Raw genomic sequence first — 115,343 nt, 5'->3', positions numbered from 1 at the left:
CTCCGATGCGGCCGGTGGCCCGGGAGTAGATCTTGCGCCCGGCGACGGCGGTCACCTCGGCCTCCAGGAACAGCACGGTGCCGACCGGGACGGGCCGTACGAAGTCGGTCTCCAGGCGTCCGGTCACGGCGATGACCCGCAGCATCCAGTTCAGCGAGCCGAGCGTCTCGTCCAGGGCGGTCGCCAGTACCCCGCCGTGCGCGAGGCCCGGTGCGCCCTGGTGGGCGGGGCGCACGGTGAACTCCGCCGTGATGCGGACCCCGTCCCCGGCGCGGGCCGCCAGATGCAGTCCATGGGGCTGCTCGCCGCCACAGCCGAAGCACTCGCCGTAGTGCGCGCCGATGGGTTCCCCGGGCGCCGGGGCGCCGGGGTGCCTGACCGGTGCCGTGGCGTCGGCGGGGGGCGTCAGACCGGGGGATGTACCACTCACAGGCGCAGACCTTACCCGCGCGTCGGCGATGTCCGCGCACCGTGCCAAGCTGGGCCGCATGCCTCTTCCCGCGGAGCCCCCGGCCCAGCCCTACGAAGAACGCCTGACCGCGCCCCGCTCCTGGTGGGCCGTCTCGGTCCTGGTCGGGGTCGCCATGGCGCTGATCCTGCTCCCGTTCGGCTCGTTGCCGCTGCTCGGCGGCCTGGTGGGCGGTACGGCGGTCGCGGCCGTGGTGGTCAGCGCGTACGGCTCGGTGCGGATCAGGGTCGTCGCGGACTCGCTGGTCGCGGGCGAGGCGAAGATCCCCGTGTCGGCGCTCGGCGAGCTGGAGGCCCTGGACAAGGACGAGGCCGTCGCCTGGCGCTCCCACAAGGCGGACCCGCGCGCCTTCATGCTGCTGCGCAGCTACATCCCGACGGCCGCCCGCATCCCGGTCACGGACCCGCAGGACCCGACACCGTACGTGTATGTGTCGACGCGCGCCCCGGAGGCCCTGGCGGCGGCACTGAAGGCCGCCCGCCCGGCCTAGGGGGCTTGGGGAGGGCCGGTCCGGCCCCCGTGGTCAGCGGCCGAGTTCTCTCGGGTGGCGCGCGTCCTCGGGCTCCGGCAGCGGGTGGCCCGGCTCGCCCGCGGACAGGGCGCCGGCCGGCCGCTCCAGCGGCGGCAGGGCGGTCAGCCGGTTCCAGGGCACCTGGTTCTTGCGCAGGTCCCTGCGGATGCGCTCGGCGAGCTTCTTGGTGTCACGGCGGTTCATGACCGCGCCGACGGCGGCGCCGACCATGAACGGCATCAGGTTCGGCAGATTCCTGACCATGCGCTTCATGATCTGCTGTCGCAGTTCGCGCTTCATCTGGCCGCCGAGCGCGCCGTTGATCGTGGACGGTTTGGTCACGTCGATCCCGCGCTCCTCCGACCAGGCGGTCAGATAGGCGGTGCTGCGGTCCTTGAGAGTGCCCGGCGGTCTCAGGCCGTAGACCTCGTACAGCTCGGCGATCAGTTTCAGCTCGATCGCCGCGACGCCGGTGATCTCGGCCGCCATCTCGGCGGGCATGGCGGGCGGTACGGGCATCATCGCGGCGGCGCCCACGCCCGCGCCGACGGTCGACGTGGCGTTCGCCGCGCCGGTCACCAGTTTGTCCGCCAGATCCTCGGGCCCGAGGCCCGGGAACTGTCTGCGCAGGGTCGCCAGATCGCGCACCGGCACCCGCGGCGCGTTCTCGATGACCCGGTCGGTGAGGTACGCGAGCCCCGCACGGGCGCTGTCCGCGCTCCTGCGGGCGCCGTTCCGGACGGCGGCCACGGTGTTCCTGGTGCGGCTCTGCGCGCCCCCTGCAAGGCTCTCCACCGCTTTCCTGGTGCGGCCGGGCACGGCACCGGTCGCCGGGGTCTGTACGCCCCGTGTCAGGGCGTCCGCCCCTTCCAGGGCACCCGTCGATCCGGTGCCGTCCGCCACTTCGAGCGAGGCCCTACGGCCCCGCTCGTCGTCACGCGCGCCTTCGGTCAGGCCAGGGTCCGCTTCCCGCTGTTTGCGGAAGCGGCGCTTCCGGGGTGGGGTCGAGCCAGTCACGGCCGACCCCGCCTCAGTCGCAGTCGCGGCAGATCGGCTGGCCGTTCTTCTCGCGGGCCAGCTGGCTGCGGTGGTGGACCAGGAAGCAGCTCATGCAGGTGAACTCGTCCGCCTGCTTGGGCATGACCCGGACCGCCAGCTCTTCGTTCGAGAGGTCGGCGCCCGGAAGCTCCAGCCCCTCTGCGGCCTCGAACTCGTCGACGTCGACCGTGGAGGTCGACTTGTCGTTCCGCCGGGCCTTCAGCTCTTCGATGCTGTCCTCGTTGAGGTCGTCATCGGTCTTGCGTGGGGTGTCGTAATCCGTTGCCATATGCCTCTCCCCCTCTGGGTGCTTTTCAGTGTCTCCAGCGCACGTAACGCGTGAGAGGCCGGACTTGTGCCCGACCTGAGGCGGAGATTTTGCCTCACATCAAGGTCTGTTACTCAATCGACACCCAACCGGACCTCTCACGAGTGATCGACTTGGATGGCGATCGGGGACCTTACACGGTCAGAATGTCGCACTTCACGGGTGTCACCCCGTGTACTTCCCGTGATCAAGACCCCTGAAAACCAGGACTTTCCCGGCTTTCTCCCGGCTTTTGTCATCACAGAGAGTGGATGGCCAGAAATTCATCTCTGTGATCGATCACACATGACCTCCCGGGGTGCAGGTCCCGAAAATTCCGCGCAAAGCGAACATCCTCTGCGTGTCGGAGGGCAGGATGTCAGATCGGCAGGGTGACGCGCATCGTGAGCCCTCCCCCCTCGCGCGGCTCGGCGATGATACGGCCCCCGTGGGCGCGGGCCACCGACCGGGCGATGGACAGGCCCAGGCCGACGCCCTTGTCGCTGCCGGTCCGCTCGGTCCGCAGCCGCCGGAACGGCTCGAAAATATTATCGACCTCGTACGCGGGAACCACCGGGCCCGTGTTCGACACCGTGAGCACCGCCTGACCGTGCTGTGCCGCCGTGGCCACCTCGACCCATCCGTCCTCCGCAACGTTGTACCGGACGGCGTTCTGCACGAGGTTCAGGGCGATCCGCTCCAGCAGGACGCCATTGCCCTGGACGACCACGGGAGAGCACTCCGAACGGATCTCCACTCCCCGCTGCTCCGCCTCGGCGTGCACCTGGTCGACGGCCCGGGTGGCGACCTCGGCGAGGTCGACCGCTTTGCGCTCCACGATCTGGTTGTCGCTGCGGGCGAGCAGCAGCAGGCCCTCCACGAGCTGTTCGCTGCGCTCGTTGGTGGCGAGCAGGGTCTTGCCGAGCTGATGCAGTTCGGGGGGCGCCCCGGGGTCCGACAGATGCACCTCCAGGAGAGTGCGGTTGATCGCCAGCGGGGTCCGCAGCTCGTGCGAGGCGTTGCCGACGAACCGCTGCTGGGCCGAGAAGGCCCGCTCCAGGCGGTCCAGCATGTCGTCGAAGGTGTCCGCGAGTTCCTTCAGCTCGTCGTCGGGCCCGTCCAGCTCGATGCGCCGGGTCAGGTCGGAGCCGGCCACCTGGCGCGCGGTGCGGGTGATGCGGCCGAGCGGCGACAGGACACGGCCCGCCATCGCGTAACCGAAGGCAAAAGCGATCACGCTGAGGCCCAGGAGGGCCAGCAGGGAGCGGCTGAGCAGGTCGTCGAGGGCCTGCTGGCGCTGGTGGTTCACACAGGCGTTCAGGGCGTTGTTGAACTCGGTCTGGCTGACGAAGGGCCCAGCGAGGTCGGGGCACGCGGCGCTGGACACCTGGACCTTGCTGCCCGCGACGATCTGGAACGGCAGCTCATTGCCGACGTGCACCGCCTGGGCCGCGAGCAGATAGATGATCGACAGGAGCAGGATCCCGGCGATCAGGAACATGCCGCCGTAGAGCAGCGTCAGCCGTATGCGGATGGTCGGCCGGAGCCACGGGAACGGTGGCTCCGGCCGCCTCGGGTCCCAGGTGGGCTTCGGAGGCGCCGCGGGGGGCGCCGGTGTCGCGGCCACAGCATCAGATCCGGTAGCCGGAGCCGGGCACGGTGACGATCACCGCGGGCTCACCGAGCTTGCGCCGCAGGGTCATCACGGTGACCCGCACGACATTGGTGAACGGGTCGGTGTTCTCGTCCCACGCCTTCTCCAGGAGCTGCTCCGCCGACACGACGGCGCCCTCGCTGCGCAGCAGCACCTCCAGGACGGCGAACTCCTTGGGCGCGAGCTGGACCTCCTTGCCGTCGCGGAAGACCTCGCGGCGGTTCGGGTCGAGCTTGATGCCGGCGCGCTCCAGGACGGGCGGCAGCGGCACGCTCGTACGCCGTCCGAGTGCCCTCACGCGCGCGATCAGCTCACTGAACGCGAACGGCTTGGGCAGATAGTCGTCGGCGCCGATCTCCAGGCCCTCGACACGGTCGCTGACGTCGCCGGACGCGGTGAGCATCAGGACCCGGGTGGGCATGCCCAGTTCGACGATCTTGCGGCACACGTCGTCGCCGTGCACGAGGGGGAGGTCCCGGTCGAGGACGACCACGTCGTAGTCGTTCACCCCGATGCGTTCGAGGGCCGCCGCGCCGTCGTACACGACGTCGACGGCCATGGCCTCCCGGCGCAGTCCGGTGGCCACCGCATCGGCGAGCAGTTGCTCGTCCTCGACGACGAGTACGCGCACGTCGCTGTCCTTCCTGTGGCGCCCGTGCGCTTTCGGGCGCGGTCGGGCAGCTTCCGTCGGGGGTGTGAGGGCTCCATCCTGCCTCTTTCGGCCATAAACCGGCGGTAAGGCGGTGATCGTCGACGGGTGAGCGCCCGGTCCGGCGACCGGGTTGTGCCAGTGGCGCGTGCCGGGGAATGCGGGACTTTCTCGCGAGGTTGAGGTTTCCGGTGAAGGGAGCGGGGGGAGGACGACCACACACCCGCGATCACGCTTTGCTTGTGGCGCGCCACGAACCGCTTTTCCGCAGGGCGGCGAGAGACGTGATCGCCCCTTCCCAGGGCACACCCCCGTGCCACCGACCCACGACCCAGGACGAGGGGGCGCAACCATGGACGCATTCACCGCAGGACTGCTCCAGCGCATAAGGGCGACCGAGTCCGATCTGACGCGCGCTCGGGAGACAGGCGACGACTTCCTTGCCGAGGTCGAACAGGCCGAGTTGGACGACCTCCACCGGCTCGCCGCCGAACACGGCGTACAGGTCGGCGCGATCAGCGCCTGAACGGACCAGGACCGACGAGACAGGACCACAGGACCGAACGGGGCATACCGTACGGGACATACTGAACGGGACATGTGGAAGGGGCTCCGGCATCGCGCTGGAGCCCCTTCCCCGTGCTAGTCGTGCCAGGCGCCCAGTTCCTCCAGGCGGGCCTGGAGGGGCTCGAAGAGGCCGGGGGGTGCCGCGATGGTCAGCTCGCCCGTCGGGGGCTCACCGGGGCGTCCACCGGTCAGGGCGCCCGCCTCCCGCGCAATGAGGTCGCCCGCCGCGAGGTCCCAGGGGTTCAGCCCCCGCTCGTAGTACGCGTCCAGGCGCCCCGCCGCCACATCGCACAGGTCGATCGCCGCCGACCCGCCCCGGCGGATGTCCCGTACCTGCGGGACGAGCTGCCGGACGACCTCGGCCTGCTTCGCCCGGCGGTCGCTCAGATAGCCGAATCCGGTCCCGACGAGCGCCAGCGCGAACGCGGGTGCGGGGCGGGTGTGCACGCGCGTGTCGTTGACAAAGGCGCCGCCGCCGAGGACCGCGCGGTACGTCTCGCCGCGCATGGGGGCCGCCACGACCCCGACCAGGGTCTCGCCGTCCTTGCGGGCCGCGATGGACACCGACCAACTCGGCAGCCCGTACAGGTAGTTGACGGTGCCGTCGACCGGGTCGATCACCCACTCGACGCCACTGGTGCCCTGGACGTCGGCGCCCTCCTCGCCCACCACGCCGTCGTCCGGCCTGCGCTCGGCCAGCAGGCCCGTGATCAGCTTCTCGGAGGCGATGTCCATCTCCGTGACGACATCGACGGCGCTGGTCTTGGTGGCGGCCACACCCAGATCGGCGGGCCGGCCGTCGCGCAGGAACGTGCCCGCGCGGTCCGCCGCCTCCAGGGCCAGCTCCAGCAGCTCGGCCTTCAGCCGCTCGTCCCCGTCGGTCACCCTCGGCTGCTCGGTCAACGGATCTCCTTCAGGCGGTCGTACGGATGCACACGGTCGTACGGACTGTCGGCGCCCGCTGCCGCCGCTCTCGGCGCCCTCGCAGGACAGCAGCCCACGGGACACAGGTCGTGGCTCGCGCCCAGGGAACCGAGCGCGCAGCGCTCCACCGCGCGTCCGCTCTCCGTCGCGGCGCGCTCCAGGACCAGGTCCCTGATCGCCGCGGCGAACCGGGGATCGGCCCCGACGGTCGCCGAGCGGCGTACCGGAAGGCCCAACTCCGCCGCCTTGGCGGTGGCTTCCGTGTCGAGGTCGTACAGGACCTCCATGTGGTCCGACACGAACCCGATCGGCGCCATCACGACGGCGGGCACCCCGGCGCCGTGCAGCTCCTCCAGGTGGTCGCAGATGTCGGGCTCCAGCCAGGGGATGTGCGGGGCGCCGGAGCGCGACTGGTAGACGAGACGCCACGGATACGCGACGCCCGTACGCTCCCGTACCGCCTCGACGATCTGCCGGGCCACGTCCAGGTGCTGTGCGACATACGCCCCGCCGTCGCCGTGGCCCTCGGCCGGACCCGAGGTGTCGGCGGCGGACACCGGCACGGAGTGCGTCGTGAAGGCGATGTGCGCGCCCGCGCGCGTGTCGGCGGGCAGGTCCGCCAGCGAGGCGATCAGGCCCTCAGTCATGGGCTCCAGGAAGCCGGGGTGGTTGAAGTAGTGCCGGAGCTTGTCGACGCGCGGCAGGTCGAGCCCCTCGGCCTCCAGCGTCGCCAGGGCGTCCGCCAGGTTCTCGCGGTACTGCCGGCAGCCCGAGTACGAGGCGTACGCGCTCGTGGCCAGGGTCAGGACGCGGCGGTGACCGTCGCGGACGATCTCGCGGAGCGTGTCCGTCAGGTACGGCGCCCAGTTGCGGTTGCCCCAGTACACCGGCAGGTTCAGACCGTGTTCCGCGAAGTCCTCGCGTAGGGCTGCCAGCAGGGTGCGGTTCTGCTCGTTGATCGGGCTGACCCCGCCGAACAGGAAGTAGTGCTGCCCCACCTCCTTGAGCCGCTCCTTGGGGATACCGCGGCCCCTCGTCACGTTCTCCAGGAACGGAACCACGTCGTCAGGGCCTTCGGGGCCGCCGAAGGAAAGCAGCAGCAGGGCGTCGTAGGGTGCGGGATCGAGCGCTTCGGACATGTCTTTGATCCTGCCACCCGGGTCCGACAGCCGGGGAACCGCCATGTGACGATCAGGCCCGGTCCGGAATCCGGCTGAACCTGCCCCCTCGGGTCCGTAAGCTGTATCAGCCATCAACACGCCTTACCCCGGTACCCGTGCCGGGACCCGCCAGGAGCGCCCCTTGCCCAGCCCCTACCGCGCCTTGTTCGCCGCCCCCGGCACCAAGAGCTTCTCGGCCGCGGGGTTCCTCGGGCGGATGCCGCTGTCGATGATGGGCATCGGCGTGGTGACGATGGTGTCGCAGCTCACGGGCCGCTACGGGCTCGCGGGCGCCCTGTCCGCCACCATCGCGCTCTCCGCGGCCGTCATGGGCCCCCAGATCTCCCGGCTCGTCGACCGGCACGGTCAGCGCCGGGTGCTGCGCCCCGCGACCCTGGTGACCCTGGTGGCCGCCGCCGGACTGCTCCTCTCGGCGCAGCTCTCGCTGCCCGACTGGACCCTGTTCGTCTTCTCGGCGCTCATCGGCTGCACACCGAGCATCGGATCGATGACCCGCGCGCGGTGGGCCGCCCTCTACCGGGACACCCCGCAGCTCCACACGGCGTACGCGTTCGAGTCCGTGATCGACGAGATCTGCTTCATCTTCGGCCCGATCGTGTCGATCGGGCTGTCCACGGTCTGGTTCCCGGAGGCGGGTCCGCTGCTCGCCGCCGTCTTCCTCGGCGCGGGCGTCTTCTGGCTGACCGCGCAGCGCTCCACCGAGCCGGAGCCGCACCCGCGCGAACAGCACACCGGCGGCTCGGCGCTGCGGGCGCCGGGGCTCCAGGTGCTGGTGGCGACCTTCGTGGCGACCGGCGCGATCTTCGGGGCCGTGGACGTCGTGACGGTGGCCTTCGCGGAGGAGCAGGGCCACAAGGCCGCCGCGAGCGTGGTCCTCGCGCTGTACGCGGCGGGCTCCTGCACGGCAGGCGTCGTCTTCGGGCTGCTGCACTTCAAGGGCGAGCCCGCGCGCAGGTTCCTGCTGGGCGTGTGCGCGATGGGCGTGAGTATGATCCCGCTTCAACTGGTCGGGAACCTGCCCATCCTGGCCGTGGCGCTGTTCGTGGCGGGTCTGTCCATCGCACCCACGATGATCACGACGATGGCCCTCGTCGAACAGCACGTACCGCGCGCGAAGCTGACCGAAGGCATGACCTGGACGAGTACGGGACTCGCGGTCGGCGTCGCGCTCGGCTCCTCCGTGGCCGGCTGGGTGATCGACGCGGCCGGGGCGAAGGCGGGGTACGTGGTACCGGCGGTGTCCGGTGCCGTCGCGGTCGTGGTCGGTTTCCTCGGGTACCGCCGGCTGAAGCAGCCGGTGCCGCAGCGGGGAGGGACCCTCAAGGATGGCGTCAGCGAAAGCGACGGGGACGACGAGCGGGACGAGCCCCGCGTGGCGTAACTGGGCGGGAAACGTCACCGCGCGTCCGGCGCGGGAGGTCACGCCCGCATCGGTCGACGAACTGTCCGCAGCCGTACGGAGGGCCGCCGACGACGGTCTCAAGGTGAAGGCCGTAGGTACGGGTCACTCGTTCACCTCCGTGGCGGCGACCGACGGCGTCCTGATCCGCCCCCAGCTCCTCACCGGCATCCGCGGGATCGACCGTGAGGCCGGCACCGTGACCGTCGAGGCGGGTACCCCGCTGAAGCGGCTGAACCTCGCCCTCGCGCGCGAGGGTCTCTCGCTCACCAACATGGGCGACATCATGGAACAGACCGTCTCGGGCGCCACCAGCACCGGCACGCACGGCACGGGACGCGACTCGGCTTCCATAGCCGCTCAGATCCGCGGCCTGGAACTGGTCCTCGCGGACGGTTCGGTCCTGGCCTGCTCCGAGAAGGAGAACCCCGACGTCTTCGCGGCGGCCCGCATCGGCCTCGGCGCCCTGGGCGTCGTCACGGCGATCACCTTCGCCGTCGAACCGGTCTTCCTGCTCACCGCGCGCGAGGAGCCGATGACCTTCGACCGGGTCACGGCGGAGTTCGACGAACTGTTCACCGAGAACGAGCACTTCGAGTTCTACTGGTTCCCGCACACCGGCAACTGCAACACCAAGCGGAACAACCGCAGCGCGGGTCCGACGCGGCCCGTCAACGCGGTCAGCGGCTGGATCGAGGACGAGTTCCTCTCCAACGGCCTCTTCCAGGCGGTCAACACGCTCGGCCGCGCCCTGCCCGCGACCATCCCCGCCGTCGCCAAGATCTCCAGCCGCGCCCTGTCCGCCCGCACCTACACGGACATTCCCTACAAGGTCTTCACCAGCCCGCGCCGCGTGCGCTTCATGGAGATGGAGTACGCCCTCCCGCGCGCGGAACTCGTCGCCGCGCTGCGGGAACTGCGGACCATGGTGGAGCGTTCCGATCTGCGGGTGAGCTTCCCGGTGGAGGTCCGCACGGCACCGGCGGACGACATCACCCTGTCCACGGCATCGGACCGGGAGACCGGGTACATCGCGGTGCACATGTACCGGGGGACGCCGTACCAGGCGTACTTCACGGCCGCCGAGCGGATCTTCACGGCGCACGGCGGGCGCCCGCACTGGGGCAAGGTGCACACACGCGACGCCGAGTACTTCTCCCAGGTCTATCCGCGCTTCGGCGAGTTCACCGCGCTGCGCGACCGCCTGGACCCCGACCGGCTGTTCGGCAACGACTATCTGCGGCGCGTACTGGGCGACTGAGGGGCACGGTCGACCGTCACGGTGCCGGGGTGCCGTCCCGCTGGGGCGCGGTGCCGGGGGTGCCGTTGGCCGGGGCGGACGGGGTGGGGGTGGTCGAGGGGGAAGGGGTGCCGCGGTCTCCGGATCCCGAACTGCCGGATCCCGAACCGGAACCTGAGCCGCTGGGCGCGGGGTTCGGCTTGGACGGGTTTCCCTGGTCCTGCCCACTCCCCGTATTGCCTGCGCCCGTCCCCGTACCGCCCGAAGGCGACCCGTCGGGCGAGCCCGTACCGGAAGCACCGCCGTCCCCAGAGGGCGATTGGGACGGGTCCGTCGACGGTGAAGGGGTGCCGTCCGGGCCGGGATCGGAGCGGTGGCCGGTGAACGCGTCCCCTATGGTCGTGCCGGTCGAACCGCCGGCGAACGCCTCGCCCGCGACCAGTTCGTACGCGGTGATGCCGCCCATGGTGACGCCGAACACCAGCCCGGCGGCCACCAGCGGACGCTTCCAACCGCTCCAACCGCGCACCCGCGCGCGATAGACGGTCCCTTCGGTGAACCCGTCACCGTCCACCGGCACTTCGCGGGTCCGCGGCTTCGTCTGGACCGTCGCATCGCGTATCTGCTCGCCGGTGCGTTTGAAGAAGTGCTGGAAGACCGAGCCTCCGCAGGTGGCGACCACGCTCACCAGACCGGCGCCGAGGATCGTCCCGTACACCCCGACGTTCGAGGCGAGTTTGGCGGCGACGACCGCGGCGACCGCGCTTCCGGCGACCTGGGGGACGCTCAGATCGAGCCTTTTCCTGCCGCTGTTTTCGGCCTCCTCGGACACTTCGTCCGGACTCGTACGTATCTGCGTGTCCGCAACCGACTTCTCGCCCATCTCCGAACCTTGCCTGCCTTCCCCGGACTTCTTGTACTTTTCTTACCCATCTCTGACTTAAGCGGTCCTACTCGACCGACTGCACGAGAAAGGGACGTACATGCGAAGTGATTAGTTCCGTTTCGGGGGATTCCGTGAAGTGCGCCACCCCGCGGCACTTCGCTCCGGCGCACTTTCCTCACTAATCGGGCCAACCGCCCCGCCAACTCCCGCCCCCCACGAGAAGTTCGGCGGCGCGCCGGGCCACCCGGGTGGCCCGAATGGAGTACTGTTGCGAGCCCTGGGACCGGTCTCCCACCAGGGCGTCCGGTGCCTTCCAGGCCACCGGGAGGGAGTTCGTCGCACAGGGTGACCACGTCGGTCACTCAGCGTTGCGAACTGGCAACCGTGCCATAACGGTCATCCAGGGCGCTTGCCCGACACGCCGGGCAACTCGGCAAGGTTGTGGCAGGCTGCACCCGGGCAGGCCACACTCGACTAGCGGAAGCAGCGACGCACGTGACGTCGGCAGGCACCACCCGGGAGGTCCCCATGCCCGAACTGCGTGTCGTGGCCGTCTCCAATGACGGCACACGGCTGGTGCTCAAGGCTGCGGACAGCACGGAATACACGCTTCCGATTGACGAACGACTCCGTGCCGCCGTGCGCGGCGACCGACCCCGCCTCGGCCAGATCGAGATCGAGGTCGAGAGCCACCTCCGCCCCCGCGACATCCAGGCACGGATACGGGCCGGCGCCAGCGCAGAAGAGGTCGCCCAGCTCGCCGGCATCCCCGTCGACCGTGTACGCCGCTTCGAGGGCCCCGTCCTCGCCGAGCGCGCCTTCATGGCCGAGCGCGCCCGCAAGACCCCGGTGCGCCGCCCCGGTGAGAACGCGGGACCCCAGCTCGGCGAGGCCGTCCAGGAACGGCTGTTGCTGCGCGGCGCCGAGAAGGACAGCGTCCAGTGGGACTCCTGGCGCCGCGACGACGGCACCTGGGAAGTCCTCCTCGTCTACCTCGTCGCGGGCGAACCGCACGCCGCGAGCTGGACCTACGACCCGCCGCGCCGACTCGTCCAGGCCGTCGACGACGAGGCGCGCTCCCTCATCGGCGAGTCCGACGACATCACGACACCGGAACCGAGCTTTCCGTTCGTTCCGAGGATCGCCCGGCTGCCCCGGGACCGGCCCCTCGACCGCGCCCTGGACCGGCAGTCCGAGCGACCCGGGCTGCCGGCCGAGCCCGGCGACGAGGGCGCGGGCGACCGCGACTCGCTCACCAGCCTCCTCGAAGCCGTCCCGAGCTTCCGCGGCGACATGGTCGTACCGGAACGCCCCGCGACGACCGAACGACCCCCGGAAGAGCCGGAAACGGAACCCGAGCCGGAGGAGCCGCCGGCCCCTGCCGCGTCCGCCGGGTCCGCGTACGCCGATGTGCTGATGCCGCGCTCCGTCACCAGCCACCGGGACCGGCTCGTCGGAGCCACCGACCGGCAGGCCGAGGCCGACGGGGTGCGCCCCGGCCGCCGCGCCGCGGTGCCGAGCTGGGACGAGATCGTCTTCGGAACCCGGCGCAAGAAGCAGGACTGAGGCACGAGTACGACGACCGAGGTACGAGTACTACCGCTGAGGCACGAGTACGACGAGGGCGCGAGCGGTACTTGGGCTACCGCGGCACTCGGGCGGAGGCTCGACCGGACAGGCCCGCACCTCGCAGGTGCGGGCCTGTCGCTTCAGCCGGGTCCGGCCCGGCTCACTGCGGGTCGGGGCCCGTCGCCACCGGCCGGGAGTCGTCCGCACTCCATTCCGACCAGGACCCCACGTACAGCGCCGCCGGAATGCCCGCCACCGCCAGGGCCAGGACCTCATGCGCGCCGGAGACACCCGAACCGCAGTACACGCCCACCGTCGAACTGTCCGACGCGCCCAGGGACTTGAAGCGCGCGGCCAGCGCTTCGGCGGACCGGAAGCGGCCGTCATCGGCGACGTTCTCCGCCGTCGGCGCCGACACCGCACCCGGAATGTGGCCGCCGACCCGGTCGATCGGCTCGACCTCGCCCCGGTACCGCTCCCCCGCGCGCGCATCGAGGAGAAGCCCCGAACGCGCCAGCTCGGCGGCGCCGTCCGCGTCCAGAAGCGGAATCGCCCCGGGCACCGGTTCGAAGCTGCCGGGCGCCGGATGCGGAATCTCCGCGTCGAGCGGTCCCGACCAGGCGCCGAGCCCGCCGTCGAGCACCCGTACCGACGGGTGACCCGTCCAGCGCAGCAGCCACCACGCGCGCGCGGCGGCCCAGTTCTGACCGCCGTCGTACACGACCACGGCACGGTCCGCCGAGACACCCGCCGTGCGCATCGCGGCGCCGAAGACCGCGAGATCCGGCAGCGGATGCCGGCCACCGGATCCCGCCGGGCCCGCCAACTCGCTGTCCAGGTCGACGAAAACCGCACCTGGAATGTGAGCCTCCGCGTAAGCGGAACGGAGCGGGGGGCCTTGGAGCTGCCAGCGCACGTCGAGGAGGACCGGCGGGGTCGGACCCGCCAATTCGCTTGTGAGTTCGGATGCGGAGATGATGGCGTTCATGGCCCCCATCCTCGCGCACCGGCCGGCCGGGAACCCCTGACCGTGCCCGTGCGTTCCCCCGAGCATGGCCGAGCACACGCTGTACGGTGCCGCGCACGCGGTGTACAACTGATCGACGTCCACGATGGGCCGAGGAGAGAGTGACCATGACCGAGGCACGGCAATCGGCCGGCCGACACGACGGCGTGGAGCAGACCCGGCGCACACCGGCGCGAAAGGGGCGCACACCCGGCACACCCTGCTGGGTCAGCCTGCTGGTGCACGGGATGCCCGCGGCTCAGGAGTTCTACGGGGCGTTGTTCGGCTGGGAGTTCCGGCCGGGGCCCCAGCAGTTGGGGCCCTATGTGCGCGCCCTGCTCGACGGCCAGGAGGTGGCGGGTATCGGCCAGTTGCCGCCCGACCGGCATCTGCCCGTGGCCTGGACGCCGTATCTCGCGTCGGACGACGTGGACGTGACGGCCGAGACGGTGCGGCACTGCGGCGGGACGGTCGGCGTGGGGCCGCTGGACGCCCCGGAGGCCGGCCGGATGGCCATCGCGTCCGACCCCGCGGGCGCGGTGTTCGGCATCTGGCAGGCCACCGAGCACGTCGGGGCGGCGGTCACCGGGGTGCCCGGCACACCCGCCTGGAACGAGCTGATCACCCGGGAGACCGCGAGCGTCGCGACGTTCTACCGGTATGTCTTCGGCTACACCGCGGAGGCCGGGGACCCGGCCGACGACGACTATCTGACCCTGCTCGTGGACGGGCGCCCGGTGGCCGCCGTGCAGGGCGTCGGCAATGCGCTGCCGCGCGACCGGGGCGCCTATTGGATGACGCACTTCGAGGTCGCCGACGTGGACGACGCGGCGGCCCGCGTGACCGAACTCGGCGGCCATGTGAGGACACCGCCCCACGACACGAGCCACGGACGCACGGCGACCGTCTCCGACCTGGAGGGCGCCGTGTTCACACTGGCCCGGACCGCGGCGGCCTGAGCCACCTCCGGGCCCGGCCGCCGAGCGCCGCGGCTAAGGGTGCCCGGCGAACTGCCAGGTGCCTGTGGGCGGACGCTGTCCCTGACCGCTTCTGCTCCAGTCGCAGACGCCGCTCGGGAACGCCGCGCGCAGCCGCCGGAGTTCATCCGCCGTGAACGCCACCCTGTAATCGGCCGGGTCCACAGGCTTGCGCCGGCACGCGATCACATCGTCCACGAGCGCGGCTCCGGCCACCAGCCTCGGCGTGGGGAACGCCGGATAGAGGGCGCCGCACTCGCCGGAGTTGTCGTAACCGAGCCGCTGCTCGATCTTCCGGGGCTGCGCGTCACGGCTCCAGCAGGCGTCCGTGAGCCCCGCCGGTTTGCGGGCGACCACCTCACGTGCCGTCGGCCGGTCGCCCGGGGCCGCCGACTCCCCCGCGCTGAGCGACGTCAGCCATGTGTCCATCTCGGTGAGGGCGTACCGCAGCGCGGGGCTCTTCAGGCTGAACCCGTGGCGGTTGTCCTCCTGGAGCATCACCTGGTTGTCCGCGTGGCCGTTCGCCGCGATCAGCCGGGCCCGGGTGGAGAATCCGTGCACCGCCATGTGGATGTCGCCGCCGGGCAGGTCGTCGGTGTAGGAGCGGTGGTCGATGACGGGCGTGGTGGCCAGCCCCGCACCGCCCCACAGGATGCGGCCCGTGCCGTACGCCGCCTCGGTCGCCGAGCGGTCGGCCGTCGTCCGTCCCGCGGTGAACCGGGCGTCGCGGTCGATGCCGCCGACAAGGGAGTTGAGTGCGAGGAACTGCTCCTTGTCGATCTTTCCCCGGTTCAGCGCGTCGAGGCCGTACTGCACACCGACGTTGTCCAGTGGCCGCAGCGCCGCACCGCTGCGCCGGTCGGTGCCGTAGACGTTCACCGTGTGGTCGAAGACGGTTCCCCGCGCCCCGTCGGGGTTGGTCACCGCGTCGTACCGCAGCTCTTCGGGCAGGGTGGCGGGGAACTCCGCGGCCGGGTCGAGGCGCTTGGCACCGTCGCTCAGGTTCGGGATGCTCGCCTGCTCACGGAACCCGGCGACCGCGGTCTGCTGCTCCGCCGTGAACTCACCCGGCGCGGTCGTGCCGAAGTAGTGGTCGAGCAGCCGGGAGTCCAGCAGGGTGAGGTTGGTCGCCGATGTCACGTCGGGGAAGCTGCACCCGACGATGATGCCGTCGAGCACCCCGGGGTAGTTGTCGGCGGTCTGGTAGCTCTGGTACGAGCCGCCGGAGCACCCCCAGCCGATGGTGAAGCGCGGGGCACCGTACCGTTCGGCGAAGTGCTCCTTGACGATCATCGTGGTCTCGGACGCCAGTAGGTCGTTGCAGTTGTTGCCGAAGACGTTGAGCGACGACGAGGCCACGGCGTATCCGCGGCCCAGCATCTCGGTGTCCAGCACGCCGCCGGTGGTCGAACCCTGCGTGTACCAGCCGCCTCGGCAGCCGCCGCCGAACGTGTAGATGAGCCGTTCGTTCCAGCCCTCCGACGGCCGTGTACGGGTCGGGTCGGGCGCGGTGGGGTCGGCCAGCATGGAGATCTGGTAGATGCCCCGGTTGAGCGTGCCGGTCTCGATCCGGATGAGGAACGGGACGCGCGCGCCGGTGGTCGTGGTGGTCGTCGCGAGGTCCGACGGGCGGCTCGACGGGTCGGCCAGCGCTTTGACGGCCCCGTTGGTGGAGCGGTACGCGTAGTCGACGCGTGTCGCGATCGAACAGTCCTCGTCCAGCGGCGGCCCCAATGTGGAACCGTCGACAAGTGTGAACGCCTGCGTGCCGCACATGAAGGGGCTTTCGTGCGGCCCGCTGATCACCGGGCCCGTCGAAGGGTGGTTGCGTACCTGGAGGACGGCCCTCGCGCCGGGCCGGCCGGGGACGGTCGCGACCAGTCGGTTGCTGCCCTCGCGCAGGGAATCCACCAGGCCGGTGAGGACGCCGGGCTCGGAGCCTGTCGCCGTGAACTCCGCCGTGACGTCCGAGCCGTCGCGGGTGATCCGCACATCGTCGGGGTCGAAGCGCCGGGGAACGTCGACGCGTACGAGGACGTCCCCGCCCGTGACCATGTCGGCGCGGGCCGACACCGTGGCGATGGTGAGCGGGGTGTCGTCACTGCCCGGCTCGGCGGCGGCGCTCGGCAGACACGTCAGCAGTAAGGCACCGGCGGAGAGAGCGGCGGCGAGGACGGAGCGAGGAAACGGCATCGACGAACCCCCGTGTATGTGGACCGGCCATACGGTCCATGTCATGTATGGATCCCTGCATGGACCACGGTCCATATATGGACCGACTACATGGATCGATTACAGGGACCGCTTACCCGCGCGGGATTGATTCATCCAGTGGTGCGGCGGGTCAACTCCGGGGCGTCCGGGGCGTCCGGTGGAGCGACCGGCAGGACATCGGGTGAGAGGGCTCCCGCGCGTGCGGAGGTGCTGGTCATCCTGCGGCGGTGGTGACGACGGCACAGGACCTCGTAACCGATCTCGTCCGCCGCGTGGTTGACGTCGCCGACGACCACCTGGGCGCCTTCCAGGACCATGCGGCCCGCGACCGTACGGGCGTTGTGCGTGGCCCGCGCGCCGCACCAGCACAGGGCCTCCACCTGAAGCACCTCGACACGGTCGGCGAGTTCGACGAGCCGCTGGGAGCCGGGGAACAGCTTGGAACGGAAGTCGGTCGTGATGCCGAACGCGAAGACGTCTATGCGCAGATCGTCCACCACGCGCGCGAGCTGGTCGATCTGCGCGGGCGACAGGAACTGCGCCTCGTCCAGGATCACGTAGTCGGCGCGACCGCCCTGGGAGAGCAGGTCGACCAGGTACGCGTAGAAGTCGAGGTCGTCCGCGACCTCCACGGCGTCCGTGACGAGCCCCAGGCGCGAGGACAGCTTGCCCTCGCCCGCGCGGTCGTTACGCGTGAAGATCAGCCCCTGGAGGCCCCGTGCCGAACGGTTGTGCTCGATCTGAAGAGCCAGCGTGCTCTTTCCGCAGTCCATCGTTCCGCTGAAGAACACCAGCTCGGGCATGGGGAGGTGAGCACCTTTCGGGACAACGGGTCGGGACGTACGAACTGGGCTCGCGCAACCTCAGGAGCGTACTTCGAGGAGGGGAACGAGCTGCTCGACGGGGGTCATCGAGCCGTGGTTACCGACCATCGCCGACTCCTTGGGCTCCCGCTCCGAAGCAATGATCAGGACGTCGTCGCGGGCCGCCGCCACGACGTCGCCGATGCGCCCGAGGACGCGGTCGTCGACGGAAGGGCCGAACCAGCCCGCCGCGACGGCCTCGTCACGTCCGGCCACCCAGAACTGCTCGCCCAGCACCTCGCGCCACACCGCGAGCACATCGGCCTCGGCGCCGGGCACCGCGTACACATGGCGCGCGCGGCCCTCGCCGCCGAGCAGGGCGACGCCCGCGCGCAGCTCCCAGTCCTCGTCGAAGTCGATGCGGTGCTGCTCGTCGAACGGCACGTCGAGCATGCCGTGGTCTGCCGTGACGTACAGGGCGCTGCGCGGCGGCAGCTGCTCGGCGAGGCGCTGGACGAGCCGGTCGACGTACATGAGCTGGCCGCGCCAGGCGTCCGATTCGACGCCGTAGCGGTGTCCCTTGCCGTCGACCTCCGCGTAGTACGTGTAGACGAGGGAGCGGTCGCCCGCGGCGAGCTGCTCGGCGGCGAGGTCCATGCGGTCCTCGCCGGAGAGCCGGCCGTGGAAGGTGCCGCCGCTGAGCGCGACCTTGGTGAGCGGGGTGTTCTGGAAGTGCGGTGACGACACCTGCGCGGTGTGGACGCCCGCCGCGTCGGCGAGCTGGAAGACCGTCGGATACGGCTGCCACGCGCGCGGGTCGGTCCACGGCTGCCAGCGGAGCTGGTTCATCAGCTCACCGGTGGCCGGATCGCGCGCGGTGTAGCCGGGCAGGCCGTGCGCGCCCGGCGGCAGCCCGGTCCCCACGGACGCGAGCGAGGTCGCGGTCGTCGCCGGATAGCCCGCGGTGAGCGGGCGCCCGGTGCCGCCGCGTGAGCTGTCGAGCAGGGAGGTCATGAAGGGCGCTTCGGCGGGGTGCGCCTTGAGCTGTTCCCAGCCGAGCCCATCGATCAGGAAGACGCAGTTCCGGTCGGCGGCGGTCAGCTCGGGCATCGCGGCGCGCATACCGGGCACCGCCATACCGGCGGCGAGGGTGGGAAGCAGGTCGGCGAGTGAGCCACTGCCGTACTCGGGTACGGGAGCGGAGCCGACGGCCAGCGGCTCCACGTCGTCCCAGGCGGGCTGGACCATCAGCGGCCGGTGTCCGCGGTCGCCTCGGAGAGCGCCTGCGCGAAGGCGAGCGTCTGCCGGACGGCGTCCTCGCCGTCGCCGGCCTCGCTGACGCGCAGGCTGAGGTCGTCGGCGGTGGAGCTGCCGGTGTAGCCGTGGTCGGCCTCGCAGTTGGGGTCGCCGCAGGCGGCGGGCTCCAGGTCGATACGGGAGACGGCACCCCAGCCGATGGTGAGGACCACCTCGCGGGGCAGGGTGCCCGGCGTGTACGACTCCGGGTTGGCGACGACCCTGCTCAGCACGACCGACGAGATCCGGTCAATCTTCACGGACTCCGTGGAGGTGGTGGCGTACGGCGTCGGCGACGTGCCGTCCGCGGCCTGCTCGTCGGTGTGGCTGACGAGGAACCGGGTGCCGGTGAGCACGAGCACGGTGACATGCCTGCGCACCTCGTTCGCGTCGAACGTCGTCTCCTGGTGGACCAGGTACGACCCGACGGGCTCGCCGCCGACGGCGGCCTCCACCGCCTCGGCCACGAGGGCCGGGTAATAGCCGCTGCGCTCGATCGCCGCGCGCAGCCCCTGGGTCGAAGTACTGGTCTTGGCCATGCGGCCCATCCTACGGCCCCCGAAGGGACGTGAGACGCCTCAGGAGGTCGCCCTGGTGGGCTCCTGGTGGGCGGGCAGGTGGTCGGTGGACGGGGAGGGCGTCGCCAGGGGGCGGGGAGGCCGTCACCGGTGGGCGCGGAGGGCGCCGTCAGTACGCGGGGAGGGTGCGGGGGCCGAGGTCGTCGCGCGCGGGGGGCGGGGCGAGGCGGACGGAGGCGCCGAGTACGGACAGTCCGTGCTGGGCCACGACGACCGGTTCCAGGGTCACGCCGACGACCTCAGGGTGTTCGTCGACGAGCAGGGACACGCGCTGGACGAGGTCTTCGAGCGCCGCTGTGTCGGTCGGTGCGGAGCCGCGCCAGCCGAAGAGGACCGGTGCGGTCCGGATCGCCCGGATGATCGACGCTGCGTCCCGGTCGGTGACCGGAATCAGCCGGTGGGCCGTATCACCGAGCAGCTCGGACGCGGCTCCCGCGAGCCCGAAGGAGAGCACCGCCCCCACGACGGGGTCGATCACGGTCCGTACGACGGTGTCCACGCCTCGTGGGGCCATGCTCTGCACGACGAGCCGCAGCTCGTCCGGCCCGCCCAGGGCCTCGGTCATCTCGGCGTAGGCGCGGCGCAGTTGGTCCTCGTCGGCGAGGTCGAGCCGGACTCCGCCGAGGTCGGCGCGGTGCCGCAGATGCGGGGCGGTCGTCTTGAGGGCCACGGGCCAGCCGAGCGCGGCGGCGGCCCGGACGGCCTCGTCGGGGCCGGGCGCGGGCGCGGTGGGCAGGACCCCGATCCCGTACCGTCCGAGCAGGTCACGGGTGGCGTCGGCGTCCGGCGTGAACCCGTGCGGATCGCCGTCCCCGCGCGCGAGGAGCCCGTCGATCAGCTCGGCGGCCCCGCCCGCGTCCACGTCGTCGAACTCGGGCACCTTGCCGGGCTCGGCGGCGTCGCGCCGCCACTGCGCGTACTTGACGGCTTCGGCGAGCGCGCGGACGGCCCGCTCGGCGGCGGGGTAGGCGGGGAGGCGTGCGTCAACGTTGACGTCAGGGCGTGCATGGGTGCGTGTTTGGGTGCCTGCATCAATACTCGCGTCAACACTTTCGTCAACGTTGACGTTGACATCAATGCTTGCGTCGTCGGCGTCGTGCGCCTTCCGGGGGCTCCTCCTGTCAGGCAGAGCCGCGACCCTCGACCCCGTCCCGTTCGAGCCCGTCCCATTCGGCCCCGTCCCGTTCGCGGCGGCCAGTGCCTCCGCCAGTCCGCCCAGCTCCACATGGACGACGGCGACCGGCTTCCCGGGGTACGCCCCGGCGGCGGCCCGCAAGGCGGCTGCCAGTTCCTCGTCGCCTACCGCGCCCTCCCCGACCCGGGGCATCGCGGTCACCACGACCGCGTCGGACGCCTGGTCCGCCAGAGCCTCGCACAGCGCGTCATGGAAGTCCCCGGGAGTCGCCGCCGTGGTCAGATCCCGGGGCGGCAGGGGCCGCAGCCCTTCGGAGAGGCAGGCGTCGTACGTGAGCAGCCCCAGCGACTCGGAGTTCCCGAGGATCGCGACGCGGGGTCCGCGCGGCAGCGGCCGGCCCGCGAGCAGCAGGCCCACGTCGACCAGTTCGGTGATGGTGTCCACGCGGACGACTCCGGCCTGCCGCAGCAGCGCGGAGACGGTCGCGTGGGGCAGCCGGGTGGCGGGTACGGCGTGCCCCTGGGGCGCGGCGCCGCTGTGCCGGGCGCCCTGGACCACGACGAGCGGTTTGGCCGCGGCGGTCCGCCGGGCGAGCCGGGTGAACTTGCGCGGGTTGCCGATGGATTCGAGGTACATGAGGGCGACATCGGTGTCCGGGTCCTCGTACCAGTACTGGAGCACGTCGTTGCCGGACACGTCCGCGCGGTTGCCCGCCGAGACGAAGGTCGACACGCCCGTGGCGCCGGTCACTCCGCCGCCGCGCCGGTGCAGCCGGGCGAGCAGGGCGATGCCGATGGCGCCGGACTGCGCGAACAGGCCGATGCGGCCCGCGCGCGGCAACTCGGGCGCGAGGGACGCGTTGAGGCGGGTCTGTGGCGCGGTGTTGATCACGCCGAAGGCGTTGGGGCCGATGAGACGCATGCCGTAGGAACGGGCCTGGCGGACCAACGCGCGCTGCCGCTCGCGGCCCTCGTCGCCGCTCTCCGCGTATCCGGCGGAGACGACGACGAGCCCCTGCACGCCGTGCGCCCCGCACGCGTCGACGACCTCGGGCACCTGCGGCGCGGGCACGGCGACGACGGCGAGGTCGACGCTCTCGGAGATCTCCCCCAGCGAGCGGTGCGCGGGCACCCCGTCGAGCCCGGCTGCGGTGACGTCGTCGGGGAACGCCTTGTTGACGGCGTACAGGCGGCCCGTGAAGCCCGCGGAGACGAGGTTGTCGAGGAGGCTGCGGCCGACGCCGCCGGGGGTCCGTCCCGCGCCGATCACGGCGACCGCTCCCGGCCGCAGCAGCCGCTGCACGGACCGCGCCTCGGCACGCTGTTCGCGCGCGTGCTGCACGGCGACCGACGCCTCGGTGGGTTCGAGGTCGAACTCCAGGCGGACGACGCCGTCCTCGAAGCTGCGCTTCTGCTGGTACCCGGCGTCCGTGAACACCTTGATCATCTTGATGTTGGCGGGCAGTACCTCGGCGGCGAAGCGGCGGATGCCCCGCTCGCGGGCGACGGCCGCGATGTGTTCGAGCAGCGCCGACGCGACGCCGCGGCCCTGGTGCGCGTCCTGGACCAGGAAGGCGACCTCCGCCTCGTCGGCGGGCGCGGTGGCGGGGAGGCCGTTCGGGTCGATGCGGTCGTAGCGTACGGTGGCGATGAACTCGCCGCCCACCGTGGCCGCGAGTCCCACCCGGTCCACGAAGTCGTGGTGGGTGAAGCGATGAACGTCCTTGTCCGACAGGCGTGGGTACGGTGCGAAGAAGCGGTAGTACTTCGACTCGTCCGAGACCTGCTCGTAGAAACTGACCAGCCGGTCGGCATCATCAACGGTGATGGGCCTGATCCGCGCGGTGCCGCCGTCACGCAGCACCACGTCCGCCTCCCAGTGGGAGGGGTACGCATGCCGGTCCGCCGGGTTCCGCATGGGGCCAGCGTACGGGTCGCGGGCCCGGGTCGTACGGGTCGCGGGGCCGGGTGGTGCGGGGCAGGCTGAGGGGATCGCGAGTGCCGTGCGGACCACCGTACGGATCAATATATGGATCAACGTATGGATCGCCGAATGGATCTCCGTACGAGTCGCCGGGCGGGTGCCCGAACGGGTCGCAACGGGTCACGCACGGCGGTATGGGACACTGGTCTAGACAACCATGAGACATCTGAAGGGCAGCATCACATGGCTGAGCGCCGCGTCAACGTCGGCTGGGCCGAGGGTCTTCACGCCCGCCCCGCCTCCATCTTCGTCCGCGCGGCCACGGCCGCCGGCGTCCCCGTGAGGATCGCCAAGGCCGGCGGCGACCCGGTCAACGCCGGCTCCATGCTCGCGGTGCTCGGCCTGGGTGCCCAGGGCGGCGAGGAGATCGTCCTCTCCTCGGACGCCGAGGGCGCGGACGCCGCGCTCGACCGGCTCGCGAAGCTGGTCTCCGAGGGCCTTGAGGAGCTTCCCGAGACCGTCTGAGGTCCGGTGTCACGGGTTCCGTAATTCGGGTGGCGGTGTGCGTCTTTCGACGGACACCGCCCCTTTTCTTTGAATTATGGGATGCTGAATGCGAAATACGGAGTGAGGGCAGCAGAAAGCCACCCCCTCGAAATTCCTTCTCTTTGTATACGGCCCCTTTGTTACTGGCGGGCGCTTGCCGTGTTTACGGCATGTTGCGAGGTCCTCACGCGGTTGCCCAGTTCCGTGCGCCCCGGGAAGCGCCACCGGTGTGACGGAACCGAGCGCTCCGCGTGCAGGGTCATCAGCGCCCGCGCCCGCTCGGCGTCGCCCCGGGCCACCGCGTCGACGATCGCGCCGTGCTCCGACCACGCGTCGGCGGGGTGCGCCGACGGCTCCACGGTGTACATCCACGCGATCTTGTGCCGGAGCTGGGTGAGCAGCGTGGTGAGACCCTGGCTGCCGGACGCCTGGGCCAGCGTCTCGTGGAACCAGCCGCTGAGCGAGCGCAGATCCTCGCTGGTCCCGCTCCTGGCCCGCTCCTGACCGAGCCTCACGAGGCCGCGCAACACCTTGAGATGGGCCTCCGTGCGACGCTGCGCCGCGCGGGCCGCGCCGAGCGGTTCGAGGAGCACCCGGATGTCCAGGAGGTCGGCCGCCTCCTGCTCGGTGGGCTCCGCGACACAGGCGCCCGCGTGCCGCCGGGTCACGACGAACCCCTCGGCCTCCAGGGTGCGCAGCGCCTCGCGTACGGGGACGCGCGAGACTCCGTAGCGGCGCGCGAGCACTTCCTCGGTGAGCCGGCTGCCCCGCTCGTGCACGCCGCTGACGATGTCGTCCCGGATGGCCGTGCATACCGAGTGCGCGGGAATGCGCATGACCGGACCTCCGCCTTAATCCCCGCGAAACGCGGTTGATCGACACCTGTTCTGCGACTCTATTGCAGGGTGCCTGAATTTCCGACGGTGGACCGGATCTCGGGGATATTTTTTGGACAAGCGGGGGTTCGGAACGGGGAAAGCCCCGGCGTGCGCCGGGGCTTTCGGGACGTTCCCAGGGATGTTCGAGGGCGCGCCCCGGGGACGCGCCCGGGGGACGTGCTCAGGGGGCATGCCTGAAGGCGCGCCCAGGCTTCAGAGGCTGACGCCGTGCGCCCGGAGGTAGGCCACCGGGTCGATGTCGGAGCCGTAGTCGGCGCTCGTACGGGCCTCGAAGTGGAGGTGCGGTCCGGTGACGTTGCCCGTGGCGCCCGAGAGGGCTATCTGCTGGCCCGGGGTCACGGTCTGCCCGACGGCGACGCCGACGGACGACAGGTGGCCGTACTGGGTGTACGTGCCGTCGTGCATCCGGATGACGACGTTGTTGCCGTAGGCGCCGCCCCAGCCCGCCTCGACGACCGTTCCTGAGCCGACCGAGCGCACGGGGGTGCCGGACGCGGCGTGGAAGTCGACGCCCGTGTGGCTGCCGGACGACCAGATGGAGCCGCCCGCCTGGTAGCCGGTCGACAGGTACGAACCGACGATCGGCGTCACATAGGTGTTGAGGCGCTTGCGTTCGGCCTCGCGCGCGGCGCGCTCCTTGGCCGCGCGCTCCCTCTTGGCCTCCGCCTCGGCCTTGCGCTTCTCCTCGGCGGCCCGCCTCTCGGCCTCGGCCTCCGCCCGGCGCTTGGCGGCGGCCTCGTCGGCCGCCTGCTGCTGGGCCGCGGCCTGCTCGTCGATCTTCTCGGCGAGCGAGGTGCCGATGGCGACGGCCTGGGTGAGGCCGGTGTCCGCGGGAAGGGAGTCGTCGGCGGCGAGCGCGGGGGCGGCGAGGCTCCCGATGACGCCGGTGGTGGTGAGGGCGGCGACGCCGGCCACGCTCACCGTGGTGCGGGTGAGACGGCTCGGGCGGCGGTGCTTCCCGGTGGCACGGAGCGTGCCGATGGCACGAGGCGTGCCGGTGGCGCGGGTGAACGCCATGAAGTGGCTGGTCCTTTCCTTCCTTCTCGCCTACCGGGTTAGCTGACGGGTTCGGAGCAGGAAGGTCTCCTACGGGCCCCCTGCGCGTGTGTGCGCGCCGGGCGTCCGATTCACCCCGGGGGACATGGTGTGGGTCCCCGGCTCCCCTGGCTCGCGCCGTACGGGGACTCGGCGATGACTGTCCGGTGCCACGGTCGTGGCGTACTGCCCGACGAACAGCCGGACCGACGCTAAAGGGGACATCTTTCAATCAACAAACGGATCGGCGCTTTTGTAGCGCATGCCACAGGTCAGACACCCCAGACACCCCAGACACCCCAGAAGCCAACGTCCTTGCCATTTCGGACATATGAGGACCCTGGTGGCTCAGGTCGCTCAGGAGCCACCAGGGTCCTCACGCGCGCGGGGCGCCGATGGCACGCGCGCGGGACTGGACGGTCACGCGCGCGCGGGGCATCGATCAGCCGTGGACGACGGTGACTTCGCCGATGCCGAGGGCCTTGACGGGCTCCTCGATCTCGGACGCGTCCCCCACGAGCACGGTCACGAGACGGTCCACCGGGAACGCGTTGACGACGGCCGCCGTGGCCTCGACGGTGCCCGTGGCGGCGAGCCGGTGGTACATCTCCGCCTGGAAGTCGTCCGGGAGGTGCTGCTCCACCTGGTCGGCCAGCGTGCCCGCGACGGACGCCGCCATCTCGTACTTGAGCGGTGCGACGCCCACCAGGTTCTGCACGGCGACATCCCGCTCCGCGTCCGTGAGCCCTTCAGCGGCGAGGGTGCGCAGCACCTTCCACAGGTCGTCCAGCGCGGGGCCGGTGGACGGTGTGTCCACGGAGCCGGAGATGGCCAGCATCGCCGCGCCCGTGCCGTCCGGCGCGGAGCGCAGCACCTGGCTGAACGCGCGCACGCCGTACGTGTAGCCCTTCTCCTCGCGCAGGACCTGGTCCAGGCGCGAGGTGAGGGTGCCGCCCAGGCAGTACGTGCCGAGGACCTGCGCGGGCCACACACGGTCGTGCCGGTCCGCGCCGACGCGCCCGATGAGGAGCTGGGTCTGGACGGCGCCGGGCCGGTCCACGATGACGACGCGGCCGGTGTCGTCCGCGGTCACCGGCGGCACGGCACGCGGCTGCGCGGTGCCGCCCGTCCAGGCGCCGAGGGTGTCCGCGAGGACGGTGTCCACGTCGGTGCCCGCGAGGTCGCCCACGATGACGGCGGTGGCCGTGGCGGGCCGTACGTGCTTCTCGTAGAAGGCGCGGACTGCGGGCGAGTCGATCGCCGCGACGGTCTCCTCGGTGCCCTGGCGCGGACGGGACATCCGCGAGGCCGCCGGGAACAGCTCCTTGGAGAGTTCCTTCGCGGCCCGCCGGGCCGGGTTGGCGGTCTCGTGCGGGATCTCGTCCAGGCGGTTGCGGACGAGCCGCTCGATCTCGCTGTCGGCGAACGCGGGCGCGCGCAGGGCGTCCGCGAGCAGCCCGAGCGCCTTCGGCAGCCGGGACACCGGAACTTCGAGGGACAGTCGTACGCCCGGGTGGTCCGCGTGCGCGTCGAGCGTCGCGCCGCAGCGCTCCAGCTCGGCGGCGAACTCCTCGGCCGAGTGCTTGTCGGTGCCCTCCGAGAAGGCGCGCGCCATGATCGTGCCGACGCCGTCGAGCCCGCTCGGCTCGGCGTCCAGCGGGCTGTCGAGCAGCACCTCGACGGCGATGACCTGCTGGCCGGGGCGGTCGCAGCGCAGGACCGTGAGGCCGTTGCCGAGGGTCCCGCGCGTGGGGGCCGGGAAAGCCCACGGCTTGGCCTCGCCGGCCTGCGGCTGCGGGTGGAACTCCATGGTCACGGTGGGCTGGGCCTCGGTCACTTGGCCGCCTCCTCTGCGGTCTCGTCGGTGTCGGCTGCGGCCTCTTCCGCGTCGGCGTCCTGGCTCGCGGTCTCCGCGGCCTCCGCGGTCTCAGGTGCCTCTGTGGGTTCGTAGACCAGCACGGCGCGGTTGTCGCGGTGGAGGCGGGCCTTCGCGACCTCCTGGATCTCGTCCCGGGTGACGTCCAGGACGCGCTGGACGGCGGTCAGGGCGCGCTGCGGGTCGCCGAACAGGACGGCGAACCGGCACAGTTCGTTCGCGCGTCCGGAGACCGTCCCCAGCCGGTCCAGCCACTCGCGCTCCAACTGGGCCTGCGCACGCTCCATTTCCTCGGGCGTCGGGCCTTCGGCGGCGAAGCGGACCAGCTCCTCGTCCACGGCGGCCTCGATGACCGGCACCTCCACGTCGCCGGAGGTCTTCACGTCCAGCCACCCGAGGGACGGCGCGCCCGCGAGGCGCAGCAGTCCGAACCCGGCGGCCACGGCGGTGCGGTCACGGCGCACCAGACGGTTGTAGAGCCGCGAGGACTCGCCGCCGCCGAGGATGGTGAGCGCCAGGTCGGCCGCGTCGCACGCACGCGTGCCGTCCTCCGGCAGCCGGTAGGCGGCCATCAACGCGCGCGAGGGGACCTCTTCCTCGACGACCTCGCGTAGCTCCTTGCCGATGTTGTCGGGCAGACCACCGTCGCGCGGGGCGGGCTTGCCGTCATGACCCGGGATCGAGCCGAAGTACTTCTCGACCCAGGCGAGGGTCTGCTCCGGGTCGATGTCCCCGACGATCGACAGGACGGCGTTGTTCGGCGCGTAGTACGTGCGGAAGAAGGCCCGCGCGTCCTCCAGGGTCGCCGCGTCCAGGTCGGTCATGGAACCGATCGGCGTGTGGTGGTAGGGGTGCTCCTCCGGGAACGAGAGCGCTGTCAGCTTCTCGAACGCGGTGCCGTAGGGCACGTTGTCGTAGCTCTGTCGGCGTTCGTTCTTGACGACGGCCCGCTGGTTGTCCAGGGACTCCAGGTCGAGCGCGTCGAGCAGGGAGCCCATGCGGTCGGCCTCCAGCCAGAGCGCCAGCTCCAGCTGGTGCGCGGGCATGGTCTCGAAGTAGTTGGTGCGCTCGAAGCTGGTGGTGCCGTTCAGCGAGCCTCCGGCACCCTGCACCAGCTCGAAGTGACCGTTGCCGTGCACCTGGTGCGAGCCCCGGAACATCAGGTGCTCGAAAAGGTGAGCAAGGCCGGTACGTCCCTTGACCTCGTGGCGCGAGCCGACGTCGTACCAGAGGCAGACCGCGGCGACCGGGGTCAGGTGGTCCTCGGAGAGCACCACGCGCAGGCCGTTGGCCAGCCGGTGCTCGGTCGCTGTCAGGCCGCCGGAACCGGCCTGGGTGGCCGTGTGACCCATGGGCATGTACGTCCCTTCGATCGCGAAAACTCAAGATTGCGTGCCAGTCCTGCCACTGTATGCAAGCGTGCTGACACCTGGCGAAGTTCCCGGCCGGGCTACGCCGAGAGCGAGCAAGGGTGTCCCGTGCGGGACGGCGGGACCCGGGTCCGACCCTCGTGGGACCCCGGCGCGACCTCAGTGCGACCGGGGCCCGACCGGGGGTGACCGGAGCCCGAACCGGGGTGATCAGGCCGCCGAACCGGAAGATCCGGCCGCAGGATCGCAGGCGAACCGGCCGCCGGATCAGGGGGTCCCGAGACCTCTCGGCGCCTCCAACGGACGGGTCGCGGTCGGCGTTGTCAGTGCGGCGGTCCACAATGGTCCGCATCCGATTCCGTTCCATGCCCCTGCACAGTGTGAAGGAGCCGCAGCGCGATGGCCCGCCGCAGCACGAAGACCCCGCGACCCGGTGACGACGCGGACTTCGAGGAGAAGATCCTCGACATCGACGTCGTCGACGAAATGCAGGGCTCCTTCCTTGAGTACGCCTATTCGGTCATCTACTCACGCGCCCTGCCCGACGCCCGCGACGGCATGAAGCCGGTACAGCGGCGCATCGTCTACCAGATGAACGAGATGGGCCTGCGCCCCGACCGCGGCTATGTGAAGTGCGCGCGCGTCGTCGGCGAGGTCATGGGCAAGCTCCACCCGCACGGCGACGCGTCGATCTACGACGCGCTGGTGCGCATGGCGCAGCCGTTCTCCATGCGCGTGCCCCTCGTCGACGGCCACGGCAACTTCGGCTCCCTCGGCAATGACGACCCGCCGGCCGCGATGCGGTACACCGAGTGCCGGATGGCCGACGCCACCTCGCTGATGACCGAGTCGATCGACGAGGACACGGTCGACTTCTCGCCGAACTACGACGGCCAGGAGCAGGAGCCGGTCGCCCTCCCGGCCGCGTATCCGAACCTCCTGGTGAACGGCTCGTCGGGCATCGCCGTAGGCATGGCGACGAACATGCCGCCGCACAACCTCGGTGAGGTCATCGCCGCCGCCCGCCACCTCATCCGGCACCCGGGCGCGGACCTGGAGACCCTGATGCGGTATGTCCCGGGGCCCGACCTCCCCACGGGCGGCCGGATCGTGGGCCTGTCCGGCATCAGGGACGCGTACGAGACGGGCCGGGGCACCTTCAAGATCCGTGCCACGGTCGCGGTCGAGACGGTGACCGCGCGCCGCAAGGGCCTGGTCGTCACGGAGCTGCCATTCAGCGTCGGCCCCGAGAAGGTCATCGCGAAGATCAAGGACCTGGTCGGCTCGAAGCGGCTTCAGGGCATCGCGGACGTCAAGGACCTCACCGACCGTGCGCACGGCCTGCGTCTCGTCATCGAGATCAAGAACGGCTTCGTTCCGGAAGCGGTCCTTGAGCAGCTCTACAAGCTGACGCCGATGGAGGAGTCCTTCGGCATCAACAATGTCGCCCTGGTCGACGGTCAGCCCCTCACGCTGGGCCTCAAGGAGCTTCTTGAGGTCTATCTCGACCACCGTTTCACCGTCGTGCGGCGGCGCAGCGAGTTCCGCCGCAAGAAGCGGACGGACCGGCTGCACCTGGTGGAGGGCCTGCTCGTCGCGCTGCTCGACATCGACGAGGTCATCCGTCTGATCCGCTCCAGCGACAACTCGGCGCAGGCCAAGACGCGCCTGATGGAGCACTTCTCGCTGAGCGAGATCCAGACGCAGTACATCCTGGACACCCCGCTGCGCCGGCTCACCAGGTTCGACCGGATCGAGCTGGAGTCGGAGCGCGACAAGCTCACCGCGGAGATCGCGGAGCTGACCCGGATCCTGGAGTCCGACGCGGAGCTGCGCAAGCTCGTCTCGGGTGAACTGGCCGCGGTGGCGAAGAAGTTCGGCACCGAGCGTCGGACGGTCCTGCTGGAGTCCTCGGGCACCCAACCGTCCGCGGTGCCCCTCCAGGTCGCCGACGACCCCTGCCGGGTGCTGCTGTCGTCCACGGGCCTGCTGGCGCGCACGCCGAACGGTGAGCCGCTGGGTGAGCACGACGGCCGCCGCACCAAGCACGACGTGATCGTGTCGTCCGTCCCCGCCACCGCGCGCGGTGAGGTCGGCGCCGTCACGTCCACCGGGCGGCTGCTGCGCATCACCGTGGTCGACCTGCCGCAGCTCCCGGACACGGCCACAGCGCCCAACCTCTCGGGCGGCGCCCCGATCTCCGAGTTCCTCACCCTGGAGGGCGACGAGAAGCTGATCTGTCTGACCACGCTCGACGAGTCGTCCCCGGGCCTCGCGATCGGCACGGCCCAGGGCGTCGTCAAACGCGTGGTCCCGGACTACCCGACCAACAAGGACGAGTTGGAGGTCATCTCCCTCAAGGACGGCGACCGAATCGTCGGCGCGGTCGAGCTGAGCACCGGCGAGGAAGACCTCGTCTTCATCACGGACGACGCCCAACTGCTGCGCTACCAGGCGTCCCAGGTGCGTCCGCAGGGCCGTCCGGCGGGTGGCATGGCGGGCGTCAAGCTGACGGACGGCGCGAAGGTCATCTCGTTCACGGCCATCGATCCGGCGGCGGACGCCGTGGTGTTCACGGTCGCGGGCTCACGCGGCACCCTGGACGACTCCGTCCAGACGACCGCCAAGCTGACCCCGTTCGACCAGTACCCGCGCAAGGGCAGGGCCACGGGTGGCGTGCGCTGCCAGCGGTTCCTGAAGGGCGAGGACTGCCTGAGCCTGGCCTGGGCGGGCCCGACACCCGCGCGCGCGGCGCAGAAGAACGGCACACCGGTGGACCTGCCCGAGATCGACCCGCGCCGCGACGGATCGGGTGTGTCCCTGGCGAAGACGGTGGCGGTGGTGGCAGGCCCGGCGTGATCCGGGCGGGCGCGGGGCCTGGTCCTGGGCGAGGGCCAGGGCGAGGGCCTGAGCGGCTTACCAGGCTTGAGGCGGGCCGGGGATGTCGTCGTCAGCGGCGACAGCATCCCCGACCCACTCGTCATCCTCCGCGCCCTCCGCGCCCTCCGGCACCGGTACGTACCGAAGTACGCCCCACATACTGTGCTCCTGGGGCGTGTCCTCGGGTACGAGGACCTGGCAGGCGTCGAGTTCCTTGCGCAGCGCGGGGGCGTCGATTCCGGTGCCGATGAACACGAGCTGAGTCACCTGCTCCTCGCCCTCGCCCCACGGCTCCGGATAGAACCGCAGGAACCGCCCCACGGCATGCACGGCGTAGCGGTTACGGGGATCGGCGACGCCGAAATCGACGTACCCCTTGATCCGGTAGAGCCCCGCGGGCCGGCTGTCGAGAAGGTCCATGAGGCGCCGGGGGTGGAGTGGCGCGGCGGCGCGGTAGGAGACGGACGTGTAGGCGCTGTGCAGGTGGGGGCGGCTGTCGGGGCGGGCGCCGTCGGATCGAACCTGACAGTGATCATGACCGTCTTCATGGTCATGATCACTGTCATGAAGACAGTCATCGTCCTGGCCGTGACCGTGGCCCTGGCCGTGGCCGTGGCCGTCATGGCTACCGTCCGCGGCCAGGTCGTCGAAGGACAGCTGCCCGACCCGCTCCTCGACGGCCTTCCGGTCGAAGAGCAGCTCCGGGTCGATCCGCCCGTACGCGGCGGTGACGACGGCAGCCCTGTCGACCAGCGAGCCGACGAGCCCGAGCACCCGGTCGAGGTCCGCCGGGGCCACCCGGTCGGCCTTGTTCACGACGACGAGGTCGGCGATACCGAGGTGCCGGTCCAGCTCGGGGTGCCGCTCCCTGGTGGCGTCGAACTCGACCGCGTCGACCACCTCGACGAGTCCCCCGTACACCACACGGGGATTCTCGCTGGCCAGCACCATCCGTACGAGTTCCTGCGGTTCGGCGAGCCCGCTGGCCTCGATGACGATGATGTCGATCCGGGCGGAGGGCCGGGTGAGCCGCTCCAGATAGACATCGAGTTCACTGACATCAACGGCGCAGCACAGGCAACCGTTCCCGAGAGACACCGTCGAGTCACCGAGCTGCCCGGCAACGGCCATGGCATCGATCTCGATCGCCCCGAAGTCATTGACGACGGCCCCGATACGACTCCCCCTGCTGCTGTGCAGCAGATGGTTGAGCAGGGTGGTCTTCCCCGACCCCAAAAACCCCGCCAATACGACAACACCCACCTGCCGCAACCCCACAACGACCCTCTTCCGCCCCACCGCGTACACCGGCGCACGCGTCGGAGCACTTACGACGACTGAATGCCGCCCCAGGATACGAGTGCCTGGGATCCTCACGATGTGAACGATTGTTAGCGGCGCTCGCGGGGCACACAGTCAGCACGGCGCCGGTACCGACGACAGGTGTTTCCCTCCGTGCGCCTCTTTCTCCGCCTCCCAGCCGATCAGAGCCGCTCGGCACCCTGGGATGCGCGGCTAGCGCACCGCTCATCGTTCATCGCGCGCCGGTCCGTTCCTGTCGCCCGCACCGACGACCGGCGGGCGGTCGTCCGGTTCGGGGGTTGACATGGTCATAGAAAGATTTGCGCTGCGGCGGCTGCGCTCCGTCGCGGCGGCGGGTGCGGCGGCAGCGGTGGCAGGCACGGCAGTCGCCGCGGCCACCCTGGTCCTCTCCGCGCAACAGCGCCGTCACGACGAACTGCACAGTCGACTGACTCGCATGGAGGAATCAAGTCGCTCAACACGCGACATCAACCTCGTCAACCAACAGCGTCTGCACTGGGAGTTGCTGAGCAAGGCGATGGACGATCCGTCGCTTGCCGCCGTCCTCGACACGTACAGCGAGGAGATACCTCCCGGGAAGCAGCGCCAGTTCCTCTTCGCCAACGCCCTGTACACAAACGCCTTCCTCGCCTACCGACTCGGAATCGTCGACCGCGACGAGTTGTTCGGGCATCTCCGCGGCATATTCCAGAACCCGGTGGTGCGGGAGTACTGGACCGCCACCCGCCCGCACCGGGCCACTCTGGAGGACGCCTCCGACGAGGCGCAGCTCGGGAGGATGGTCGACGGTCTGCTGCACGACCTCGACGAGGCGGACACCGACGAATGGTGGGTCGTGGGCGAATTGCCTCCGGATTCCTAGGCGGATCCCGGGCTCCCCCTTCCCCCGTGACACCCGCCGGACACCCGCCGGCAATCGGGCTCCAGCGATCCGTCCGGCCGCTGGACGGACTCCGCGCACCGCGACGGGACGCCGATCGGCCGGGCCGGTGAACTTCCCGGCGTCAGAGCCGTTTATTCTCACGACAGTTACCAGTCGAGGCATTCACCACCACTAGCCTTGCGCCGTCACACTGGTGTCTCCCCGAAGGACGGGTGTCCCTTGAAGATCGTGCGCCGCTTGGGTGTGCCTCCACGCGCCCGAGGCAGCCTCTCAGGCCAGAACTGCCCCGATTTGTTCGAGTTGAGTGACGGCAACTTCGCGGTCATCGGGACGGAAGCCACAGCGGCACTCGACAAGGAACTCCCGCCGGACGCCTCGCGCGCCGACTACGAACGCATCGTCGTCGTCAGCCGCGAAACCCTGATTCGCGCCAAGGCCGACATCCCCGACGCCTGATCGACCCTCACCCCACCCACAGGGCCCGGCACACCGTGGTGCCGGGCCGCCGTTGTGTCACGCGGCGGACGGCACCGGCACCGGCGCCCCCGGCCCCACATACCGCGCCGCCGGGCGGATGATCTTCGAGTCCTCGGACTGTTCCAGGATGTTGGCGCTCCAGCCCACCATCCGCGCCGCCGCGAACGTCGGCGTGAACATCTCGCGCGGCAATCCGCAGAGTTCCATGACGACCCCCGCGTAGAACTCCACGTTCGTATGAAGTTCACGGCCCGGCTTCAGCTCGGCGAGGATCGCCTCCACCTGCCGTTCGACCTCGACGGCGAAGTCCACCAGGGGGCCGCCGAACTCCTGGGCGATCCCCTTCAGCATGCGGGACCGAGGGTCCTCGGTGCGGTACACGGGGTGCCCGAACCCCATGATGCGGTCGCCCGCGAGGACGCGTTCACGGATCCACGCGTCGATGCGGTCCGAACTCCCGATGGCATCGATCGTGTCGAGCGCCCGACTCGGCGCACCCCCGTGCAACGGCCCGGACAGCGCCCCGATCGCCCCGACGAGGCACGCCCCGACATCCGCCCCGGTCGACGCGATGACTCGTGCGGTGAACGTCGACGCGTTGAAGCCGTGGTCAATGGTTGAGATCAAGTATTGCTCGACGGCACGGGCCCGCTCCGGCCCCGGCTCCGAACCCGTCAACATGTACAGATAGTTGGCGGCGAACGACAGATCCTCACGCGGCTCGACAGGATCAAGTCCCCGCCCGAGCCGGTACAGCGCGGCGAGCAGCGTGGGCGCGACGGCACACGCGGCAAGCGTGTCCCCCCGGCGCCGTTCCGCGTCGATGTCGTACACAGGCCGGAACCCCTGCTCCGCGCCGAACAGCGAGAGCCCCGTCCGGAGTCCGGCCAGCGGCCCCGAACGGCCACTGGCGGCGGCTACGGCCGGCAGCACGGCCCGCAGTTCGTCGGGCAGCGCGCGCAGGGCCGCCGTGTGCGCGGCGAAGGCGGCCGACCGCGCGGCGTCCGGCAGTTCGCCGTGCACCATGAGGTGCCAGACGTCCTCGAAGCTGCGGGTCTTCGCCAGTTCGACGGCCGAGTACTGGCGGTAGTGGTAGAAGCCCTCGCGCCCCCGGACGTCGCCGAGTGCGGTGTCGGTGACGACGACACCGGCGAGTCCGCGCGGTACGTCTACAGGAGCGGTGACGCCCGTCGTGTGGACGGCGGAACCGGTCGCATTGATGGACATGGTTTTGCCTCTGCTTCCTCCCTGGACTTGATTCGACTGTCCATGCTTGACTCCAATCCTGTCAATATTGATTCAATCAATATATATCGGTTACGCGGATACGGTGACGCGCATGACGGATCAGGAACCCATGCGGCAGGTGCACGAAGGGCTACGGCTCACCACCAAGGAGACCGCCGAACTCCTCGGCGTGAAGCCGGAAACCGTGTACGCCTACGTCAGCCGCGGCCAGCTCACCAGCCGCCGCGGCCCGGGGGGACGCGGCAGCACCTTCGACGCCCGGGAGGTCGAGTCCCTGGCCCGCGGCAACAGACGCGAGCGGGTGGCGCCCCCGTCCGTCGCCGATCTCTCCGTCCGCACCCGGATCACGTTGATCGAGAAGGACCGGTACTACTTCCGGGGTGTGGACGCGGTGGAGCTGGCCGCACAGCACTCGTACGAAGAGGTCGCCGAGTGGCTGTGGACCGGGGTGCTGCGGCCGGGCATCACGTTCAGCGCCCCCAGGGCGTCCGTCACCGTCGCCCGCCGCGCGGTCGACGCGCTCCCGGAGCTGAGCGGCCCCACGGACCGGCTGCGCGTCGCCGCCATCGCCGCCGCGGCTGCCGACCCGCTGCGCTTCGACCTGTCCGAGGAAGCCGTCCTGGGCACGGCCCGCACCCTCATCCCCACCCTCGTCGCCGCGCTCGCGCCGGCGCGCCCGACCCACCGCGACAAAGGCCCCCTCGCCCGGCGGTTGTGGGCGCGGCTGACCGGCCGCCCGGCCGACGACGCGTCACTGCGCGTACTGGACACGGCACTCGCCCTGCTCATCGACCACGACCTCGCCGCGTCGACCCTGGCCGTCCGGGTCGCCGCGTCGGCGCGCGCGCACGCGTACGCGGCGGTGTCGGCCGGCCTTGGCGTCCTGGAGGGCCCCCTGCACGGCGCGGCCAGCGGCCTCGCACACCGGATGCTCCTCGACGTGCTCGACCGGGGCGACGCGGCCCCCGTGGTGGCCGACGAACTGCGCGCGGGACGCCGTATCCCGGGCCTCGGTCATCGGCTCTACCCGGGCGACGATCCTCGCGCGCGGGCGCTGTTCACCCTTCTGGAGGACGTCCCCGGGGCGGCACCGGCGCTCGCGGCGGCCCAGGACGTCGTCACCACCACGGCCCGCCACACGGATCTGCACGCCAATGTGGACCTCGCCCTGTCGGTCCTGACGGCCTCCTCGGGGATGCCCGCCGAGGCAGGCGAGACGATCTTCGCCGTGGCGCGGACGGCGGGCTGGATCGCCCACGCCCTGGAGGAGTACCAGGAGCGCCCTCTGCGAATGCGGCCGAGCGGCCAGTACATCGGCCCGCGCCCGCCGCAGCCCCTCCCGCACGCCGGGTGACCGTCCCGCGCGCGGGGTGAGCCCGTGTCCGAGGACGCGGAGGGGGCCCGCGCGCGGGAGTGAAGGAAATCGACCTCGCGCAAGGCAGGTTAGGCTCACCTCTGTGAGTACGTGCGCCACCACTTCGCGGGACCTGGACGAGCCCCTCGCCGGGACGGCGGCCACGGCCAGGACCTGGCTGCTGCTCGAACAACCGGGTCCCTGGGGCGCCAAGGCACTCACATCGAGCCATCTGGACCCCGCCGTCGGCCGCGCGCTGGAAGCCGCCGCCGACGGCACGGGCGTACGGGTCGCCCTCATCCGCAGGCCCGGCCGGCACGCGGACTGCCACGCACCGGCGTCCCGGCGGGTCTACGTGGCGCACACCGTCCCGGGCGACGCCTGGCTGCGCGAGGCGACGACGGACGACCCCGGTCGCCTCCTCGACCTCGACTTCGCCGCACTCGGCGAGGGAGATCACGACAGCTTCGACCGTGTCCTGGGCGCCCAACCGCACATCGGGTCCCCGCTCGCTCTTGTGTGCACCAACGGCAAGCGCGACCGCTGCTGCGCCCTCCTGGGCCGCCCCCTCGCGTCGGAACTCACCGACGCGGGCGAGGAGGGCGTCTGGGAGGTCACTCACCTCGGCGGCCACCGCTTCTCGCCGACCCTGCTGGTGCTGCCGCACGGATACGCGTACGGCCGTGCGGAGGCGCCCCACGTCAAAGGCGTGCTCGACGCGATCCGTGACGGCCGGGTCGTCACCGAGGGGTGCCGCGGCAGCTCCGCCTGGGAGCGCCCCGGGCAGGCCGCCGAGCTGGCGGTGCGTACCTCGACGGGTGAGACCGCGGCGGGTGTCCTCGGTGTCGTGGAGACCGACGGCGCCGCCCCGCGCTGGGAGGTGACCGTCGCGCACACGGACGGCAGGCGCTGGCGCGTGACCGTCGCCCAGGGCGCGTCGCTGCCGCCGCGGCCGGAGAGCTGCGGCGCCGCGCTGGGGTCCCCCGCGCGCATGGACGTCGTCGCGGTACGGCAGCTCGCTCCGGTGTGAGGGCGCCCGGCCCGCCGGTGTTCCCCGCCACCGATGTCACGAGATCCCCGCCACAGGGACTACGGCGAAGCCGCCGGGGCCCCGTACCGTTCGTACGCATGAGCCCGACCCCCTCCAGGCGAAGACTGCGCCTCGGCCTGCCCCGGCGGGTGTTCTCGCAGGTCCTGCTGATGCAGCTGGCGATCGCGGCCGGAGTCGCCGTCCTCGCCACGGGCCTCTTTCTCGCGCCGCTCAGCGACCAGCTCGACGACCAGGCGATGCGCCGTGCCCTGGCCATCGCGCAGACGACCGCCGCGCAGCCCAGGATCGCGGAGGACCTGAAGGCGTCGCTGCCGACGGTCGACGGCCCCGTGCAGGCCGAGGCGGAGCGGATCCGCCGGGCCAGCGGTGCCGAGTACATCGTGATCATGAACATGGACGGGGTGCGCTGGTCGCACACCGACCGCAGCGAGGTCGGCAAGGTCGTCTCCACGGATCCCAGCGTCCCGCTCTCGGGCAAGGAGATCATGGAGATCGACAACGGCACGCTCGGACGCTCCGCGCGCGGGAAGGTGCCGTTGCGGGACGCGGACGGCACCGTCATCGGCGCGGTGTCGGTCGGCATCGCGTACGAGAGCGTGCGCGCCCGGCTCATCCAGTCGATCCCGGGGCTGCTCGCCTACGCGGGTGGCGCGCTCGCCGTGGGCGCCCTGGCCGCGTATCTGATCTCCCGGCGGGTCCAGCGGCAGACCCGCGACCTGGCCTTCTCCGACATCTCCGCGCTGCTCGCGGAGCGTGAGGCGATGCTGCACAGCATCCGTGAGGGCGTCGTCGCGCTGGACCGCGGCGGCCGGATCCGGCTGCTGAACGACGAGGCGCAGCGCCTCCTGGGGCTGGGCACGGAGGCCGTAGGAGAGCCCCTGGACGCCGCTCTGGGCGCCGGACGCACGACGGACGTCCTGGCGGGCCGGGTGACCGGCAAGGACCTGCTGACGGTCCGGGGACAGCGCGTCCTGATCGCCAACCGCATGCCCACCGACGACGGAGGCGCCGTCGCCACCCTGCGCGACCGCACCGAACTGGAACAGCTCGGCCGCGAACTCGACTCGACCCGGGGTCTCATCGACGCCCTGCGCGCGCAGGACCACGAGCACGCCAACCGGATGCACACCCTGCTGGGGCTGCTGGAACTTGAGATGTACGACGAGGCCGTCGAGTACGTCGGTGAGGTCGCCGGCGCCCACCGGGTCACCGCCGAGCAGATCACCGAGAAGATCCAGGACCCGCTCCTCGCCGCGCTCCTCGTCGGCAAGGCGACCGTCGCGGCGGAACGCGGTGTGACGCTCTCCGTCTCCCCCGACACCGCGCTGCCCGACCGGCTCGTCGACCCGCGCGGGCTGGTGACCGTCGTCGGCAACCTGGTGGACAACGCTCTCGACGCCGCCGCCGGTGTCGGACACGCGCGCGTGGAGGTCGTTCTGCGCGCCGAGGGCAGGACCGCTGTACTGCGGGTACGCGACACGGGCCCCGGGGTGCCCGCCGACCAGCGCGAGACGATCTTCACCGAGGGGTGGACCACGAAGAAGCCGCCGGCGCACGGCAAACGCGGCATCGGGCTCGCCCTGGTCCGGAGGCTGGCGGAGCGGCAGGGCGGCAGCACCGAGGTCGGGGAGGCCCCGGACGGTGGCGCCGAGTTCATCGTCGTCCTGCCCGACGCGCTGGCGGAGCCGGACCTGACGCATACGCCCGGAGCGATGACCGCGTCCGGACCGATGAGCGTCACCGGGCGGATGACAGCGACCGGCCCGGCGAGCGTGCCGGACCCGAGGGACGCGTCCGGCGCGGAGAGCGACCTGACAAGCACGGAGGATTCACGTTGACGGAGGGTTCACGTTGATCGAGGTCCTGGTCGTGGACGACGACATCCGTGTCGCGACCGTCAATGCCGCCTACGTCGGGAAAGTTCCCGGTTTCCGGGTGACGGCGAAGGCGCACAGCGCCGGCGAGGCACTGGCGCTGCTGGAACGCCACCCCGTCGACCTGGTCCTCCTCGACCACTACCTGCCGGACGAGACCGGCCTCGACGTCGTCCGCAGACTGCGCGAGGGCGGCCACCGGACGGACGTCATCATGGTCACCGCCGCGCGCGACGTCGGCACGGTCCAGGCGGCGATGCGGCTGGGTGCCCTGCAGTACCTCGTCAAGCCGTTCTCGTTCTCGGGACTGCGTACCAAACTGGAGGCGTACGCCACCCTGCGCCGCACGCTGGAGGGCGGCGGTGAGGCCGGACAGGCCGAGGTGGACCGTATGTTCGGCGCCCTCTCGGTCCCTTCGGGTGAACCGGAGCTGCCCAAGGGCCACTCCCCCACGACCGCCGAACTCGTGCGCCGCGCCCTCATGGGTGCCGACGGCCCGCTGTCGGCGCAGGAACTGGCGGACCGCACCCGGTTGAGCCGTCAGACGGCGCAGCGCTACCTCAAGCTCCTGGAGCGCACGGGTCGTGTCCGGCTCAGCCTCAAGTACGGCGAGACGGGCCGGCCCGAGCACCGCTACGAGTGGACGCCGCCCGTGTGACGCACGCGCCTGCCATGTGTCCGTGCAGGCGATCCGTGCAGGCGGCTGGCTTGGCGACGGGACGCGGGCAGGCGTGAGCCCCCGCGATCGGGGGGATTCGCGGGGGCTCACCGGGAAGGGCGGATTCAGCCCTTGGCCTTCTCCACGAACTCGGTGGTGAAGGTCTTGGACAGATCAACCTTGGCGTTCTTGAGGTTGGGGTTGAACGACTTGAGTACCCGCTCAACAGTTGACGGGCCGTCCGCAGGCATGACGCCGTCCGTGGTGAACATCGGCAGTGTGCTCTTGATCGCCTCCGCGTACAGCTTCTGCCCGCCCTGTGCGTAGTCGGCGGGCATCTTCGCCGCGATCTCCTCGGGGCTGTGCGTGGACATCCACTTGAGGGTCTTCACGAAAGCATTGGCGAGCTTCTGGACGGTGTCCTTGTGACCGTTGACCCAGTCAGTGTTCATGTACAGACTTGACGACGGATACGCACCACCGAGCGCCTGCTTGGATCCCTCCGGCGTCCGCATGTCGATCAACACGGTGCCGAGCTTCTTGTCCAGGATGTTGGCGACGGTCGGGTCCGTCGTCATACCTCCCTGGATGGACCCCTGCTGCAATGCGGCGATGAAGGTCTGTCCCGCTCCCACCGCCACGGGCGTGAACTCGTCGATGCCCACGCCGTCGTTGACGGCGAGGTACTTGGTGAGGAAGTCCGTGGACGAGCCGAGGCCGGTGACGCCGAGCTGCTTGCCCTTGAAGTCCTTGGGGGACTTGATGTCGCCCGCGGCCTTGGTGGACACGATCTCGACCTCGCCGGGCGCGTGCGAGAACTGCACGACGGACTCGACCTGCTTGCCCTTGACCTGGAGATCGAGGGTGTGGTCGTAGAAGCCGACGGTGCCCTGCACATCGCCCGACACGAGCGCTGTCTCGGCCTGCACACCGGCCGGCTCGGTCAACAGTTGAACGTCAACACCCTCGTCCTTGAAGTAACCGAGGCGCTCCGTGAGCATCGCGGGCATGTAGATCACCTTGTCGAGACCACCCACCATGATCTTGACTTTCGGAGAGCCGTCCTTGCTCGTCGAGCCGGAGTCTCCGCAGCCGCTGAGAAGCGTCAGTCCGGCGAGGACGCTCAACGTCACCGCGCCCGCTCCGACCGCCGACGTCATTCTGCTGTTGCCACGCATGTTCATCACGTCCTTTGGGGTTGTGCCAGAAAAGGGCGCCGCCGGCCGACAGGGCGGCGCCGATAGAGGTGTCCGGGAACGCGCCGCTACTGCTCGGTGCCGGGTTCCGCGGGCCGCCACTTGAAGAGGCGCCGTTCCGCGAAGGTGAGCAGGCCCTCGGTGAGCAGGGCGACGATCGCGAGGATCGCCATGGCCGCGTACACACCGGCGGCGTTGAACGTGCCCTGGGAGGCCGCGACGAGCAGACCGAGGCCCTTGGTCGCGCCGATGTACTCGCCGACGATCGCGCCGATCAGGGCGAAGCCGAAGCTCACATGGAGGCTGGTGAAAATCCAGGAGGTGGCGGACGGAATGACCACCTGGAAGGTGACCCGCCGGTTGCTCGCGCCGAGGATGCGGGCATTGGCGACGAGATTGCGGTCGACCTCCCGCGCGCCCTGGAAGGCGTTGAAGAAGACGGGGAAGAACACGAGGACCACGGCCGACGCGACCTTGGAGGCCGGTCCGAGTCCAAACCAGATCAGGAAGATCGGCGCCAGGACGATACGCGGAATCGCGTTGAGCACCTTGATGTAGGGGCCCACCACATCGGCGAGGAAGCGGATCCTGCCGAGCGTGATCCCGAGGACCACACCTCCGGCGACACCCACGACCCAGCCGAGGAGCGCCTCGTAGAGCGTGTACCAGATCTGTTCCCACAGGGAGCCCTGGGCGGTGCCGTCGACCGCCCATACGCGCATCTGTTCCCACACCTTGGACGGCATGGAGAAGTTGAACGGGTCGATGACCTCGGCGCGGGCCATGACCTCCCAGAGGACGATGACCGCGACGAGGAGCAGGCCACGGCTCCCGTAGACGAGGAAACGGCGGTTGCGGGCCGCACGCGCGCGGGCACGGGTGCGTTCCGTGGGCGCTGTCTTGGTCAGGGGCACGTCGAGCGTCTCATGCGACATCGGCGGCACCCCTCTCGCGGGTGATGCGGACCTCTTCGCCGAGCGACGCCCAAATTTCGCGGTAGATCTCCACGAAGCGGGGTTCCAGGCGGATCGATTCGACCTTGCGGGGGCGCGGCAGGTCGATCTCGTAGATCTGTTTGACGGTCGCCGGGCCCGCCGTCATGACGACGACCTTGTCGGCCAGGGCGATGGACTCCTCCAGGTCGTGGGTCACGAAGACCACCGACGCGCCGGTGCCGGCCCACAGGTCGAGGAGTTCGTCGGACATCAGCGCCCGGGTCTGGACGTCGAGCGCCGAGAACGGCTCGTCCATGAGGAGGATCTCGGGGTCGTTGACGAAAGTCGCCGCGAGTGCGACGCGCTTGCGCTGCCCGCCGGAGAGCTGATGCGGGTAACGATCCTCAAAAGTCGAGAGGCCGACGCGGGCCAGCCAGGCGCGGGCGCGCTCCTTGGCCTCCGCCTTGGGAACGCCCCGGAAACGGGGGCCGGCCATCACGTTGGACAGGACGGTGCGCCAGGGGAAGACGGCGTCCTGCTGGAAGACGAAGCCGACCTTGTCGCCGATGCCGCGCACGAGCTCGCCCGCGACGAGTACATCGCCTTCGGTGGGCTCCTCCAGGCCGCTGACCAGGGTGAGCGTGGTTGATTTGCCGCAGCCGGTGGGGCCGACGACCGCGACGAACTCGCCCTGCTCGACCGTCAGGTCAAGCGCCCGCACGGCGGTGTGCAGTGCCCCGGACGGCGTACGGAACGCCTTGCCGGCGCCCCTCAGCTCTATCGCGGGGCTGGTGTCTCTACTCATGGACCGGGACCGTAGGCGTGCTGTGGGTCACCGCGGGATCCTTGTGCGCGCTGGCCCATCTTCTGCTTGCAAACCCCTGTTGTGCTCGTTTTGCTCGCGCTACAACAACCAAGCCGAAACATGGGCTTAACGAGAAAGGCCCGGTCGATGATTGACGTCCTGGTCGTGGACGACGACTTCCGTGTCGCAGAGATCAACGCGCGGTACGTCGCCAAGGTTCCCGGCTTCCGCGTGGTCGCACGCGCCCACGACGCCGCCCAGGCGTTCGCCACCGTGCAGCGCGAGCGGATCGATCTCGTCCTGCTCGACCACTATCTGCCGGACGAGACCGGCCTCGCGCTGGTGCAGCACATGCGCCAACTCGGCCACCGCACCGACGTCATCATGATCACGGCGGCCGGCGATGTGGCGACGGTGCAGGACGCCATGCGCCTGGGGGCGCTCCACTACCTCGTGAAGCCGTTCACGTTCAGCGCGCTGCGCTCGCGCCTTGAGGCCTACGCGGCGCTGCGGCGCACGGTGGACCGGGTCGGCGGCAGTGGCAGCGGTATCGCGGTGCAGGAGCAGGTCGACCGGATCTTCGGCGCGCTGCGCACCACGACGGCCGCCCCGGCCCAGGGTCTGCCGAGCGGGCATTCGCTGCCCACGACGGATCTCATCTGCGGGGTGCTGCACCGGGCCGCGCAGCCCCTCTCCGCGTACGAGGTCGCCGCGGAGACGGGCCTGAGCCGCTCCACCGCGCAACGCTATCTGCGCCATCTGGAACAGGCCGGACGCCTCCGCCTCACCCTGCGCTACGGCGACACGGGCCGGCCAGAACACCGCTACGCGTGGGTCGCCCCGGGCTGAGGCCCCCGGCCGCAGGACCCGCCACCGTCCGTGGACCCGAGCCGTCGGCCCCCGCCACGCCTCGTCTTCCCGGCCACACCACGTCTTCCCGGGTCAGACCGCTCCGGCGCCGGTGAGCGAGCGCACTTCCGTCTCCGCGTGCTTGGCCTCATCGGCGGGCTCCGACGACGTCATGGTGCCCAGCCAGCCCGCCAGGAAGCCCAGCGGAATGGAGATCAGGCCCGGGTTCTCCAGCGGGAAGAACTGGAAGTTCACACCCGGGAACAGGGAGGTCGGACTCCCGGAGACCACAGGCGAAAGCATCACCAGCACCAGCGCCGGAATCAGCCCTCCGTACACCGACCACACGGCTCCCCTCGTCGTGAAGCTCCGCCAGAACAGCGAGTACAGCAGCACCGGCAGATTCGCCGACGCTGCGACCGCGAACGCCAGGCCCACCAGGAAGGCCACGTTCAGATCCCGCGCGAGCAGCCCGAGCCCGATCGCGACGACGCCGATCCCGACCGCGGCGATCCGGGCCACCGCGACCTCGCTGCGCTGCTTCGCGTGCCGCCTGCGCAGTGACGCGTACAGGTCGTGTGCGACGGACGCGGACGAGGCGAGCGTGATTCCGGCGACCACCGCGAGGATCGTGGCGAAGGCGACAGCGGCCACGATCGCGAACAGAACCGTTCCTCCGGTGGAGTCCGCGCCGCCGCCCACGTCGAGGGCGAGCAGCGGAACCGCCGTGTTCCCGGCCGGGTTCGACGCACGCACAGCGTCGGAGCCCACGATCGCGGCGGCGCCGAAGCCCAGCACGATCGTCATCAGGTAGAAGCTGCCGATGAGGCCGATGGACCAGACGACCGAGCGGCGGGCGGCCCGCGCGGTCGGCACGGTGTAGAAGCGGGACAGGATGTGCGGCAGTCCGGCGGTACCCAGGACGAGCGCGAGGCCCAGGCTGATGAAGTCGAACCGCGACGTCCAGTCCCCGCCGTACTTCAGCCCCGGTGCGAGGAAGTCCGCACCGTGTCCGCTGCGTGCGGCGGCGGTACGCAGCAGGTGGTCGAAGTCGCCGTGGAACCTGACCAGGACGAGCACGGTGAGCGTGATCGCGCCGCCCATCAGCAGGACCGCCTTGACGATCTGGATCCACGTGGTGGCTCGCATCCCTCCCAACGACACATAGATGACCATGAGCGCGCCGACCCCGATGACGGTCCACGTCTGAGCCGCCTCGCCGGTGCCTCCCAGCAGCAGCGCGACCAGGCTTCCCGCCCCCACCATCTGCGCCACCAGATAGAGAACGGACACGGTCACCGAGGAAGTTCCCGCCGCGATACGAACGGGCCGCTCGCTCATCCGGGCGGCGACGACATCCGCCAGCGTGAACCTCCCGCAGTTGCGGACCAGTTCGGCGACGAGGAAGAGCACGACGAGCCAGGCGACGAGAAAGCCCACCGAGTACAGCAGGCCGTCGTAGCCGAAGAGCGCGATAAGCCCGGAGATACCGAGGAAGGACGCCGCCGACATGTAGTCACCGGCGATGGCGAAACCGTTCTCCATGGGCGTGAACAGCCGTCCGCCCGCGTAGAACTCCTCCGCCGAACCATGGCGGTTGCGGCTCACCCAGGTCGTGATGCCCAGCGTGACCGCGACGAACGCGCTGAACAGCAGCAGTGCCAGCGTCTGGTGATGCCCCGTCACCGGCCGATTCCCCGCGTCAGCTCCTGTGTGTCCCACCGGAGGTCGAGGGCCGCCCGGTCCCGGCGCAGCCGGGCATGCCGGGCATACGCCCAGGTCAACACGAAGGTCGACAGAAACTGTCCGAGTCCCGCGACCATCGCCACATTCACGGCGCCGACCACGTGTCGCCCCATCAGTCCCGGCGCGGTGGTCGCGGCCACGACATAGGCGAGATACCAGGTGAGGAAGATTGCGACGGCCGGGACGACGAACCGACGGTACCGGCTGCGCACTTCCCGGAATGCCGCGCTCTGCTGCACCTCCAGGTAGATGCTGCTCGCGCTCCGCTCCTGCGGGGCGGCCTGAGGCGGTACGGCCGGGGCGGGTGCTCCGGCGCCGTCCCATTCGCCCCAGCCGGAGGCAAGCGCGTCGTACCAGGGGTCGTCGAACCGGGCCTCCCCGGCTTTCCGCCCGTCTTGCTTCTTCACCGGTATCTCCTTGTCCGCGGCCCGTACGGCCGCGTGCCCAAGGATGGGCAGAACAGGAAGATCCCGGACTCTTCTCCTTCCGCTCTTCACTCCATCAGGTGATGGGCCTGTCGGTTCAGGTGAGAGGTGCGCTCGGCGGTGTCACCAATCCGCGCGCATACGCGTAACGCACGGCCTGTGCACGGTCCTTGATCCCGGTCTTGGCGAAGAGGTTGTTGATGTGAGTCTTCACGGTGGCGGTGGAGACATGGAGCCGGTGGGCGATCTCCTGATTGGTGAGTCCCTCGGCGATCAGCACCAGGACCTCGGTCTCCCTCGCGGTGAGCCCGTCGGGCGGCTCCACGACCCGGGCCCGAGCCGGGGCGGGCCTGGACAGCCGCTCCAGCAGACGCCGTTGGATGCTCGGCGAGAAGCCCGCGTCTCCGGACAGGACGCTGTGCACGGCCCGTACGATCTCGTCGCCGCCCGCGTCCTTGGTGAGATACCCGCGCGCCCCCGCCTCAAGGGCCGGGAACAGCGAGTCGTCGTCGGCATACGTGGTGAGTACGACCACCTGCGTCCCCGGATACCCCGCCCGGATGCGCCGTGTCGCCTCGACGCCGTCGCAGCGCGGCATCCGCAGGTCCATCAGCACGACGTCCGGGGCGAGTTCGGCCACCAGCGCGACCGCCTCCTCGCCGTCGCCCGCCGCTCCGACGACCTCGATACCGGGCAACAGACCCAGCAGCATGACAATGCCCTCCCGCACCACGGTCTGGTCGTCGGCGACGACCACGCGCGCGGTACGCCCGGCGCTCTCCTCCGTCATGCGGGCACCTTCAACGTCACTGCGAAGCCCTCCTCGTACGGCCCGGCCTCCAGGGTGCCGCCGAGCAGTTCGGCACGCTCCCTCATCCCCAACAGACCGTACCCGGCGCCGGAGCCCGCGAGATCGCCCGGCGAGCCGCCCGAGTCCCGTACATCCAGCGTCACGTCGTCGTCGCCGTAGGTCAGATGTACCGCGATCTTCGCGCCCGGTGCGTGCTTGCGGGCATTGGTGAGCGCTTCCTGCGCGACGCGGCGCACCGCCTGGGACGCCTCGACCGACAGCGCCCGCCGCTCCCCGTCGACCAGGACCTCGGCCCCCGCCGACGCCGTGACCAGTTCGCGCAGGTGCTCCTCCAGGGGCGACATCTCGCCCCGGAGCGCTGACAGGGCCTGCCGGGTCTCGTCGAGTCCGTCCCGGGCCATCCCGCGCGCGGCCACCACCCTGTCGAGGATCTGCTCGCGGTCCGCTCCCCGCTCGATCAGGAGCCGCGCCGCCTCCAGGTGCACGAGTTGTGCGGAGAGGCTGTGGGCCAGGACGTCGTGGATCTCCCGTGCGATCCGGGCCCGCTCGGCGAGGGCCGCCGACTCCGCCTCGGCCGCACGGGCCGCACGCTCCTGGGCGAGCAGCCGCTGTGTGTTGCCCCGCGCCTCGGCGTCCAGCCGCAGAACGTATCCGGCAAGTCCCAGGCCCGCAGTGGTGATCGCCGTCGTCAGCCACGCGTCGTCGTTGACCAGGACGTAGGCGGCGAGGGCCGCCGCCGTGGTCGGTACCGCGGCCACGAGCGGGAGCCGTTCCAGACCCGCGATGGCACACCCGCACCACAGCACCAGCGCCGGCACCGGGAACCCGGCCTGCTGTGCGACGATGCCCGCTCCCATCAGCAGCGTGAGCAGTCCCAGGGACGGCCAGAGCAGATGGTGGTAGGTCGTGCGGAACAAACCCCAGGCCGCAGCCGCGCAGCCGATCACTCCCAGCGCGCCGACGGCCGCCTCCCAGCCGTGCACGCCTTTGTGGGCGACCGCGCCCCACAGCAGCACGCCGAGCACGGCCAGCCGTATGGTCCAGACGAGGACGCGCCGTGCTCTGGTCATGCCCTGTCGGGAGAGTGCCTCCCGGGAGGGCCAGGTGGTCCAGACGCTCTGCGTCACCTGCGATCCCTCCACGTCGACACCGGCACGTCGTCACCGTACGCCGTGGCCTGCGCGTACGCGGGGTGGGCGGACTGGGCACGCCAGGCCAGTACCCCGGCACGCACCAGGAGGGACACGGCGAGACCGAGGAGCAGGGCGCCCGACCCCTGGTGCACGCCTATCACCGCTCCGGTCCCGACCAGGCCGAGGCGGAGGGCGATGCCGCCTCCCCATACGGCGGCCGTGGCCTTCGTGCCCTTCGACCACACGGAGCCGTCGGCCTCGGACCAGACGCGGCTGGTCCAGCCCCAGGCGGCGCCCATCACCAGGCCGACGAGCAGCTCGACGGCGAGCAGGACGCCCGACGCGGCCTCGTGGTGGGCGTCGATGATGCCCGGCTCGCGCAGGCCGAGGTAGAGCAGGACGACGGGCAGGATCCACCAGCGCCTGGCGTCCCGTATCTGCTGGGGTCGCATCTGGCGGGCGGCGATCAGTACGACCACGGCGACGACCACCAGGACATTGGCAAGGCCGGACATCGGGTGCCTCCGAAGGGCGGGGAAGACGGATGTGATGACGCCTTCGACGCTACGGAAAGGGCCTGGTCAGGAGATCGGAGCAGGGGTGGATCATGGGTGGATCCGGTGTCTCCACCCGCAGGTGGAGACACCGGATCCGTGTCACTCGAAGGGGCGGCGGCGGACGCGAAAGCGCGCGAAAGGAGCCTCCGGCCCAGGGATGGCCTAGGCGTCGATGCGCGACCGGTCCAGCGTCGCCGCCGAGTTGGAGATGAACTCCTTGCGCGGCGCCACCTCGTTGCCCATCAGGAGATCGAAGACCTGCTCCGATGCCTCAAGGTCCGAGATGTTGATGCGGCGCAGCGTCCGGTGGCGCGGGTCCATCGTGGTCTCCGCAAGCTGGTCGGCGTCCATCTCGCCGAGACCCTTGTAGCGCTGGATGGAGTCCTTGTAGCGCACGCCCTTGCGCTGCAGCTCCACCACCGTCTCGCGCAGCTCCCGGTCCGAGTACGTGTACACGTACTTGTCCTGGCCCTTCTTCGGCTGGACCAGCTCGATCCGGTGCAGCGGCGGCACGGCCGCGAAGACGCGACCCGCCTCGACCATCGGACGCATGTAGCGCTGGAACAGCGTCAGCAGCAGGATGCGGATGTGGGCGCCGTCGACATCGGCGTCGACCAGGAGAATGATCTTCCCGTAGCGGGCCGTGTCGATGTCGAAGGTCCGGCCGGACCCCGCTCCTATGACCTGGATGATCGCGCCGCACTCGGCGTTCTTGAGCATGTCCGAGACGGACGCCTTCTGAACGTTGAGGATCTTGCCGCGGATCGGGAGCAGCGCCTGGAACTCGGAGTTGCGGGCGAGCTTGGCGGTGCCGAGCGCGGAGTCGCCCTCGACGATGAAGAGTTCGCTGCGCTCCACGTCGTCGCTGCGGCAGTCGGCGAGCTTGGCCGGCAGCGACGAGGATTCCAGGGCCGTCTTCCGGCGCTGTGCCTCCTTGTGCTGGCGGGCCGCGATACGGGTGCGCGCGGCGGCGACGGCCTTCTCCATGACGGACCGCGCCTGGGCCTTGGCGTCACGCTTGGTCGAGGTCAGGAACTCCTTGAGTTCCTTGGCGATCACATTGGCGACGATCCGGTTGGCGGCCGAGGTGCCGAGCACCTCTTTGGTCTGCCCCTCGAACTGCGGCTCGGCCAGGCGCACGGTGACGACCGCGGTGAGGCCTTCCAGGGCGTCGTCCTTGACGATGTCGTCCTCGGCGACCCGCAGCAGCTTCTGGCTGCGCAGCACCTCGTTCATCGTCTTGGTCACCGAGCGTTCGAACCCGGAGACGTGGGTGCCGCCCTTGGGCGTGGCGATGATGTTGACGAACGACTTGAGCGTGGTGTCGTACCCGGTCCCCCACCGCATGGCCACGTCCACGCCGAGTTCGCGGGTGACCTCGGTGGGCGTCATCTGCCCGCGGTCGTCCAGGACGGGAACGGTCTCCTTGAAGGTGCCTTGTCCGGACAGGCGCAGAACGTCGCAGACCGGCTTGTCCCTGGCCAGGTACTCGCAGAACTCACTGATGCCGCCGTCGAAGCGGAAGGATTCCTCACCCTTGCTGCCGCCCTCACCGAGCCCGTACTCGTCACGCACGACGATGGTCAGGCCGGGCACCAGGAACGCGGTCTGGCGCGCGCGCTGGTGCAGCGTCTCCAGGTTGAGCTTGGCGTCCTTGAGGAAGATCTGGCGGTCGGCCCAGTAGCGCGTGCGATTGCCCGTCCGCGCCTTGGGGATCTTCTTGGTCTTGCGCAGGCCGCTGCCCTGCTCGAACGGTGAGTCGGCCCCTGTCTTCGTGAAGGCGCCGGGGACGCCGCGCCGGAAGCTGATGGCATGGGTGTGGCCGTTGCGGTCGACCTCGACGTCCAGTCTCGCCGACAGGGCGTTCACGACGGAGGCGCCCACTCCGTGCAGACCACCGGAGGCGGAGTACGACCCGCCGCCGAACTTGCCGCCGGCGTGCAGCTTGGTCATCACGACCTCGATGCCGGACAGGCCGGTCTTCGGCTCCACATCGACGGGGATGCCGCGGCCGTTGTCCCGCACCTCGACGGACCCGTCGTCGTGCAGGACGACTTCGATGTGGTCGCAGTACCCGCCCAGGGCCTCGTCGACGGAGTTGTCGATGATCTCCCAGAGGCAGTGCATCAGGCCACGGCTGTCCGTCGAGCCGATGTACATGCCCGGACGTTTGCGGACGGCCTCCAGGCCCTCCAGGACGAGCAGGTGCCGCGCGGTGTAGTTGGAACCGTCCCGGTCTGCTCCGGTCAGCAGCGCAGTGGACGGCACGGACGTATCGGCGGTCACGCGGTTCGCTCCTCGCTGAATTTCAGGTAGGACCCTTTGGGGTAAGGGCCCGGCTTCGGTCGCCGGTCAGAGGGTACCGAGCCCTGGTAGAGCCGTTGTCACGCCACCCTCGTGCAATCTCAAGCCTAGTCCACGGTCGCATGCTTGTTCGATCGCTCGATGGAGTGAAGCGCATATCACGTTCCCTTCCAGGCATGAACCATTTAGGCTCCGGGCACGTCCTCATGAACAACCGGCAACCCAGCCGGGAGGGCACACAACCCGACAGACAGCGCGAACCCGTAAGACACGAAGACACGCAATACGGCACATTCGCCGCCAATCGGCAGCTGAGGACCACCTCGGAAAGATTTTTTTCGAGGAGAAGCCGCGAGCGGGAACGTTTTCGGCCTGGTTGGATGTTGACCCTGGTACGACAGCTCGTCGAGCTAGAGAAGAGGCGACGTGACTACTGTTCTGACCCCCGCGAGCCCGCTGACGGCCGCTGATCGCTGCGACCGCTGCGGCGCCCAGGCTTACCTGCGCGTCGTCCTGACGAGCGGTGGTGACTTGCTCTTCTGCGCCCACCACGGTCGCAAGTTCGAGCCGGAACTCAAGAAGATCGCCGCTGAAATACAGGACGAGACGGAGCGCCTGACCCCCGCCCCGGCATCCGCCGAGGACGAGGAACGCTGACACTTCGCATCAACGACGAGCCAGCACCGGCACAGGCCGGCGAGCGAGCGGCTGCCCCTGCACCACAGGGGCAGCCGCTCGTGTTCGTACGCGCACTCACCCTCAGCCACGACCCCCGGCCGTCCTGGGTGTGGCTCCGACGTCCCTGAGAGCCGCTGAGACGCGCGTATAGACCCCGGGGCTCCCCGGCTGCCCACAGCCGCTCCCCCACGACACCAGGCCGATCAGGCGCCCTTTCGCGACCAGGGGGCCTCCGCTGTCGCCCTGACAGGCGTCCCGCCCGCCCGCCTCCTCACCGGCACACACCATGGAATCGGCCCGGTACGCCCCGTCCGCGTTCCCGGGGTAGGCCGCCTCACACAGGGCATCCGGCAGTACCTGGATCTGCGCGGAATGAAGCACTCTGGCGTAGCTGCCCCTCCCCGTGGTGTCTCCCCAGCCGTAGACGGAGGCCGGAGTGCCGGGCTCGTACGCCGGATCCCCTTCACCCGCCGGGCTGATCACGTAGCTGTCGGGAAGCGCCCGCGACAGTGTGACGACCGCCACATCACCGGAGTTCGTGGCGCTGTCGAAGCGAGGATTGACCCGAACGGACCGCACCGGGATCTCGGCGCCTCCGGAGCCCCTCAGGTCACTCCTCCCGACGATCACCTTGAGGTCGCCCCGTGCGCCCGTGGAGGCGCCGAGAACCTCCCGGCCGAGGCAGTGCGCCGCCGTGAGCACCGTCGTACGACCGACGACGACCCCGCCGCAGAACTGTCCCGCGCGGGTACCGCCGAACCGGTCACGGCTGGAGAGCGCCACCACCCAGGGACTGTCCGCCACGTCCACCGGGTGACCACCGATGACGACGCTGTCGGCCGCCACGGCTGTCGGGGCGGCCAGGGGCAGCCCGGTAGCGGTGGCCGCCATGGCCAGCGCGCCGGTGAGCTTTCGGGCGACAGGACGGAGCATGCGCTCTCCTCACTCTGCGTTGCAGTGACATACCCAGAGTGATTCAGCGGTGTCGAAAACGCACGCCGCGCGTCTCGCCGATCCGGCCTCCGGCCCCGCGCAGGCCGACGCCACGCATCGAGGGCCCGGCTCCCTCACGGGAGACCGGACCCTCGGTGACGTATCGACGTATCGACGTATCGACCTGGCGACGGATCGGGCGTGCGGCCTGTCGCGTGACGCGATCAGCCGAGTGACGCGATCAGTCGAGGTAGTCGCGCAGCACCTGGGAACGCGACGGGTGCCGGAGCTTCGACATCGTCTTGGACTCGATCTGCCGGATGCGCTCGCGGGTGACCCCGTACACCTTGCCGATCTCGTCGAGGGTCTTCGGCTGACCGTCGGTGAGACCGAAACGCATGGACACGACACCGGCCTCACGCTCGGAGAGCGTGTCGAGGACCGAGTGCAGCTGCTCCTGGAGGAGCGTGAAGCTCACCGCGTCGGCCGGAACGACCGCCTCGGAGTCCTCGATGAGGTCACCGAACTCGCTGTCGCCGTCCTCGCCGAGCGGGGTGTGCAGCGAGATGGGCTCGCGGCCGTACTTCTGGACCTCGATGACCTTCTCAGGGGTCATGTCGAGTTCCTTGGCCAGCTCCTCCGGGGTGGGCTCGCGGCCCAGGTCCTGGAGCATCTGACGCTGCACGCGCGCGAGCTTGTTGATGACCTCGACCATGTGCACCGGGATGCGAATGGTGCGGGCCTGGTCGGCCATGGCGCGGGTGATCGCCTGCCGGATCCACCAGGTGGCATACGTGGAGAACTTGTAGCCCTTGGTGTAGTCGAACTTCTCGACCGCGCGGATGAGACCGAGGTTGCCCTCCTGGATGAGGTCCAGGAAGAGCATGCCGCGGCCGGTGTAACGCTTGGCCAGCGAGACCACCAGACGGAGGTTGGCCTCCAGGAGGTGGTTCTTGGCCCGGCGGCCGTCCTCGGCGATGATCTCCAGTTCGCGCTTGAGTTTCGGCGCGAGCTTGTCGGCGTTGGCGAGCTTGTCCTCGGCGAAGAGACCGGCCTCGATGCGCTTGGCCAGCTCCACCTCCTGCTCGGCGTTGAGGAGGGGTACCTTGCCGATCTGCTTCAGGTAGTCCTTGACGGGGTCGGCCGTGGCGCCGGCCGCCGCGACCTGCTGCGCGGGGGCGTCGTCCTCGTCCTCGTCGGACAGGACGAAGCCCTGGCTTCCGTCCTCCGCGGGCTCCTCGCCGGGCTTGCCGGCGGCGGCACCCGCGGTCTCCTCGACCGCCTCTTCGTCGACGATCTCGTCGGCGTCCTTCTTGGCGGCGGTCTTCTTGGCCGTCGTCTTCTTCACGACGGTCTTCTTGGCGACCGTCTTCTTCGCCACCGTCTTCTTGACGGCGGCCTTCTTCGCGGGCGCTGCCTCGTCAACGGGAGCGTCGGCGGCGGGGGCCTCGGGGGCCGCCGTGGCGGTCGCCTTCTTGGCCGTGACCGTCTTGGCCGCCACGGTCTTGGTGGCGGTCCGCTTGGCCGGACTCTTCGCTGCGACGCTCTTTCGGGTGCGCTTGGGCTCCGCGGCACTGACCATCAGCGTCACACCCTCTTCCTCGAGGATCTGGTTGAGGCTGCGCAGTACGTTCTTCCACTGAGTGGCCGGAATCTGGTCAGCTTCGAAGGCCCGACGCACGTCATCGCCGGCGATCTGCCCCTCAGCCTTTCCCCGCTCGATGAGCGCCATGACAGAGACGGAATCGGCGATCTCCGGCGGGAGCGTACGGGATGTGCTGGCCGACACGAACAACCTCTCGGAACGTTGGAAAACGGCTTCCGGCCCCTGTCCAGTGTGGACCGGAGCCGACGACCGCCGACTTGGGGATGGGCCGACGGCGTGGGCGGGGGCCTGGGAGGTGCACAGCGCCGTCGATGGCTGCTGTATTCCCTCTTCGGCTGTCACCTCTTAGGTCATCGCGCAGTTCCGAGGAGCGTTACGCCCAATCTGCGTGGCCCGAGTCACACCCCGTAAGCACTCAAAAGCATATAGATACGGTCAGAAACGGTCATGCATCGGTCGATCAGGGTCAGTGGTCCCTCACCGGGGATCAATGCCGCTCCGACGCCTTCTGAAACATCCCCCTCACCATCGCCCACCCACGAACAAACACGAACGGCCGTATCTGGCCGAAACCGGCGCATGAGCCAGCGCATGAACCGGAACGAGACGTAAAGAGGCGCCGATGGTGGAGTGAGGTGCGTGGGTGCGAGGAGGCGCCTGAAGCAGGCGGACCCGCGCCGGTGAAGCAGCCGGACCCGCGCCGGGCCGTATGAGGCATCCGAAGCGGGTCCGGTCGTGCGAGGCGTGTGTCGAGGGACGACACCGCGAGGGCTGTCCGCCGGGCACTACGCGGACGCGCGCGGGACGGACGTCGTCTGGCGGAACGGTTCCTCCGGGACAGTCGGCGAATCCCGGCGACCGTGGCGCGGCCCTGCGTCAACAACACGTACGCGCGCGGGAGGAGCGGTACGTGCGGGCCGACAGGGCCTCCGAGCGGGCAATCAGGGCGACGGGTTCAGTGCTCGCGGGGCGCGGGCACGACGCGCTCCACCTCGGGGTGGACGGTGAGCAGTTGACGCATCGCGGCCTCGGCACCGGGACCGTCCCCCGCCGCGAGGGCGTCCGCGATACGGGCGTGGTGCGCCACCGAGGTCTCGTTCGGACGGTCGCAACCGGTGACCGGGCCGCCCGACACCTGGAGCGCGGCCGAGACAATGCCGGACAGGTGCTCCAGCATGCGGTTGCCGGCGACCTGAATGAGGAGCGCGTGGAACTCGGCGTCCGCGCGCGCGAAGGTGATCGAGTCCGCCTGCCCGAGGGCGTGCCCCATGATGTCGACCATGTCGGCGAGTCGCTGCTGCACTTCCTCGCGTCCGTGTCCGGCGGCGAGACGGGCGGCCAGCGGCTCGATCGTCCAGCGCAGTTCGCTCAGTTCACGGCGCTGGTCGTCACGCTGGGGTCCGAAGGCCCGCCACTCGATGATGTCGGGGTCAAGAAGGTTCCAGTCGCTGACCGGCCGCACGCGCGTGCCCACATTGGGACGGGCGCTCACCAGTCCCTTCGCCTCCAGGACACGGAGCGATTCACGGACAACGGTGCGGGAGACCTCGAAACGCTGCCCGATCTCCTCGGGCACGAGCGGGCGGTCGGCGCCCAGGTCACCGGAGACAATCATCTGACCCAGCTGCTGGACGAGTTGACCGTGCAGTCCACGGCCACGGCTGCCCGCGGGCCGTCGGCCCACGCGTCCCAGCTCCTGGTCCGCGCCGTCCCAGACGGGGGCTCCCACGCGATCGGTGCTCCGGGCCTCCGCGTAGGGGTAGCGGTCGAGTTCGCCCGGTCCGGCGAGGCCGGAGTCGGCGGAGCGGGCGGCGGTCATCATGGTGTGCGCAAGGGTACTCACGGAACCTTTGTCGGCGTTGCCTTCAACCGCCTTGAGGTCTTTGGTGAAAAGCACACGAAAGGGTGATCGCTCACCCCGCCGCAATTGACGCCTTATCGGAAAGAAATGAGCGTTGGCAGGGAAGTTGTGCGCAGCAGCGGATCGGAAGCTGTGAGTCGATCGTCAACGGACCCTGCTGCGCACTGCCGTGAGCACATATGCGCAGAGCAGAGCGGTGAGCGACAACATCAGTGCACTGCCGACAGGTTGAACGATCATCCGCAGAGCGGCAGCGAGATAGCGCTCGGCGCCGAACGGCCACTGCACCAGCGCGAGATCCCGCAACCGCGCGGGGAAGCCGGCGGCTGTTCGCACAGCCGGTCCTTCGACGGCCTTCTGTACGGCCGGTACGACAACCACCGGGACGGCGAGTACGGCGGCAAGCCCGGCCGTCGTGGACTTGAACACTCCGGCCGCGAGCACCCCCGCCCAGGCGCATCCGGTGACCATGCTGATCCAACTCACGGAGAGTGGAAGCCAGTCGGCGGGAACTCTGGTGAGTTCCTGTCCGTATACAAGTTGGAGCACCGCGGCGTCGCAGCCCACGGTCAGGAAAGCCAGCAGTAGCGCGGTACCGGCCGCGACGGCGAGTTTGGCGACGAGCAGACCGAGACGTCGGGGGACGGTTCCGCGGTCCGCGGCGAGGGCGGGGTGGCGGAACTCGTCGCCGAAGGCGAGCGCACCGAGGAGCCCCGCGCCCAGGGCGGCGGGCGGCAGCGGCAGTTCCTCGGGCCAGGCCGCCAGCAGCCGTGGCTGCGGGCTGTGACCGATCCTGGCGAGGAGGACAGCGATGACGGCAGAGGTGATGAGTACGGCGGCACCGGTGAAGTAGCCGATGCCGATGCCCGTGGCACGGCGCAGTTCGTAGCGCAGGGGACGCAGGGGGCTGCGGGCGGTGCGTACGGTCACGGGTGGCGGCAGGAGCGAGGGGTCCGTTCCGCTGGGCCGCTCTGCCTCTGCCGGGTCGTCCGGCAGGTGGCGCGTGACCCATTCCACCGGGGGTCCGTCGTCGCCCGTACCGGACTCGGAGTAGGCGTCGGGGGGCGTGCCGAGGTGCGTTTCAGGTTCGGATTCCGGCGACGGATTGGACGCGGGCAGTGGGTGGGGGCGGGGATGGGGGCGGGGGCGGGGCTCGTAGAGGGTGGTGTCGGTCGCGGCCGGGATGCGGATGTCTCCGCCGAATTCTTCCGCTGCCCAATACCGCTGATGAGCCGAAGGCCCCATGTCCCCTGTTTCGTCGGCGAGTTGGTGGACGAGGATGCCATGGCGGTACGCGGCCTCTCCCACCTCGGCGCAGCTGGTTCCGTACACCGAGAGGCGGTTGCCGTCCTCCTTGACGACCTCGACGGAACGCCGGCCGGTGCGGGCCTCCTTCGCGATCAGCACTCCGAGGCGGGCGGCGTGCGGAGTCCGGACGACCACCCTCGGCCGCAGTCGGGTACGGGCGAAGTCCTCGACATCCTGGTCGGCGACGACGCGCCCCTCGTCCAGCGTCACGACCCGGTCCGCCGTGCGCGCCGCCGCCTTGGCGTCGTCCGTGGTGAACAGGACCGTGCCGCCGAGGGACGCGTGCGCGCGCAGAACACCGTGCAGCCAGCCGCTCTCGCGCGCGGAGAGTCCGGCCTCCGGGGCGTCAAGGACCAGTGTGTGTGGGTCTCCGAGCAGAGCGCACGCCAGTCCGAGGCGCCGGTCCAGGCCATGGGACAGGATGCCCAGGCACTCGTTCCGCAGACTCACCAGCCCTACGGATTCAAGGACTTCGTCGGCTCGCTGCACCGGCACCCCGGAGGCCGCGCACAGCATCCGCAGATGCCCTCGGACGGAACGCGAGGGGTGGCCGGGGACCTCGCCCAGGAGGACGCCCACCTCGCGCGCGGGATGCGCGACGCTGTGCAGCGGGCGGCCTCTGAAGTAGGTGACGCCTCGGCCCTGTTGGAGTTCGAGCATCAGCCTGAGCGCCGTCGTCTTGCCCGACGCGGGGGCGCCGAGCAGGGCGGTGACATGGCCCGTGTGCGCTTCGAACGAGACGTCGTCGACGGCGGGCGTCAGCCCTTTACGGGGATTGCTGGTCAGTCCGATGGCCTGGATCATCGCTTCTCTCGCAGGAGGTGCGACCGCTCGGCGGCCGGGGCCCGTCCGCCGAGCGGGGACGGACGAACCCCGTGGGTACCGCAGCAAGATAGCGCGACATTTACGACTTTTCGGTCAGGAGGCGGGCGCGGGTGGTGTCGACCACCACGGAATCCCCGTGAGCCGGCCCGTCCGCCCTCAGACTTCGGGCCGCAGCATGGGCGGGTTCAGCAGGGTCGCCCCGCCCGCCCTGAACAGCTGTGCGGGTCGGCCGCCCTGGCGCGTGGTGGTCCCTCCACTGGGCACGAGGAACCCTGGCGTCCCGGTCACCTTGCGGTGGAAGTTGCGCGGGTCGAGCGCCACGCCCCACACCGCCTCGTACACCCGCCGCAACTCACCGACCGTGAACTCCGGCGGGCAGAACGCCGTGGCCAGCGACGAGTACTCGATCTTCGAACGGGCCCGTTCCACCCCGTCCGTCAGGATCTGCGCGTGGTCGAAGGCGAGGGGTGCCGCCTGCTCGCCTTCGCGACCGTAGCCGCCCTGGTTGAGGAGCGCCTCCACCGGAGCCCACCGGGCGCTGTTCGCGTCGCCACCGGCCCTCGGTGCCGGCAGGTCGGGGGCAAGGGCGAGGTGCGCGACGCTGACCACCCGCATCCTCGGATCGCGCTGCGGATCGCCGTAGGTGGCGAGCTGCTCCAGGTGTGCCCCGTTGGCCTGCGCCGGGGCCGACGGGTCGTGAGCACAGAGTCCCGTCTCCTCCACAAGCTCGCGAGCCGCCGCGACCGACAGGTCCTCGTCGACCCGTACGAACCCTCCGGGGAGCGCCCACCGTCCCTGGAACGGTGCCTCACCGCGCCGGACCGCCAACGCGCACAACGCATGGCGGCGCACGGTCAGCACCACCAGATCGACGGTGACAGCGAACGGTGGAAAGGCTGACGGGTCGTAGGGCGACATGCCGCGATCTTAGTCGTCTTCCTGACGATAAACACTCCCTTCGCTCTCTCCTGACGTGTACTTTCTCCTGGGCTTTCCCCCAGACTTCCCGTGCGGCCGACCGGTGCCGCGCAACCTCCCGCCCGTCCTGGGACAAGCCGGTCACGCCCCCAGTTGCAGCCCTTCGGCCGCCTCCTCGACCATCGCCAGGCCCAGCCTCGTGACCCGCACCGAGAACGGTGCGCCCGCGACGCGCAGGCCCGTGAACCCAATCTCTCCAAGGGGGGCACCGCGGACCGGGCGAAGCGTCACCATGCCCCCGGGCGCGTCGGGGCGGATCCCGGCGAGCCGGGTGAGGAGCTGGATCCCGGCGGCAGCCGCAACAGCCGCCGGTCGGCACGCGGCCGGGTGGGGCAGCGGAACGCTCCCGTCCGTACGCCGTTCCCCCGCGTACATCTCAGGCAGCCTGAAGTCGAAGGCCTCGGCGGCTGCCAGCACCCCTCTCAGGAGCCCGCTCGCCTCCCTCTCGAATCCGGCGGCGGCCAGACCGGAGACGGCCACGGCCGTCTCGTACACGCGTACCGCACCGCCGCGGTGGCCGAAGGGGTTGTACGCCAGTTCCCCCTCCCCCAGGCTGCGCAGTCCCCATCCCGAGTCCATGGCGCGTCCCCCGAGCAACCGGGCCACCTGTTCCGTCTGTGCTTTGTCGAGCAGCCCCGGGGCGAACTCGCCAGCTCCGAGCAACCCGGTGTCGAGGAGATGCGCGGCGCCGCTGCCCAGGTACGGGACGGGGCGGCCGTCGTCGTGACGCGCGCACGCTGGTCGCCCGCCCCTTCTGTCCTCCACCCAGAAGTCCTCGCGGAAGGCGGCGCGGAGCTGGGTCGCCCACTGCCTGAGTCCGCCGGCGCCGGGGCGGCCTTCGGCGTCCAGGAGATCGGCGCCGAGTACCGCGGCCCGGTGGGCGTGGGCCTGGGTCTCGGCCCGTATCGGACCGCCTGGGCGTGAATCGGCGAGGTATATGCCGTCGCCCACTGTCTCGCGCAGCCAACGCAGGCATCGCTCCGCCACCGGCGACAGGTATGCGATGTCCTGTTCCGCGAGACCCCACCTGCGTGCCTCGGCGAGGAGGACGGGGAACTGGAGTGTTGCTTCGATCCCGGTGCTCCCTGGCGGCAGATGAGGTCCCGCGTCCCTCAGCGGCCCGGGGATCATTCCGGCCGCCGGACCCTTGCCCTGCCGTTGGGTACGGGCAAGGGTCCTCAGCGTGCCGAGGGCGAGGCGGGTACCCAGCGGCAGCAGCATGCGGGCTGCCGCCAGGGCTTCGGCGGGTGCCAGACCACAGCGCCAGGGCGCGCCCGCCGCCGCGTACAGATCTGAAGGGTGCTCCGGATCCCGGAGGAGGAGACCCCGGAGGTCGGCAACGGAGGTGTTCAGCAGGGCTTGTACGCGTGGGTCGTCCCCCTCGGCTCGGGCCTCGAAGGCACCGGACGCACCGGACGCACCGGAACCTGGGTACGCGTTCTGTCTCGCTCCTTGAAGTCTGACCCGGAGTTCGATGCTTCGGCTTCCACCCGGCGGTAGTTCGACCTCCCAGCGCAGCAGGCCCGCCGCTCCGAGAGCGTCGAGCGGTGGCGGGTCGGCCGCGACCACGGCGTGGAGCCCGGTGGGCGAGGACCAGCGCATGCCGGAATCGTGGACGTAGGCCGGCAGGTCGGGCCCCGCCCTGCCGGCGGCCACCGCACCCAGGTCCGCCAGGTCCGTACCCAGCGAGACCTCCACCGGCAGGCGCAGGCTTCGGGCAGCGGCGCTGCGCAGCGTGATGTGTTCTGTGCCGTCGGCGTGACGGGTGCGCTCGACCACGACGTCCGGGTCCGGGCCCGCGTCCGCCGAAGCACGTACCGTGGCCACGAATCGCGCGCGGTCGGCCGACACCATGCGGGCCTGCACGGCCAGCGGCTCCCTGCCCGCCACCCTCAGCACGCATCGCGAGAGCAGTCGGCGGCCCGACCGGTAGAAACCTTCCAGGCCACTGCCCGTCAGCTGTCCCTGTTCCGTCGAGATCACCAGACCGGGCAGAGCCACGCAGATCAGGGCCCTGTGAGTGGGAGGCAGATCCGCCGGGCGGTTGGGAACGGCAGTGGGCGGCCGGGGCAGCGGGACGTCCGACCGGTGCTCTGGAGGCCTTGGCGCGTCGCCGGTGCCCGCTACGGGCCGACGCCCGCTTCCGGGGTCCGACGATGAGGCGGATGGAAACATGAGGTGTCTTGCTCCGCGCTTTCCGAAAGCGGTGGGCGGTCCCAGTCCCGCAGGTCCAGGCGCGGTGAACTGGGCGTCGAGGTGACGGCGGAGCCTGGTCACCAGCGCCGCCATCCAGGTGAACGGTGCTCGCCCCGCCCAAGTCACGCCCGCACCCCGAGCGGCCGTCAGGGACGGGCCATCCGGATCGCGCGGATACGAATGTCCGGACGGCTGTGACAGGTGCAGGAGGGGCAGGAGTGACCGGACTCCCTGTCGCACCGGCCGCCCGCTCGCACTCAGGGCGAGATGCGCCCCGATGCCCTCTCCTCCGGGCCTCACCGATCGCTCCTTGGCCCGCGCCGGTCGCTTCGGCGAGGGGGCCGGGGACGACCGCTCGAACGCTCTGCGTTGACTCCGTTCGCCCCGTCACGAGCGGGTGTTCGCGGTCGGCGTCGCCGCAGCAGCGTGCCCTCTGACGACCGGCGACTCGCGGACGGCAGAGGCGCCGAAGCCGGGGAAGTCGGAGCGGACAGCAGCGGCATAGGATCGGCAGGCGTCACGTCGGCAGGCATGTGCTTGAGAGGGGCGGGATCGGCCGCCGCCGTGTCCGGTCCTGATACATCAGAGCCGTCCGCACTCGCCGTGAGCACCGCCGCTTCGCACTCGTCCCTTCCCTTGCTGAAGCACTCCCGGATCGCCTGCGGGTCCAGGCCCTCATTGCACGCCGTGTGCAGAAGTTGGGCGAACAGATACGTGGAGTCCGCACCCAAGGCCATGGCGAGCGCCTCACGGCCCTCCAGCTCGTCCCCCGTCGACCATGCCACCCAACCCGCGAGCGTCAGGGGTGCCGCGGCGTGCTCCCCGTACGGGCCCACGCATCGGCGGGCCAGCGCGCGCCACAGCCTGAGCGCGGAAGGTGCCTCGCCGTCCTCCACCCACTCCGCCGCGCGGTCACGGGTCACCCGGTCCTGGAGGCCGAGAATCAGGGCAGCGGCCTCGTCATGAGCCACGAGTTCGTCGTCCCGGCGGTCCGACGGACCGACTCCGGTGCCCACGGCAGGCGGTGCGGCGGCGAGTCGGTTCATGATCCGCCGGGCGAGGTCGAGGGTCTCGACGGCCACGTCATCGCGCCCCTCGGCGTCCAGCATGCGGGGCACCAATGCCATGCCCGCGGCGTCGAGGGCGGATTGCTGCTCCAGTGCCGCCGCGCTCTCCCAGGGTGTGAGCCTGGCCCGGAACTCCTTGAGCGAGCCCCGTACTTGAAGACCCGCGTACGTGGCGGCTGCCGCCAGTACCGAGGTACCGGGCAGTCCCATCGGCACACCCTCGGGTGGACAACATCGGTCGCCCGGACAGCAGTAGGACCAGAAGCGGCCGTCCGAGAGGCACAGCGCCTCGATCACCGGCACGTCGAGGCCGCCACACGCAATGCGCAGGGAGTGGGCGAGGGGACGGAGTCGCTCCATGACACGCCGACCGTCCTCCAGGTGGCGGCCGTCCCCTCCCCGTACCGGATCCTGGCAGAGGAAGGCCACGATGGCCTCGGGTTTGGCGCCCCTGCGCTCGCTGCCGCTCACCAGGACCTGAGCGAGTTGTTCGGCGACGGACGGCCAGTCGTCGGCACGGTCCGGAATGCCGAGCCGCGCACGCCCGCCGAATCCTCCCTGCCCATTCCGATCGTGCACGGCTACGAGCACGATGCTGTCCTCGGGTCGGTAGCCGAGCAGATACGGCAGCGCGTCCGCCAGCTCTGACGGCGAGCGCAGGGTGACCTGCTCCTGGTGACCGGACGGGCCGATCGGGACGCCGGGCCGCGCGGCATCTCCGCCACCACCATGGTGGAGAGGAATGTCCCCGCCGGAGGGCCGGTGCGCCACCGATCCGAGTCCCGCGGCTCCCGGTGGTGCGGATTCGTGTGGGGCAGAGTTCGTCCGAGCGGATTCGTGGTCGAAAGGCCCGTCGTCCGGGGATCCCGCTGCTTCGTTGTGATTCGTCATGGAGCGACCATGCACCGGAACAAGGGGTTTCGGTTTGCCCTGTGGATAACCCAAGTCAGGGACACGACAGGGGTTTTCCACAGGTTGGAGTGCTCGGTCGCGTGATGTCCGACCCATCAGGTTCCATGGGAGCCATGAACACCGCAGACCCGTTCGGGAAATCGGTCGGCCCCCGTGGAGAACGGCTCGACGTGTCGCGAGTCGCCGCAGGTCACCAGAGCTTCCATCACCGCTTCCATAGCGGCATTCCGTTCCATGACGGCATTCCGTGCTGCTCCCGAATACCCACTTCCGCGTCTGCACAGGTCGGTCCTATGTCCTCGTAAGAGGATTGGGGGTGGCCTGGCCCAGCGGGTCAATCGTCCGCCTCAACGGCCCATCGAGCGCGCAGCCGCTGCCGGTCGACGGCGTGGCCCGCGAAATAGACGGCGGAGATCTCGCGGGTGTGGGCGATGTCGTCCAAGGGGTTCTTGTCGAGGACCAGTAGGTCGGCCCGTTTGCCCGGTTCGAGGGTGCCGCGGTCGGGCAGCCCGAGCACTTCGGCCGGCAGTTGGGTCGCCGACCGGATCGCCTTGAGCACGGGCATCCCGGCGCGCGCCATCGATTCGATCTCGCGGTGCTCGGCGATGCCGAAGAACTGGGTGCGCGCGCCGGTGTCGGCCGACAGCAGGACGCGGACTCCGCCCTCGACGTAGGTCCCGCAGGCTTGCTTCCAGGACGGCGTAGGCAGCTCGGCCGGCAGCCGCGGATGCGGGGGCGATGGAGGCGATGCGGTCGCGGACCTCGGTGCGCGTCTTCTTGGACACGGTTTCCACGAGCGCGGGCTCGTCCAGCCAGCCGCTGTCGTCGTAGGCGGTGCGCTGGATGCCCATGGAGGTGAAGGCGAAGACGTTGTCCCGTTGCAGCAGCGCTGTCAGTTCGGCGTCGGGGCCGGGGGCGCGGACCATGTGGGCGATGCCGTCGACGCCGGCCCGTAGGACGCCTTTGGCGTCGTCCAGTTCGAAGATGTGCGCGATGGCGAGGTAACCGAGGCGGTGGGCCTCCTCGATGGTGGCGGCGTACACATCGGGGGTGAGCTTGTTCTTCGTGCCCCAGCGGTCGTCCACCCAGAACTTGATGGCGTCGGGCCGCTTGCGGGCGAGTACGCGCACGGTGGTCCGGGCCTCGTCGGCGGTGGCCACCTCGTGCACGACGTCGGTGGCGAAGTAGGGGCCGCCGTTGATCGAACCGGGGGTCGGCGCCACGATGCCGGTGCCCGCTGTGAAAAGGAGGGGCAGTTCGGGGTCGTCGAGTTCGCCGGACCGCTGTGCGTCGCGCAGGGTGATCTCCACGTCGCCGCGGTCGGTGCCGAGGGATTGGAAGACGCTGATGCCGTAGTAGGCGAGGCGGTGGAGGTGGTCGAGCACGTTTTCGCGTGAGTAGTTGTTCTTGGAGACCGTGGCGCCGCGGAGGTAGCCGATGTGGCCGTGCGGATTGACGATCGTCGGCATGACGGTCTTTCCGCGCAGGTCGACACGGTGAGCGTGGGCGGGGATGCGGAGCGACGCCTGCGGGCCGATCTCGGTGATCAGCCCGTCGTCCACCAGGATGCCGGCGTCGTGAATCACTGTCCGTCCGTCGCCCGTGATGACGCGGGCGCCGTGAAAGAGGGTGGGAAGTGCAGCGGTGGAGGTCATGGCTTCGCCGATCTGGATGTCTGGGAAGCGAGGGGGAAGGGGGCGCGAAGGGGGCACATTGGGGGGCAGATAGGAGCGCCTGAGAGGCTGGTAGGAGCCTGAGACGTGGTGGGAAGCCGGGCGGGTGGTCGTCGGGAGTCGGAGTCCGCCGGTCTGCACCTCCGGCGAGGCGTCAGTCGAGCAGGCCGTAAGCGCGCGCGTCCGCGCGGGCCCGCTCGATGCCGAGGAAGGTGTCGAAGTCAGGCATGGTGCCCAGCTCCGTCTCGATGCCTGCGGTCGAGCCTTCGCGCGCCAGAGTGTCGAAGGCGTGGCGCATGGCGTGGGCCGCCGCGAAGGGGCCGAGCGCCCGGTACAGGATGACGTCCGCTCCCCACGAGCCGACCTCGGCGGCACTGCGCTGAGGGAAGTCGACGGTGAAGACCGGTACCTTGGCTTCACTCTTCAGGAGCGCCCAGTGCGCGTCGTCAAGGCGGCCGGCGATGAACAGCCCGTCGGCTCCCGCCTCTTGGTACGCGAGCAACCGTTCGACTGCGGCGGCCGGGCCATCGGCGGAGGCGGCTCCGCGCTTGGAGGCGTCGGTGCGGCCGATGATCATGAAGTCTTCGGAAGAGCGGGCGTCGACGGCGGCCTTGATCTTGTCGGCCGTCTGCTGGACGGTCTCCAGTTCGGGGTCCGGCTTGATGTGCTTGCCGAAGATGTGGTCCTCGATATGGGTGGCGGCTGCACCGGCGCGTTCCAGGACACGTACGGCGTGGGCGACGTGCAGAGGGTTGCCCCAGCCTCCCTCGCCGTCCACCACGACCGGTACGTCCACGATCGGGGCGAGTCGGCGGACCTGGTCGGCCATGTCCTCCAGGCCGATGTAGCCGATGTCGGGCAGACCGTACTTGGTGGCACCGGTGGCGTAACTTCCCACGTACGCGGCCTGGAAGCCCAGTTCACGGACGAGGAGGGCGGAGATGCCGTCGTAGACGCTGGGGACGACGAGCGGGATGTTGGCCGCGATGGCTTGCTTGAGAGCGCTGGTCACGGTGGCGTTCCTTCACGCGAGTCGTGGATCGGGGTGCGTGGGCGGGCGACCCGGACGGCTGGGCACGCCCGGCGTGATCAGGCGGCGACCGGGTGCCACGGCAGGATCTGGCCTTCGCGCACCAATTCGCCGTACTGGGCAGGGTTCACCGGCTTCAGCGCGAGGTCGAGCAGGGACACGGCAGCCTCGTCCGGAGTCGGCGCGTCGCTCACGTCCCACCACACCTGTGACGTGGGTGTGTTCATCATCCCGGGGCAGACCGATGCGATCAGCACATCGCGGGCCAGGTCCTCGTCGCGCCGCTGTTTCGCAAGGGTGCGGACGGCCGCCACCTGGCCGATCTTGGACGGGATGTTGACGAAAGCCGGCCAGGGGCCGCTGAAGGCGCTGCCGTCCAGCACCGCGTCGCGCCACGCGGCCACGGCGCGGTCCACGTCGTCCAGCGTCGCGAGGTTGTCGAACCGGCTGTGCAGGACGGGCGCGAGGTAGGACAGGGTGCCCAGCGAGCTGGCCACGACGATCAGTCGGCCGCTGTCCCGGAGCCGGGGGGCGAACGCCCGTAGCACGCGCGTGGTGGCGAAGTTGTTGACGTCCGCGTAGGGGGTGACGATGGCGCGGGGGTCGTCGTCCGGGCCGACCCGCATCACGGCGTTGTTGTAGACGATGTCGATGCCGCCGTGGCGCTCGGCCAGGGTGGCAGCCAGTTCCTCCGCTCGCTCGGGGGCAGCCACGTCGAATGGTTCGGCTCTCACCTCGGGCCCGGCGCCCGCGAGTTCGGTGGTGGTCGCGTCGAGCCGGGCACGGTCGCGGCCTGTGGCGTATACGACGTCGTCGGCGTCGAGGCGCCTGGCCAAGCCCTTCACCAGTGCCAGGCCGAGGCCCTGGGTCGCCCCGGTGACCAGGGCGACGCGCGGTCCGTGAGTCATGATCTCCTCCTCGGTACTTCCGCGTTTCGCGTTCCCGCGCTCTACGTTTTGCGCGCTCTGCGTTTTGAGCGTTCTACGTATTGCGTGTTCTACGTTTCCACGTTTCCGTGTCATCTGTTGTCGCTCACCAGAATGCACGCAGGGGGAAAGGTCCGCACGTCTTTGATTGGGTGTTGCTTATGCCGGTGCCAAGAGCACCCGAATACCCCGCGAAACCCCTTGGTGAAGCTGGTGTCATTGCCACCCGGATAAGGCATTGAGTGCGAGGACGGGTGTATCTAGTCTGGACCCATGAACAATCTCATCGAATCGATTTCCGCCCGTATTGAAGTTTCCAGCATCAAGGACGCCCTGCCGCTGTACACAGGGCTCACCGGGGTAGGCGACGCTTCCGTGCTCGAATTTCCCGGTCTCCGCCTGGCGGTCGTGGGTCCTTTCCTGTTGATCGAAGGTGATGACGAAACCCTGGAGAGGTTCCGGCGCGAGGCGACCCTGCACGTCAACGACCTCTCCGCGGCGGTCGACGTGTTCCTGAGGGAGGGCGGGTCGGTGATCGACGGTCCGGTGGCGACGGGCGGCGGGATGCGCACCATCGTTCGGGACCCTGACGGGAATATCTTCGAATGCTTTCAGGGGTCGGCTGAATAGCACGAATATCCGCCACTGTCAGCGAAACTCACCCTCGTCCTCATTCTCGCCCTGGGACGGTGTTCTCCGCGGGCAGGAAGACAATCAGCGACTGTTGCTCGTCGTGGGCGTCGGCGAGTTTCAGGTAATCCAGTTCGATACGGCCGTGCCGTGGGTGCCGCAGTTCTTTGCGGGACGAGGTGAATCCGCTGACCGTCCGCTCGTCCCACAGTTCGCAGAATGTCTCGGAGGCAGCCCGCAGCGAAGCGAGGAGTTCGGTTCCCCGAGGATCATCGGGGTACTGCGCGCGCATCGCCCGGAATTGGCCGACCAGAGCACGTGCTTCGGCCGGCCAATTCACGAAGAGCCCGGAGCCCCGCGATTCGATGAAGGTGATCCACAGAATGTTCCGTTCGCCCTCGGGCCGCCGGTTCATTCCGCCGAGCAGTTCGGCGTAGCTGTGGTTGTACACCAGCAGGTCCCACCAGGAGTTCATTACGTAGGCGGGCCGGGGCTGCAACTCCTGAACGAGTCGACTCAGTACGGGATCGACCTTCCGGGGGCGCGGCGCGGGAGGCGGCAGCGCGAGTCCGGCCAGTGTGAAGAGGTGGGTGCGTTCCGGTGGGGACAACTGAAGCGCGTTCGCCAGGCTTTCGATGACTTGTCGGCTCACGCTGATGTCACGGCCCTGTTCAATCCACGTGTACCAAGTGACGCTGAGACCGGCCAGTTGGGCGGTCTCCTCTCGTCTGAGTCCGGGCGTGCGGCGCCGCGCCCCCGGCCGGAAACCGGCCGACACCGGATCGGTGGCTTCCCGGCGGGCGCGGAGAAAGGCACCGAGATCGTCGCGCTGTACCAGATCGGTCATGAGGAACCTCGATTCGGACGCCCGCGGGGATGGCATTTCGGTTCCGGCGTCGGCGTTCCGAAGCCTTTACAACGGATTCGGAAAACGCGTCGAAATGGCCTCGCACACAGCTCGCACGCGGGCTTACATTTGGGGCCGCTCCGCCCCGTATCGCCTCATCCGTAGCGTCAGCCTAGAAGCCTTACGGGCATGAGGCCAGCGATACTTCGGCACACCCGGTATGCGCTGAACGCATGGAATCATGGACGCCTTCCGCACCATGACGGGTGCACCCCATGCCGGTGCAGACGCCAACAGGATCAAGGACCGGTCCACGGCGCCGGCGCCCCTACCCTCGACGCATGCCATCCCACAGCGAGGGAGAGAAACCATGAACCGCCGGGCGGAACTCGACAACGTAGTGGACGCGTTCGGCAGGGCGTGGACCGAGGGCGCGTGGGACGAATACTTCGCCTTGTACGCGGACGACTTCACGTTCGAGTTCCCCTCGCCACCTCTGACCGGCCGCTGGTCGGGTGCGGAAGCCGTCGAGTACCGCGACCGCTGGCGCGCGATGTTCGAGGCCGGCCGCCTCACCACGACGGGTGAGGATTTGCGGCTGTACGACGGCTCATGGGTCGTGGCCTGCAATCACGGCGAGGGCATCCTGCGCGGCAAGCCGTACAAAGGGCTGCTCACCACGGTTCTGCACCGCATCGACGAGGAAGGGCGGATCGTCGAGTACCGCGAATTCCTCGGCGGCCTCACCAAGCCGGTTTCCTAGGAAACGAAGGCGGAGTCCTGAGAAACGGCGGTACGCGACGCGGCGCGAGCTTCTGCTCGCCAGGGCCAGGATTCCGTGGCCCAAGATTCCCGTACCCCGGAACTCCCGCACCTCAAGATTCCCGTACGCCAGAACTCCAGTACGCCAGAAAGTCCGTACGCCAGAACTCCCGTACCCCAACACGGGAAAGCTCAACTCGCCGCCGCGAGGACCAGCGGCAGAACCTCTCCGCTGCCCGCCCGGCGAAGCAGCCGGGCGGCGACTGCGAGGGTCCAGCCGGACTCGGTGTAGTCGTCCACCAGCAGAACGGACCCGGGAGTTCGGTCCAGCGCACCTGCCAGTTCCTCCGGCACGGCCAACGTGCCGGAAAGCGCCCTGAGTCGTTGCGCGGAGTTGCTGTTGCGTGCCGCCCGCCCCTCGCCGGGCCCGGTGTACGTCAGGGTGCCCAGGAAGGGGAGCCTCCCGACGGTCGCGATTCCCTCGGCGAGCGAGCCGACCAGGTGCGGGCGGGACAGCGACGGCACGGCGACGACTCCCACCGGCCGGTCAGAGGCGTCCGGTGCCTTCGACGCCCAGCCGCCCGAAGAGCGCGCCCAATCGGCGAGGACCGCCACCGCGGCCCGCAGGACATCGTCGGGGACCGGCCCGTCGGGGGCGTTCTCGGCCAGCAGCGGGCGCAGCCTGTTGCCCCAGCCGATGTCCGACAGCCGCCCCAGGGCCCGCCCGGTCGAGCACTGTTCCTTGGCCGGGATACGTCCCTTGAGGTCGATGCCCAGTGCGGGCATGCCCGTAGGCCACATCCGGCGCGGCTCGACCTCCACACCAGGGCGGTCCAGTTCCTTCGTCGCCCCCGTGAGCGTCTCCGCCGAGACGGACGAATCGGCCCAGACGCCCGCGCAGTTGTCGCAACGGCCGCACGGCGCCGCCCCTTCGTCATCCAACTGCCGCCGCAGGAACTCCATCCGGCAACCGGACGTTCTCACATAGTCACGCATTGCCTGCTGCTCGGCCGCCCTCTGCCGAGCGACCCAGGCATACCGCTCGGAGTCGTACACCCAGTCGGCCCCCGTAGCCGTCCAGCCGCCCTTCACCCGCCTGACCGCACCATCGACATCAAGGACCTTGAGCATGGTTTCCAGCCGAGTACGCCGAAGATCCACCGACGCCTCCAGCGCCGGCACGGACAGCGGCCGTCCCGCGCCGCCCAGGGCCGACAGCGTCTGCCGCACCTGCGCCTCGGGCGGGAAGGCACTGTCGGTGAAGTAGCGCCAGATGGCCTCGTCCTCCTTGCCCGGCAGCAAGAGCACATCGGCATGGGCAACACCACGCCCGGCACGCCCCACCTGCTGGTAGTACGCGATCGGAGACGAAGGAGACCCCAGGTGCACCACGAACCCCAAGTCAGGCTTGTCGAAGCCCATCCCCAGGGCCGACGTCGCGACCAGCGCCTTGACCCGGTTCTCCTGCAGGTCGACCTCGGCCTGGAGCCGGTCGGCGTTCTCCGTCTTCCCGGTGTACGAGGCGACGGTGAAGCCGCTCTGCCGCAGGAAGGCGGTGGCTTCCTCGGCGGCTGCGACGGTGAGAGTGTAGATGATCCCGGAGCCCTGCAGCTCGCCCAGGTGTTCGGCGAGCCAGGCCAGGCGGTGCGCGGCGTCGGGCAGCTGGACCACGCCCAGCCGCAGGCTCTCCCTGTCCAGCGGGCCGCGCAGCACCAGGGCCTCGCCGGCCCCCGTACCCAGCTGCTCGGCGACATCCGCGGTGACTCGGGCGTTGGCGGTCGCCGTGGTCGCCAGCACCGGCACACCCTCGGGCAGCTCGGCGAGCATCGCGCGCAGTCGACGGTAGTCCGGGCGGAAGTCGTGTCCCCAGTCGGAGATGCAGTGCGCCTCGTCGACCACCAGCAGACCGGTCGTGGCCGCCAGCTTGGGCAGCACCTGATCGCGGAAATCAACGGAATTGAGGCGTTCCGGACTGACGAGGAGGACGTCGGTCTCGCCGCGCTCGACCTCCCCGTAGATGGTGTCCCACTCCTCCGGGTTGGCCGAGTTGATGGTGCGCGCCTGGATGCCGGCCCGTGCCGCCGAGTCGACCTGGTTGCGCATCAGGGCCAGCAGCGGCGAAATGATCACCGTGGGCCCGGAGCCGCGGCGGCGCAGCAGAGCGGTGGCGACAAAGTACACGGCCGATTTGCCCCAGCCGGTGCGCTGTACCACCAGCGCGCGCCGGCGCTCCTGGACGAGGGCCGACACCGCCTGCCACTGGTCCTCCCGCAGCCGCGCCGAACCTCCCGGGGCCCCCACCAGCTCGGCGAGGACGGCATCGGCTTCGGCGCGCAGCTTCAGGGTGTCCATGTCCCCATGCAACCCGATGGTGAGGGCAACCGGCCAATTCACTCACCGTGACGCACGGCACGCGGCCTGGTGGGAGGGTCCGCGGACAGCGGGAGAACACGAGGACGGCGGGAGGCACACGGACAGCGGGAGACAGGCGGACAGCGGGAGGGGTGTGCGGACGGCAAGAGGGGCGCGGACCGGGGTACCACGTGCACGGCGGGAGGGACGCGGGGCCGCTGAAGAAGCTACTGATGAAGAAGCAACTGACGGGGACAACCACGGGGAGGGATATAGGCGACGGATCAGCCGATACCGGTCGACAGTCCTAATTGCTCGTTGCCGCAAGCCAGTACGAAGGGAAGAATTGGAAGGGCTCCCCTGCGGCTTGTCCGTGGTCCGGTCGGGCTGTGCCGCGGTGCGCGCGCCCCCACGTCCGCCCACCGTCCGCAGCGCGGGCGCGTATCCGAAGGGAGGGCCGTGACCTTCGGATTCACTCCGTCCACGGCGGCATCGATGTCGGAGTCCTCGACCCGTTCCGATCACTCCGCCGACCCCGTCAACCGCCTGTCCCGGATGCTCGAACCCGCCGAGTGGGCCGCGGCCGGCATACCGCTGCTCCGCAATCCGCGCGAGGTCGTCAGCGGGCTCCACTCACGGCACCGCCCCACTCCGACCACGGCCGTCGTCGCGGTCCTGGACCCCGACGAGCGGCTGAGCGCGAGCGCGTCGTTCGCCCGGCGGCCCGCAGCGGCGGACGGATGGGTCCTGCGGAACGCACTGCTGTCGCAGTTGCGCCGGGTGATCCCGCACGATCTGCGGCGGAGGACCCCGATCCGTACCGCCGTACTGCTCTACTGCCGGGACGGCGACGCGCGGTGGACGGAGGAGGACGGCGCCTGGATGTGGGGGCTCCGGGACGCCTGCACGCTGCACGGACTGCGCTGCGGAGCGTACATCACACTGACCCGGGACGGTTGGCAGGTCCTGGGCGAGGGACGGGGCGGACGCCGGCCGAACGCGCTGTCGGTGCCGAGCCACGTCGCCGACGTGGAGCCGCTGCCACCGCGTACCGGAGGCGCGGCGTCAGACGTGATGCGGCGCGCAGCCGCCCTCTGACCCCGCGCCACCGGGCGACAGCACAGGTACGAAGGAACCGGTGGGTCTCCGACCTCGCACGTGATCTTGGACCCCGCACGTGATCCTTGGACCCCGCGCGTGATCCTTGCCCTTGCGACTCGGGACGGCGCGCACACACCAGGGCAGCCCACATCGCCCGGCGCCCGAGAACGGGCCCCGGGCGTCGGCACCACGCCGAGGCCGGTCAGACCCCGGCGCCCAGCACCGAGTTGATGCGCTCCGGGTCGCCGCAGACGATCAGGAGACTGCTCGCCTTGGTGAGGGCGAGCGGCAGGGCGGTGCCCACCGCGGCTCCACCGCCGTTGACGGCGACGACCACCACGGGACGGGCGGTCGCCCGGCCGGTGACGGCCGCGTCGGCGTAGAAGACGTCGTCACCGGCGTCGTGCTGCGCCCAGTAGGCGGTGTCGCCGAAGGACAGTTCGTGTGCGGCCCACGGGTGCTGCTCCCCGGTGGTGACCACCAGGATCTCCCCGGGGGCACGACCGGAGTCGAGCAGCAGGTCGACGGCTTCCTCGGCGGCGTCCAGCGCACCATCGGCCGGGGCCGGGACGAGCTGGATCTGCGGTGTCGCGGCAGCCTGGTTCGGAACGGCAGGGGCAGCCCGGTCCGGAGCAGTCGGGGCGGCCTGGTTCGGGACAACGGGGGCCGACTCCGCCGGGGCGGCGGGAGTCGCGGCCGGGGCAGGACCCGGCTTGGCGGCCGACGGCTCGCGCGGCGTGCGCTGCGCGGGTGGCGTGGGCCGGAGAGGACCCGGCCGGCCGGGGCGCGGCGGAGCCGCGGGGCGCGGACCGGGTACAGGGCGAGGGGTCGGCGCGGTACGGCCACTGGCCGGGGTGGCGCGGGGACCCTGGGCACTCTCGTGAATCTGAGGCTCCTCGGGAATGAGAGGCATGAGCTGATTTTTATCAAACGCCGGTGCGACTCGCTCCGGCGGGTGGCACATGAGTGCGAGCGAAAGCGTCAGAATTCGAGGCCGAGCTGGCCCTCGATCTCCGGAACGCCTCCGTCCGCCCAACTACGGGCCTTCTTGAGATGCCGCCACTGGGGCAGCGCATCAAGATACGCCCACGTGAGCCGGTGGTACGGGGTGGGGCCCCGCTCCTCCAAGGCGGCCCGGTGCACCGGTGACGGATACCCGGCATTGGCCGCAAAGTCGAAGTCTGCATGGTCGACACCCAGTTCGGCCATCATTTTGTCGCGCCGTACTTTGGCGATCACCGACGCCGCGGCGACGGCCACGCAGGAACGATCTCCCTTGATGACCGTGCGCACACGCCAAGGGGTGCCGAGGTAGTCGTGCTTGCCGTCGAGGATGACGGCGTCGGGACGTACGGGAAGGGCTTCCAGGGCACGGATCGCGGCCAGCCGGAGGGCTGCCGTCATGCCCAGGTCGTCGATCTCCTCGTGCGAGGCGTGACCGAGGGCGTGCGCGGTGACCCAGCCCTCCAACTCCTCGGCGAGCGGCGCGCGTCGCTCGCGAGGGATGAGCTTGGAGTCCGTGAGCCCTTCGGGCGGCCGGCGCAGTCCGGTGATCGCGGCGCAGACCGTGACCGGTCCGGCCCAGGCACCGCGCCCCACTTCGTCGACGCCCGCGATGACCTTCGCTCCGGTGAGGGCGCGTATCGAGCGCTCGACAGTGTGGGTGGGTGCTTCGTATGCCATGACGCCTGTCACCCTACGCCGCTCCCGGCACCCGCCGACACCCTGGTCCGGACCGCTCGCGTCAGCCTGCCGGTGACCGGACCAGCGGGACCATGACCTGATCGATCATCTCCTCAAGATCCCGCTCACCCCATTCACTTCCGCACACCTTCGAGCGGTACATCATCATCGCCGGGATGACATCGCAGACGTAGTCGGCGGTCGCTCCGGGACGCACCTCTCCGCGGTCGATTCCGCGTCGGAGCACTTCCCTGATGAGTTCCACGCCCGGCCGGACGATGCCTTCGAAGATCACGCCGTGGAAGCGTTCGGCCGCCGGGACATCGCATTCGTGAAGGACGGAGCGGAGGGCGGATCCGGGGCGCGAGAACATCGCCTCGCGCATCAGACGGCAGAGTTCCAGGAGGTCCCCGCGGACGCCGCCGGTGTCGGGTGCGTCCTGGAGCGCCGGGAGTCCGGCCTGGAGCGCATCGGCCACCAGGTCCTCCTTGGAAGGCCAGCGGCGGTAGATCGCGGCCTTGCCGGTCTGGGCTCCGGCGGCGACGCCTTCCATGGTGAGGCCACCCCAGCCGACCGTACTGAGCTGTTCCAGCGCGGCTTCGAGGATGGCTCGTTCGAGTACGGCGCCGCGTCGGCGGGCGGAGGCCGGCGGGGAGGAGACCGGTGGCGGGGAAGTCGGTGATGGGGAAGGGGCCGGGGCCGAAGGGGCCGATACGGAAGCGGCCGATGCAGAGGGGGCGGGTGCGGAAGGGGCCGATTCGGAGGCGGCCGGTTCGGAAGCGGCCGATACGGGAGCGGCCGATGCGGAGGGGGCCGGTGCGGGGGCGGCCGTCCAGCGCGAAGTATTCATCTCTGATTCTCCGATGAACCGTGAGCGGGTGCGTTGGCGAGGCCTACGAGCAGCGTATTCAGTGAACGGTTGCGTTCACTGTCGGGGACTCACTACCGTAGGCACACAGTGAACGGATCCGTTCACTAACGCACTTCTGGGGGACCCATAGTGACAACCTCTCAGTTGACCCACGACCGAAAGCCCGGAGCCGCCCGGCGTCAAGGGCGGCCCGGCCTCGCGCTGACCGTGATCGCGGCCTGCCAACTCATGGTGGTCCTGGATGCCACCATTGTGAACATAGCCCTGCCACATATTCAGAACGCGCTGAACTTCTCCACCACCGACCTCACCTGGGTCGTGAGCGCGTACACCCTCACCTTCGGCGGTCTGCTGCTGCTCGGCGGTCGCGCCGGTGACATCCTGGGGCGCCGCCGGGTCTTCATGGCCGGCATTCTCGTGTTCACCTTCGCCTCCCTGCTCGGCGGCCTCGCCCAGGAGCCCTGGCAACTGCTTCTGGCCCGTGCCCTACAGGGCGTCGGCGGCGCGATAGCATCGCCCACCGCGCTGGCCCTCATCACCACGACCTTCCCCGAAGGCCCCGAGCGGAACCGGGCGTTCGGTGTGTTCGCGGCGGTCTCCGCGGGCGGCGGCGCGGTCGGCCTGCTGGCCGGCGGGATGCTCACCGAGTGGCTCGACTGGCGCTGGGTCCTGTTCGTCAATGTGCCGATCGGCATCCTGATCGCCGTCCTCGCACCGCTCTACATCACCGAGTCCGAACGCCATCCGGGACGCTTCGACATCGCGGGCGCCCTCACGTCCACACTGGGCATGGCGTCTCTCGTGTACGGATTCATCCGCGCGTCGGAAGAGGGCTGGCGGGACAGTCTGACGCTCGGTTCCTTCGCCGCGGCGGTGGTGCTGCTTGTGGCGTTCGGCCTGGTCGAGAGCCGCGCGAAGGAGCCGATCACACCACTGAGGATGTTCGCCGACCGCAACCGCTCCGGCACGTATCTGATCATGCTGAGCCTGGCCGCGGCGATGTTCGGGATGTTCTTCTTCATCGTCCTGTTCGTGCAGAACGTCCTCTCGTACACCCCGATCGAGGCCGGTCTCGCCTTCCTGCCGGTGACGGTCGCGATCGCCATCGGTGCGGGTCTGTCGCAGCGGCTGCTGCCGGTGCTCGGCCCGAAGCCGTTCATGGTTGCCGGTTCGACGATCGTGGTCCTGGGGCTCGGCTGGCAGACGTTCATCACTCCCGACAGCTCGTACCTCGGCGGGGTACTGGGACCCATGCTGCTGTTCGGCTTCGGCATGGGGCTGAACTTCGTGACCCTCACCCTGACCGCGGTCTCCGGTGTGGCCCCGCACGAAGCGGGCGCGGCATCGGGCCTGCTGAACACGACGCAGCAGGTCGGCGGCTCGCTGGGCCTGTCGATCCTCACGACGGTGTTCGGTACGGCGACCCGGGACGAGGCGAAGAACCAGATCCCGGACTTCATGGCCAACGCGTCAGCGGAGCAGAAGGCCGAGTTCGCGAAGACCCAGCAACTGCCCGCGCCCTGGGGCCACGAGGTGCTGTCGCACGGCATCGCCACGGCGTTCGTCCCGGCCGTCGCGATGGCAGTCCTGGCGCTGCTCACCGCGGCCCTGGTGATCAGGGTCCGCAAGAGCGACCTGGAGGCACTCTCGGGTACGGCGGGGCCTGCGGGCGGCTGACCGGGGGCCCGGGACGGATGCTGAGGCGCCGATGGGTGGGGAGGGCTCGGGGGCCCTCCCCCCTCCACCACCCCACCCGCCCCCGAACACTGAATCCAACCCCGCCCCGCCTCCGAACACCGAACCTCGACCCGTGACCGATCCGGCGCCCGGAACGGCACCCATCCCCACCGGTCCCAGGCCCCCGGTCCCAGGCCCCAGGCCCCAGGCCCCAGGCCCCAGCTCACCGATACTCCGCCCCTTCCGCCACCCCCAGACACTCCGTGTACGAAGCCTGGGGCGGGTGGTCCTTCAGGACTTGGCGTGCTCGGGCCTCGCCGAGGCTCGTTGCGTACCAGGGGCGGTCGTCCAGGTCGAGGCCGCCCTCGATCTCGCGCAGGGCACACGACCGCATCGGCTCGGTCAGCTTGTCCAACGCGGGCACCGCGTCCGCCGACAGATCGCCCGCGTACTCCAGGTCGAACTTCTGCGTCTTCTCGTACCGCGCCACGTTGGTCTCGGCGATGAGGGCGTCGGGCGACAGGAGACCGAAGGCGAGTACAGCCACGGCGGCGCTCGCGGCGACGGCGCGCGGGAGCCAGCGGGCGCCCCATACTCCGGATACTCCGGCCGCCATGATCAGCACGATGACGAGCCCGAGCCACAGCTCTGCGGTGACCACGGAGATCCGCAGTCGAGTCAGTCCATACGCCTCCACATACATGTCCATACGCCGTACCGCCGATGCCACGACAACGAGCGTGAGGACACAGAGAGTTCCCAGGACACCACGGACGAGTGTCCGGTCACCCGGGGCGGAGCGCGGTGCCCAGCGGAGCGCGAAGACGATGACGAGCAGCGTGAGCAGGGTGGCCAGGAGAAGTTGCCAGAAGCCCTGCCGGGCGTAGGCCGAGTACGTGAGGCCCGTCCTGTCGAGCACGGCCTGGTATCCGCCGAAGAGGACGGCGAGTTGGACGGCGTTGAAGACAGCGAACAGCAGGTTGAGGACGATCAGTGGCACGGCCCATTCGGCGCGGCCCCGCTCGCGGCCGGGCCCCACCGCGATGTCGTCCCAGTGGATGGGCGCCGCGGCGACGTGCGCGGCGGCCAGCGCGAAGACGATGCCGAACGCGAACAGAAACACGCGCCAGGGCCCTTGGGCACCGGATACGTCGGGGACGAGTCCGCCGAGCAGGTCGGCGAAGGCCGCGTCGGCTCCCGCGAACAGGGCGCCGAACACCAAGAGCAGCACCGCCGTCACGGCGACGGCCCGCAGGCCCTGTCCCACTTTGCCGGAGGCGTCGCCGGAACGTTCCCGCAGGCCGCGCCAGCCCCAGGCGATGCCTTGGGGCAGGGCGTCGACGAGGCCCAGCGGGCTGAGGACGATGCCGGACCAAGTGCGGGAGCCGTGGAGGGCCAGTGAGCCCAGTCCGACGGCGGTCGCGACGGCGAGGAAGGACGGCCAGCCGGCGTCCCGCAGCGAGGGCACGGTGAGCAGGGCGAGGCCGCCGGCGCCCCAGACGAGGGTCCAGGGGCGTGGGCGCCGGCCGCCGCGTCGCGCGGCGTAGTACGCGGCGAGGGTCGCGGGGATGGCGACAAGGAGCAGGTTCAGCGCCATGCCGTCGCCGAACAGCGCCATGCTCAGGATTCCGGTGGCGAGCACCGCCCACAGGGTCGCGGTGCGCATGGCCTTCGGCGGATCGCTCCGCAGATCGGCGACCCAGGGCTCGACGGCCGGGCCGGTGACCTTCAGGTCGTGCTCGGGACCGTCGTCATCGGGCGCGCCGTCCTCCAGCGCGTCGTCATCATCGATCGCATCGTCGTCTTTTGTACCCTCGTCTGCCACACCGTCGTCCATCGCGGTGTCCACGGTCGCGTCACCCTGGGCGACGGTTTTCTCAGGCACCTCAGGCCCCTCAGGTTTCCCAGGCTTCTCATGTGGCGGTTCTGTCGATTTCTCGGTCACGGGACCCCCTCCCGACCGATCCGGCACGCGCGTACGACTGCGGCGCGCGGGGACCGGTGTCTCGTACGAATCACGCCGGTCATGATCGACAAGCGGCGTGGGCGCAAGAGTAAGCCTCCGGTCAAGTACGGCAGGCCCGGGGAAGTCGGCCTGTGGCACGACCGTGACAGTGAGCGCCCGTAAAGACCCGCTACGCGCGCGTGGGCACCCATTCGGGCAGTGCTTCGGTGCGCGCGGCCCAGGACTCGGGCGGGCCGCCGGTGTCGGCGGTGGCCACGATGCCGCCCACGATCGCGCACGTGGTGTCGACGTCCCCGCCGACCTGCGCCGTCTCCCAGAAGGCCCGCTCGAAGTCGCCGAGACAGCGCGCGGCGGACCAGACGGCGAAGGGCACGGTGTCGTGTGCGGTGGTCCGGCGACCGCAGCCGAGTACGGCGGCGACGGTTCCGGGGTCGTCGTAGTCGAGCATGTCCCGCGCGCGGCGCAGCCCCGCACCGACGGCACTGCGCGGTACGAGGGCGATGACGCCGTCGAGCAGGGCCTCCGGGGTGGGCGGGCCCGCAGGATCGGCGGCCAGGGCAGCCGCGGCGGCGACGGCCATGGAACCGACGACGGCCTCGCGGTGCTGGTGGGTCGGGTAGGCGGAGATCTCTGCCTGGTGGGTGGCCTGCTCCGGGTCGTCGGCGTACCAGGCGCCGAGCGGGGCGATCCGCATAGCGGCGCCGTTGCCCCAGGAGCCCTGGCCGTTGAAGAGGGCAGCCGCGAGTTCCCGCCAGTCGCCGCCCTCTCTGACGAGGCGGAGCAGGCGGTTCACGGCGGGTCCGTAGCCGCGGTCGAAGTCGTGTCGCTGGGCGAAGGACCGGGCGAGGGCGTCCTGGTCGATGCGGCGGTGTGCGGCGAGGACGGTGACGACGGAGGACGCCATTTCCGTGTCGTCGGTCCACTGCCAGGTGCCGGACGGCACTTCGCGGCGTTTGAGGAGGGGGTAGTTCACGGGGACGAAGTACTGGGAGCCCAGTGCGTCCCCGACCGAGAGCCCGCGCAGGCTGGCCAGGGCGCGGCCGAGGCGTGGGGCGGGAGAGGAGTCAGCGGTCATCGCCCTGCCACTCTATCCGGTGACCCCGTTCGATTCGCTATCCGGTGATTCCGTACGGTTCTGGTTCGCGCCAGCGTTCGAATGGCCGGTCCAGGGTGTATTTGCCGTCGGCGCCGAGTTCCAGGACGCGCGTCTCGCCGTTGCCCGGGTTGGAGAGGGATTCGAATTCGGCGACGCTCCAGTGGAACCAGCGCATGCAGAACAGCCGCATGGTGAGTCCATGGGTGACGAGGAGGACGTTGGCGGGGTGGTTCTTGTCCTCGAAGCTGCGGTAGAGGCTCTCCAGGAAGGCGCCCACGCGGTCGTACACGTCGGCTCCTGACTCGCCCTGGGCGAAGCGGTAGAAGAAGTGCCCGTAGGCGTCCCGGTACGCCTTCTGGAGGCGGACGTCCTCGCGGTCCTGCCAGTTGCCCCAGTCCTGCTCGCGCAGCCGGGGTTCCTCGCGGACGCGGACGAGTCCGGGGTCGAGGCGGAAGGCGCGGAATGTTTCGTGGGTGCGCCGATAGGGCGAGACGTACACGCTTACGCGTTCCTCGCCGAAGAGTTCCCTGAGCCGCTTGCCGGTGTCGTCGGCCTGCTGCCGTCCCGTGGGTGTGAGCGGGAGGGCGTGGTCGGGTTCGCGTTCGTACACGGTGTCATCGGCGTTCCCTTCCGACTCTCCGTGCCGGACAAGGACGATGCGCCGTGGTCGTACCATACGGAAACCCTAGATCGGGTTCGCCGTTCGAGCAGTTGTCCGGAGTCCATACGGTGGGGCGTGTTCTCCTGGGGTACTCGAACAGTTCGGTGATCAGTTCGGTGATCAATTCAGTTCAGTACGCAGTTCAGCTCAGTACGCAGTTCAGTGCTCAGTCCGGCGCTGCCGGCACCGGCGCTCACACGGTCCAGGCAGGTTCCAGGTCCACGATGTCGCCGGTCAGGGCGGCCACGTCAGCTTCCGTCTGGGCGCGCAGCGAGAGTCGTTCGATGCGTTCGACGCGGTATTTGCCGTGTTCGGCGGCGGACTGCCACATGGAGAGGATCATGAATTCGTTTCCGGGCGCCTCGCCGAACAGGCCGCGCACCATTCCGGGTGATCCGGCCATCGCCGGGTTCCAGACCTTCTCCTGCATGAGGGCGAAGTGTTCGGCGCGCTCGGCGTGGACCCGGCAGTGCGCGACTCTGAGCAGGTCGGAGTCCGTGAAGCGGGGTTCGAATCCGGTCTTCACGTCGAAGCGGTGGTCGAAGAGTTTGGCGTGGGCGTCCTTGAACGTTCCCGACTGCGCGGCGGCCAGCCGGTCGTGGGAGCGGGCCATGAACGAGTCGTAGAACGCCCGGCTCTCCCAGAACGCGAAGACATGTGCCACGCCCTGCCGACCCCGGCTCCACCCACCGCCCTGTCCCCGAAATCCCGGCTCTCCCAGAAGCCCCGCCCACTTTCGCTGTCCTCGTTCGAAGCCTCGGCGGTCGACGACGGTGCAGCGAATCCACTTGACCAGCACCGCGCCATCGTAAGGCCACGGAGCGTGGCGCCGGTCACTCCTGTGGCGGAGCGCGCGGGCAGTGGAGTCGGCCGGATCGTGCTCCTCGCGCGCGGGCGCACGTTTTCGGGTTCGAGGGGTGTCGGCGGGGCGTGGCACCATGGACAACGGACGTATGCGGCGGGGTAGTTGAAGACAACCAGAGGGGGGACCTGGTGAGCGGTCTCAACAAGGGGCTCGCGAAAGTGGAAGTGGCTGTCCGATGGGATCCGAGTCCGATCGGCACGCCCGCCCACGACCTGGACATCGTCGCGGCGACGTACACCACGGACGACATCGGGGGCGATCCGGCCTATCTGGTGTATTTCGGGAGCCGTTCACCGGACGGCACGATCACGCTGAACCGGGACAGCCGGACGGGGCAGGGCTTCGGGTACGACGAGGTGATGGTCCTGGAGCTGGACCGTCTGGCGCCCTCCTACGCGCGCGTGGTGGTCGGTGTCGCCATACAGCAGCCGGACGGACGGCGGACGTTCGGCGACATCGCGAACGCCGCGATCCGTATCCGTACGGGCCCTGTCGATGTGGATCAGCACGATTTCGCCGAGGTGGGTGGAGCGACCGCGGCGAAGGTCGGGGAGTTCACCCGTGAGGCTTCGGGAGAGTGGCACTACCACCGCGACGTGCGGGGTTTCGACGCGGACCCGCTGACTTTCGCGCGCACGATGGGCCGCGCCTCCTCCTGAGCGGATGCCGGCACGCCAAGGGGCGACGGACCGTACAGGTCCGCCGCCCCTTCAACGTTGCGTACTGCCTTGCAGCATCAGCGTTACGTACTGCCTCGCACCGTCAGTAAGGTCTGCCGCCCAGGTCGGGTCCGGCGGCAGATTCCCGTACCGCTCAAGTGTCAGCTGCATCCGCTCGTAGAGCCGCAGCCCTCGCAGATGTAGCAGGAACCGGCGCGCTGCATCTTGGTGCCGCAGGAGAAGCACAGCGGGGCGTCGGCCTGGATGCCGAGTTGCATTTCGACGAGTTCGGCGCTGGTGTGGGCCTGCTGCGGGGCGGGCTTCGCCGCCTCGGCGACCGGCTTGGGGGCGGCGACGGCCTTCAGGGACTCCGTCTGCCGGGGCGCGGACTGGGCCAGCCCCTCGACGTCCACCTCGTCGTCCGAGGGCTCGTACGAGCCGGTCTCCAGGTGGCGCTGTCGCTCGTCGGCGGAGTGGATGCCGAGGGCGGAGCGCGTCTCGAAGGGCAGGAAGTCCAGTGCCAGGCGGCGGAAGATGTAGTCGACGATCGACTGCGCCATCCGCACGTCCGGGTCGTCCGTCATGCCGGCGGGCTCGAAGCGCATGTTGGTGAACTTCGAGACGTACGTCTCCAGGGGGACGCCGTACTGGAGTCCGACGGAGACGGCGATGGAGAAGGCGTCCATCATGCCCGCGAGGGTGGAGCCCTGCTTGGACATCTTCAGGAAGACCTCGCCGAGACCGTCGTCCGGGTAGGAGTTGGCGGTCATGTAGCCCTCGGCGCCGCCGACCGTGAAGGACGTGGTGATGCCGGGGCGGCCCTTGGGGAGCCGCTTGCGGACGGGGCGGTACTCGACGACCTTCTCGACCGCGGCCCGGATGGTGTCCTCGGCCTTGGCGGTGACGGCGGCCTTCTCGGTGTCCTTGGTCTTCGCCGAGAGCGGCTGGCCGACCTTGCAGTTGTCGCGGTAGATCGCGAGCGCCTTGACGCCCATCTTCCACGCCTTGAAGTAGATCTCCTCGACCTCTTCGACGGACGCCGTCTCCGGCATGTTGACCGTCTTGGAGAGCGCGCCCGAGATCCACGGCTGGATCGCGGCCATCATGCGGACGTGGCCCATCGCGGAGATGGAACGCTCGCCCATGGCGCAGTCGAAGACCTCGTAGTGCTCCTGCTTGAGGCCGGGGGCGTCGACGACATTGCCGTGGTCGGCGATGTGGGCGACGATCGCCTCGATCTGCTCCTCCTGGTAGCCCAGGCGGCGCAGGGCCTGCGGCACGGTGCCGTTGACGATCTGCATCGAGCCGCCGCCGACCAGCTTCTTGAACTTGACCAGGGCGAGGTCGGGCTCCAGGCCTGTCGTGTCGCAGGACATCGCGAGACCGATGGTGCCGGTCGGGGCGATGACGGACGCCTGCGAGTTGCGGAATCCGTTCTTCTCGCCGAGCCGGATCACGTCCTGCCAGGCCTCCGTGGCGGCGGCCCAGATCGGCGAGTCCAGGTCGTCGACGCGGACGGCCTTGGCGTTGGCGTCGGCGTGCTGCTTCATGACGCGCTGGTGCGGGTCGGCATTGCGCGCGTAGCCGTCGTACGGGCCGACGACCGCGGCGAGTTCGGCGGACCGCTTGTACGAGGTGCCTGTCATCAGGGAGGTGATGGCGCCGGCGAGGGCGCGGCCACCGTCCGAGTCGTAGGCGTGGCCTGTGGCCATGAGCAGGGCGCCCAGGTTGGCGTAGCCGATGCCGAGCTGGCGGAAGGCGCGGGTGTTCTCGCCGATCTTCTGGGTGGGGAAGTCGGCGAAGCAGATGGAGATGTCCATCGCGGTGATGACCAGCTCGACGACCTTGGCGAAGCGGTCGACGTCGAAGGACTGGTGGCCCTTGGAGTCGTCCTTGAGGAACTTCATCAGGTTCAGCGAGGCGAGGTTGCAGGACGTGTTGTCCAGGTGCATGTACTCGCTGCACGGGTTCGAGCCGTTGATGCGGCCGGACTCGGGGCAGGTGTGCCACTGGTTGATGGTGTCGTCGTACTGGATGCCCGGGTCGGCGCAGGCCCACGCGGCCTCGGCCATCTTGCGGAAGAGGGTCTTGGCGTCGACCTCTTCGATGACGTCGCCGGTCATCCGCGCGCGGAGGCCGAACTTGCCGCCGTTCTCGACGGCCTTCATGAACTCGTCGTTCACGCGGACCGAGTTGTTGGCGTTCTGGTACTGGACGGACGTGATGTCGTCGCCGCCCAGGTCCATGTCGAAGCCCGCGTCGCGCAGGGCGCGGATCTTCTCCTCCTCCTTGACCTTGGTCTCGATGAAGTTCTCGATGTCGGGGTGGTCGACGTCGAGGATGACCATCTTGGCGGCGCGGCGCGTGGCGCCACCCGACTTGATGGTTCCCGCGGAGGCGTCGGCTCCGCGCATGAACGAGACCGGTCCCGAGGCGTTGCCGCCGGAGGAGAGGAGTTCCTTGGAGGAACGGATGCGGGAGAGGTTCAGGCCAGCGCCGGAGCCGCCCTTGAAGATCATGCCCTCTTCCTTGTACCAGTCGAGGATCGACTCCATGGAGTCGTCGACGGACAGGATGAAGCAGGCCGAGACCTGCTGGGGCTGCGGGGTTCCGACGTTGAACCACACGGGCGAGTTGAAGCTGAAGATCTGGTGCAGGAGGGCGTACGCCAGCTCGTGCTCGAAGATCTCGGCGTCGGCGGGAGAGGCGAAGTACTTGTGGTCCTCGCCGGCCTTCCGGTACGTCTTCACGATGCGGTCGATCAGCTGCCTGAGGCCGGTCTCGCGCTGCGGGGTGCCGACAGCACCGCGGAAGTACTTACTGGTGACGATGTTGACCGCGTTCACCGACCAGAAGTCGGGGAACTCGACGCCACGCTGCTCGAAATTGACCGAGCCGTCGCGCCAATTGGTCATGACGACGTCACGACGCTCCCAGGCCACCTCGTCGTACGGATGCACGCCGGGGGTGGTGTGGATGCGCTCGATACGCAGCCCCTTGCCGTTCTTCGCGCCCTTGGCGCGTGAACCGCGTGCCGGACCGCTCGCCGTCTCTGTCATGCCGCCTCCCTGTATCGGGCGATAACGCCCAAAAGTGCCTCGTTCTTCCCGTGGCACGGTGATGTGTCTTGTGCTGCGGACGCCGCTTTTGCCGCCCCCAGCAGGTCTTGGCCGCCGCCGATCGGCCGGCCGGACGGTGCGTCCGGTCCGGCTCGTCCGTCAGTCGGTGGCGATGGCGGGCACGGGGACTTCGACAGTCCCTCCGGGCCCGCGTTGTTTCGCTTCGCGTTCCGCGCCCGCTCCGTCCGGGTTCGCGTCCGCGGTGATGCGCTGCTCCCGCTCGTCTCTCAGTTCGACGATGGCGGCCTCGAAGTCCTCCAGCGAGTCGAACGCCCGGTAGACGGACGCGAAGCGCAGATAGGCGACGAGGTCGAGTTCCTGAAGCGGTCCGAGTATGGCCAGTCCCACGTCGTGGGTGGTCAGCTCGGCGCTGCCGGTGGCCCGCACCGCCTCTTCGACCCGCTGGCCGAGCTGGGCGAGGGCGTCCTCCGTGACGGGCCGTCCCTGGCATGCCTTGCGCACGCCGTTGATGACCTTGGTACGGCTGAAGGGCTCCGTCACGCCGCTGCGCTTGACCACCATCAGTGAACAGGTCTCCACGGTCGTGAAACGACGGGAGCAGTCGGGGCACTGGCGGCGCCTGCGGATCGACGTCCCGTCGTCGGTGGTGCGACTGTCGACGACGCGGCTGTCGGGGTGCCTGCAGAAGGGGCAGTGCATTACGTCCAACCCTCCCTCACGGCATGACTCAGAGCCTTCGAAGGCCCCTGCCGGGCCCCTCGAAGCAGCTCCCAGCATAGGCGATCGCCTGAGACACGAAGACCCGGGGACCACAACTTCTGGGCTGCTGATGCAATCCAACCACTAGATCTGGGGTTTGACGGTAAATTCCTCGCCATAGCGTGTCGCGGCGTCCGACGGTAGCGGGACGGCGACGGTACGCATCCGCGGCCGGTCGGATTCCGACCGTGTCGCGCGCGAAGGGGTGGTGAAGGGGTGGTTTCGGCGGATCGCTCCGGCGGCCTGCCGGTACGGGGGCGGTGCCCCACCGGCGGGGGTACGGATGGCAGACTGGGGCATCGGCCGCAGGGCCTGACATCCGGCGGTGAAGCGTACCGTAATCAACCGAATTGCCCGAACCGTCGAGGGTCAGCTATACACCCGGACATGTGATCGCGGTGGGTGCTTTGCAATTTTTCACTCGAACGTGTGTTTGGCGCAACCTTTCGAAAGCAACTACCGTTGGCTAGCTAGGGAGACCATTTCGAGAGGGGCCGACGTGACCACCACCGCAGACAGTGCCACCATCACTGCCCAGGACCGCGCCCAGGGCCGACACGTCGAGGCGGTGCATGCCGTGAATGACGCGGCCACGAACCCGGAGGGGCCCAAGCCCACACGCTCCCTGCCGGGCCGACCTCCCGGCATCCGGGCGGACAGCTCGGGGCTCACCGACCGGCAGCGCCGCGTCATCGAGGTCATCAGGGACTCCGTGCAGCGCCGGGGGTACCCGCCCTCCATGCGGGAGATCGGGCAGGCCGTCGGCCTCTCCAGCACCTCGTCCGTGGCCCATCAGCTGATGGCGCTGGAGCGCAAGGGCTTCCTGCGCCGCGACCCGCACCGGCCCCGCGCGTACGAGGTGCGTGGCTCCGACCAGCCCACCGCGCAGCCCACGGACACGGCGGGCAAGCCGGCCGCGTCGTATGTCCCGCTGGTCGGCCGCATCGCCGCCGGTGGCCCGATCCTCGCGGAGGAGTCCGTCGAGGACGTCTTCCCGCTCCCCCGGCAGCTCGTGGGCGACGGTGAGCTGTTCGTCCTGAAGGTCGTCGGTGACTCGATGATCGAGGCCGCCATCTGTGACGGTGACTGGGTGACGGTCCGTCGCCAGCCCGTCGCGGAGAACGGCGACATCGTGGCCGCGATGCTGGACGGCGAGGCAACGGTCAAGCGCTTCAAGCGCGAGGACGGCCATGTCTGGCTGCTGCCGCACAACTCCGCCTACCAGCCGATTCCCGGTGACGAGGCGACGATCCTCGGCAAAGTCGTGGCGGTACTGCGGCGGATCTGAGTGACTGATCGGATCTGAGTGGTGATCGGATCCGCGCGGCTGATCCCCTCCGCGGCGGTTGATGCGATCCAAGTGGCTGATCCGATCTGAGTGGCCGATCTGAGCGCGCCCCTGACGGGCCCCGGAACCTCCTGCGCCGGTTCCGGGGCCTGATTTTTGTGCCCGCCATGGCGCGGGCGCGCCTCACAAGGCGCAACGTGCCCCGCACGGCACGCCCCCCTACAAGGCGTCGTCCCCGGTCCCCGCCTCGTCCCCGGCGCCTTCCGCCTCGCCGGCCGCCCGGCCCGACACCTCCGCGTCGACCGCCGCCAGATCGATGGCCGCCAGAGAGCGGCGCACCTGGTTGGGGTCCGTGGTGTACCAGAACTCCGGGAGCGACGTCCGCAGATAGCCGCCGTACCGCGCGGTCGCGAGCCGGGGGTCGAGTACGGCGACGACTCCGCGGTCGCCCGTGGCGCGGACGAGCCGGCCCGCTCCCTGCGCCATCAGCAGCGCCGCGTGGGTGGCGGCCACCGCCATGAAGCCATTGCCGCCGGCGTCCTCCACGGCCTTCTGGCGGGCGCTCATCAGCGGGTCGTCCGGGCGCGGGAACGGGATCTTGTCCATGACGACGAGCTGACAGCTCGCGCCCGGTACGTCCACGCCCTGCCACAGCGACAAGGTGCCGAACAGACAGGTCCTGGGGTCCGCGGCGAAGTTCTTGATCAGCTCGCCGAGTGTCTCCTCGCCCTGGAGGAGGATCGGGAACTCCGGGATCCGTGACCGCAGCTCCTCCGCGGCGTTCTGCGCGGCACGCATGGAGGAGAACAGGCCGAGCGTACGGCCGCCGGCCGCCTGGATCAGCTCGGTCAGTTCATCCAGCATGTCGCCCCGGTCGCCATCGCGCGCGGGGCGGGACAGCTGTTTCGCGACGTAGAGGATGCCCTGCTTGCGGTAGTCGAACGGGGAGCCGACGTCGAGGCCCTTCCAGACCGGCAGGTCGGCGCCCTCCCCTCCCTTCGTACCGGACGCGCCCGCGGTCCCTTCGGGGGCGAGGCCCAGGGAGGCGCCCACGCCGTTGAAGTCGCCGCCCAGTTTGAGGGTGGCCGAGGTCAGGATGACCGAACGGTCGGTGAAGAGCTTCTCGCGCAGCAGCCCGGACACCGACATCGGGGCGACGCGCAGGCAGGCCCCGAAGCGGTCGTGGCGCTCGTACCAGACGACGTCCCACTCGGAGCCGTTCGAGATGCGCTCCGCCACGTCGTGCACCGACTCGACGGACGCGAGTGCCTGCTTGCGGACGGCGTCCTCGTCCTGGACGGACTTGTCGCGGGTGGAGCCCAGTGCCGAGATCACGTTCCGCGCGGCGTCGCGCAGGGCGAGCAGGGCATAGCCGAGGTCTTCGGGGACCTCCTCCAGGCGGCCGGGGAGGGCCAGCTCCATGACCCGCTCGAAGCCCTCGGCCGCGGTCTGAAGCTGGTCGGCGACCTTCTCGTTGACGAGCTTGGCGGCCCGCCTCACCGCGCGGTTGACCTGCCCCGGGGACAGCTCCCCGGTGGCGACACCGGTCACCCGGGAGACCAGTTCATGGGCCTCGTCGACGATCAGGACCTCATGCTCCGGCAGGACCGGGGCGCCCTCGATCGCGTCGATCGCGAGCAGCGCGTGATTGGTGACGACGACCTCGGCGAGCTTGGCCCGCTCACGAGCCATCTCGGCGAAGCACTCCTGACCGTACGCGCAGCGCGTCGCGCCCAGGCACTCGCGCGAGGACACCGACACCTGCGCCCAGGCACGGTCCGAGACGCCGGGTGTCAGGTCGTCGCGGTCACCCGTCTCGGTGTCGCCCGACCAGTCCCGCAGCCGCAGCAGGTCCTGGCCCAGCTTGCTGGTGGGCGCAGCGGCCTCGAACTGATCGAACAGACCGTCTTCCTCGTCCTGCGGCACCCCTTCGTGCAACCGGTGCAGACACAGGTAGTTCGAGCGGCCCTTGAGCATCGCGAACTCCGGGCGCCGTCTGAGCAGCGGATGGAGCGCGTCCACCGTGCGCGGCAGGTCCCGCTCGACGAGCTGGCGCTGCAACGCGAGCGTGGCCGTGGCCACCACGACCCGCTCCCCGTGGGCAAGCGCCGGCACTAGATAGCCGAGGGACTTTCCGGTGCCGGTGCCTGCCTGGACCAGCAGATGAGAGCTGTCGTCGATCACCTCGGCGACGGCTTCGGCCATGCTCACCTGGCCAGGGCGCTCCATGCCTCCGACAGCGGTGACGGCGGCGTGCAGGAGATCGGGAAGAGAGGGCTTCGTCATAGGCCGACCACCCTACGGTGCGGCACTGACATCGGGGGCGGTCAAGGGCGGTGGAGGGGGTTGGGCACGGTGCCGTGGACGGCGGCGTGCGGACGCTCGGCGCGGTCGCGGTAGCCGTCCAGGTGGAGCCGGTTCCGGTTCAGACAGAGCCGTGCGATACGGGGCGTGAGCAGGTCGAATGTCTCGTACCGCTCCTTCAGCTCGGGGAAGCGGGCATGGTGGCGCAGGATCTCCGCCCGGACGAGGGACCAGAACGCGTCCTCCGGCACACCCAGCTGCTGCTCGCACAGGGGTGCGAGATAGCGGAAGACGCCCACGAAGAGACCGGAATGGATGAACTGCGTCAGGAAGGACGGCGGCTCCGTGAGGAGGACCTCGCGGACGTCGTCGGGCATCGTGGCGTGTTCCGGCAGCGGCTCGGAGCTGACGTTGACGTCGTCCACGAAGTCCTTGACCGCGAGCCTGACCGGCACGTCCCGCTCGTCGAAGACGACGACGGCGTTCTCACCGTGCGGTGAGAAGACGGTTCCGTACCGGTACAGGAAGTGCAGGAGCGGGGGCAGTACGGCGGCGAAGAGGTGCCGCAGCCAGGTCTGCGGTTCCAGTCCGGAGCGGTCGACGAGTTCCGCGGTGAACGCCCTCCCGCGCGGGTCGGTGTGCAGCAGGGCGGCGAGCGTACGCGCGCGTTCTCCTGGTTCGAGGTGCCGCCCGACGGGCTCCCTCCAGATCGCGCCCAGCAGTTCCTTGTACTGGTAAGGGACCTCGCGCAGCGCGTCGTAGACGGGGTGTTCGACGGTGACGGACGCGACCTCGCCCAGGAGGATGACGCGGCACTCGTCCCTGAGGAACGGGTCGCCGTCGCGCATGCCGAGCATCCAGGAGGTGACCGCGGGGGCCGCGAGGGTGCGCTCGGTGGGGAGGCCGCGCCAGACCAGGGTGTTGAGGACGGACAGCGGCAGTTTCACCGTGTGACGTGCCGGACGTGACAGGTTCAGGAAGGTCCGGACGGACTGCTGCGGGAGGCGTACGTCTCCGTCGGTCGGGAGCGGAATGATCGCGCCGGCGGCCACGGAGGGCGCGAACAGGGAGAGCACGACGTCGTCCCACTGCCAGGGGTGGACCGGGAGGTAGAGATAGTCCTCCGGATCGACACCGCGCGCGTGGAGGGCGTCCGCGAAGGACACGCGGGTGGCCGGGGACAGTTCGGCGGCGAACAGCCGGTCGGCGGTGGGCAGGCCGGGCACACCACGGTAGGTGGCGAGGTCGGTGTGGACCGCGATCCAGGGCAGCGTCACCGGACGGCGGGCCTCCGGCGCCCAGCGGGCTGCGTCGGCGGCGGAGAACCCGATGCGGCCCTTGTTGAGGACGAGCCAGGGGTGCCCGGTCTGGTGGCCTTCGAGTTCCGCGTACGAGAGGTCGGCGAGGGTCGCGGCCGTAGCGGCGGTGTGGTCGAGGCGGGCGTCGGCCGCGAGGGTCGCGGTCAGCTCACGGATGACATGGCCGAGCGTGGCGCCGTCGATACCCAGAGTGCGGCGGGCCTTGACCAGGAATTCGAGCGGATCGGTGAGCGGGCGGGTGCCGCCGTCGCCCTCGGCGAGCAGCACGGCGTCGGGGTCGACCTGCCAATTGCCGTAGGCGGTGCGGCGGGCACGGAAGCCGAGGCGGGTGGTGGGGGTGTCGAGGGTGAGCGTGTAGTCCGTGTACGTGCTTCGGGGGTCCGGCGCGGAGGTGTCGGGGGGCGTGGGCGAAACGTTGCCTCGCAGAGGTTGGGGGGTGGTGTGGGTTTGTGCCGTGCCCTGGGATCGCGGGTCTCGTGTCGCCGGTCGGTCCGGTGCCGTCGGATGATCCGGTGCCGCCAGCCGGTCCGGTGCCGTCGGCTGGTCCGGTGAATGGTCCGGCGCCGCTGAATGGATTCGCCTGTCCGACTGGGCCCGTGCCTGCGCTCGCGCCTCGGCCAGGTCCCGGCGCCACGCCCAGGAGTCGGCGTCGGTTTCCGGGCCGGACACCGGTACCGGCGTGACGATCTCCTCGTACGCGAACTCCCCCAGCATTTTCGCGAGCAGCCGCTTCCCCGCTCGCCCCCACGCTTCCGGGGTCAGTTCGGGTGGGTCGTACAGCTGGGACGAGTCGCCTGGGAGAGGTGGGGTGCAGGGATTCGGCACGGGATCTCCTCGGAAGGGAACCGGATCGGGGCGAGCGGTGTACCAAGAGTGATGGGGGCAGAGCAGACGGGTCGGAGAAGAGAGGTCAGAGCAGGGCCGTCAGAGCAGGACGGTCAGAACAGGGAGGTTCGAGCGGTTGGGTCAGATCAGGGAGCGAAGGGCACGGTCACGGACCATGAGCGCGGCTCGTTTGTCGGCGATGTCGACCTCGGCGGCGAAGCGGAAGCCTGCGCTCAGGAAGGCGGCTACGGAAGGGGTGTTGCGCAGGTCGGGTTCGGCGATGACGCGTGAGCAGGAGGGGCGGTGGTCGAGGACGAGATCGGCGACGGCCCGGAGCAGGGTGGTGCCGAGGCCGCGCCCTCGATGGGCGACGCCACCGATGAGGAGGTGAATTCCGGTGTCATGAGGACGAGCGGGATAGTGGCGGGCCAGCGGGTCGAGGTCCGCGCGGTAGATCTCCCAGTAGCTCATGGGGGCGCCGTCGAGCAGGCCGAGGCAGGGGACGCTGCGTCCGTCGCCGTCGAGTTGGGGTCGCAGATGGGCCTCGGTGACGCTCGGCGGACCGGCCAGCTCCCAGAAGGCGGCCACGGCGGGGTCGTTCATCCAGCGGGTGAGCAGGGGGAGATCGCGGTCGGTGCGCACCGGTTCGAGCTGGAACACTCCGGCGGCCGTGGTGGTGGGGCCCCATGAGGCGACGTGGTCGAGGAGGTCGCCCCGAGGGTCGCCCTGGTAGGGGTCCGGTGTGCCGTGCGGGTCGGACGTCGGCCGGGCGGAGTGGTCCCGGTCGTCGGGTGCCGGGGCGTGGCCGTGGTGGATCTCGCCCTCCGACAGGTCGCCGGGTGCCCCCGTGGACGCGGTGAACAGCGCGATGAGTTCGTCGGGCAGCCGCAGTTCGAGGGTGTCCTCGCTGTCCGGTCCGGAATCGGGGACGAGCCCGCTCCGGGTGTCGGATGCGGACTCGGTACCGGTGTCGGCGCTCGCGTCGGTCGGGGGCACGGGGGCGTTCCTCTCAGGAGGTGAGGCGGTTCATGTTCCTCAGGAATGAAGGGGGTTGGAGATGGTGACGTAGACGGACTGGGTGTCGACCGGGCCGATCAGCTCGTCGAGGCCGTGGATGCGGGTGAGCAGGTTGGCCTTGCAGCGGAGGACGGGTGAGTCGAGGAGGTGGAAGGGCAGGGGTGAGCGCAGGCGGTCGGGGCCGGTGGCGGCGTCGGTCAGGAAGCGGCGGAAGGCGGCCAGCAACAGTGCTTCGTCGGCGAGGCGTTGGGAACCGAAGGCTCCGATCAGGCCGAGGACGTTGTTGATGGCGAGGTAGTAGGCGAAGCGCTCGTCGGTGACCTCGTCGGAGACGAACGTGTCGCTCCGGGCGCCGATACCGGGGAGCTGCCGTTCGAGGTCGGTACGCCGGGATTCGCGGAAGTAGTAGCCCTGGTTGTCGCGGTACCGGCCGCCCACGGGCCAGCCGTCGCGGTCCAGCATCAGCACGGTGTTCTGCTGATGGGCCTCCAGGGCGATGCCCGCCTCGCTGTCGAGCCAGAGCACGGGTCGGACGACGTAGTGGAGGTAGCGCAGGAACCACTCGGCGGCTACGGCGCCGCGGGGGCGTCCGGTGCGGCCGGCGAGCCGGACCACGGTCTCGGCGAGCCGGGAGCGCATCGGAACGTGGTCCTGACCGGGCGTATCGGAGCGGACGGGAGACGGAGTCGGGAGGTGGGCCGGGGGACGTGGTGAGACGAGTCCCGCGACACAGGTGGCGTCGTCGCCGGGGGCGAAGGGGTTGTGCCGGATCATCACGTCGAGCCCGGGGACAGGTGCCCCGTCCGGGCCGTCGACCGCGAGCCAGGCGGGGTCGCGGACGATGTCGAAGCCGGGGTGGGCGGCCCGCCAGCGCTCGGCGAGTCCGGTGCGCAGGAGGCGGTGGACCTCGACGCCGCGGTGGAGTTCTTTACGGAGGTTCTCACGACGGGAGTTGGTGATACGGAGACCGAGGGACAGCTTGAGCATGGCGGGGGCGCCGGGGCGGTACAGGGTGCGGATGGAGGAGGTGGGGTACCAGGGGGCGCCGTTCGGACCGAGGTCGCGCAGGAGGCCTGCGTCGAAGAGGGCCGCGTTCGCCTCGCGGTGGGTGATCTCACGCATCTGCCAGGGGTGCATCGGCAGGGCGGTGTACCCGGTGGGCAGGGGCAGGTCGTCGCCGGCGAGGCGGGCGGTGAGGCGATCGGCGGGGACGACACGGCCGCGCTCGGTCCAGGCCGAGTCGCAGGCGCGGACGGACGGGGCCACGGCCAGCCAGTGCAGGGGGAAGGAGCCGCGCAACTCGGGTGAGTACAGGACGGTTTCTGCGGCGGACAGACCTTCACGGCTCTTCGGCGTGGGGTGGAGCGGGTGGCCGAGGAGGAGGGACTGTTCGGCGGAGAGGAAGAGGTCGGTGCCGTCGGCGGGGTGGTGGCGGCGGTCGGCCACGAAGGTGGCGGTGCGGCGTACGGAGTCGGCCACTCGGGCGACCAGGTCTCCGCCGGGGCCGGAACCGTCGGTGCCTCGATCACCGGACCCCGCGCCCGTCGCACCCTCGTGTCCGGCACCCCCGTCTGCGGCGGCCCGGTCGCCACCGGTGGCTGTTTCCCGGGTCAGGAGGGCTGCCAGGGTCATGGCGTCGACGCGGGGCGCTGTTTCGGGGGCGTTCTCCAGGTGGGGCAGGCCGAAGCGGTGCCAGCCGGTGGGGGACCAGTGCTGGACGGGGACGAGCAGGGCGGTGCCGGCGGCGGGGAGCGGGATGCGGAGGGTGCCGTGGTCGGGGGCGGTGAGGCCGGTCTCGCGTGCCCAGCAGCGGAGCAGGTTCTCGACGGCCGCGATCTGGGCGACGGTGCGTGGGTCGGGGTGTTCCAGCAGGTCCGCGGTGGCGCCGTGCAGGTGCTCCGCCTCGGGTCTCCCGCCCGACTGCCGGGGGACCGTGTCGGGCTCCGTCGCCGACGGGGTCCCGGTGGCGCACGCACCGCGCGCGTGGGGGTCGGGGCGGCCGTCGGATGCGGGGGTGGCGTTCAAGTGCGCTTCCTTGGGGGGTGTTCGGGATGGTGCGGGACGGGGCCGGGGCCGTGCACTCGTCCGGGGCGTTGCCGAGGGGGCCGGTGGAGTTCGCCGGTCAGAGGGGGTGGTCGCGGGAGGTCTCGGCGATGGCGTCGGCGAGACGGTCGAGGACGGCGGACGCCTGTTCGTCGGTGAGGGTGAGCGGAGGAAGGAGGCGGACGACGCTGGAGTGGCGGCCACCGAGTTCGACGATGAGGCCGCGGCGCAGACAGGCACGCTGGACGGCGGCGGCGACTTCGGGCGCGGGGGGCGGGGGGCCGGGCGCGGTGAGGTCTTCGGCGGCGGGGTCGACGAGTTCGAGGCCGATCATCAGGCCCCGGCCGCGTACGTCACCGACGCAGGGGTGTTCGGCGGCGAGGCCCTGCAGTTGGGCGAGCATGCGGGCGCCGAGGAGGCCGGCGCGTTCGGCGAGCCGGTTCTCGCGGACGTGGGCGAGGGTGGCGGCGCCGGCGGCCATGGCGAGTTGGTTGCCCCGGAAGGTGCCGGCGTGGGCGCCGGGCGGCCAGACGTCGAGGTCGTCGTGGTAGACGACGGCGGCGAGGGGGAGGCTGCCGCCGATGGCCTTGGAGAGGACCATGACGTCCGGTACGACACCGCTGTGCTCGACGGCCCAGAAGGTGCCGGTGCGGCCGACGCCGGTCTGGACCTCGTCGGCGATGAGGGGGATGCCGCGGGCGGCGGTGAGGGTGCGCATCCGGCGCATCCAGTCGTCGGGCGCGGGGATGACGCCGCCTTCGCCCTGGACGGGTTCGAGGATCATTCCGGCCGGGTGGGGGACGCCGGACTTGGGGTCGTCGAGGAGGTTCTCGGTCCAGCGGGCGGAGAGTTCGGCGCCGCGGGTGCCGCCGGTGCCGAAGGGGCAGCGGTAGTCCTGTGGATAGGGGAGGCGGGTGACCCGTACGTCGCGCGCTCCCCCGGATGCTTCGAGCGCCCCTGCCGTCATGCCGTGGTAGGCGCCGGTGAAGGCGAGGAGGCCCTCGCGGCCGGTGGCGGTGCGGACGAGTTTCAGGGCGGCCTCGACGGCGTCCGTACCCGCCGGGCCGCAGAACTGGATGCGGGCGCGGTCCGCGAGTCCGGCGGGCAGGGTGCGGAACAGTTCGGTGGTGAAGGCGTCCTTGACCGGTGTCGCGAGGTCGAGGACGTGCAGGGGGGCACCGGAGTCGAGGACCGCGCGGATCGCTTCGAGGACGACGGGGTGGTTGTGCCCGAGCGCGAGGGTGCCGGCGCCGGAGAGGCAGTCGAGGTAGCGGCGGCCGTCGGCGCCCTCGATGGTCAGGCCGCGGGCGCGGACGGGCACGATGGGCAGGGCGCGGGCGTAGGTGCGCGCCGACGATTCGCGCGCCGACTGGCGGCGCAGGATCCCTTCGGATCCGCTGCGGTCGGGTGCTGCGGTCACTGCCGCGGGCGCCGGCTCGGTCACGGCCACGTTTGTCGTTCCTCCCGGTGAACAGGGGTGATGTCCCGCCGGGCGAGGGCGAGTTGGCAGGGGGGAGCGCCGAAAGGCGACTCCTCCGTACGTACCAACGACGGGGGCACCCGGGGATCACGGGCAATCGGAAGATCCTTGCGGCGGGTGAGTCGAAGATCCGTGCCCTGACGGGCACGGGGGCCAGGGGCCACGTCCACAGAGGACGCCGAGTGGCTTCCGACGGGCGCGAGGGTGTGGCGGGCGAGGGAAGGTTCGGCGACCCCGGACTCGGGATCGACGCCTTCCACGTGGCCGGCATCCTCGGCTGAGCCTCCCGGCCGCCGAACCCGACCCGCGTCCTAAGGTGAGGGCATGCCCTCCGCCCGTCCCCGGACCGCCCCCTGCCCGGCCACCCCGCCGCCTGGGGCATCGCCGCGTGGCGCATCGTCGCATGAGGCATCGGAGTGCCCGGCCGAAGCCTCCGGAACACCGCGTACGACCCGGGACCCGCGAGAGACACGGGCGACACCGGAGACACGGGAGACGCGTTCGCTCCCGGTGGTGGCCGCCGGCGCCGTGGTGATGCCGTTCGCGATCCAGGCGTACGAGGAGGTCGTCCCGTACGACACCACCTGGGGTGAGCACTCGCACCCTTTCCATGAGTTGCTGTGGAACGAGCGTGGAGCGTCGACGGCCGTCGTCGGGGCACGTGTGTGGACGATCACCCCGGCGCTCGGTCTGTGGATGCCCGCGGGCACGCTGCACTCGGGGTCGGCGCTCGCCGGGACCTGGTTCCGGACGATCTTCTTCGGTTTCCACACCACGCCGTCGATCTCCGATGCACCGGTGGCCGTCGAGATCACCCCGTTGCTGCGGCTGCTCCTGGAGCGGCTCGGTGAGTCCGGGCTGTCCGCCGCCTCGCGGGCGACCACCGAGGCGATGGTGCTGGACGTGCTCGAACCGTCGCCGCGCGAACTGCTCGTCCACGCCCCCACCTCCGCCCTGCTGCGCCCGATCGCCGAAGCGCTGCGCTCGGACCCGGGCGATCGGCGCACCCTCGCAGACTGGGCGGCGGAGCTGCGCGTGAGCGCGCGGACGATCAGTCGGGCGTTCAACGCCGAGACCGGTACGAGTTTCGCGCGGTGGGTCGCGTCGGTCCGGGCGCAGCACGCCGTGGCCCTGCTCACCCGGGGCTGGGACGTGGAGGCCGTCGCCGAAGAGGTCGGATACCGGTCGGCGAGCGCCTTCGGGGCGGCCTTCCGACGGACGACGGGGCTCACCCCCGGGACCTTCCGGGTTTCCTGAGCAGTTCCGGGTTTCCCGAGCAATTCCCGGTGTCCAGAGGGGGCGGCGGCCCGTTTCGGCCACGCCTCGCGCCGCCGTCTCCCCTTGCCATCAAAGGGCATACGTCCCGATCGCTACATCACGTGTCTCATAAGGTCGATTGCGACACCGCCGCGAACTCTTCTACAGTACGAAGGTAAGCCTTACCTAAGTGTTTGCGCTCGGTGCGGTGCACCACGCGACACCGCCTCCCGACACCGAGTGGGGTTTTGACACACATGCGCTCCTATCGCCTGCGGCTGCTCACCGCCGCCGCCGCTCTTCTCACTCTCGCCGCCTGCGGAAGTCCTTCCTCCGCCGAGGACGCCGGCAAGGAAGGGGGCGGGAAGGATTCGGCGGCGTCCTCGGGCGCGTTCCCGGTCACGATCAAGCACGCCCTCGGGACGACCACCATCCCGGAGAAGCCGAAGCGCGTCGCCACGGTGAACTGGGCCAACCACGAGGTGCCCCTGGCACTCGGCGTCGTCCCCGTCGGCATGGCCGCCGCGAACTTCGGCGACGACGACGGCGACGGGGTGCTGCCCTGGGTGGAGAAGAAGCTGAAGGAGTTGGGTGCCAAGACGCCGGTGCTGTTCGACGAGAACGACGGCATCGACTTCGAGGCGGTCGCCGACACCAAGCCGGACGTGATCCTCGCCTCGTACTCCGGTCTCACCAAGCAGGACTACGCGACGCTCAGCGACATCGCCCCCGTGGTGGCCTACCCCGACGCCCCGTGGGCGACACCGTGGCGGGAGATCATCCGGACGAACAGCGAGGCCATCGGGCTGGCCACCGAGGGCGAGAAGCTGATCAAGGACGTCGAGGGCGAGATCGAGCAGACCGTCGCCAAGTACCCGCAGCTCAAGGGCAAGTCGGCGATGTTCATGACGCACGTCGACGCCGGTGACGTCAGCAAGGTCGGCTTCTACACCGCGCACGACACCCGCACCCTGTTCTTCGAGGACCTCGGTCTGAAGATCCCCGGCAGCATCGCCGAGGCGTCCAAGGGCACCGACAAGTTCGCGCTCACGCGCAGCGCCGAGCAGATCGACGTGTTCGACGACGTCGACATCATCACCGGCTACGGCGACGACAAGGGCGAGCTGGCCAAGACGCTCCGCGAGGACGCGCTGCTGTCGAAGGTCCCCGCGGTCGACCGCGGCTCGATGTACCTGCTGCCCGGCAGCTCGCCGCTCGCGACGGCGGCCAACCCGACGCCGCTGTCCATCTCGTGGGTCCTTGAGGACTACGTCGCCGCGCTCGCCAAGGCCGCGGACAAGGTCAAGTGACCACGACCGCCACCCGCGGTCTGCCGGACCCCGCCACCGAATCCGCCACCGAATCCGCCAACGAAACCTCCACCGACCCCGCCACCGAATCCGCCGCGGCCACCGCCATGATGCGGCGTCCGGCCCGCGTCCGACTGCTGTGGCTCGCCACGGCGGTCGCGGTGCTGGCCGCGCTCATGCTGGCCTCCGTCGCGTTCGGCTCGCGGGCAGTCGGCTGGTCCGACGTCTGGGCCGCGCTCGGCGGCGCGGACGCGTCCCTGGAGCAGGCGGCGGCCGGCAAGCGGATCCCCCGTACCGTGCTCGCGGTGCTGGTCGGCGCGGCGCTGGGGCTCGCGGGCGCCGTCATGCAGGGGGTGACACGCAACCCGCTGGCCGATCCCGGGATCCTGGGCGTCAACCATGGCGCGTCGCTCGCCGTGGTCACGGCGGTCGCGTTCTTCGGGCTCTCCTCGCCGACGGGGTACGTGTGGGTCGCGATGGCGGGGGCCGGGCTGTCGGCCGTGTTCGTGTACGGCGTCGGCGCGCTCGGCCGGGGCGGCGCCACGCCCCTGAAGCTGGCGCTCTCCGGGGCCGCGACCTCGGCCGCGTTCGCCTCCCTCGTCACCGCGGTGATGCTGCCCCGCAACGACATCGCCGGGAGTTTCCGGCTCTGGCAGATCGGCGGGGTCGGCGGCGCGTCCTTCGCACGCATCGGGCACGTACTGCCCTTCCTCGCCGTCGGGTTCGCGATCTGCCTGCTGTCGGCGAAGGCCCTGAACTCGCTGGCGCTGGGCGACGAACTCGCGGCGGGGCTCGGCGAGCGGGTCGCCCTGGCCCGGGGCGTGGCCGCGCTCGGCGCGGTCGTGCTGTGCGGCGCGGCGACCGCCGTCGCCGGACCGATCGCCTTCGTCGGCCTCGTCGTCCCCCACACCTGCCGGCTGCTCATCGGCGTGGACCACCGCTGGCTGCTGCCCCTGGCCGCGCTGCTCGGCGCGGCGCTGCTCACGGCGGCCGATGTGGTCGGCCGGGTCGTGGCGCGGCCCGCCGAGATCGACGTGGGCATCGTGACGGCCCTGATCGGCGCCCCGTTCTTCATCTGGATCGTCCGCCGGCAGAAGGTGCGTGCGCTGTGAGTTCCGTCGTTCTCACCCGCCGGCCCCCCTCCGGGGAGACCGTCCGGGCCCTGGCGCGCGGCCGGGCCCGGCGGGCGTCGCGCCGCCGTGCCGTCATCCTGCTGCTCGTCGTCCTCGTGGTGGCCGGGTTCACCGTGACCCTGATGGCCGGGCAGACGTACTACCCGTTCGACGACGTCGTCCGGGTGGTCCTCGGGGAGCAGGTGCCGGGGGCGTCGTTCACGGTGGGGCGGCTGCGGCTGCCGCGCGCCGTGCTCGCCGTGGTGGCGGGCTTCAGCTTCGGCCTGGCCGGCTCCACCTTCCAGACCATGCTCCGCAACCCGCTCGCCAGCCCGGACGTCATCGGCATCAGCTCGGGCGCGAGCGCGGCGGCGGCCGTCGCGATCGTCACGCTGTCCCTCGGCGAGACCCAGGTGTCGGTGCTCGCGATCGCCGCCGCCCTCGCCGTGGCGCTGCTCGTCTACCTCCTGGCGTTCAAGGACGGCGTGGTCGGCACCCGGCTCGTCCTCATCGGCATCGGAATCGCCGCGATGCTCGACAGCGTCGTCGCCTATGTGCTCTCCCAGGCCGCCGAGTGGGACCTCCAGGAGGCGATGCGCTGGCTGACCGGCTCCCTCAACGGCACCACCTGGGACCAGACCGTGCCCGCCGCGGTGGCCCTCGCGGTGCTGTGTCCGGTACTGCTGTCGCGGGCGCGGAACCTGTCGGCGATGCAGCTCGGGGACGACACCGCGTCGGCCCTCGGGGTCCGGGTCGAACGGACCCGGGTGACGGTGATCGTGGCCGCCGTCGGCCTGATCGCGTTCGCCACGGCGGCGGCCGGGCCGATCGCCTTCGTCGCGTTCCTGTCCGGGCCCATCGCGGCACGGATCACCGGCCCCGGCGGCTCACCCCTGGTGCCCGCCGGGCTCGTCGGCGCCCTGCTGGTCCTGGTCGCCGACTTCACCGGCCAGTTCGCCTTCGACACCCGCTTCCCGGTCGGCGTCGTCACCGGCGTCCTCGGCGCGCCCTATCTCGTCTACCTGATCATCCGCACCAACCGGGCGGGAGGCTCCCTGTGACCACGCACCACTCCCTGGCCGCCGAACGGCTCACCCTCGGCTACGGCGACCGCACCGTCGTCGAGGGCCTGGACCTGGCCGTGCCGCCGGGCCGGATCACGGCGATCGTCGGCGCGAACGCCTGCGGCAAGTCGACGCTCCTGCGTTCGATGTCCCGGCTGCTCGCACCCCGCGAGGGCCGTGTCGTCCTGGACGGCAAGGAGGTCCACCGGCTGCCCGCCAGGGAACTCGCCCGTACGCTCGGCCTGTTGCCCCAGTCGCCGATCGCCCCCGAGGGGATCACGGTCGCCGATCTCGTCGGGCGCGGACGCCATCCGCATCAGCGGGTGTTCTCGCGCTGGAACGCCGAGGACGACGCGGCCGTGGCGGCGGCCCTGGAGGCGACCGACACCACGGCGCTCGCCGAGCGCAGCGTGGACGAACTCTCCGGCGGCCAGCGTCAGCGGGTGTGGATCGCCATGGCCCTGGCCCAGCAGACCGACATCCTGATGCTGGACGAGCCCACCACCTTCCTCGACGCCAGCCACCAGGTCGAGGTCCTCGATCTGCTGACCGACCTGAACCACGAGCGCGGTACGACGGTCGTGATGGTCCTGCACGACCTCAACCTCGCCGCGCGGTACGCCGATCACGTCGTCGCCCTCGCGTCGGGCCGGCTGCACGCGGCCGGTGCGCCGGACGAGGTGCTGACGGAGGAGAACGTCCGCGCCGTGTTCGGCCTCGACAGCCGCATCATCGAGGACCCCGTCTCGGGCCGCCCCCTCATGCTCCCGATCGGGCGGCACGGGGTGCGGCGTGTGGAGGTGAGGGGCACCGAGGTAAGGCGTACGGAGGCAGGGCGTAAGGAGGCAGGGCGTAAGGAGGCAGGGCGTGCGGAGGTAAGGCGTACGGAGGGGGCTTCGCTCGGACCGTCGGTTCCTCGTACGGAGAGTGTGCCACCCGAAACCGTGCGGGCGCGCGAGTCCGGCTGACATGCGGGGGTCGTACGGGCCACGGATCAGGTCGTACGCGCCTCCGGCCACGCGAGCCCACACCCATCAACCGGAGTCACCATGCCTGACAGAACCGCCGCCACGGCCACCGGCCCCTCCCGGCCCTCCTCCACCTCCTCCCTCAGCCCCTCCTTCAACGAACTGCACTCCCCCGCACACCTCCGCGACCTGCTGGGCGAGCCCCACCCCGTCGTCATCGACAAGGTGCACGCCCAACTCGACGAGGAGGACCGGGACATGCTCGCCCGCTCCCCGTTCTGCCTGCTCGCCACCTCCGACGCGCAGGGCGCCTGCGATGTCTCCCCGCGCGGTGACGCCCCCGGCTTCACCCACATCGTGGACCCCGGCACCGTGGCTCTCCCGGAACGCCCCGGCAACCGGCGCGGCGACAGCCTCCACAACGTGCTCGCCAACCCGCACGCCGGACTGCTCTATCTGATACCCGGCAGCGGTGATGTCCTGCGGATCAACGGCAGGGCCCGCGTCCTCACCGACGCCCCCTTCTTCGACGCGATGGCGTCGGGGGGCCGGCGGCCCGCTCTCGCCGTCCTGATCGAGATCGACGAGATCTACCGGCACTGCTCCCAGTCACTGCGCCGCTCGGGCCTGTGGAACTCCGTTGCCGGGGACGGACGTTGACCGTGGCGGAAGCAGACGCTCCCGTACGGCATGGGGCGTGAGAAGACGTCACACCGGCGCATTCCAGGACAACTCCCAGGTCAGACAGCCTGTAACGGAACCGTTGCCGTTCCGTGGGCGGTCGCCGACGGCTCCGGCATAGTGTGGGGGGCCGTTCAGCGGGACCGGACCGGGCGGCGACAGGCCGTCGGACCACCCTCGCTCAACGGCAGCACGCCGTACGGCAGAACCACGCTCTACGGCGGTACCACGCTCTACGGCGGAAGCACGCCGTACGGCAGAACAGAGCACCCGAAGCCAGGGGGAGTCACACCATGCGATCCATACGCCCGCTCTTCACCGCCCGCCGTGGGGGGAGCGCGCGCGGCAGAACGCCGGTGGCCGCGGCCGTCGCCCTCGGCGCGGTACTCGCGCTGACCGCCACGGCCTGCGGCCCTGGCGACGACAACGCCGGCGGTGAGCCGACCTCGACCGCATCCCAGGCGGACGACGGCAAGATCAAGATCCCGGACGACATCAAGGACCGGCTCAAGGAGCACGGGATCGATCTGGACAAGTGGAAGGACGGCGCCTGGAAGGACTGGGACAAGGACAAGTGGCTGCGCGAGGCGCAGGACTTCGTCAACCCGATCATCGCCGGGCTCTGGGACCCGGACCGTATGCGGGACGCGGACGACCCCGAGCAAGGCGGCGTCGACGACAACGACATCTCCGGTGACCAGGGCGTGACCGATCCGACCCCGGATCCGGTGGACGCGAAGCCCGTCGGGACTCCGTACCACAGCAACGCGGCGGAGGCCGGGAAGGTCTTCTTCGACGGGCCCGAGGGGTCGATGGTCTGCTCGGCGACCGTGGTCAAGGACCCGGCGAACCCGGGCAAGTCGAACATGGTGTGGACCGCCGGCCACTGCGTACACGCGGGCAAGAGCGGCGGCTGGTACCGGAACATCGCCTTCGTTCCCTCGTACAACAACAGCGGCAAGTCGGCGGCGGACCTGCAGAACGCGCCGCGCGAGGAGGTCGCTCCCTACGGGGTCTGGTGGTCCGACTGGGCGCAGACGTCGGAGCAGTGGATCGAGCAGGGCGGTCCGACGGGCGGTCAGGGCGCGCCGTACGACTTCGCGGTGCTGCATGTGACGCCGGAGAAGGGCGGCGACGGCAAGTCCCTTGAGGAGACGGTGGGTACGGCCCTGCCGGTCGACTTCAACGCACCCGCCGTCGCGAACATCGCGACGATGACGGCCACGGGCTACCCGGCGGCGTCACCGTTCGACGGGCAGAAGCTGTACCAGTGCCCCGACAAGCCGGGACGTCTGTCCCTGACCGAGTCGGATCCGACGATGTACCGCATCGGGTGCACGATGACGGGCGGTTCGTCCGGCGGCGGCTGGGTCGCGCAGGGGTCCGACGGCAAGCCGGCGCTGGTGTCGAACACGTCGATCGGCCCGGTGACCGCCGGCTGGCTGGCGGGGCCGCACCTGGGCGAGGAGGCCAAGGGCGTGTACGACGCGGTGAGCGAGAAGTTCGCCGGGCAGTGACCGGGCCTCCGGCAGTGGCCGGACTTCCGGCAGTGGCCGGGCTTCCGGTGGCGACCGGGCCTTCGGTGACGTAGGACCGTGGCGGCGGGGCCGGACATCCTCACCACCCCCCGCCGCCACGGCGGTGAGCCGCCTCCCCACCTGACAAGCACATGACACACACCACACCCACCACACCCACACACCACATCCCGTACGACCCATCTCACATGACACACATTCGTTCTCACGGGGGTCACAGCACCATGCGTTCCATTCGTACCGTCGCCGCCACCGGTCTGGTCGCGGCGCTCGCGCTCACCGCCACCGCCTGCGGTTCGAGTGACGACAAGGCGGGCGGCGCGTCCGAGTCGACCGCCTCGCAGGGCACCGACAAGGGCAAGGACCAGGGGTCGGGCGGCATCGAACTGCCCGCCGACCTCGCCGACCGGCTCAAGGAGCACGGGATCGACGTCGACCAGTGGAAGGACGGCGGCTGGAAGGACTGGGACAAGGACAAGTGGCTGCGCGAGGCCAAGGACTTCGTCAACCCGGTCATCGAGGGCCTGTGGAAGCCCGAGCGCATGCAGTCGGCGAAGGAGCCGAACAAGACGATCACCGCGAAGGACGCGCTGAACGACCAGGGCGTCACCGACCCGGAGCCCGCGCCGGTACGGGCCGAGCCGGAGAAGACGCCGTACCACAAGAACGCCGCCCCTGTCGGGAAGGTCTTCTTCGACTCCCCCGAGGGCTCGATGGTCTGTTCGGGCACGGTGGTCAAGGACCCGCGTAACCCGGGCAAGTCCAACCTGGTGTGGACGGCGGGCCACTGTGTGCACGCGGGCACGGGCGGCGGCTGGTACCGCAACATCGCCTTCGTCCCGTCCTACAACGACCTCGGCAAGTCCGAGGCGGAGCTTTCCACCGCCGCTCCGCAGGAGATCGCGCCCTACGGCCAGTACTGGGCGGACTGGGTCGCGACCTCCAACGAGTGGATCGCCGAAGGCGCCTCGTCGGGCGGCGCGGGCGCTCCGTACGACTACGCGGTGCTGCATGTGAAGCCGCAGCAGGGCACCAAGTCCCTGGAGGAGACGGTCGGCGCCGCACTGGACGTCGACTTCTCGACCCCGTCCGTGCCGTCGGTGAGCAGCATGGGCGCCTGGGGCTACCCGGCCGCGCCGCCGTTCAACGGTCTCCAGATGAACAAGTGCCTCGACAAGCCGGGCCGTCTGACGGTGGACCCGAGTGAGCCGACGATGTACCGCATCGGCTGCACCATGACGGGCGGTTCGTCCGGTGGCGGCTGGTTCCGGGTGCTGAACGGCAAGACCGTCCTGGTCTCGAACACGTCGATCGGCCCGGCCCAGAACACCTGGCTCGCGGGCCCGCAGCTGGGCACGGGGGCCGAGCAGCTGTTCGACATGATGAGCGAGAAGTACGGCAGCCAGTAGCGCCCTGGGCCCTTAGCGCGTAGCCCGTAGCCCTTGGCCCGTGACCGGCGGCTGAAGCTGCGACGGCGGTGGCCCGCTCCCTCGGGAATTCACCTGGAGGGAGCGGGCCACCGCCGTCTGCTGTGCCGGGGGCGGTCCCGGCCCGGTGGCGTCGGTCAGGCCAGCGCCGCCGGGATCGTCACCGCCGGTGTGTACGGTGCGAGATCCGCCGCCAGTTCCTCGTGGACCCTGGCCTTCAGCAGGGTGCCCTCCGGGGTGTGCTCCTCGGAGATCACCTCGCCGTCGCTGTGGGCACGGGCGACCAGGCGGCCCTCGGTGTACGGCACCAGCGCCTCGATCTCGACCGAGGGGCGGGGCAGCTCGGTGTCGATGAGCGCCAGCAACTCGTCGATGCCCGCTCCGGTCCGCGCGGACACGGCGATCGAGTGCTTCTCGACGCGCAGCAGCCGCTGGAGTACGAGCGGATCGGCCGCGTCCGCCTTGTTGATCACCACGATCTCGGGCACCTTGACGGCGCCCACGTCGCGGATGACCTCGCGCACGGCGGCGAGCTGCTCCTCCGGCGCCGGATGTGCGCCGTCCACCACATGCAGGATGAGGTCGGAGTTGCCGACCTCCTCCATCGTGGAGCGGAACGCCTCGACGAGGTGGTGCGGGAGATGCCGGACGAATCCGACGGTGTCGGCCAGCGTGTACAGCCGCCCGCTCGGGGTCTCGGCCCGGCGCACGGTCGGGTCAAGGGTGGCGAACAGGGAGTTCTCCACCAGGACACCCGCGCCCGTGAGCCTGTTGAGCAGGGACGACTTGCCCGCGTTCGTGTACCCGGCGATCGCCACCGACGGCACCTTGTTACGGCGCCGCTCCTGGCGCTTGATCTCGCGGCCCGTCTTCATGTCCGCGATCTCACGGCGCATCTTGGCCATCTTCTCGCGGATCCGGCGGCGGTCCGTCTCGATCTTGGTCTCACCGGGACCACGGGTGGCGAGGCCGCCGCCCTTGCCGCCGCCCATCTGACGGGACAGCGACTGACCCCAGCCGCGCAGCCGCGGCAGCATGTACTGCATCTGCGCGAGTGCGACCTGCGCCTTGCCCTCTCGGGACTTGGCGTGCTGGGCGAAGATGTCGAGGATCAGGGCCGTACGGTCGATGACCTTGACCTTGACGACGTCTTCGAGGTGGATGAGCTGGCCCGGGGAGAGTTCACCGTCGCAGATGACGGTGTCGGCGCCGGTCTCCAGCACGATGTCGAGCAGCTCACGGGCCTTGCCGGAACCGATGTAGGTCGCCGGGTCGGCCTTGTCGCGGCGCTGGATGACACCGTCGAGGACGAGGGCGCCGGCGGTCTCCGCGAGTGCGGCCAGCTCGGCCAGCGAGTTGTCCGCGTCCTGCGCGGTCCCCGATGTCCACACCCCGACGAGTACGACGCGCTCCAGACGGAGCTGCCGGTACTCGACCTCGGTGACGTCCTCCAGTTCGGTGGAGAGTCCCGCGACGCGGCGCAGGGCCGCACGGTCGGAGCGGTCGTACTGGTCACCGTCCCGCTCCCCGTCGATCTCGTGGCTCCAGGCGACGTCCTCTTCCATCAGGGCATCGGCCCGAAGACCTTCGGGGTAGTTCTGAGCGAAGCTCTGCGCATCCTGGGAAGGGGAAGAAGAGGAGGTCATTGGATCCTTACGTCGATGGGGACTGCGGGGGTGGCGGGCGCGCGGCCCGCCGTGCCGGGCGCTGACCCGACACTCCGACAACGTTCGGGGCACTCACAGGATTCCCCGTCACGGGATCCCGTACCGCCCGGTGCCGTCCCGGATTCCGGGTCGGCCGCGCCGTCGACCTGACGATGGTCGCACGGCACGGCCCGTCTCGTCATCAGGGTTTTCCGACCACGCCGGGCCAGGTTTCCGGGCCGCCGTGCCGTGGGTTTCCGGCCGCTACTTCGCGGACGGCTGCTGCTGGGCGGGGGGCTGCTGCCTGGCGGGCGGCGGTTGCTGCTTCCAGTCCGGGTGGCCCGGCATCGCCGGCGTCTTCGCCCCGTACAGCCACGCGTCGAAGAACCCGCTGAGATCGCGCCCGGCGGTGGCGGAGGCGAGGTCGACGAAGTCGCCGGTCGTGGCGGTGCCGTCACGGTAGGTGCGCACCCACGCGCGTTCCAGCCGTTCGAACGCCGGGCGGCCGATCTCCTGGCGCAGCGCGTAGAGGACGAGGGCGCTGCCGTCGTAGACGACCGGGCGGAAGATGCTGATCTTCTGGCCGGGCTCGGGCCCCTTGGGGTGGGCGGGCGGTCCTCCGGCGGCCCGCCAGGCGTCCGACCGGCCGTAGGCGTCCTTCATGCGGGTGTCGAGCTTGTAGTGGCCCTTCTCGTCGGCGTAGGTGGCCTCGTACCAGGTGGCGTGCCCCTCGTTGAGCCAGAGGTCGGACCAGGTGCGGGGGCTGACGCTGTCGCCGAACCACTGGTGGGACAGTTCGTGCACCATGATCGAGTCGATGTACCAGGAGGGGTACTCGGGCCGGACGAACAGCTCGCGCTCGAACAGCGAGAGCGTCTGCGTCTCCAACTCGAACCCGGTACGCGCCTCCGCGATGACCAGCCCGTACGTCTCGAAGGGGTACCGGCCGACCTTCCCCTCCATCCAGGCGATCTGGTCCGGTGTCTTGCGCAGCCACGGTTCAAGGATCTTGCGGTCCTTGGTCGGCACGACGTCCCGCAGGGGCAGCCCCTGCGGTCCCTCGCGGTGCACGACGGTGGACTTGCCGATGGACACCTGGGCCAGCTCGGTGGCCATGGGGTGCCGGGTGCGGTACGTCCACGTGGTGGTGTCCGCCCGGCGTTCGGTGCCGGCGGACAGCCCGTTGGCGACGGCGGTGAGGCCCTTGGGGGTGGTGATACGGAAGGTGAAGTCGGCCTTGTCGGACGGGTGGTCGTTGCACGGGAAGACGCGGTGCGCGGCGTCGGCCTGGTTGGCCATGACCAGCCCGTCCTTGGTCTGCACCCAGCCCGGGTCGGTGTCCTTGGCCGGCACGGGGTCGCTGGTGTGCCGGACGACGATCCGCAGACGTCCGCCGACGGGCACGGGCCGCGAGGGCGTGACGACCAGGTCCTCGTCGGCGGTGGTGAAGCGCGCGGGAGCGCCGTTGACGTCGACGGAGCCGACCTTGCCGTGCGAGAAGTCGAGGTTGAGGCTCTCCAGGCGCGCGGTCGCGCGCGCTTCGATGACGGTGACGGCCGCCATCGCCTTGTCGTTGACGCCGGGGTAGGTGAAGGACAGGTCGTACGACGTCACGTCGTATCCGGGGTTGCCGAGGTGCGGGAACAGGCGGTCCCCCACCCCGAGCGGTGTGGCCGGCGAGGGGGCGCTCGCGGCGACGAGTGTCACGCTCGTCGCGAGGGCGAGCAGGACGCCTCTGGTGCGGGGAGCCTTGGGGCCCGCGGGTCGTGACGGTCGTGGGGCCCGGGAGCGGGCGAAGAGCAGCATGAACTACCGCTATCAGCGCGCACGCACCACACCGTGACGGCGCGCGCCGCGCCCACCCGAACGAGATCGTCCGACGCCCCGCACGCGCGCGTACGGCACGACGGCTGACAACGCACGCGTGGAGCACGACAGGTGCGGGACGTGTGAGTGACGGCCCCGCCGGCCGCGTACGGGTGACGATCCGTCAGCTTCGCATGGGGGCTGCCGTCGCCGAGTACTGGGCGCGGTTCACGTCGTAGACACCGGCGACATTGCGCATGGCGCGCATCAGGGCGGGAAGGCGGGCGGCGTCGGGGAGTTGGAGGGTGTAGGTGTGCCGGACCTGTTGCTGGGTGGGCGGCTCGACGGTCGCCGAGACGATCGCGACGCCTTCCTGGGCGATGGCCTCGGTGAGGTCGGCGAGGAGACGCGGGCGGCCGAACGACTCGGCGACCAGGGTGACCCGGTACTCGGAGGTGTCCCCCCAGCGCACACCGACCTCGGCGCGCCCCGCGCTCTTCATCCGCACCACCGCCGAGCACTCCACGCGGTGCACGGTGACGACGCCGCCGCGTACCGCGAAGGCGGTGACGGCGTCCGGCGGCACGGGTGTGCAGCAGCCCGCCAGACGTACGGAGGCGCCCTGCCGGTCGACGACGGCCCCCGCGGCGGCCGGACGTACCGCGGGCGCCGGGACGGGGGCCCTGGGCGCCGTCTCGGGCGTCTGGGTGTCCTCGGGGTGGGCGGCGAGCCAGCGGCCGATGGCGATCCGCGCGGCGGGTGTCCTGGCGTGGTCGAGCCACTCCTTGGAGGGGCCCGACCCGGCGTCCTGGCCCATGAGGAGCTGCACGGTGTCGCCGTCGTGCAGGACCGTACTGAGCGTGGCCAGGCGGCCGTTGACGCGCGCGCCCATGCAGGCGTGCGCGTCCTCGCCGTACTGCGCGTAGGCCGCGTCGACGCAGCTGGCGCCCGCGGGCAGCCCCAGGGTGCCGCCGTCGGGCCGGTAGACGGTGACCTCGCGGTCCTGGGCGAGGTCTTCGCGGAGGGTCGACCAGAACGTGTCGGAGTCGGGCGCCGCGCGCTGCCAGTCGAGGAGCCGTGACAGCCAGCCGGGCCGGGTGGGGTCGGCGCGCTCGCCGTCCAGGGGGTCGTCGGCGCCCGGGGCGTACGGATTGCCGAGGGCGACGACGCCCGCTTCGGCGACCTTGTGCATCTGGTGTGTACGGATGAGGACTTCGGCCACGGAGCCGTCCGTGCGCGCGACCGCGGTGTGCAGCGACTGGTACAGGTTGAACTTGGGGACGGCGATGAAGTCCTTGAACTCCGAGACCACCGGGGTGAAACAGGTGTGCAGTTCGCCCAGGACGGCGTAGCAGTCGGCGTCCTCCTGGACGAGGACGAGGAGCCGCCCGAAGTCGACTCCGCGCAGCTCCCCGCGTTTGCGGCAGACGCGGTGCACGGAGACGAAGTGCCGTGGCCTGATGACGACTTCGGCGGCGATGCCGGCGTCGCGCAGCACCGCGCGCATCGCTTCGGCGGTGTCGGCGAGGGGGCTCTGCGCGCGCGTGGCGTCGTCGGAGATGAGCCGGCTGGTGTGTGCGTACTCCTCGGGGTGGAGGATCGCGAAGACGAGGTCTTCGAGTTCGGTCTTGAGCGCCTGGACGCCGAGCCGTTCGGCGAGCGGGATGAGCACGTCGCGGGTGACCTTGGCGATGCGTTCCTGCTTCTCGGGGCGCATCACGCCGAGGGTGCGCATGTTGTGCAGCCGGTCGGCGAGTTTGATCGACATGACGCGGACATCGTTGCCGGTGGCGACGAGCATCTTGCGGAAGGTCTCGGGTTCGGCGGCGGCGCCGTAGTCGACCTTCTCCAGTTTGGTGACGCCGTCGACCAGGAAGCAGACCTCGTCGCCGAACTCGTCCCGTACCTGATCGAGCGTCACCTCGGTGTCCTCGACGGTGTCGTGGAGCAGCGAGGCGGTCAACGTCGTGGTCTCGGCGCCGAGTTCGGCGAGGATCAGGGTCACGGCGAGGGGGTGCGTGATGTACGGTTCGCCGCTCTTGCGCATCTGTCCGCGGTGCGAGGACTCGGCGAGGACGTACGCGCGGTGCAGCGGGTCGAGAGCGGCGTCGGGGTGGTGGGCCCGATGGGCCTCCACGACATGGCCGATGGCGTCGGGCAGCCGGTCCCGCGCGGCCGGCCCGAGGAGGGCGGCCCGGCCGAGTCGCCGCAGGTCGATACGGGGGCGGGCGCGTCTGCGGTGGGCTCCGGGCGTCGTGGGGCCGGGCATCGCAGGGTTTGTGGCCTCCGCACTCATGGGCACCTCCGGCTGCGTCGACCGGCGGAACGGAGCGGGTGCCTCCAGGCGTTCAGCTCTGAAGGAGGACGAGTGGACTCCCGTCCGGGCCGGTGCTTGATGCTACCGAGCCCACCACGCGCCCATGACCGCCTCCCGCCGAGCGTGAAACGGATCACCCATTCGAGGGAACGATCAAGGGTTTAGGGTTACGCACGCTTGCTGACGGTTTCCAGCCACAGCGTGTCGATCTCGCCCTCGGCCACGATCACGGCGGGCCCGGACATCTCGATCTCGCCGTCGGGCCGCTCGGTGACGGTCAGTCGGCCACCGGGGACGTCCACGGTGTACGTCACCGGGGTGCCGGTGCGGCCCGGGTCGAGGCCGTCCCTGCGGGCCGCCGCGACGGCCACCGCGCACGCGCCCGTGCCGCACGAGCGCGTCTCGCCGGAGCCCCGCTCGTGCACCCGCAGCGCGACATGGCGCGGGGCGCGGTCGACGACGAACTCGACGTTCACACCGTGCGGATACGCCGTCGCCGGGCTGACCGGGGGCGGCGACAGGAGGTTTCCGGCCTGTGCCAGGTCGTCCACGAAGGCGACCGCGTGCGGGTTGCCCATGTTCACGTTCCGCGCGGGCCAGGTCAGTTCGCCGACGCTCACTGTGATGTCGCCTTCCGGCAGCAGGGCCTTGCCCATGCCGACGGTGATGTCGCCTTCGGGGGAACCGCTGTTCGGGACCGGCTTGGCGATGTGCACGCTCTTGACGCCGCCCCGGGTGGCGACGGCGAGGTCTCCCTCGGTGACGTGTCCCGCGCGCTGGAGGTAGCGGGCGAAGACCCGCACGCCGTTGCCGCACATCTCGGCGATCGAGCCGTCGCTGTTGCGGTAGTCCATGAACCATTCGGCCCGGTCCGCCATCGCCCTGGCCTCCGGGTGCGCGGCGGACCGCACGACGCGCAGCAGGCCGTCGCCGCCGATGCCCGCGCGGCGGTCGCACAGGGCGGCGACGGCGGCCGGGGACAGTTCCAAGGCGTTCTCGGGGTCGGGGAGGATCACGAAGTCGTTCTCGGTCCCGTGCCCCTTGAGGAAGGCGATCCGGTGGCTCATTCCTCGATCGTACGGGGTGGGTACGACAGCAGGCGGAACGGCGGGGCTGCGGGATCGCGGAGCGTGACGGTGGGCTCAGCGCAGGCGGGCGACGCGCCACACGGCGAGCACGGTGACGGCGCCGACCACGAGGACGTACGCGAGGACGACCCGCCAGTCCGGGCGGCGGCCGGATCCGCGCTGCGGCAGCCCCGGCCAGGTGTGTCCGACGCGGCGGGCGGCCATCATGCCCCAGCCGGCCGCGCAGGAGCAGATCAGCAGGCCGAGCATGGCGACGATGGCACCGCCGTCGCCGAACTCGAACGCCAGCGGGAACGCGAACATCAGCGAGCCGCCCGCGGCGAGCGCCACGATCGGCGCGAGCTGCCAGATCCGCAGCCGGCGCTGGGGCCGCAGCTCGACCTCGACCTCGGTCTGCGGGTCCATCTCGTCGGGCCCGGGGCCGTCGTCGGCGACACGGTCGGGCGTCGCGTCGGGCCCGTCGGAGCTGAGTCCGTCCGCGGTGTCCGCCGAGCGGTCGGCATCACCGCGCGCGGTGTGCTGCCTGCCGCCTGGTGCGGTGTTCTGAGGGCCGGCCTCCATCGCCACGCGCCCTCCCACTCCGGACTTCACTGGTCGATCGTGGGTCGATGATGGCACGGCGCCGAGGGCCCCGATGACGGCCGGAGCGTCCCGATGCCATCACGTGATCAGGCTGTGACCGGTCGTTCGAGCAACGACAGGGCGCGTGCCGGGAGTTCCCCGCGGTCCCCCTCCGCGCCGCTGAGCCAGTGCACGCGCGGGTCGCGCCGGAACCACGAGTCCTGGCGGCGGGCGAAGCGTTTGGTGGCCCGCACGGTCTCCGCGCGCGCCTCCTCCTCGGTGCACTCGCCCGCGAGCGCGGAGAGCACCTGCTGGTAGCCGAGCGCGCGCGACGCGGTGCGTCCGTCCCGCAGTCCGCGGGTCTGAAGCGCGCGCACCTCGTCGACGAGTCCGGCGTCCCACATGCGGTCCACGCGCGTGGTGATGCGTTCGTCGAGTTCGGAGCGGGCCACGTCGACGCCTATCTGCACGGTGTCGTAGACGGAGTCGTGACCGGGAAGGTTGGCGGTGAAGGGCCTGCCCGTGATCTCGATGACCTCAAGAGCGCGCACGATACGGCGGCCATTGCTCGGCAGGATGGCCCGGCCCGCCTCCGGGTCGGCGGCGGCAAGGCGTGCGTGCAGCGCTCCGGAGCCGCGCAGGGTGAGTTCGTCCTCAAGCCGGGCCCGTACGGCCGGGTCGGTGCCGGGGAACTCCAGATGGTCGATGGCCCCGCGTACGTACAGGCCGGAGCCGCCGACGAGGACGGGCCAGCGGCCCTCGGCGAGCAGCCGGTCGATCTCCCCACGCGCGAGGCGCTGGTACTCGGCGACGCTCGCGGTGACGGTCACGTCCCAGATGTCGAGGAGGTGGTGCGGGATGCCGCCGCGTTCCTCGGGCGTCAGCTTGGCGGTGCCGATGTCCATCCCCCGGTAGAGCTGCATCGAGTCGGCGTTGACGACCTCGCCGCCGAGTTCCCGGGCGAGGAACACGCCCAGATCGGACTTTCCGGCCGCGGTCGGCCCGACGACTGCGATGACCCGCGGGGCGGGGGCTTCACTGCTCACCGCACCAGTCTCGCAAACCTCAGAGGTCTTCCCGAACGAGTTACGTGACGCCGTACGCGCGGGGTCGTTGCCAGTTGCGAGGTTCCGGCCGCGGTTTCGAGAGCCGGTGGCCCGGTCGACGCAATGGGACGCACCGGGCAGCGCGGGATTTCGCCCACACGAGTAGGATATGGAGTGGTTATGGGTATCTTTGAGCGTTTTCTCCGTAGGTCGAAGGGTGCGGAGGAAGCGTCGACCGCTGAGGGATCCGGCCCCGAGGGGACGGGCGCCGAGGGAGCTGCCGCCGGGGCGTCCGCCGTCGAGGAGTCCGGCACCACCGCGGTGGCAGAGGGTGCCTCGGAGGAGGCGAAGGTCTCGTCCGGCACCGGCACGGACGTCGCACCGGCCGAGGGTTCGGCGGGTGCGGCGACGGATTCCGGACCGGAGCCGGCCGAGGCCGCCGCCGGGGGCGCCACGGCCGCGGTGGAGTCCGTGGAGATCCCCAAGCAGCAGTCCGTGGACGCCGCCGCCGACAACGAGGCCGGCGAGAGCGTCCGCAAGTAGGTCCTTCGCGGGACCGGTTCCCGCGAGGCACGACCCCGCGAGGGAAGGGGAACCATGAGCTTCCTGGACACGCTGAAAGCCAAGCTCGCGCCCGCCAAGGACAAGGTCTCGGACCTTGCCCAGCAGCACGGAGGAAAGATCGACCACGGTCTGGACCGGGCCGCCAAGGTGGTCGACGACAAGACCAAGGGCAAGTACAGCGAGAAGATCCACTCGGGCACGGACAAGGCGAAGGGCGCCCTGGACCGCCTCGCGGGCAAGGAGCCGGGCAGTACCTCGACCGATCCCCCGACGGCACCGCCGACGCCTCCGGCGGCCTGACGCACCGGACCGGACGGCGCCGCCGCCCCGGCGACCCCACGACGGCCGCGAAACGGACCCACCGTTTCGCGGCCGTCGGCGTTCGTCGGGGCGGCGGCGCCGTCCGTCGGGCTACGCCCAGGACGCGACGAAGTACCCCACCCCGTACGGCGCCTCGTCGTACAGCAGGCGCCCGGTCAGATCGCCCGCCGACGCTCCCCCGAGGACCTGCCAGGGCGAGCGGCCGGAAATCATCAGCTCGCGCGCGAGGGCGGCGTCCAACTCGGCGAGAAAGCCCCCCGAGCCCGCACCCGCATCAGCGCCAGCGCCAGCACCGGCACCGGCACGCGCACCGACGTCCACACCGCTACCGGCACCGGCTCCCCCGAGCGCGGCGGCGATCCGTGCGTCGACATCCGCCGCCCGCTCATCGAGATAGCCGGGCGCCTTGACGCCGCGGCAGGCGCTGCCGTCGCCCATGACCAGCAGGCCCACGCGGTCCGCGAGCCGGGCCAGCTCGGCGCCCGTCGCGGCGTTGGCGGCGGGGTCCGCGTCGTCGGGCACCTGGAGGCCGCGTACGGGCCCCTGAAGGCCCGCGCGGTCGAGGAGCCAGGCGCCCACGGCCAGGGAGAGCGGGAGGCGGTCACCGGGGGCCTCGGGGCCCGCATCGCCCACGGTCACGTCGGGGGGCAGACCCAGGGACACGTCCAGAGCCACGCCGTACGGACGGAAGGTGCCCGGGGCGCCCTGCGCGTACGGCACGACCCCGGTTCCGGAAGTCTCGCCGGGGCCGACCACGACGATCACTTCGGGGCGGGCCGCGAGCACCGTACGCACCGC

General features: G+C 70.4%; 94 protein-coding genes and 1 riboswitch (2 of these 95 cut by a window edge). Of the genes, 32 read left to right on the top strand and 62 right to left on the bottom strand.

Annotated elements, in window-relative coordinates; all coding sequences use genetic code 11:
- A protein-coding gene (locus tag ACIQNU_RS24830) for a PaaI family thioesterase (protein WP_401370298.1) crosses the window boundary here: on the bottom strand, positions 1–430 show its 5' portion. 155 nt of this gene lie to the left of the window's left edge; the window shows 430 of its 585 coding nt (coding positions 1–430); it begins with the start codon at positions 428–430; its stop codon lies off the left edge, out of view.
- A 58-nt stretch (positions 431–488) separates the two neighbouring features.
- Here ACIQNU_RS24830 and ACIQNU_RS24825 point away from each other — a divergent pair, with 58 nt between their 5' ends.
- Positions 489–959, top strand: coding sequence for a DUF3093 domain-containing protein (locus ACIQNU_RS24825; RefSeq protein WP_401370296.1), 471 nt, complete (start codon positions 489–491; stop codon positions 957–959).
- Positions 960–992: 33 nt separating this feature from the next.
- Here the strand turns inward: ACIQNU_RS24825 and ACIQNU_RS24820 are convergent, their stop codons facing one another.
- The 4 genes from ACIQNU_RS24820 to ACIQNU_RS24805 all read right to left on the bottom strand — a co-directional run bounded on the left by ACIQNU_RS24820 (position 993) and on the right by ACIQNU_RS24805 (position 4,610).
- Positions 993–1,997: a hypothetical protein gene (locus tag ACIQNU_RS24820; RefSeq protein WP_401370293.1), complete on the bottom strand. Its 1,005-nt coding sequence runs from the start codon at positions 1,995–1,997 to the stop codon at positions 993–995.
- A 13-nt stretch (positions 1,998–2,010) separates the two neighbouring features.
- Positions 2,011–2,307, bottom strand: a complete 297-nt coding sequence (locus ACIQNU_RS24815; protein WP_389889081.1) for a DUF4193 domain-containing protein — start codon at positions 2,305–2,307, stop codon at positions 2,011–2,013.
- 397 nt (positions 2,308–2,704) lie between these two features.
- Complete coding sequence (locus ACIQNU_RS24810; protein WP_401370290.1) at positions 2,705–3,952, bottom strand: sensor histidine kinase; 1,248 nt, start codon at positions 3,950–3,952, stop codon at positions 2,705–2,707.
- A gap of 4 nt (positions 3,953–3,956) precedes the next feature.
- Positions 3,957–4,610 (bottom strand): response regulator transcription factor, encoded by a 654-nt coding sequence (locus tag ACIQNU_RS24805; protein ID WP_389889087.1) that lies wholly within the window; start codon positions 4,608–4,610, stop codon positions 3,957–3,959.
- Between the two features lie 370 nt (positions 4,611–4,980).
- Between ACIQNU_RS24805 and ACIQNU_RS24800 the strand changes: the two genes are divergently transcribed.
- On the top strand, positions 4,981–5,154 hold the full coding sequence (locus tag ACIQNU_RS24800) for a hypothetical protein (protein ID WP_401370287.1): 174 nt from the start codon (positions 4,981–4,983) through the stop codon (positions 5,152–5,154).
- Between the two features lie 116 nt (positions 5,155–5,270).
- On the opposite strand, the gene ACIQNU_RS24795 is transcribed toward ACIQNU_RS24800, so the two are convergent.
- On the bottom strand, positions 5,271–6,098 hold the full coding sequence (locus ACIQNU_RS24795) for an inositol monophosphatase family protein (RefSeq protein ID WP_401370284.1): 828 nt from the start codon (positions 6,096–6,098) through the stop codon (positions 5,271–5,273).
- On the bottom strand, positions 6,095–7,258 hold the full coding sequence (locus ACIQNU_RS24790; protein WP_401370281.1) for a ferrochelatase: 1,164 nt from the start codon (positions 7,256–7,258) through the stop codon (positions 6,095–6,097). Before ACIQNU_RS24790 ends, ACIQNU_RS24795 begins: the two co-directional genes overlap by 4 nt.
- 163 nt (positions 7,259–7,421) lie before the next feature.
- Here ACIQNU_RS24790 and ACIQNU_RS24785 point away from each other — a divergent pair, with 163 nt between their 5' ends.
- Positions 7,422–8,681 (top strand): MFS transporter, encoded by a 1,260-nt coding sequence (locus ACIQNU_RS24785; RefSeq protein ID WP_401370279.1) that lies wholly within the window; start codon positions 7,422–7,424, stop codon positions 8,679–8,681.
- Positions 8,626–9,960: a D-arabinono-1,4-lactone oxidase gene (locus tag ACIQNU_RS24780; RefSeq protein ID WP_401370276.1), complete on the top strand. Its 1,335-nt coding sequence runs from the start codon at positions 8,626–8,628 to the stop codon at positions 9,958–9,960. The genes ACIQNU_RS24785 and ACIQNU_RS24780 overlap by 56 nt, the downstream gene beginning before the upstream one ends.
- Before the next feature lie 16 nt (positions 9,961–9,976).
- On the opposite strand, the gene ACIQNU_RS24775 is transcribed toward ACIQNU_RS24780, so the two are convergent.
- The gene (locus ACIQNU_RS24775) at positions 9,977–10,822 is read right to left on the bottom strand and encodes a hypothetical protein (protein ID WP_401370274.1); all 846 of its coding nucleotides are present in this window, start codon (positions 10,820–10,822) and stop codon (positions 9,977–9,979) included.
- Positions 10,823–11,353: 531 nt separating this feature from the next.
- Here ACIQNU_RS24775 and sepH point away from each other — a divergent pair.
- Positions 11,354–12,391, top strand: coding sequence for a septation protein SepH (gene sepH / locus ACIQNU_RS24770; protein WP_401370271.1), 1,038 nt, complete (start codon positions 11,354–11,356; stop codon positions 12,389–12,391).
- A gap of 163 nt (positions 12,392–12,554) precedes the next feature.
- Here sepH and ACIQNU_RS24765 read toward each other — a convergent pair whose 3' ends face one another.
- Entirely contained in the window at positions 12,555–13,382 is an 828-nt protein-coding gene (locus ACIQNU_RS24765) for a sulfurtransferase (protein ID WP_401370268.1), read from the bottom strand.
- Positions 13,383–13,528: 146 nt separating this feature from the next.
- Here ACIQNU_RS24765 and ACIQNU_RS24760 point away from each other — a divergent pair, with 146 nt between their 5' ends.
- The gene (locus tag ACIQNU_RS24760; protein WP_401370265.1) at positions 13,529–14,359 is read left to right on the top strand and encodes a VOC family protein; all 831 of its coding nucleotides are present in this window, start codon (positions 13,529–13,531) and stop codon (positions 14,357–14,359) included.
- 33 nt (positions 14,360–14,392) lie between these two features.
- On the opposite strand, the gene ACIQNU_RS24755 is transcribed toward ACIQNU_RS24760, so the two are convergent.
- From ACIQNU_RS24755 to ACIQNU_RS24735, 5 genes are all read right to left on the bottom strand, one after another.
- Entirely contained in the window at positions 14,393–16,615 is a 2,223-nt protein-coding gene (locus tag ACIQNU_RS24755) for a DUF6351 family protein (protein ID WP_401370263.1), read from the bottom strand.
- Between the two features lie 86 nt (positions 16,616–16,701).
- A complete protein-coding gene (locus tag ACIQNU_RS24750) occupies positions 16,702–17,394 on the bottom strand; it encodes a thymidine kinase (RefSeq protein ID WP_401370260.1) in 693 nt (230 codons plus the stop codon).
- Positions 17,395–17,454: 60 nt separating this feature from the next.
- Positions 17,455–18,642 carry an alkaline phosphatase family protein gene (locus ACIQNU_RS24745; RefSeq protein WP_401370257.1) on the bottom strand — a complete coding sequence of 396 codons (1,188 nt, stop codon included), beginning with the start codon at positions 18,640–18,642 and terminating at the stop codon, positions 17,455–17,457.
- Positions 18,642–19,229 carry a DUF5998 family protein gene (locus ACIQNU_RS24740; protein ID WP_401370254.1) on the bottom strand — a complete coding sequence of 196 codons (588 nt, stop codon included), beginning with the start codon at positions 19,227–19,229 and terminating at the stop codon, positions 18,642–18,644. The genes ACIQNU_RS24745 and ACIQNU_RS24740 overlap by 1 nt, the downstream gene beginning before the upstream one ends.
- Before the next feature lie 148 nt (positions 19,230–19,377).
- Positions 19,378–22,320, bottom strand: a complete 2,943-nt coding sequence (locus ACIQNU_RS24735; protein WP_401370252.1) for a GNAT family N-acetyltransferase — start codon at positions 22,318–22,320, stop codon at positions 19,378–19,380.
- Positions 22,321–22,569: 249 nt separating this feature from the next.
- On the opposite strand from ACIQNU_RS24735, the gene ACIQNU_RS24730 reads away from it, so the two are divergent.
- Positions 22,570–22,851: an HPr family phosphocarrier protein gene (locus ACIQNU_RS24730; protein WP_401370249.1), complete on the top strand. Its 282-nt coding sequence runs from the start codon at positions 22,570–22,572 to the stop codon at positions 22,849–22,851.
- Positions 22,852–23,012: 161 nt separating this feature from the next.
- Here the strand turns inward: ACIQNU_RS24730 and ACIQNU_RS24725 are convergent, their stop codons facing one another.
- The 4 genes from ACIQNU_RS24725 to ACIQNU_RS24710 all read right to left on the bottom strand — a co-directional run bounded on the left by ACIQNU_RS24725 (position 23,013) and on the right by ACIQNU_RS24710 (position 28,040).
- Positions 23,013–23,708: a GntR family transcriptional regulator gene (locus ACIQNU_RS24725; protein ID WP_401370247.1), complete on the bottom strand. Its 696-nt coding sequence runs from the start codon at positions 23,706–23,708 to the stop codon at positions 23,013–23,015.
- Positions 23,709–23,963: 255 nt separating this feature from the next.
- Positions 23,964–24,752 (bottom strand): M23 family metallopeptidase, encoded by a 789-nt coding sequence (locus tag ACIQNU_RS24720; protein ID WP_401370540.1) that lies wholly within the window; start codon positions 24,750–24,752, stop codon positions 23,964–23,966.
- A gap of 49 nt (positions 24,753–24,801) precedes the next feature.
- A riboswitch (cyclic di-AMP (ydaO/yuaA leader) is annotated at positions 24,802–24,972 on the bottom strand.
- Positions 24,973–25,248: 276 nt separating this feature from the next.
- Positions 25,249–26,616 carry a M16 family metallopeptidase gene (locus ACIQNU_RS24715; RefSeq protein ID WP_401370537.1) on the bottom strand — a complete coding sequence of 456 codons (1,368 nt, stop codon included), beginning with the start codon at positions 26,614–26,616 and terminating at the stop codon, positions 25,249–25,251.
- A gap of 23 nt (positions 26,617–26,639) precedes the next feature.
- A complete protein-coding gene (locus ACIQNU_RS24710) occupies positions 26,640–28,040 on the bottom strand; it encodes a M16 family metallopeptidase (RefSeq protein ID WP_401370244.1) in 1,401 nt (466 codons plus the stop codon).
- A gap of 411 nt (positions 28,041–28,451) precedes the next feature.
- On the opposite strand from ACIQNU_RS24710, the gene ACIQNU_RS24705 reads away from it, so the two are divergent.
- Positions 28,452–30,911: a DNA topoisomerase (ATP-hydrolyzing) subunit A gene (locus tag ACIQNU_RS24705; RefSeq protein ID WP_401370241.1), complete on the top strand. Its 2,460-nt coding sequence runs from the start codon at positions 28,452–28,454 to the stop codon at positions 30,909–30,911.
- Between the two features lie 57 nt (positions 30,912–30,968).
- Here ACIQNU_RS24705 and ACIQNU_RS24700 read toward each other — a convergent pair whose 3' ends face one another.
- Complete coding sequence (locus ACIQNU_RS24700; protein ID WP_401370238.1) at positions 30,969–32,210, bottom strand: CobW family GTP-binding protein; 1,242 nt, start codon at positions 32,208–32,210, stop codon at positions 30,969–30,971.
- Positions 32,211–32,538: 328 nt separating this feature from the next.
- Between ACIQNU_RS24700 and ACIQNU_RS24695 the strand changes: the two genes are divergently transcribed.
- On the top strand, positions 32,539–33,117 hold the full coding sequence (locus tag ACIQNU_RS24695; protein ID WP_401370235.1) for a DUF6082 family protein: 579 nt from the start codon (positions 32,539–32,541) through the stop codon (positions 33,115–33,117).
- A gap of 240 nt (positions 33,118–33,357) precedes the next feature.
- A complete protein-coding gene (locus ACIQNU_RS24690) occupies positions 33,358–33,594 on the top strand; it encodes a hypothetical protein (protein ID WP_401370232.1) in 237 nt (78 codons plus the stop codon).
- A gap of 57 nt (positions 33,595–33,651) precedes the next feature.
- Here ACIQNU_RS24690 and ACIQNU_RS24685 read toward each other — a convergent pair whose 3' ends face one another.
- Positions 33,652–34,842, bottom strand: a complete 1,191-nt coding sequence (locus ACIQNU_RS24685) for a citrate synthase/methylcitrate synthase (protein ID WP_401370229.1) — start codon at positions 34,840–34,842, stop codon at positions 33,652–33,654.
- Positions 34,843–34,954: 112 nt separating this feature from the next.
- On the opposite strand from ACIQNU_RS24685, the gene ACIQNU_RS24680 reads away from it, so the two are divergent.
- The 4 genes from ACIQNU_RS24680 to ACIQNU_RS24665 all read left to right on the top strand — a co-directional run bounded on the left by ACIQNU_RS24680 (position 34,955) and on the right by ACIQNU_RS24665 (position 39,800).
- Positions 34,955–36,217 carry a citrate/2-methylcitrate synthase gene (locus tag ACIQNU_RS24680; protein WP_401370226.1) on the top strand — a complete coding sequence of 421 codons (1,263 nt, stop codon included), beginning with the start codon at positions 34,955–34,957 and terminating at the stop codon, positions 36,215–36,217.
- Positions 36,218–36,320: 103 nt separating this feature from the next.
- A complete protein-coding gene (locus ACIQNU_RS24675; RefSeq protein WP_401370223.1) occupies positions 36,321–37,247 on the top strand; it encodes a sucrase ferredoxin in 927 nt (308 codons plus the stop codon).
- Between the two features lie 98 nt (positions 37,248–37,345).
- Positions 37,346–39,106 carry an ATP-binding protein gene (locus ACIQNU_RS24670; protein WP_401370220.1) on the top strand — a complete coding sequence of 587 codons (1,761 nt, stop codon included), beginning with the start codon at positions 37,346–37,348 and terminating at the stop codon, positions 39,104–39,106.
- A gap of 13 nt (positions 39,107–39,119) precedes the next feature.
- Positions 39,120–39,800 (top strand): response regulator, encoded by a 681-nt coding sequence (locus tag ACIQNU_RS24665; protein WP_401370218.1) that lies wholly within the window; start codon positions 39,120–39,122, stop codon positions 39,798–39,800.
- Positions 39,801–39,925: 125 nt separating this feature from the next.
- On the opposite strand, the gene ACIQNU_RS24660 is transcribed toward ACIQNU_RS24665, so the two are convergent.
- From ACIQNU_RS24660 to ACIQNU_RS24650, 3 genes are all read right to left on the bottom strand, one after another.
- Entirely contained in the window at positions 39,926–40,960 is a 1,035-nt protein-coding gene (locus ACIQNU_RS24660; protein WP_401370536.1) for an ABC transporter substrate-binding protein, read from the bottom strand.
- A 104-nt stretch (positions 40,961–41,064) separates the two neighbouring features.
- The gene (locus tag ACIQNU_RS24655; RefSeq protein WP_401370215.1) at positions 41,065–41,931 is read right to left on the bottom strand and encodes an ABC transporter permease; all 867 of its coding nucleotides are present in this window, start codon (positions 41,929–41,931) and stop codon (positions 41,065–41,067) included.
- Complete coding sequence (locus ACIQNU_RS24650) at positions 41,921–42,736, bottom strand: ABC transporter ATP-binding protein (RefSeq protein WP_401370212.1); 816 nt, start codon at positions 42,734–42,736, stop codon at positions 41,921–41,923. The genes ACIQNU_RS24655 and ACIQNU_RS24650 overlap by 11 nt, the downstream gene beginning before the upstream one ends.
- A gap of 147 nt (positions 42,737–42,883) precedes the next feature.
- Here ACIQNU_RS24650 and ACIQNU_RS24645 point away from each other — a divergent pair, with 147 nt between their 5' ends.
- Complete coding sequence (locus ACIQNU_RS24645) at positions 42,884–43,585, top strand: response regulator (protein WP_401370210.1); 702 nt, start codon at positions 42,884–42,886, stop codon at positions 43,583–43,585.
- A gap of 93 nt (positions 43,586–43,678) precedes the next feature.
- On the opposite strand, the gene ACIQNU_RS24640 is transcribed toward ACIQNU_RS24645, so the two are convergent.
- The 6 genes from ACIQNU_RS24640 to ACIQNU_RS24615 form a co-directional block, all read right to left on the bottom strand.
- Complete coding sequence (locus tag ACIQNU_RS24640; RefSeq protein ID WP_401370207.1) at positions 43,679–45,271, bottom strand: cation acetate symporter; 1,593 nt, start codon at positions 45,269–45,271, stop codon at positions 43,679–43,681.
- Entirely contained in the window at positions 45,268–45,738 is a 471-nt protein-coding gene (locus ACIQNU_RS24635; protein WP_401370204.1) for a DUF485 domain-containing protein, read from the bottom strand. Before ACIQNU_RS24635 ends, ACIQNU_RS24640 begins: the two co-directional genes overlap by 4 nt.
- Positions 45,739–45,853: 115 nt before the next feature.
- Positions 45,854–46,546 (bottom strand): response regulator, encoded by a 693-nt coding sequence (locus ACIQNU_RS24630; RefSeq protein WP_401370201.1) that lies wholly within the window; start codon positions 46,544–46,546, stop codon positions 45,854–45,856.
- A complete protein-coding gene (locus ACIQNU_RS24625) occupies positions 46,543–47,694 on the bottom strand; it encodes a sensor histidine kinase (RefSeq protein WP_401370198.1) in 1,152 nt (383 codons plus the stop codon). Before ACIQNU_RS24625 ends, ACIQNU_RS24630 begins: the two co-directional genes overlap by 4 nt.
- Positions 47,691–48,215, bottom strand: coding sequence for a DUF1453 domain-containing protein (locus ACIQNU_RS24620; RefSeq protein ID WP_401370195.1), 525 nt, complete (start codon positions 48,213–48,215; stop codon positions 47,691–47,693). The genes ACIQNU_RS24625 and ACIQNU_RS24620 overlap by 4 nt, the downstream gene beginning before the upstream one ends.
- A 204-nt stretch (positions 48,216–48,419) precedes the next feature.
- Positions 48,420–50,543, bottom strand: coding sequence for a type IIA DNA topoisomerase subunit B (locus ACIQNU_RS24615; RefSeq protein WP_401370192.1), 2,124 nt, complete (start codon positions 50,541–50,543; stop codon positions 48,420–48,422).
- A 444-nt stretch (positions 50,544–50,987) separates the two neighbouring features.
- Here ACIQNU_RS24615 and ACIQNU_RS24610 point away from each other — a divergent pair, with 444 nt between their 5' ends.
- Complete coding sequence (locus ACIQNU_RS24610) at positions 50,988–51,218, top strand: hypothetical protein (protein ID WP_389889183.1); 231 nt, start codon at positions 50,988–50,990, stop codon at positions 51,216–51,218.
- Positions 51,219–51,320: 102 nt separating this feature from the next.
- Here the strand turns inward: ACIQNU_RS24610 and ACIQNU_RS24605 are convergent, their stop codons facing one another.
- The 10 genes from ACIQNU_RS24605 to ACIQNU_RS24560 all read right to left on the bottom strand — a co-directional run bounded on the left by ACIQNU_RS24605 (position 51,321) and on the right by ACIQNU_RS24560 (position 66,536).
- A complete protein-coding gene (locus ACIQNU_RS24605; RefSeq protein ID WP_401370190.1) occupies positions 51,321–52,172 on the bottom strand; it encodes a serine protease in 852 nt (283 codons plus the stop codon).
- 241 nt (positions 52,173–52,413) lie between these two features.
- A complete protein-coding gene (locus tag ACIQNU_RS24600) occupies positions 52,414–53,961 on the bottom strand; it encodes an RNA polymerase sigma factor (protein ID WP_401370187.1) in 1,548 nt (515 codons plus the stop codon).
- A 772-nt stretch (positions 53,962–54,733) separates the two neighbouring features.
- The gene (locus ACIQNU_RS24595) at positions 54,734–55,621 is read right to left on the bottom strand and encodes a FadR/GntR family transcriptional regulator (protein WP_401370184.1); all 888 of its coding nucleotides are present in this window, start codon (positions 55,619–55,621) and stop codon (positions 54,734–54,736) included.
- Positions 55,622–55,783: 162 nt separating this feature from the next.
- The gene (locus ACIQNU_RS24590; protein ID WP_401370181.1) at positions 55,784–57,751 is read right to left on the bottom strand and encodes an ATP-binding cassette domain-containing protein; all 1,968 of its coding nucleotides are present in this window, start codon (positions 57,749–57,751) and stop codon (positions 55,784–55,786) included.
- 177 nt (positions 57,752–57,928) lie between these two features.
- The gene (locus ACIQNU_RS24585; protein WP_401370178.1) at positions 57,929–58,690 is read right to left on the bottom strand and encodes an NUDIX domain-containing protein; all 762 of its coding nucleotides are present in this window, start codon (positions 58,688–58,690) and stop codon (positions 57,929–57,931) included.
- 141 nt (positions 58,691–58,831) lie between these two features.
- Positions 58,832–60,751 (bottom strand): glycogen debranching N-terminal domain-containing protein, encoded by a 1,920-nt coding sequence (locus ACIQNU_RS24580; RefSeq protein WP_401370175.1) that lies wholly within the window; start codon positions 60,749–60,751, stop codon positions 58,832–58,834.
- Positions 60,752–61,242: 491 nt separating this feature from the next.
- The gene (locus ACIQNU_RS24575) at positions 61,243–62,784 is read right to left on the bottom strand and encodes a DUF4192 domain-containing protein (RefSeq protein WP_401370172.1); all 1,542 of its coding nucleotides are present in this window, start codon (positions 62,782–62,784) and stop codon (positions 61,243–61,245) included.
- Positions 62,785–63,259: 475 nt separating this feature from the next.
- The gene (locus ACIQNU_RS24570; RefSeq protein WP_401370535.1) at positions 63,260–63,571 is read right to left on the bottom strand and encodes an amidohydrolase family protein; all 312 of its coding nucleotides are present in this window, start codon (positions 63,569–63,571) and stop codon (positions 63,260–63,262) included.
- A 1,181-nt stretch (positions 63,572–64,752) separates the two neighbouring features.
- On the bottom strand, positions 64,753–65,610 hold the full coding sequence (locus tag ACIQNU_RS24565; protein ID WP_401370169.1) for an oxaloacetate decarboxylase: 858 nt from the start codon (positions 65,608–65,610) through the stop codon (positions 64,753–64,755).
- 77 nt (positions 65,611–65,687) lie between these two features.
- Positions 65,688–66,536, bottom strand: a complete 849-nt coding sequence (locus tag ACIQNU_RS24560) for an SDR family NAD(P)-dependent oxidoreductase (RefSeq protein ID WP_401370166.1) — start codon at positions 66,534–66,536, stop codon at positions 65,688–65,690.
- Positions 66,537–66,827: 291 nt separating this feature from the next.
- Here ACIQNU_RS24560 and ACIQNU_RS24555 point away from each other — a divergent pair, with 291 nt between their 5' ends.
- Positions 66,828–67,184, top strand: a complete 357-nt coding sequence (locus ACIQNU_RS24555) for a VOC family protein (protein ID WP_401370163.1) — start codon at positions 66,828–66,830, stop codon at positions 67,182–67,184.
- Positions 67,185–67,224: 40 nt separating this feature from the next.
- On the opposite strand, the gene ACIQNU_RS24550 is transcribed toward ACIQNU_RS24555, so the two are convergent.
- Positions 67,225–68,031 (bottom strand): helix-turn-helix transcriptional regulator, encoded by an 807-nt coding sequence (locus tag ACIQNU_RS24550; protein ID WP_401370160.1) that lies wholly within the window; start codon positions 68,029–68,031, stop codon positions 67,225–67,227.
- Between the two features lie 370 nt (positions 68,032–68,401).
- Between ACIQNU_RS24550 and ACIQNU_RS24545 the strand changes: the two genes are divergently transcribed.
- A complete protein-coding gene (locus ACIQNU_RS24545; protein ID WP_401370157.1) occupies positions 68,402–68,794 on the top strand; it encodes a nuclear transport factor 2 family protein in 393 nt (130 codons plus the stop codon).
- Between the two features lie 191 nt (positions 68,795–68,985).
- Here the strand turns inward: ACIQNU_RS24545 and ACIQNU_RS24540 are convergent, their stop codons facing one another.
- Positions 68,986–71,145, bottom strand: a complete 2,160-nt coding sequence (locus ACIQNU_RS24540; protein WP_401370154.1) for a RecQ family ATP-dependent DNA helicase — start codon at positions 71,143–71,145, stop codon at positions 68,986–68,988.
- A 459-nt stretch (positions 71,146–71,604) separates the two neighbouring features.
- Between ACIQNU_RS24540 and ACIQNU_RS24535 the strand changes: the two genes are divergently transcribed.
- Positions 71,605–72,243: a hypothetical protein gene (locus ACIQNU_RS24535; protein WP_401370151.1), complete on the top strand. Its 639-nt coding sequence runs from the start codon at positions 71,605–71,607 to the stop codon at positions 72,241–72,243.
- A 205-nt stretch (positions 72,244–72,448) separates the two neighbouring features.
- On the opposite strand, the gene ACIQNU_RS24530 is transcribed toward ACIQNU_RS24535, so the two are convergent.
- From ACIQNU_RS24530 to ACIQNU_RS24520, 3 genes are all read right to left on the bottom strand, one after another.
- Positions 72,449–73,159: a hypothetical protein gene (locus ACIQNU_RS24530; RefSeq protein WP_401370148.1), complete on the bottom strand. Its 711-nt coding sequence runs from the start codon at positions 73,157–73,159 to the stop codon at positions 72,449–72,451.
- Positions 73,160–73,227: 68 nt separating this feature from the next.
- Entirely contained in the window at positions 73,228–73,929 is a 702-nt protein-coding gene (locus tag ACIQNU_RS24525; protein ID WP_401370145.1) for a ribonuclease HII, read from the bottom strand.
- A gap of 61 nt (positions 73,930–73,990) precedes the next feature.
- Complete coding sequence (locus tag ACIQNU_RS24520; protein ID WP_401370534.1) at positions 73,991–74,536, bottom strand: TetR/AcrR family transcriptional regulator; 546 nt, start codon at positions 74,534–74,536, stop codon at positions 73,991–73,993.
- A gap of 393 nt (positions 74,537–74,929) precedes the next feature.
- Between ACIQNU_RS24520 and ACIQNU_RS24515 the strand changes: the two genes are divergently transcribed.
- Complete coding sequence (locus ACIQNU_RS24515; RefSeq protein WP_401370143.1) at positions 74,930–76,477, top strand: MFS transporter; 1,548 nt, start codon at positions 74,930–74,932, stop codon at positions 76,475–76,477.
- 223 nt (positions 76,478–76,700) lie between these two features.
- On the opposite strand, the gene ACIQNU_RS24510 is transcribed toward ACIQNU_RS24515, so the two are convergent.
- From ACIQNU_RS24510 to ACIQNU_RS24495, 4 genes are all read right to left on the bottom strand, one after another.
- The gene (locus ACIQNU_RS24510; RefSeq protein WP_401370532.1) at positions 76,701–78,143 is read right to left on the bottom strand and encodes a DUF4153 domain-containing protein; all 1,443 of its coding nucleotides are present in this window, start codon (positions 78,141–78,143) and stop codon (positions 76,701–76,703) included.
- Between the two features lie 469 nt (positions 78,144–78,612).
- Entirely contained in the window at positions 78,613–79,518 is a 906-nt protein-coding gene (locus tag ACIQNU_RS24505; RefSeq protein WP_401370141.1) for an ADP-ribosylglycohydrolase family protein, read from the bottom strand.
- A 37-nt stretch (positions 79,519–79,555) separates the two neighbouring features.
- Positions 79,556–80,215: a histidine phosphatase family protein gene (locus tag ACIQNU_RS24500; protein WP_401370138.1), complete on the bottom strand. Its 660-nt coding sequence runs from the start codon at positions 80,213–80,215 to the stop codon at positions 79,556–79,558.
- A gap of 178 nt (positions 80,216–80,393) precedes the next feature.
- Positions 80,394–80,999 carry a YdbC family protein gene (locus tag ACIQNU_RS24495; RefSeq protein ID WP_401370136.1) on the bottom strand — a complete coding sequence of 202 codons (606 nt, stop codon included), beginning with the start codon at positions 80,997–80,999 and terminating at the stop codon, positions 80,394–80,396.
- 194 nt (positions 81,000–81,193) lie between these two features.
- Between ACIQNU_RS24495 and ACIQNU_RS24490 the strand changes: the two genes are divergently transcribed.
- The gene (locus ACIQNU_RS24490) at positions 81,194–81,724 is read left to right on the top strand and encodes a TerD family protein (RefSeq protein WP_401370133.1); all 531 of its coding nucleotides are present in this window, start codon (positions 81,194–81,196) and stop codon (positions 81,722–81,724) included.
- Positions 81,725–81,885: 161 nt separating this feature from the next.
- Here the strand turns inward: ACIQNU_RS24490 and ACIQNU_RS24485 are convergent, their stop codons facing one another.
- Together ACIQNU_RS24485 and nrdR are read right to left on the bottom strand one after the other, a co-directional pair.
- The gene (locus tag ACIQNU_RS24485) at positions 81,886–84,783 is read right to left on the bottom strand and encodes a vitamin B12-dependent ribonucleotide reductase (protein ID WP_401370131.1); all 2,898 of its coding nucleotides are present in this window, start codon (positions 84,781–84,783) and stop codon (positions 81,886–81,888) included.
- A gap of 159 nt (positions 84,784–84,942) precedes the next feature.
- Positions 84,943–85,503 (bottom strand): transcriptional regulator NrdR, encoded by a 561-nt coding sequence (nrdR, locus tag ACIQNU_RS24480; protein WP_401370128.1) that lies wholly within the window; start codon positions 85,501–85,503, stop codon positions 84,943–84,945.
- Between the two features lie 559 nt (positions 85,504–86,062).
- Between nrdR and lexA the strand changes: the two genes are divergently transcribed.
- The gene (lexA, locus tag ACIQNU_RS24475) at positions 86,063–86,851 is read left to right on the top strand and encodes a transcriptional repressor LexA (protein WP_401370125.1); all 789 of its coding nucleotides are present in this window, start codon (positions 86,063–86,065) and stop codon (positions 86,849–86,851) included.
- Between the two features lie 219 nt (positions 86,852–87,070).
- On the opposite strand, the gene ACIQNU_RS24470 is transcribed toward lexA, so the two are convergent.
- The 5 genes from ACIQNU_RS24470 to ACIQNU_RS24450 all read right to left on the bottom strand — a co-directional run bounded on the left by ACIQNU_RS24470 (position 87,071) and on the right by ACIQNU_RS24450 (position 95,809).
- Positions 87,071–89,137 (bottom strand): ATP-dependent DNA helicase, encoded by a 2,067-nt coding sequence (locus ACIQNU_RS24470; RefSeq protein ID WP_401370123.1) that lies wholly within the window; start codon positions 89,135–89,137, stop codon positions 87,071–87,073.
- A gap of 41 nt (positions 89,138–89,178) precedes the next feature.
- Positions 89,179–91,299, bottom strand: coding sequence for an IucA/IucC family protein (locus ACIQNU_RS24465; protein ID WP_401370121.1), 2,121 nt, complete (start codon positions 91,297–91,299; stop codon positions 89,179–89,181).
- Positions 91,300–91,440: 141 nt separating this feature from the next.
- The gene (locus tag ACIQNU_RS24460; RefSeq protein WP_401370119.1) at positions 91,441–92,295 is read right to left on the bottom strand and encodes a GNAT family N-acetyltransferase; all 855 of its coding nucleotides are present in this window, start codon (positions 92,293–92,295) and stop codon (positions 91,441–91,443) included.
- Positions 92,296–92,334: 39 nt separating this feature from the next.
- Complete coding sequence (locus ACIQNU_RS24455) at positions 92,335–94,341, bottom strand: IucA/IucC family protein (protein ID WP_401370117.1); 2,007 nt, start codon at positions 94,339–94,341, stop codon at positions 92,335–92,337.
- A gap of 97 nt (positions 94,342–94,438) precedes the next feature.
- Positions 94,439–95,809 carry a diaminobutyrate--2-oxoglutarate transaminase family protein gene (locus tag ACIQNU_RS24450; RefSeq protein ID WP_401370114.1) on the bottom strand — a complete coding sequence of 457 codons (1,371 nt, stop codon included), beginning with the start codon at positions 95,807–95,809 and terminating at the stop codon, positions 94,439–94,441.
- Between the two features lie 564 nt (positions 95,810–96,373).
- Here ACIQNU_RS24450 and ACIQNU_RS24445 point away from each other — a divergent pair.
- From ACIQNU_RS24445 to ACIQNU_RS24410, 8 genes are all read left to right on the top strand, one after another.
- Positions 96,374–97,096, top strand: coding sequence for a helix-turn-helix domain-containing protein (locus tag ACIQNU_RS24445; protein WP_401370529.1), 723 nt, complete (start codon positions 96,374–96,376; stop codon positions 97,094–97,096).
- A gap of 257 nt (positions 97,097–97,353) precedes the next feature.
- Positions 97,354–98,406, top strand: a complete 1,053-nt coding sequence (locus ACIQNU_RS24440) for an iron-siderophore ABC transporter substrate-binding protein (protein ID WP_401370111.1) — start codon at positions 97,354–97,356, stop codon at positions 98,404–98,406.
- A gap of 107 nt (positions 98,407–98,513) precedes the next feature.
- A complete protein-coding gene (locus ACIQNU_RS24435) occupies positions 98,514–99,518 on the top strand; it encodes a FecCD family ABC transporter permease (RefSeq protein ID WP_401370527.1) in 1,005 nt (334 codons plus the stop codon).
- A complete protein-coding gene (locus ACIQNU_RS24430; RefSeq protein WP_401370108.1) occupies positions 99,515–100,579 on the top strand; it encodes a FecCD family ABC transporter permease in 1,065 nt (354 codons plus the stop codon). The genes ACIQNU_RS24435 and ACIQNU_RS24430 overlap by 4 nt, the downstream gene beginning before the upstream one ends.
- A complete protein-coding gene (locus ACIQNU_RS24425; RefSeq protein ID WP_401370105.1) occupies positions 100,576–101,550 on the top strand; it encodes an ABC transporter ATP-binding protein in 975 nt (324 codons plus the stop codon). The genes ACIQNU_RS24430 and ACIQNU_RS24425 overlap by 4 nt, the downstream gene beginning before the upstream one ends.
- Positions 101,551–101,631: 81 nt before the next feature.
- Positions 101,632–102,210 (top strand): MSMEG_1061 family FMN-dependent PPOX-type flavoprotein, encoded by a 579-nt coding sequence (locus ACIQNU_RS24420; protein ID WP_401370102.1) that lies wholly within the window; start codon positions 101,632–101,634, stop codon positions 102,208–102,210.
- A gap of 314 nt (positions 102,211–102,524) precedes the next feature.
- Positions 102,525–103,748, top strand: a complete 1,224-nt coding sequence (locus tag ACIQNU_RS24415; RefSeq protein WP_401370099.1) for a trypsin-like serine peptidase — start codon at positions 102,525–102,527, stop codon at positions 103,746–103,748.
- A 245-nt stretch (positions 103,749–103,993) separates the two neighbouring features.
- Positions 103,994–105,178 (top strand): trypsin-like serine peptidase, encoded by a 1,185-nt coding sequence (locus ACIQNU_RS24410; RefSeq protein ID WP_401370097.1) that lies wholly within the window; start codon positions 103,994–103,996, stop codon positions 105,176–105,178.
- 155 nt (positions 105,179–105,333) lie between these two features.
- Here ACIQNU_RS24410 and hflX read toward each other — a convergent pair whose 3' ends face one another.
- The 6 genes from hflX to miaA all read right to left on the bottom strand — a co-directional run bounded on the left by hflX (position 105,334) and on the right by miaA (position 113,660).
- Positions 105,334–106,842 (bottom strand): GTPase HflX, encoded by a 1,509-nt coding sequence (gene hflX, locus ACIQNU_RS24405; RefSeq protein ID WP_401370094.1) that lies wholly within the window; start codon positions 106,840–106,842, stop codon positions 105,334–105,336.
- A gap of 264 nt (positions 106,843–107,106) precedes the next feature.
- Positions 107,107–108,648, bottom strand: a complete 1,542-nt coding sequence (locus ACIQNU_RS24400) for a M1 family metallopeptidase (RefSeq protein ID WP_401370091.1) — start codon at positions 108,646–108,648, stop codon at positions 107,107–107,109.
- A 184-nt stretch (positions 108,649–108,832) separates the two neighbouring features.
- Positions 108,833–110,944, bottom strand: a complete 2,112-nt coding sequence (locus ACIQNU_RS24395; protein WP_401370088.1) for a RelA/SpoT family protein — start codon at positions 110,942–110,944, stop codon at positions 108,833–108,835.
- Positions 110,945–111,132: 188 nt separating this feature from the next.
- A complete protein-coding gene (gene dapF, locus ACIQNU_RS24390; protein ID WP_401370086.1) occupies positions 111,133–112,032 on the bottom strand; it encodes a diaminopimelate epimerase in 900 nt (299 codons plus the stop codon).
- A gap of 75 nt (positions 112,033–112,107) precedes the next feature.
- Positions 112,108–112,614: a hypothetical protein gene (locus ACIQNU_RS24385; protein WP_401370525.1), complete on the bottom strand. Its 507-nt coding sequence runs from the start codon at positions 112,612–112,614 to the stop codon at positions 112,108–112,110.
- A gap of 107 nt (positions 112,615–112,721) precedes the next feature.
- Positions 112,722–113,660 (bottom strand): tRNA (adenosine(37)-N6)-dimethylallyltransferase MiaA, encoded by a 939-nt coding sequence (gene miaA / locus ACIQNU_RS24380; RefSeq protein WP_401370083.1) that lies wholly within the window; start codon positions 113,658–113,660, stop codon positions 112,722–112,724.
- Positions 113,661–113,840: 180 nt separating this feature from the next.
- Between miaA and ACIQNU_RS24375 the strand changes: the two genes are divergently transcribed.
- Positions 113,841–114,203 (top strand): hypothetical protein, encoded by a 363-nt coding sequence (locus ACIQNU_RS24375; protein WP_401370081.1) that lies wholly within the window; start codon positions 113,841–113,843, stop codon positions 114,201–114,203.
- Between the two features lie 54 nt (positions 114,204–114,257).
- Positions 114,258–114,524 (top strand): antitoxin, encoded by a 267-nt coding sequence (locus ACIQNU_RS24370; protein ID WP_401370078.1) that lies wholly within the window; start codon positions 114,258–114,260, stop codon positions 114,522–114,524.
- Positions 114,525–114,635: 111 nt separating this feature from the next.
- On the opposite strand, the gene ACIQNU_RS24365 is transcribed toward ACIQNU_RS24370, so the two are convergent.
- Positions 114,636–115,343, bottom strand: partial view of a class III extradiol dioxygenase subunit B-like domain-containing protein gene (locus ACIQNU_RS24365; RefSeq protein ID WP_401370075.1) — the 3' portion only. It continues 105 nt past the right edge of the window; only the last 708 of its 813 coding nucleotides appear in the window; its start codon lies off the right edge, out of view; its stop codon occupies positions 114,636–114,638.

This window comes from Streptomyces sp. NPDC091292 (assembly GCF_044757265.1).
GTDB lineage: Bacteria > Actinomycetota > Actinomycetes > Streptomycetales > Streptomycetaceae > Streptomyces.
This window is presented reverse-complemented; position numbering and strand designations above follow the sequence as displayed.

Excerpts from the sequence above, each read along its gene's own strand:
- ACIQNU_RS24825 (WP_401370296.1), top strand. The coding sequence starts at position 489 with ATGCCTCTTCCCGCGGAGCCCCCGGCCCAGCCCTACGAAGAACGCCTG.
- ACIQNU_RS24815 (WP_389889081.1), bottom strand. The coding sequence starts at position 2,307 with ATGGCAACGGATTACGACACCCCACGCAAGACCGATGACGACCTCAAC.
- ACIQNU_RS24800 (WP_401370287.1), top strand. The coding sequence starts at position 4,981 with ATGGACGCATTCACCGCAGGACTGCTCCAGCGCATAAGGGCGACCGAG.
- ACIQNU_RS24790 (WP_401370281.1), bottom strand. The coding sequence starts at position 7,258 with ATGTCCGAAGCGCTCGATCCCGCACCCTACGACGCCCTGCTGCTGCTT.
- ACIQNU_RS24780 (WP_401370276.1), top strand. The coding sequence starts at position 8,626 with ATGGCGTCAGCGAAAGCGACGGGGACGACGAGCGGGACGAGCCCCGCG.
- ACIQNU_RS24775 (WP_401370274.1), bottom strand. The coding sequence starts at position 10,822 with ATGGGCGAGAAGTCGGTTGCGGACACGCAGATACGTACGAGTCCGGAC.
- sepH (WP_401370271.1), top strand. The coding sequence starts at position 11,354 with ATGCCCGAACTGCGTGTCGTGGCCGTCTCCAATGACGGCACACGGCTG.
- ACIQNU_RS24765 (WP_401370268.1), bottom strand. The coding sequence starts at position 13,382 with ATGAACGCCATCATCTCCGCATCCGAACTCACAAGCGAATTGGCGGGT.
- ACIQNU_RS24760 (WP_401370265.1), top strand. The coding sequence starts at position 13,529 with ATGACCGAGGCACGGCAATCGGCCGGCCGACACGACGGCGTGGAGCAG.
- ACIQNU_RS24755 (WP_401370263.1), bottom strand. The coding sequence starts at position 16,615 with ATGACATGGACCGTATGGCCGGTCCACATACACGGGGGTTCGTCGATG.
- ACIQNU_RS24750 (WP_401370260.1), bottom strand. The coding sequence starts at position 17,394 with ATGCCCGAGCTGGTGTTCTTCAGCGGAACGATGGACTGCGGAAAGAGC.
- ACIQNU_RS24745 (WP_401370257.1), bottom strand. The coding sequence starts at position 18,642 with ATGGTCCAGCCCGCCTGGGACGACGTGGAGCCGCTGGCCGTCGGCTCC.
- ACIQNU_RS24740 (WP_401370254.1), bottom strand. The coding sequence starts at position 19,229 with ATGGCCAAGACCAGTACTTCGACCCAGGGGCTGCGCGCGGCGATCGAG.
- ACIQNU_RS24735 (WP_401370252.1), bottom strand. The coding sequence starts at position 22,320 with ATGCGGAACCCGGCGGACCGGCATGCGTACCCCTCCCACTGGGAGGCG.
- ACIQNU_RS24730 (WP_401370249.1), top strand. The coding sequence starts at position 22,570 with ATGGCTGAGCGCCGCGTCAACGTCGGCTGGGCCGAGGGTCTTCACGCC.
- ACIQNU_RS24725 (WP_401370247.1), bottom strand. The coding sequence starts at position 23,708 with ATGCGCATTCCCGCGCACTCGGTATGCACGGCCATCCGGGACGACATC.
- ACIQNU_RS24715 (WP_401370537.1), bottom strand. The coding sequence starts at position 26,616 with ATGGAGTTCCACCCGCAGCCGCAGGCCGGCGAGGCCAAGCCGTGGGCT.
- ACIQNU_RS24710 (WP_401370244.1), bottom strand. The coding sequence starts at position 28,040 with ATGCCCATGGGTCACACGGCCACCCAGGCCGGTTCCGGCGGCCTGACA.
- ACIQNU_RS24705 (WP_401370241.1), top strand. The coding sequence starts at position 28,452 with ATGGCCCGCCGCAGCACGAAGACCCCGCGACCCGGTGACGACGCGGAC.
- ACIQNU_RS24695 (WP_401370235.1), top strand. The coding sequence starts at position 32,539 with ATGGTCATAGAAAGATTTGCGCTGCGGCGGCTGCGCTCCGTCGCGGCG.
- ACIQNU_RS24685 (WP_401370229.1), bottom strand. The coding sequence starts at position 34,842 with ATGTCCATCAATGCGACCGGTTCCGCCGTCCACACGACGGGCGTCACC.
- ACIQNU_RS24680 (WP_401370226.1), top strand. The coding sequence starts at position 34,955 with ATGACGGATCAGGAACCCATGCGGCAGGTGCACGAAGGGCTACGGCTC.
- ACIQNU_RS24670 (WP_401370220.1), top strand. The coding sequence starts at position 37,346 with ATGAGCCCGACCCCCTCCAGGCGAAGACTGCGCCTCGGCCTGCCCCGG.
- ACIQNU_RS24660 (WP_401370536.1), bottom strand. The coding sequence starts at position 40,960 with ATGACGTCGGCGGTCGGAGCGGGCGCGGTGACGTTGAGCGTCCTCGCC.
- ACIQNU_RS24655 (WP_401370215.1), bottom strand. The coding sequence starts at position 41,931 with ATGTCGCATGAGACGCTCGACGTGCCCCTGACCAAGACAGCGCCCACG.
- ACIQNU_RS24650 (WP_401370212.1), bottom strand. The coding sequence starts at position 42,736 with ATGAGTAGAGACACCAGCCCCGCGATAGAGCTGAGGGGCGCCGGCAAG.
- ACIQNU_RS24645 (WP_401370210.1), top strand. The coding sequence starts at position 42,884 with ATGATTGACGTCCTGGTCGTGGACGACGACTTCCGTGTCGCAGAGATC.
- ACIQNU_RS24630 (WP_401370201.1), bottom strand. The coding sequence starts at position 46,546 with ATGACGGAGGAGAGCGCCGGGCGTACCGCGCGCGTGGTCGTCGCCGAC.
- ACIQNU_RS24620 (WP_401370195.1), bottom strand. The coding sequence starts at position 48,215 with ATGTCCGGCCTTGCCAATGTCCTGGTGGTCGTCGCCGTGGTCGTACTG.
- ACIQNU_RS24605 (WP_401370190.1), bottom strand. The coding sequence starts at position 52,172 with ATGCTCCGTCCTGTCGCCCGAAAGCTCACCGGCGCGCTGGCCATGGCG.
- ACIQNU_RS24590 (WP_401370181.1), bottom strand. The coding sequence starts at position 57,751 with ATGATCCAGGCCATCGGACTGACCAGCAATCCCCGTAAAGGGCTGACG.
- ACIQNU_RS24585 (WP_401370178.1), bottom strand. The coding sequence starts at position 58,690 with ATGTCGCCCTACGACCCGTCAGCCTTTCCACCGTTCGCTGTCACCGTC.
- ACIQNU_RS24560 (WP_401370166.1), bottom strand. The coding sequence starts at position 66,536 with ATGACTCACGGACCGCGCGTCGCCCTGGTCACCGGGGCGACCCAGGGC.
- ACIQNU_RS24555 (WP_401370163.1), top strand. The coding sequence starts at position 66,828 with ATGAACAATCTCATCGAATCGATTTCCGCCCGTATTGAAGTTTCCAGC.
- ACIQNU_RS24550 (WP_401370160.1), bottom strand. The coding sequence starts at position 68,031 with ATGACCGATCTGGTACAGCGCGACGATCTCGGTGCCTTTCTCCGCGCC.
- ACIQNU_RS24545 (WP_401370157.1), top strand. The coding sequence starts at position 68,402 with ATGAACCGCCGGGCGGAACTCGACAACGTAGTGGACGCGTTCGGCAGG.
- ACIQNU_RS24540 (WP_401370154.1), bottom strand. The coding sequence starts at position 71,145 with ATGGACACCCTGAAGCTGCGCGCCGAAGCCGATGCCGTCCTCGCCGAG.
- ACIQNU_RS24530 (WP_401370148.1), bottom strand. The coding sequence starts at position 73,159 with ATGCCTCTCATTCCCGAGGAGCCTCAGATTCACGAGAGTGCCCAGGGT.
- ACIQNU_RS24525 (WP_401370145.1), bottom strand. The coding sequence starts at position 73,929 with ATGGCATACGAAGCACCCACCCACACTGTCGAGCGCTCGATACGCGCC.
- ACIQNU_RS24510 (WP_401370532.1), bottom strand. The coding sequence starts at position 78,143 with ATGCGCACCGCGACCCTGTGGGCGGTGCTCGCCACCGGAATCCTGAGC.
- ACIQNU_RS24505 (WP_401370141.1), bottom strand. The coding sequence starts at position 79,518 with ATGACCGCTGACTCCTCTCCCGCCCCACGCCTCGGCCGCGCCCTGGCC.
- ACIQNU_RS24500 (WP_401370138.1), bottom strand. The coding sequence starts at position 80,215 with ATGGTACGACCACGGCGCATCGTCCTTGTCCGGCACGGAGAGTCGGAA.
- ACIQNU_RS24485 (WP_401370131.1), bottom strand. The coding sequence starts at position 84,783 with ATGACAGAGACGGCGAGCGGTCCGGCACGCGGTTCACGCGCCAAGGGC.
- nrdR (WP_401370128.1), bottom strand. The coding sequence starts at position 85,503 with ATGCACTGCCCCTTCTGCAGGCACCCCGACAGCCGCGTCGTCGACAGT.
- ACIQNU_RS24470 (WP_401370123.1), bottom strand. The coding sequence starts at position 89,137 with ATGACGAAGCCCTCTCTTCCCGATCTCCTGCACGCCGCCGTCACCGCT.
- ACIQNU_RS24445 (WP_401370529.1), top strand. The coding sequence starts at position 96,374 with ATGCCGTTCGCGATCCAGGCGTACGAGGAGGTCGTCCCGTACGACACC.
- ACIQNU_RS24440 (WP_401370111.1), top strand. The coding sequence starts at position 97,354 with ATGCGCTCCTATCGCCTGCGGCTGCTCACCGCCGCCGCCGCTCTTCTC.
- ACIQNU_RS24435 (WP_401370527.1), top strand. The coding sequence starts at position 98,514 with ATGATGCGGCGTCCGGCCCGCGTCCGACTGCTGTGGCTCGCCACGGCG.
- ACIQNU_RS24420 (WP_401370102.1), top strand. The coding sequence starts at position 101,632 with ATGCCTGACAGAACCGCCGCCACGGCCACCGGCCCCTCCCGGCCCTCC.
- ACIQNU_RS24415 (WP_401370099.1), top strand. The coding sequence starts at position 102,525 with ATGCGATCCATACGCCCGCTCTTCACCGCCCGCCGTGGGGGGAGCGCG.
- ACIQNU_RS24410 (WP_401370097.1), top strand. The coding sequence starts at position 103,994 with ATGCGTTCCATTCGTACCGTCGCCGCCACCGGTCTGGTCGCGGCGCTC.
- hflX (WP_401370094.1), bottom strand. The coding sequence starts at position 106,842 with ATGACCTCCTCTTCTTCCCCTTCCCAGGATGCGCAGAGCTTCGCTCAG.
- ACIQNU_RS24400 (WP_401370091.1), bottom strand. The coding sequence starts at position 108,648 with ATGCTGCTCTTCGCCCGCTCCCGGGCCCCACGACCGTCACGACCCGCG.
- ACIQNU_RS24395 (WP_401370088.1), bottom strand. The coding sequence starts at position 110,944 with ATGAGTGCGGAGGCCACAAACCCTGCGATGCCCGGCCCCACGACGCCC.
- dapF (WP_401370086.1), bottom strand. The coding sequence starts at position 112,032 with ATGAGCCACCGGATCGCCTTCCTCAAGGGGCACGGGACCGAGAACGAC.
- ACIQNU_RS24385 (WP_401370525.1), bottom strand. The coding sequence starts at position 112,614 with ATGGAGGCCGGCCCTCAGAACACCGCACCAGGCGGCAGGCAGCACACC.
- ACIQNU_RS24375 (WP_401370081.1), top strand. The coding sequence starts at position 113,841 with ATGGGTATCTTTGAGCGTTTTCTCCGTAGGTCGAAGGGTGCGGAGGAA.
- ACIQNU_RS24370 (WP_401370078.1), top strand. The coding sequence starts at position 114,258 with ATGAGCTTCCTGGACACGCTGAAAGCCAAGCTCGCGCCCGCCAAGGAC.